The sequence below is a fragment of the Effusibacillus sp. SKA8 genome (assembly GCF_058273125.1).
The window spans coordinates 1-112,253 of the sequence record NZ_JBZCSF010000007.1 but is presented as its reverse complement, the minus strand read 5'-3'; the positions used below and the strand labels follow the sequence as shown (position 1 = coordinate 112,253).

General features: G+C 53.3%; 117 protein-coding genes, 1 pseudogene and 4 riboswitches (1 of these 122 running past the window's edge). Of the genes and pseudogenes, 91 read left to right on the top strand and 27 right to left on the bottom strand.

Translation table 11 applies throughout. The features are described from left to right. Positions 1-148, bottom strand: partial view of a TIGR04086 family membrane protein gene (locus AC4ED1_RS07895; RefSeq protein ID WP_490937390.1) — the 5' portion only. 251 nt of this gene lie to the left of the window's left edge; the window shows 148 of its 399 coding nt (coding positions 1-148); the start codon lies at positions 146-148; its stop codon lies off the left edge, out of view. Positions 149-219: 71 nt separating this feature from the next. Between AC4ED1_RS07895 and AC4ED1_RS07890 the strand changes: the two genes are divergently transcribed. Beyond that, on the top strand, positions 220-999 hold the full coding sequence (locus tag AC4ED1_RS07890) for a DUF421 domain-containing protein (protein WP_490937388.1): 780 nt from the start codon (positions 220-222) through the stop codon (positions 997-999). A 9-nt stretch (positions 1,000-1,008) separates the two neighbouring features. On the opposite strand, the gene AC4ED1_RS07885 is transcribed toward AC4ED1_RS07890, so the two are convergent. Next, the gene (locus tag AC4ED1_RS07885) at positions 1,009-1,656 is read right to left on the bottom strand and encodes a TerC family protein (RefSeq protein ID WP_490937386.1); all 648 of its coding nucleotides are present in this window, start codon (positions 1,654-1,656) and stop codon (positions 1,009-1,011) included. A 31-nt stretch (positions 1,657-1,687) separates the two neighbouring features. Continuing rightward, on the bottom strand, positions 1,688-3,277 hold the full coding sequence (gene spoVB, locus AC4ED1_RS07880) for a stage V sporulation protein B (RefSeq protein ID WP_490937384.1): 1,590 nt from the start codon (positions 3,275-3,277) through the stop codon (positions 1,688-1,690). A 150-nt stretch (positions 3,278-3,427) separates the two neighbouring features. Between spoVB and AC4ED1_RS07875 the strand changes: the two genes are divergently transcribed. From AC4ED1_RS07875 to secF, 3 genes are all read left to right on the top strand, one after another. After that, entirely contained in the window at positions 3,428-3,652 is a 225-nt protein-coding gene (locus AC4ED1_RS07875) for a post-transcriptional regulator (RefSeq protein ID WP_490937382.1), read from the top strand. 87 nt (positions 3,653-3,739) lie between these two features. Continuing rightward, complete coding sequence (gene secD, locus AC4ED1_RS07870) at positions 3,740-4,969, top strand: protein translocase subunit SecD (RefSeq protein WP_490937380.1); 1,230 nt, start codon at positions 3,740-3,742, stop codon at positions 4,967-4,969. Further along, the gene (gene secF / locus AC4ED1_RS07865; RefSeq protein ID WP_490937378.1) at positions 4,966-5,844 is read left to right on the top strand and encodes a protein translocase subunit SecF; all 879 of its coding nucleotides are present in this window, start codon (positions 4,966-4,968) and stop codon (positions 5,842-5,844) included. Before secD ends, secF begins: the two co-directional genes overlap by 4 nt. Before the next feature lie 114 nt (positions 5,845-5,958). On the opposite strand, the gene AC4ED1_RS07860 is transcribed toward secF, so the two are convergent. After that, a complete protein-coding gene (locus AC4ED1_RS07860) occupies positions 5,959-6,522 on the bottom strand; it encodes a Uma2 family endonuclease (protein WP_490937376.1) in 564 nt (187 codons plus the stop codon). Between the two features lie 198 nt (positions 6,523-6,720). Between AC4ED1_RS07860 and recJ the strand changes: the two genes are divergently transcribed. The 18 genes from recJ (at position 6,721) to pcaF (ending at position 25,030) form a co-directional block, all read left to right on the top strand. Then, positions 6,721-9,156, top strand: coding sequence for a single-stranded-DNA-specific exonuclease RecJ (gene recJ, locus AC4ED1_RS07855; protein WP_490937374.1), 2,436 nt, complete (start codon positions 6,721-6,723; stop codon positions 9,154-9,156). Beyond that, entirely contained in the window at positions 9,153-9,665 is a 513-nt protein-coding gene (locus AC4ED1_RS07850; protein ID WP_490937373.1) for an adenine phosphoribosyltransferase, read from the top strand. Before recJ ends, AC4ED1_RS07850 begins: the two co-directional genes overlap by 4 nt. Next, complete coding sequence (locus AC4ED1_RS07845) at positions 9,640-11,847, top strand: RelA/SpoT family protein (protein ID WP_490937450.1); 2,208 nt, start codon at positions 9,640-9,642, stop codon at positions 11,845-11,847. Before AC4ED1_RS07850 ends, AC4ED1_RS07845 begins: the two co-directional genes overlap by 26 nt. 30 nt (positions 11,848-11,877) lie before the next feature. Beyond that, positions 11,878-12,327 (top strand): D-aminoacyl-tRNA deacylase, encoded by a 450-nt coding sequence (gene dtd, locus AC4ED1_RS07840; RefSeq protein ID WP_490937372.1) that lies wholly within the window; start codon positions 11,878-11,880, stop codon positions 12,325-12,327. 96 nt (positions 12,328-12,423) lie between these two features. After that, positions 12,424-12,507, top strand: a riboswitch (cyclic di-GMP riboswitch). A gap of 54 nt (positions 12,508-12,561) precedes the next feature. Next, on the top strand, positions 12,562-14,304 hold the full coding sequence (locus tag AC4ED1_RS07835; protein WP_490937371.1) for a methyl-accepting chemotaxis protein: 1,743 nt from the start codon (positions 12,562-12,564) through the stop codon (positions 14,302-14,304). Between the two features lie 29 nt (positions 14,305-14,333). Further along, positions 14,334-14,789, top strand: coding sequence for a chemotaxis protein CheX (locus AC4ED1_RS07830; RefSeq protein WP_490937370.1), 456 nt, complete (start codon positions 14,334-14,336; stop codon positions 14,787-14,789). A gap of 11 nt (positions 14,790-14,800) precedes the next feature. Next, positions 14,801-15,166 carry a response regulator gene (locus AC4ED1_RS07825; RefSeq protein ID WP_490937369.1) on the top strand — a complete coding sequence of 122 codons (366 nt, stop codon included), beginning with the start codon at positions 14,801-14,803 and terminating at the stop codon, positions 15,164-15,166. Between the two features lie 60 nt (positions 15,167-15,226). After that, positions 15,227-16,954, top strand: coding sequence for a methyl-accepting chemotaxis protein (locus tag AC4ED1_RS07820; RefSeq protein WP_490937368.1), 1,728 nt, complete (start codon positions 15,227-15,229; stop codon positions 16,952-16,954). 226 nt (positions 16,955-17,180) lie between these two features. Further along, complete coding sequence (locus AC4ED1_RS07815) at positions 17,181-17,480, top strand: EthD family reductase (protein WP_490937367.1); 300 nt, start codon at positions 17,181-17,183, stop codon at positions 17,478-17,480. Positions 17,481-17,488: 8 nt separating this feature from the next. Beyond that, the gene (locus AC4ED1_RS07810) at positions 17,489-17,983 is read left to right on the top strand and encodes a PaaI family thioesterase (protein ID WP_490937366.1); all 495 of its coding nucleotides are present in this window, start codon (positions 17,489-17,491) and stop codon (positions 17,981-17,983) included. Then, on the top strand, positions 17,980-18,402 hold the full coding sequence (locus AC4ED1_RS07805) for a PaaI family thioesterase (protein ID WP_490937365.1): 423 nt from the start codon (positions 17,980-17,982) through the stop codon (positions 18,400-18,402). The genes AC4ED1_RS07810 and AC4ED1_RS07805 overlap by 4 nt, the downstream gene beginning before the upstream one ends. Before the next feature lie 57 nt (positions 18,403-18,459). After that, on the top strand, positions 18,460-19,245 hold the full coding sequence (locus AC4ED1_RS07800) for an enoyl-CoA hydratase-related protein (protein ID WP_490937363.1): 786 nt from the start codon (positions 18,460-18,462) through the stop codon (positions 19,243-19,245). Positions 19,246-19,279: 34 nt separating this feature from the next. Next, complete coding sequence (paaK, locus tag AC4ED1_RS07795; protein ID WP_490937361.1) at positions 19,280-20,608, top strand: phenylacetate--CoA ligase PaaK; 1,329 nt, start codon at positions 19,280-19,282, stop codon at positions 20,606-20,608. A gap of 27 nt (positions 20,609-20,635) precedes the next feature. Next, positions 20,636-21,409: an enoyl-CoA hydratase-related protein gene (locus tag AC4ED1_RS07790; RefSeq protein ID WP_490937359.1), complete on the top strand. Its 774-nt coding sequence runs from the start codon at positions 20,636-20,638 to the stop codon at positions 21,407-21,409. Between the two features lie 12 nt (positions 21,410-21,421). Continuing rightward, positions 21,422-22,198, top strand: coding sequence for an enoyl-CoA hydratase-related protein (locus tag AC4ED1_RS07785; RefSeq protein ID WP_490937357.1), 777 nt, complete (start codon positions 21,422-21,424; stop codon positions 22,196-22,198). A 24-nt stretch (positions 22,199-22,222) separates the two neighbouring features. Then, positions 22,223-23,080 (top strand): 3-hydroxyacyl-CoA dehydrogenase NAD-binding domain-containing protein, encoded by an 858-nt coding sequence (locus AC4ED1_RS07780; protein WP_490937355.1) that lies wholly within the window; start codon positions 22,223-22,225, stop codon positions 23,078-23,080. Beyond that, positions 23,064-23,846, top strand: a complete 783-nt coding sequence (locus AC4ED1_RS07775; protein WP_490937353.1) for a 3-hydroxyacyl-CoA dehydrogenase family protein — start codon at positions 23,064-23,066, stop codon at positions 23,844-23,846. The genes AC4ED1_RS07780 and AC4ED1_RS07775 overlap by 17 nt, the downstream gene beginning before the upstream one ends. After that, positions 23,831-25,030, top strand: coding sequence for a 3-oxoadipyl-CoA thiolase (gene pcaF, locus AC4ED1_RS07770; protein ID WP_490937351.1), 1,200 nt, complete (start codon positions 23,831-23,833; stop codon positions 25,028-25,030). Before AC4ED1_RS07775 ends, pcaF begins: the two co-directional genes overlap by 16 nt. A gap of 14 nt (positions 25,031-25,044) precedes the next feature. Here pcaF and AC4ED1_RS07765 read toward each other — a convergent pair whose 3' ends face one another. Further along, positions 25,045-25,308: a hypothetical protein gene (locus AC4ED1_RS07765; protein ID WP_490937349.1), complete on the bottom strand. Its 264-nt coding sequence runs from the start codon at positions 25,306-25,308 to the stop codon at positions 25,045-25,047. Between the two features lie 282 nt (positions 25,309-25,590). On the opposite strand from AC4ED1_RS07765, the gene paaX reads away from it, so the two are divergent. The 12 genes from paaX (at position 25,591) to AC4ED1_RS07705 (ending at position 36,464) form a co-directional block, all read left to right on the top strand. Further along, complete coding sequence (gene paaX / locus AC4ED1_RS07760) at positions 25,591-26,430, top strand: phenylacetic acid degradation operon negative regulatory protein PaaX (protein ID WP_490937449.1); 840 nt, start codon at positions 25,591-25,593, stop codon at positions 26,428-26,430. A 97-nt stretch (positions 26,431-26,527) separates the two neighbouring features. Continuing rightward, positions 26,528-27,406: a branched-chain amino acid ABC transporter permease gene (locus AC4ED1_RS07755; RefSeq protein WP_490937347.1), complete on the top strand. Its 879-nt coding sequence runs from the start codon at positions 26,528-26,530 to the stop codon at positions 27,404-27,406. A 1-nt stretch (position 27,407) separates the two neighbouring features. Beyond that, a complete protein-coding gene (locus tag AC4ED1_RS07750) occupies positions 27,408-28,427 on the top strand; it encodes a branched-chain amino acid ABC transporter permease (RefSeq protein ID WP_490937345.1) in 1,020 nt (339 codons plus the stop codon). Further along, positions 28,427-29,203, top strand: coding sequence for an ABC transporter ATP-binding protein (locus tag AC4ED1_RS07745; protein ID WP_490937343.1), 777 nt, complete (start codon positions 28,427-28,429; stop codon positions 29,201-29,203). The genes AC4ED1_RS07750 and AC4ED1_RS07745 overlap by 1 nt, the downstream gene beginning before the upstream one ends. 5 nt (positions 29,204-29,208) lie before the next feature. Next, positions 29,209-29,946, top strand: coding sequence for an ABC transporter ATP-binding protein (locus AC4ED1_RS07740; RefSeq protein WP_490937341.1), 738 nt, complete (start codon positions 29,209-29,211; stop codon positions 29,944-29,946). Positions 29,947-30,035: 89 nt separating this feature from the next. Further along, the gene (locus tag AC4ED1_RS07735; RefSeq protein WP_490937340.1) at positions 30,036-31,217 is read left to right on the top strand and encodes an ABC transporter substrate-binding protein; all 1,182 of its coding nucleotides are present in this window, start codon (positions 30,036-30,038) and stop codon (positions 31,215-31,217) included. 85 nt (positions 31,218-31,302) lie between these two features. Next, complete coding sequence (locus AC4ED1_RS07730; RefSeq protein WP_490937339.1) at positions 31,303-32,130, top strand: methyl-accepting chemotaxis protein; 828 nt, start codon at positions 31,303-31,305, stop codon at positions 32,128-32,130. 148 nt (positions 32,131-32,278) lie between these two features. After that, a complete protein-coding gene (paaA, locus tag AC4ED1_RS07725; protein ID WP_490937337.1) occupies positions 32,279-33,244 on the top strand; it encodes a 1,2-phenylacetyl-CoA epoxidase subunit PaaA in 966 nt (321 codons plus the stop codon). 13 nt (positions 33,245-33,257) lie between these two features. Beyond that, positions 33,258-33,596, top strand: a complete 339-nt coding sequence (locus AC4ED1_RS07720) for a 1,2-phenylacetyl-CoA epoxidase subunit B (RefSeq protein ID WP_490937335.1) — start codon at positions 33,258-33,260, stop codon at positions 33,594-33,596. A gap of 23 nt (positions 33,597-33,619) precedes the next feature. Then, positions 33,620-34,444: a 1,2-phenylacetyl-CoA epoxidase subunit PaaC gene (gene paaC, locus AC4ED1_RS07715; protein WP_490937334.1), complete on the top strand. Its 825-nt coding sequence runs from the start codon at positions 33,620-33,622 to the stop codon at positions 34,442-34,444. Between the two features lie 15 nt (positions 34,445-34,459). Further along, complete coding sequence (gene paaD / locus AC4ED1_RS07710) at positions 34,460-34,945, top strand: 1,2-phenylacetyl-CoA epoxidase subunit PaaD (protein ID WP_490937332.1); 486 nt, start codon at positions 34,460-34,462, stop codon at positions 34,943-34,945. Between the two features lie 40 nt (positions 34,946-34,985). Continuing rightward, positions 34,986-36,464: an aldehyde dehydrogenase family protein gene (locus AC4ED1_RS07705; RefSeq protein ID WP_490937330.1), complete on the top strand. Its 1,479-nt coding sequence runs from the start codon at positions 34,986-34,988 to the stop codon at positions 36,462-36,464. A 60-nt stretch (positions 36,465-36,524) separates the two neighbouring features. Here the strand turns inward: AC4ED1_RS07705 and AC4ED1_RS07700 are convergent, their stop codons facing one another. After that, positions 36,525-36,839 carry a hypothetical protein gene (locus AC4ED1_RS07700; protein WP_490937328.1) on the bottom strand — a complete coding sequence of 105 codons (315 nt, stop codon included), beginning with the start codon at positions 36,837-36,839 and terminating at the stop codon, positions 36,525-36,527. Between the two features lie 171 nt (positions 36,840-37,010). Here AC4ED1_RS07700 and AC4ED1_RS07695 point away from each other — a divergent pair, with 171 nt between their 5' ends. Further along, the gene (locus AC4ED1_RS07695) at positions 37,011-37,856 is read left to right on the top strand and encodes a hypothetical protein (protein WP_490937326.1); all 846 of its coding nucleotides are present in this window, start codon (positions 37,011-37,013) and stop codon (positions 37,854-37,856) included. 90 nt (positions 37,857-37,946) lie between these two features. Here AC4ED1_RS07695 and AC4ED1_RS07690 read toward each other — a convergent pair whose 3' ends face one another. The 3 genes from AC4ED1_RS07690 to AC4ED1_RS07680 form a co-directional block, all read right to left on the bottom strand. Beyond that, complete coding sequence (locus AC4ED1_RS07690; protein ID WP_490937324.1) at positions 37,947-39,608, bottom strand: thiamine pyrophosphate-binding protein; 1,662 nt, start codon at positions 39,606-39,608, stop codon at positions 37,947-37,949. A 33-nt stretch (positions 39,609-39,641) separates the two neighbouring features. Continuing rightward, complete coding sequence (locus AC4ED1_RS07685; RefSeq protein ID WP_490937322.1) at positions 39,642-41,255, bottom strand: ATP-binding protein; 1,614 nt, start codon at positions 41,253-41,255, stop codon at positions 39,642-39,644. 525 nt (positions 41,256-41,780) lie between these two features. Next, positions 41,781-42,716, bottom strand: a complete 936-nt coding sequence (locus tag AC4ED1_RS07680; protein WP_490937320.1) for a helix-turn-helix transcriptional regulator — start codon at positions 42,714-42,716, stop codon at positions 41,781-41,783. 185 nt (positions 42,717-42,901) lie between these two features. Between AC4ED1_RS07680 and modA the strand changes: the two genes are divergently transcribed. Genes modA through AC4ED1_RS07665 form a run of 3 tightly spaced genes read left to right on the top strand, consistent with a single transcriptional unit; the run spans position 42,902 to position 45,511 of the window. After that, the gene (gene modA, locus AC4ED1_RS07675; protein ID WP_490937318.1) at positions 42,902-43,726 is read left to right on the top strand and encodes a molybdate ABC transporter substrate-binding protein; all 825 of its coding nucleotides are present in this window, start codon (positions 42,902-42,904) and stop codon (positions 43,724-43,726) included. 1 nt (position 43,727) lies between these two features. Next, entirely contained in the window at positions 43,728-44,405 is a 678-nt protein-coding gene (gene modB / locus AC4ED1_RS07670; RefSeq protein WP_490937316.1) for a molybdate ABC transporter permease subunit, read from the top strand. Then, on the top strand, positions 44,405-45,511 hold the full coding sequence (locus tag AC4ED1_RS07665; protein WP_490937314.1) for a sulfate/molybdate ABC transporter ATP-binding protein: 1,107 nt from the start codon (positions 44,405-44,407) through the stop codon (positions 45,509-45,511). Before modB ends, AC4ED1_RS07665 begins: the two co-directional genes overlap by 1 nt. On the opposite strand, the gene AC4ED1_RS07660 is transcribed toward AC4ED1_RS07665, so the two are convergent. Continuing rightward, complete coding sequence (locus tag AC4ED1_RS07660) at positions 45,504-46,193, bottom strand: FadR/GntR family transcriptional regulator (RefSeq protein ID WP_490937312.1); 690 nt, start codon at positions 46,191-46,193, stop codon at positions 45,504-45,506. The two genes, AC4ED1_RS07665 and AC4ED1_RS07660, sit on opposite strands and share 8 nt — an antisense overlap. Positions 46,194-46,226: 33 nt before the next feature. Continuing rightward, positions 46,227-47,021 (bottom strand): annotated as a pseudogene (locus AC4ED1_RS07655) (FAD-dependent oxidoreductase). A 202-nt stretch (positions 47,022-47,223) separates the two neighbouring features. Between AC4ED1_RS07655 and AC4ED1_RS07650 the strand changes: the two are divergent. The 3 genes from AC4ED1_RS07650 to AC4ED1_RS07640 all read left to right on the top strand — a co-directional run bounded on the left by AC4ED1_RS07650 (position 47,224) and on the right by AC4ED1_RS07640 (position 52,231). Beyond that, positions 47,224-48,630, top strand: coding sequence for an FAD-binding oxidoreductase (locus AC4ED1_RS07650; protein WP_490937310.1), 1,407 nt, complete (start codon positions 47,224-47,226; stop codon positions 48,628-48,630). Beyond that, positions 48,627-49,913: a (Fe-S)-binding protein gene (locus AC4ED1_RS07645; protein WP_490937308.1), complete on the top strand. Its 1,287-nt coding sequence runs from the start codon at positions 48,627-48,629 to the stop codon at positions 49,911-49,913. The genes AC4ED1_RS07650 and AC4ED1_RS07645 overlap by 4 nt, the downstream gene beginning before the upstream one ends. A gap of 97 nt (positions 49,914-50,010) precedes the next feature. After that, positions 50,011-50,093: riboswitch (cyclic di-GMP riboswitch) on the top strand. Between the two features lie 92 nt (positions 50,094-50,185). After that, positions 50,186-52,231 (top strand): glycosyltransferase, encoded by a 2,046-nt coding sequence (locus AC4ED1_RS07640; protein WP_490937306.1) that lies wholly within the window; start codon positions 50,186-50,188, stop codon positions 52,229-52,231. Positions 52,232-52,270: 39 nt separating this feature from the next. Here the strand turns inward: AC4ED1_RS07640 and AC4ED1_RS07635 are convergent, their stop codons facing one another. Continuing rightward, entirely contained in the window at positions 52,271-53,227 is a 957-nt protein-coding gene (locus AC4ED1_RS07635; RefSeq protein WP_490937304.1) for an MBL fold metallo-hydrolase, read from the bottom strand. Positions 53,228-53,231: 4 nt separating this feature from the next. Then, positions 53,232-54,353 carry a putative lipid II flippase FtsW gene (gene ftsW / locus AC4ED1_RS07630; protein WP_490937302.1) on the bottom strand — a complete coding sequence of 374 codons (1,122 nt, stop codon included), beginning with the start codon at positions 54,351-54,353 and terminating at the stop codon, positions 53,232-53,234. 205 nt (positions 54,354-54,558) lie between these two features. Between ftsW and AC4ED1_RS07625 the strand changes: the two genes are divergently transcribed. The 8 genes from AC4ED1_RS07625 to AC4ED1_RS07590 all read left to right on the top strand — a co-directional run bounded on the left by AC4ED1_RS07625 (position 54,559) and on the right by AC4ED1_RS07590 (position 62,111). Continuing rightward, positions 54,559-55,722: an FtsW/RodA/SpoVE family cell cycle protein gene (locus AC4ED1_RS07625; RefSeq protein ID WP_490937448.1), complete on the top strand. Its 1,164-nt coding sequence runs from the start codon at positions 54,559-54,561 to the stop codon at positions 55,720-55,722. Between the two features lie 41 nt (positions 55,723-55,763). Continuing rightward, on the top strand, positions 55,764-56,954 hold the full coding sequence (locus tag AC4ED1_RS07620; protein WP_490937300.1) for a pyridoxal phosphate-dependent aminotransferase: 1,191 nt from the start codon (positions 55,764-55,766) through the stop codon (positions 56,952-56,954). A 93-nt stretch (positions 56,955-57,047) separates the two neighbouring features. After that, positions 57,048-57,189: riboswitch (SAM riboswitch) on the top strand. Positions 57,190-57,292: 103 nt separating this feature from the next. Then, a complete protein-coding gene (locus tag AC4ED1_RS07615; RefSeq protein ID WP_490937298.1) occupies positions 57,293-58,522 on the top strand; it encodes a 2,3-diketo-5-methylthiopentyl-1-phosphate enolase in 1,230 nt (409 codons plus the stop codon). A gap of 2 nt (positions 58,523-58,524) precedes the next feature. After that, the gene (locus AC4ED1_RS07610) at positions 58,525-59,205 is read left to right on the top strand and encodes a 2-hydroxy-3-keto-5-methylthiopentenyl-1-phosphate phosphatase (RefSeq protein WP_490937296.1); all 681 of its coding nucleotides are present in this window, start codon (positions 58,525-58,527) and stop codon (positions 59,203-59,205) included. Next, entirely contained in the window at positions 59,202-59,882 is a 681-nt protein-coding gene (locus AC4ED1_RS07605) for a methylthioribulose 1-phosphate dehydratase (RefSeq protein WP_490937294.1), read from the top strand. Before AC4ED1_RS07610 ends, AC4ED1_RS07605 begins: the two co-directional genes overlap by 4 nt. A 66-nt stretch (positions 59,883-59,948) precedes the next feature. Further along, entirely contained in the window at positions 59,949-60,488 is a 540-nt protein-coding gene (locus tag AC4ED1_RS07600) for a 1,2-dihydroxy-3-keto-5-methylthiopentene dioxygenase (RefSeq protein WP_490937292.1), read from the top strand. Positions 60,489-60,519: 31 nt separating this feature from the next. Then, positions 60,520-60,882: an arsenate reductase family protein gene (locus AC4ED1_RS07595; RefSeq protein WP_490937290.1), complete on the top strand. Its 363-nt coding sequence runs from the start codon at positions 60,520-60,522 to the stop codon at positions 60,880-60,882. Continuing rightward, the gene (locus AC4ED1_RS07590; protein WP_490937288.1) at positions 60,879-62,111 is read left to right on the top strand and encodes a M16 family metallopeptidase; all 1,233 of its coding nucleotides are present in this window, start codon (positions 60,879-60,881) and stop codon (positions 62,109-62,111) included. The genes AC4ED1_RS07595 and AC4ED1_RS07590 overlap by 4 nt, the downstream gene beginning before the upstream one ends. 68 nt (positions 62,112-62,179) lie before the next feature. Here AC4ED1_RS07590 and AC4ED1_RS07585 read toward each other — a convergent pair whose 3' ends face one another. Continuing rightward, on the bottom strand, positions 62,180-62,365 hold the full coding sequence (locus tag AC4ED1_RS07585) for a hypothetical protein (protein ID WP_490937286.1): 186 nt from the start codon (positions 62,363-62,365) through the stop codon (positions 62,180-62,182). A gap of 184 nt (positions 62,366-62,549) precedes the next feature. On the opposite strand from AC4ED1_RS07585, the gene dapF reads away from it, so the two are divergent. The 8 genes from dapF to bcp all read left to right on the top strand — a co-directional run bounded on the left by dapF (position 62,550) and on the right by bcp (position 71,702). After that, the gene (gene dapF, locus AC4ED1_RS07580) at positions 62,550-63,392 is read left to right on the top strand and encodes a diaminopimelate epimerase (RefSeq protein ID WP_490937284.1); all 843 of its coding nucleotides are present in this window, start codon (positions 62,550-62,552) and stop codon (positions 63,390-63,392) included. A gap of 35 nt (positions 63,393-63,427) precedes the next feature. Next, a complete protein-coding gene (gene ytvI / locus AC4ED1_RS07575; protein ID WP_490937282.1) occupies positions 63,428-64,459 on the top strand; it encodes a sporulation integral membrane protein YtvI in 1,032 nt (343 codons plus the stop codon). Between the two features lie 209 nt (positions 64,460-64,668). Further along, positions 64,669-65,334, top strand: a complete 666-nt coding sequence (locus AC4ED1_RS07570; protein ID WP_490937280.1) for a C40 family peptidase — start codon at positions 64,669-64,671, stop codon at positions 65,332-65,334. Between the two features lie 142 nt (positions 65,335-65,476). After that, positions 65,477-66,943 carry an aminotransferase class I/II-fold pyridoxal phosphate-dependent enzyme gene (locus tag AC4ED1_RS07565; protein ID WP_490937278.1) on the top strand — a complete coding sequence of 489 codons (1,467 nt, stop codon included), beginning with the start codon at positions 65,477-65,479 and terminating at the stop codon, positions 66,941-66,943. 101 nt (positions 66,944-67,044) lie between these two features. Next, positions 67,045-67,195, top strand: a riboswitch (cyclic di-AMP (ydaO/yuaA leader). Between the two features lie 4 nt (positions 67,196-67,199). Further along, complete coding sequence (locus tag AC4ED1_RS07560; protein WP_490937276.1) at positions 67,200-67,871, top strand: 3D domain-containing protein; 672 nt, start codon at positions 67,200-67,202, stop codon at positions 67,869-67,871. A 69-nt stretch (positions 67,872-67,940) separates the two neighbouring features. Beyond that, entirely contained in the window at positions 67,941-69,071 is a 1,131-nt protein-coding gene (locus tag AC4ED1_RS07555) for a glycosyltransferase family 4 protein (RefSeq protein ID WP_490937274.1), read from the top strand. Continuing rightward, positions 69,068-71,041, top strand: a complete 1,974-nt coding sequence (locus AC4ED1_RS07550; RefSeq protein ID WP_490937272.1) for a hypothetical protein — start codon at positions 69,068-69,070, stop codon at positions 71,039-71,041. Before AC4ED1_RS07555 ends, AC4ED1_RS07550 begins: the two co-directional genes overlap by 4 nt. 193 nt (positions 71,042-71,234) lie before the next feature. Next, a complete protein-coding gene (gene bcp, locus AC4ED1_RS07545) occupies positions 71,235-71,702 on the top strand; it encodes a thioredoxin-dependent thiol peroxidase (RefSeq protein WP_490937270.1) in 468 nt (155 codons plus the stop codon). Between the two features lie 85 nt (positions 71,703-71,787). Here the strand turns inward: bcp and AC4ED1_RS07540 are convergent, their stop codons facing one another. Genes AC4ED1_RS07540 through AC4ED1_RS07530 form a run of 3 tightly spaced genes read right to left on the bottom strand, consistent with a single transcriptional unit; the run spans position 71,788 to position 73,827 of the window. Beyond that, positions 71,788-72,414 carry a helical membrane plugin domain-containing protein gene (locus tag AC4ED1_RS07540; RefSeq protein WP_490937268.1) on the bottom strand — a complete coding sequence of 209 codons (627 nt, stop codon included), beginning with the start codon at positions 72,412-72,414 and terminating at the stop codon, positions 71,788-71,790. A 15-nt stretch (positions 72,415-72,429) separates the two neighbouring features. Further along, positions 72,430-73,569, bottom strand: a complete 1,140-nt coding sequence (locus AC4ED1_RS07535; protein WP_490937266.1) for an NAD(P)/FAD-dependent oxidoreductase — start codon at positions 73,567-73,569, stop codon at positions 72,430-72,432. Between the two features lie 12 nt (positions 73,570-73,581). Beyond that, a complete protein-coding gene (locus AC4ED1_RS07530; protein WP_490937264.1) occupies positions 73,582-73,827 on the bottom strand; it encodes a sulfurtransferase TusA family protein in 246 nt (81 codons plus the stop codon). Positions 73,828-74,081: 254 nt separating this feature from the next. On the opposite strand from AC4ED1_RS07530, the gene AC4ED1_RS07525 reads away from it, so the two are divergent. From AC4ED1_RS07525 to AC4ED1_RS07435, 19 genes are all read left to right on the top strand, one after another. Beyond that, positions 74,082-75,599, top strand: a complete 1,518-nt coding sequence (locus tag AC4ED1_RS07525) for a rhodanese-like domain-containing protein (protein WP_490937262.1) — start codon at positions 74,082-74,084, stop codon at positions 75,597-75,599. Between the two features lie 121 nt (positions 75,600-75,720). Beyond that, on the top strand, positions 75,721-76,995 hold the full coding sequence (locus tag AC4ED1_RS07520; protein ID WP_490937260.1) for a sensor histidine kinase: 1,275 nt from the start codon (positions 75,721-75,723) through the stop codon (positions 76,993-76,995). Next, positions 76,925-77,581, top strand: a complete 657-nt coding sequence (locus AC4ED1_RS07515) for a response regulator transcription factor (protein ID WP_490937258.1) — start codon at positions 76,925-76,927, stop codon at positions 77,579-77,581. The genes AC4ED1_RS07520 and AC4ED1_RS07515 overlap by 71 nt, the downstream gene beginning before the upstream one ends. Positions 77,582-77,936: 355 nt before the next feature. After that, the gene (locus tag AC4ED1_RS07510; RefSeq protein ID WP_490937447.1) at positions 77,937-78,305 is read left to right on the top strand and encodes a rhodanese-like domain-containing protein; all 369 of its coding nucleotides are present in this window, start codon (positions 77,937-77,939) and stop codon (positions 78,303-78,305) included. Between the two features lie 54 nt (positions 78,306-78,359). After that, positions 78,360-78,680, top strand: coding sequence for a rhodanese-like domain-containing protein (locus AC4ED1_RS07505; RefSeq protein ID WP_490937256.1), 321 nt, complete (start codon positions 78,360-78,362; stop codon positions 78,678-78,680). A gap of 36 nt (positions 78,681-78,716) precedes the next feature. Then, on the top strand, positions 78,717-79,112 hold the full coding sequence (locus AC4ED1_RS07500; RefSeq protein WP_490937254.1) for a DsrE/DsrF/DrsH-like family protein: 396 nt from the start codon (positions 78,717-78,719) through the stop codon (positions 79,110-79,112). An 85-nt stretch (positions 79,113-79,197) separates the two neighbouring features. Then, on the top strand, positions 79,198-79,980 hold the full coding sequence (locus AC4ED1_RS07495) for a sulfite exporter TauE/SafE family protein (protein ID WP_490937252.1): 783 nt from the start codon (positions 79,198-79,200) through the stop codon (positions 79,978-79,980). 11 nt (positions 79,981-79,991) lie between these two features. Then, a complete protein-coding gene (locus AC4ED1_RS07490; RefSeq protein ID WP_490937250.1) occupies positions 79,992-80,579 on the top strand; it encodes a sulfurtransferase TusA family protein in 588 nt (195 codons plus the stop codon). Between the two features lie 130 nt (positions 80,580-80,709). Beyond that, positions 80,710-80,994 (top strand): metal-sensitive transcriptional regulator, encoded by a 285-nt coding sequence (locus AC4ED1_RS07485; RefSeq protein WP_490937248.1) that lies wholly within the window; start codon positions 80,710-80,712, stop codon positions 80,992-80,994. A gap of 33 nt (positions 80,995-81,027) precedes the next feature. Next, positions 81,028-81,411, top strand: coding sequence for a DUF302 domain-containing protein (locus tag AC4ED1_RS07480; RefSeq protein ID WP_490937246.1), 384 nt, complete (start codon positions 81,028-81,030; stop codon positions 81,409-81,411). 137 nt (positions 81,412-81,548) lie between these two features. Beyond that, entirely contained in the window at positions 81,549-82,682 is a 1,134-nt protein-coding gene (locus AC4ED1_RS07475) for an MBL fold metallo-hydrolase (RefSeq protein ID WP_490937244.1), read from the top strand. A 131-nt stretch (positions 82,683-82,813) separates the two neighbouring features. Continuing rightward, complete coding sequence (locus AC4ED1_RS07470; protein ID WP_490937242.1) at positions 82,814-82,987, top strand: hypothetical protein; 174 nt, start codon at positions 82,814-82,816, stop codon at positions 82,985-82,987. 104 nt (positions 82,988-83,091) lie between these two features. Beyond that, positions 83,092-83,658: an NAD(P)/FAD-dependent oxidoreductase gene (locus AC4ED1_RS07465; protein ID WP_490937240.1), complete on the top strand. Its 567-nt coding sequence runs from the start codon at positions 83,092-83,094 to the stop codon at positions 83,656-83,658. Positions 83,659-84,218: 560 nt separating this feature from the next. Then, positions 84,219-84,479, top strand: coding sequence for a metal-sensitive transcriptional regulator (locus tag AC4ED1_RS07460; RefSeq protein ID WP_490937239.1), 261 nt, complete (start codon positions 84,219-84,221; stop codon positions 84,477-84,479). 21 nt (positions 84,480-84,500) lie between these two features. Next, entirely contained in the window at positions 84,501-85,067 is a 567-nt protein-coding gene (locus AC4ED1_RS07455) for a class I SAM-dependent methyltransferase (protein WP_490937237.1), read from the top strand. A gap of 240 nt (positions 85,068-85,307) precedes the next feature. Beyond that, a complete protein-coding gene (gene erpA, locus AC4ED1_RS07450) occupies positions 85,308-85,658 on the top strand; it encodes an iron-sulfur cluster insertion protein ErpA (protein ID WP_490937235.1) in 351 nt (116 codons plus the stop codon). Between the two features lie 184 nt (positions 85,659-85,842). After that, positions 85,843-86,076 carry a FeoA family protein gene (locus AC4ED1_RS07445; protein ID WP_490937233.1) on the top strand — a complete coding sequence of 78 codons (234 nt, stop codon included), beginning with the start codon at positions 85,843-85,845 and terminating at the stop codon, positions 86,074-86,076. Beyond that, positions 86,073-88,088: a ferrous iron transport protein B gene (gene feoB / locus AC4ED1_RS07440; RefSeq protein ID WP_490937231.1), complete on the top strand. Its 2,016-nt coding sequence runs from the start codon at positions 86,073-86,075 to the stop codon at positions 88,086-88,088. Before AC4ED1_RS07445 ends, feoB begins: the two co-directional genes overlap by 4 nt. Before the next feature lie 47 nt (positions 88,089-88,135). Continuing rightward, positions 88,136-88,288, top strand: a complete 153-nt coding sequence (locus tag AC4ED1_RS07435) for a FeoB-associated Cys-rich membrane protein (RefSeq protein WP_490937229.1) — start codon at positions 88,136-88,138, stop codon at positions 88,286-88,288. An 88-nt stretch (positions 88,289-88,376) separates the two neighbouring features. Here AC4ED1_RS07435 and AC4ED1_RS07430 read toward each other — a convergent pair whose 3' ends face one another. Then, positions 88,377-88,814, bottom strand: a complete 438-nt coding sequence (locus AC4ED1_RS07430; protein ID WP_490937227.1) for a hypothetical protein — start codon at positions 88,812-88,814, stop codon at positions 88,377-88,379. Positions 88,815-88,962: 148 nt separating this feature from the next. Here AC4ED1_RS07430 and AC4ED1_RS07425 point away from each other — a divergent pair, with 148 nt between their 5' ends. Together AC4ED1_RS07425 and AC4ED1_RS07420 are read left to right on the top strand one after the other, a co-directional pair. Next, positions 88,963-90,231: an HD domain-containing protein gene (locus AC4ED1_RS07425; RefSeq protein WP_490937225.1), complete on the top strand. Its 1,269-nt coding sequence runs from the start codon at positions 88,963-88,965 to the stop codon at positions 90,229-90,231. A gap of 305 nt (positions 90,232-90,536) precedes the next feature. Beyond that, complete coding sequence (locus AC4ED1_RS07420) at positions 90,537-91,784, top strand: glycosyltransferase family 2 protein (protein ID WP_490937224.1); 1,248 nt, start codon at positions 90,537-90,539, stop codon at positions 91,782-91,784. Between the two features lie 84 nt (positions 91,785-91,868). Here the strand turns inward: AC4ED1_RS07420 and AC4ED1_RS07415 are convergent, their stop codons facing one another. Continuing rightward, positions 91,869-92,171: a YunC family protein gene (locus AC4ED1_RS07415; protein WP_490937222.1), complete on the bottom strand. Its 303-nt coding sequence runs from the start codon at positions 92,169-92,171 to the stop codon at positions 91,869-91,871. 133 nt (positions 92,172-92,304) lie between these two features. On the opposite strand from AC4ED1_RS07415, the gene AC4ED1_RS07410 reads away from it, so the two are divergent. The 4 genes from AC4ED1_RS07410 to AC4ED1_RS07395 all read left to right on the top strand — a co-directional run bounded on the left by AC4ED1_RS07410 (position 92,305) and on the right by AC4ED1_RS07395 (position 96,950). Continuing rightward, entirely contained in the window at positions 92,305-94,065 is a 1,761-nt protein-coding gene (locus tag AC4ED1_RS07410; protein ID WP_490937220.1) for a B12-binding domain-containing radical SAM protein, read from the top strand. A 252-nt stretch (positions 94,066-94,317) separates the two neighbouring features. Continuing rightward, on the top strand, positions 94,318-95,382 hold the full coding sequence (locus AC4ED1_RS07405; protein WP_490937446.1) for a M42 family metallopeptidase: 1,065 nt from the start codon (positions 94,318-94,320) through the stop codon (positions 95,380-95,382). Positions 95,383-95,430: 48 nt separating this feature from the next. After that, positions 95,431-95,901 (top strand): divergent PAP2 family protein, encoded by a 471-nt coding sequence (locus AC4ED1_RS07400; RefSeq protein ID WP_490937218.1) that lies wholly within the window; start codon positions 95,431-95,433, stop codon positions 95,899-95,901. 143 nt (positions 95,902-96,044) lie between these two features. Next, positions 96,045-96,950, top strand: coding sequence for a cupredoxin domain-containing protein (locus AC4ED1_RS07395; protein WP_490937216.1), 906 nt, complete (start codon positions 96,045-96,047; stop codon positions 96,948-96,950). A 39-nt stretch (positions 96,951-96,989) separates the two neighbouring features. On the opposite strand, the gene AC4ED1_RS07390 is transcribed toward AC4ED1_RS07395, so the two are convergent. Beyond that, the gene (locus AC4ED1_RS07390; protein WP_490937214.1) at positions 96,990-97,253 is read right to left on the bottom strand and encodes a hypothetical protein; all 264 of its coding nucleotides are present in this window, start codon (positions 97,251-97,253) and stop codon (positions 96,990-96,992) included. Positions 97,254-97,390: 137 nt separating this feature from the next. Beyond that, on the bottom strand, positions 97,391-97,807 hold the full coding sequence (locus AC4ED1_RS07385) for a DUF2231 domain-containing protein (RefSeq protein ID WP_490937445.1): 417 nt from the start codon (positions 97,805-97,807) through the stop codon (positions 97,391-97,393). Between the two features lie 65 nt (positions 97,808-97,872). Between AC4ED1_RS07385 and AC4ED1_RS07380 the strand changes: the two genes are divergently transcribed. The 4 genes from AC4ED1_RS07380 to AC4ED1_RS07365 are packed head-to-tail and all read left to right on the top strand — an operon-like array spanning position 97,873 to position 101,200. Then, entirely contained in the window at positions 97,873-99,021 is a 1,149-nt protein-coding gene (locus tag AC4ED1_RS07380; protein ID WP_490937212.1) for a class I SAM-dependent methyltransferase, read from the top strand. Between the two features lie 34 nt (positions 99,022-99,055). Continuing rightward, positions 99,056-99,613 (top strand): 5' nucleotidase, NT5C type, encoded by a 558-nt coding sequence (locus AC4ED1_RS07375; protein WP_490937210.1) that lies wholly within the window; start codon positions 99,056-99,058, stop codon positions 99,611-99,613. A 19-nt stretch (positions 99,614-99,632) separates the two neighbouring features. After that, entirely contained in the window at positions 99,633-100,694 is a 1,062-nt protein-coding gene (locus AC4ED1_RS07370) for an NAD(P)/FAD-dependent oxidoreductase (RefSeq protein ID WP_490937208.1), read from the top strand. Next, the gene (locus AC4ED1_RS07365; RefSeq protein ID WP_490937206.1) at positions 100,691-101,200 is read left to right on the top strand and encodes an NUDIX hydrolase; all 510 of its coding nucleotides are present in this window, start codon (positions 100,691-100,693) and stop codon (positions 101,198-101,200) included. Before AC4ED1_RS07370 ends, AC4ED1_RS07365 begins: the two co-directional genes overlap by 4 nt. Before the next feature lie 153 nt (positions 101,201-101,353). Here AC4ED1_RS07365 and AC4ED1_RS07360 read toward each other — a convergent pair whose 3' ends face one another. From AC4ED1_RS07360 to AC4ED1_RS07350, 3 genes are all read right to left on the bottom strand, one after another. Next, the gene (locus tag AC4ED1_RS07360; protein ID WP_490937204.1) at positions 101,354-102,217 is read right to left on the bottom strand and encodes a 2-oxoacid:ferredoxin oxidoreductase subunit beta; all 864 of its coding nucleotides are present in this window, start codon (positions 102,215-102,217) and stop codon (positions 101,354-101,356) included. Between the two features lie 2 nt (positions 102,218-102,219). Further along, a complete protein-coding gene (locus tag AC4ED1_RS07355; protein ID WP_490937202.1) occupies positions 102,220-103,947 on the bottom strand; it encodes a 2-oxoacid:acceptor oxidoreductase subunit alpha in 1,728 nt (575 codons plus the stop codon). Positions 103,948-104,025: 78 nt separating this feature from the next. Then, a complete protein-coding gene (locus tag AC4ED1_RS07350) occupies positions 104,026-104,985 on the bottom strand; it encodes a GntR family transcriptional regulator (protein ID WP_490937200.1) in 960 nt (319 codons plus the stop codon). A 161-nt stretch (positions 104,986-105,146) separates the two neighbouring features. On the opposite strand from AC4ED1_RS07350, the gene AC4ED1_RS07345 reads away from it, so the two are divergent. After that, complete coding sequence (locus AC4ED1_RS07345) at positions 105,147-105,878, top strand: glycerophosphodiester phosphodiesterase (protein WP_490937198.1); 732 nt, start codon at positions 105,147-105,149, stop codon at positions 105,876-105,878. Here the strand turns inward: AC4ED1_RS07345 and thiO are convergent. Together thiO and thiE are read right to left on the bottom strand one after the other, a co-directional pair. Beyond that, a complete protein-coding gene (gene thiO / locus AC4ED1_RS07340) occupies positions 105,823-106,968 on the bottom strand; it encodes a glycine oxidase ThiO (protein ID WP_490937196.1) in 1,146 nt (381 codons plus the stop codon). The genes AC4ED1_RS07345 and thiO overlap by 56 nt on opposite strands. A 38-nt stretch (positions 106,969-107,006) precedes the next feature. Further along, positions 107,007-107,660 (bottom strand): thiamine phosphate synthase, encoded by a 654-nt coding sequence (gene thiE / locus AC4ED1_RS07335; protein WP_490937194.1) that lies wholly within the window; start codon positions 107,658-107,660, stop codon positions 107,007-107,009. 361 nt (positions 107,661-108,021) lie between these two features. Between thiE and hepT the strand changes: the two genes are divergently transcribed. The 4 genes from hepT to AC4ED1_RS07315 are packed head-to-tail and all read left to right on the top strand — an operon-like array spanning position 108,022 to position 111,043. Beyond that, positions 108,022-108,465, top strand: coding sequence for a type VII toxin-antitoxin system HepT family RNase toxin (gene hepT, locus AC4ED1_RS07330; RefSeq protein ID WP_490937192.1), 444 nt, complete (start codon positions 108,022-108,024; stop codon positions 108,463-108,465). Beyond that, the gene (locus AC4ED1_RS07325; RefSeq protein WP_490937190.1) at positions 108,462-109,460 is read left to right on the top strand and encodes an ABC transporter ATP-binding protein; all 999 of its coding nucleotides are present in this window, start codon (positions 108,462-108,464) and stop codon (positions 109,458-109,460) included. Before hepT ends, AC4ED1_RS07325 begins: the two co-directional genes overlap by 4 nt. Further along, positions 109,441-110,241: an ABC transporter permease gene (locus AC4ED1_RS07320; protein WP_490937188.1), complete on the top strand. Its 801-nt coding sequence runs from the start codon at positions 109,441-109,443 to the stop codon at positions 110,239-110,241. The genes AC4ED1_RS07325 and AC4ED1_RS07320 overlap by 20 nt, the downstream gene beginning before the upstream one ends. Positions 110,242-110,245: 4 nt before the next feature. Then, positions 110,246-111,043: an ABC transporter permease gene (locus tag AC4ED1_RS07315; protein ID WP_490937186.1), complete on the top strand. Its 798-nt coding sequence runs from the start codon at positions 110,246-110,248 to the stop codon at positions 111,041-111,043. A 101-nt stretch (positions 111,044-111,144) separates the two neighbouring features. On the opposite strand, the gene AC4ED1_RS07310 is transcribed toward AC4ED1_RS07315, so the two are convergent. Continuing rightward, positions 111,145-111,795, bottom strand: coding sequence for a 3D domain-containing protein (locus AC4ED1_RS07310; protein WP_490937184.1), 651 nt, complete (start codon positions 111,793-111,795; stop codon positions 111,145-111,147). Between the last annotated feature and the right edge of the window lie 458 nt (positions 111,796-112,253).

Below are 112,253 nucleotides of genomic sequence, written 5' to 3'. Positions count from 1 at the left end.
GCCTGGCCTCCGGAATTGACGTCCAAGTAACCAGGATCGCAGTGAGAAGTATGGCCCCGAAGGCAACCGCAAACGCATAGATCAGCCCCTGTAATACCGGGACACCACCGAAGCGCGGCGTCATGTCGCTGAGTGATTTTCCTTTCATCGGCAATTCCTCCTCCGTACGGTTAGTTCATTTTATTCAATGGAAACATGCGTTATGAACAGTTGTCCCGTGTGTCATACTACTTGGATGAGAGTTTGGGAACGTCCGTTACTGTCCAATTGGAGTCGCGTGACGAAAGGGGAGTCCGGCATGGGATAGAACAAGCCGTGATTTTGATGTGGAAAACGGTTTTCGTATATGCCTTTGTGCTGTTTGCGCTGCGGGTCATGGGAAAACGGGAGATCGGCAAACTGTCGGTATTTGACCTGGTGGTTTCCATCATGATCGCGGAAGTCGCCGCCGTGTCCCTCGATCTGGAAGAGCCGCTGTGGAAGGGGGTTGTGATTGTATCGATCCTGGTGGCCTTGCAGATTCTGGTCGCATTTTTGTCGCTCAAAAGCCACCGGTTTCGGGAATTGATCGAAGGACGACCGGCAATTCTCATTCGAAACGGAAAAATCGACGACTCCGAAATGCGGCGAACCCGCTATTCCATGAGCGACCTGTTGACCCAACTGCGGGAAAAAGACATTGCCGACGTGGGAGACGTGGAGGTTGCCGTTTTGGAAACAACCGGCAAACTATCGGTGTTTCCGAAAGAAGAAAAACGGCCTGTCACACGTGAAGATCTCGGGCTTAAAGCGGGCCGCTTCCGGTTGCCGGTCGCATTGATCGTCGACGGCAAACCGTTTGACGGAAATTTGCGAAAGATCGGCAAAGACCGTGCATGGCTCGAACGGGAGATTCGCCACTACGGGTACCAAAAGATCGAAGACATATTTTTTTGCAGCGTGGATTTCAAAGGGCGCATGTACTTTGACGAACGGGAAGGAAAAGGGCGGAAACGGTAAAACGGCAGGCTACCGAATTTTAAACTTTTTGGTTTGATTGAAGTATCCGAACACAATTACAGCCAGAGCGACACCACCGGCGATCATCCGTATGTGGTCAACTCCGTGGGACTCCCTGAGAAAATGGACTGCCTTCCGGAACAGATCGTCTTTCAGCATTTGTTGCACGGCAATTTGCGCAATCATTCCGGCCGCGAAAATTTGCAACCAAGGCACACAAGAGAAAAGCGAGGTGATTACCGGAAGTAACGACAAAACCAGCACCAGGCTCAGAAAGATTCCCGCCAGAATTTCAATCGGGCGATACGAAAGCGCGGCTGTGGCCAGAATGTTATCCAAGCTGATCGTCAAGTCGGCGATCACGACCGAAACAGTTGTAGAAAACAAAGCGGATTTTCCGCGAAATTCCACTGATTTTGCCAGTTTGAGGGAAAGCAAAAAAGTGATCAGTCCGGAAATAAATTTGAGACCGGGAAAGGCAGCCAGACTTTGTGCAAAAAGAACGCAAACGGTTCGGCCGATTGTTAAAGAAACAATTGACAACAGGAGAACTTTCAAGCGGGGGCCGGCGGAATGCCTGATAATCCCCGCGATTATAAAAGCATTATCAATACTTGTAACCAGATGCAGCAGAAAAATATGGATAACGGATTTCACAAGGGGGTCCTCCGACGGAACGCGTTCCTTTTTATTTGACAAACGGTATCCACTGCAGCGCTTTCGCCATAACCGGCCCCACATAGGGAATCCGCCTTACGGTGTGCAAGGACAGAGCCTTCAACAGAAACAACAGCATGACATACACGATCAAACCGATTGAAACGCTGAAAATGACCGTATAAGAGTCGCCCGTTCCGGCAGTGACGGTTTTGGCCCGCAAGATGATCAGCGACATGACAAGCGTGGAGACGAGGATTTTCATCGTGTCGGCCAGATCGATGTAAAAACCGACAAGGCGGGTGACTGTCAGGAAGTAGGCGCTCGCCACCACTACATTCGATACGACCACCGCCCAGGCAACCCCCATGATGCCGATTTCCGGTTTGGAAGCGAACCAGTAAATCATCGCCAGTTTGATGGCAGATCCTGCCACGGAGTACATCATCGCCAATCCTGCCCGGTTCATCCCCTGCAGGATTCCCGACAAAGGGGATTTCAGATAGATGAAAAATCCGACGGGAGCCATTACCGCCAAGATCGGTCCGGCAGCGGGAGTGTTGTAGATCGAGGCCGACAACTCGGTTGCCAATAAAGCGAAAATCACGGAGGAAGGCAGGCCGATCAGCGCCGTGAAGCGAAACGCCTGATACAACCGCCGTTGCACTAAAGCCGGTTGCTCTAGGGCGATCGCTTCGGAAATCGACGGCACCAGTGTCGTTGCCAAGGTGTACGTAAATACGGTCGGCAATACCAACAGGGATACCGCGTACCCGGAATACAACCCGTACAAGGCGGTCGCTTCTTCCTTCAGGTGGCCCGCTTCCATCAGGGCGCGCGGAATCAAAAGCGTTTCCAGCCAGTAGGCAAATGAACCGATGATGCCGGAGATCAATACGGGAATGGCCACCTGAAACAGAGACCGGACGGTTTTTCCGTAGGACTCGGGTTTGACGTTCGGCGGCATCGGCGGGATCCTAAGCCGGCCCAGACCGTATTTGCGCCAATAACTGAAAGCGATATAAGCGAGGTGAGCCAATTCTCCCGCCAGGACGCCAAGCATCGCGCCGGCGGACGCTTTCACCAGATCCGGCATGCAGTAGTAAACGATCACCACGGTAAATGCGCTGCGGACGATCGTTTCCAGGACCCAGGCGGCGGACGGCGGGGTCTGATATTGGATCCCCTGAAAATATCCCCGCAGAATCGATGACCATGAGATGACCAAAATGGTTGGGGCCATTGCCAATACGGTGTAATAGGTGCGGGAGTCCGTGAGCAGATGTTGGGTCAGCCAGGGGGCTGCAGCCAGCACCGCAATCGTAAACAACGTGGATAAAACCGTGACAACCAACGCGGTAAACGTCATCACCCGTCTGACCTTCCGCCGATCGCCAACCGCGACGGCTTCCGCAACCACTTTCGACACCGCAGTCGGGAGGCCGGCGGTTGACAGGGTCAGAATCATCATCAACATCGGAAAGACCATGCGGAACAACCCGATGCCTTCCGGACCGACGATCCGGTTCAGGACGATTTGCATCCCCATTCCGATAATCTTGGTGATCACGCTGGCCAACACCAGAACCATGGCTCCGTGGAGGAATGATTGTTTGTTCATTACGCCGTCTCCTCTGTCCAGATTTTCTCTAACACAACCTATGCGGACAGGAGCGGAGTTAGTCCCAAAATTCACCGGCAGGATTTTGGACTGACGGGATCGAATTTTTTAAACTGAAGAAAAAGGGACAGGAAGAAGGGGGCGTACCCTTTGGACGAGAAGGAATTGTCGGCCATGATTGAAGAGCTGTGCCATTCGAAAGCCAGAGAGTTCAAGTTGCTCGGATATGAGGTCGAGGGAGAAGACATCTGGAAATGTGTTTCCAGCAAATACAAAAAAGAAATGCCTCCCCTGTACCAAGTTGTCAACGATATTTTGTCGTTAAAAATTAACAAATACATGAATTGGGCGATGGTGGAAGCGTATAAGGAGTAAAATCGGGACGGGTCCCGCAAATTGACACTGCTCGCGGACAAGCCGTATACTGGATCTATTGACTGCGTAGTCATTAAGGAGGCCATTATGAAGTGGAGTAAATTGCTGACGTTGCTGCTTGTTTTGGCGTTGTTTGCGGGACTTGCAGGGACGACCACCAAGAAACTTTGGAACGGGATTCCACTTGGACTCGATCTGCAGGGCGGATTCGATGTTTTATATGAAGTGCTTCCGACCGAGAAACAGCCTGTGACGCGGGAAGGCGTTCTCGCGACCCAACGCGCGCTGGAAAACCGCGTAAACGCCATCGGCGCGCGCGAGCCGAATATCACCATTGAAGGCACCAACCGGATCCGCGTTCAGTTGGCCGGAGTGGAAAACCAGGAGGAAGCCAAACGGATTCTCGGCGAACCCGCAAAATTGGAATTTCGGGCACCCGACGACAAAACGGTGCTCCTGACGGGAGCTGATCTGAAGCCGAACGCGCGGTTCCAACAGGATCCGCAAACGGGGCAGATTGTCGTGGCGGTTGAATTTAAAGAACCCAAGAAATTGCAGGATGTAACCACCCAATATTTGGGCCAGCCGATGGGAATTTACCTCAACAACAGGCAGTTGTCGAAGCCGACGATTCAAAGTGTCATTTCGACCGGAACCGCCCAGATCACGGGTCTGCGGGACGCCAAAGAAGCGACCGAGTTGGCCAACCTGCTCAACGCGGGAGCGCTGCCGTATCCGATCAAGGAGCTGTCTTCGATGTCGGTCGGCGCGACGCTGGGGCAGGCCGCCCTTGAGAAAACCATGTACGCGGCGGGAGTCGCTTTTGTCTTGATCTTCGTGTTTATGATCGTTTTCTATCGTTTGCCGGGATTGATCGCAAACATTGCCCTCTTGATGTACATGTACCTGCTGATTGCAGTGTTCAGAGGCATGGACATCGTGTTGACCCTCCCGGGCCTTGCCGCCTTGATCCTGGGGGTCGGGATGGCGGTCGACGTGAACATCATCACTTACGAACGGATCAAAGACGAATTCCGTTCCGGCAAGACCCTGCTGTCTTCGGTCATTATGGGGCAGAAACGCTCGATGCCGACGATTATTGACGCGAACACCACTTCCCTGATTGCTGGCGCCATCATGTTCTGGTTCGGGTCCGGGCAGGTTCGTGGGTTTGCCGTTGCCCACATGATCTCCATATTGGCGACGTTCTTGACCGCAGTTCTCCTGTCCCGTTGGATGCTGATGCTGCTTGTGCGCTCGAATCTGGTGAAAAACCCGTGGTGGTTTGGAGCCCGGAAGGAGAGTGAAGCGAAATGAAAAAATTTGATATCGTTCGGAAACGGAAATGGTTTTTTTTGGTCTCGCTGATTTTGTCAATTGCGGGTATTGTCGCAATGCTGACGATGGGTTTGAATCTCGGGACCGACTTTAAAGCGGGTACCCGGGTGCAGGTGCAGCTCGGTTCCGGTTTTTCCGGTTCCGAAGTGGCAAAATTGTTTGAGCAGTTGGGGCTTAAGGGAGCCAATGTCACTTCTGCCGGAAACCAGGGAGAAGTCGCTGTCGTCCGGTTGGCGGAGAAGATCAATCCGGATCAGGAAGCGGCAATCAAAAAGGCGCTGAAAGAAAAATACCCGAACGCACAAGATCCGGAAATCGTATCGGTGGATCCGCTGGTTGCCAAGGAAATGTCGCAAAAGGCTTTCTGGGCGTTAATGGCGGCTTCCGTCGGAATTATCCTGTACATGGCGATCCGGTTTGAATATCGTTTCGCAATTTCGGGTGTGGTGTCGCTGTTGCAAGTGGTGCTGCTGGTCGTCTCGATCTTTGCGTTGCTGCAAGTCGAGATTGATCTGCCGTTTATCGCGGCGGTCCTGACGATCGTCGGATACAGCATCCACGACACGATCGTGATTTTCGACCGCATCCGCGAGAAGATGAAATACGGAAAAGTCAAAACCAGAAGCGATCTGGAGAATCTGGTGAACGAATCGCTGTGGGAGACGATGAACCGCTCCATCAACACGATCCTCACCGTGATTTTTGCGGCTGGTTCCCTGTGGCTTCTCGGCGGGCACGCGATTCGCAATTTCTCCCTTGCGCTTCTGATCGGCTTGATCATCGGGGGCATGTCCTCGATTTTCATCGCCTCCCAGCTTTGGGTGACCTGGCGTGCGAGAAGTTTGAAGGGGTAACTTGAAAGGGGCATAAAACAATGCGGAAAACCGGCAAGGCCCAACAGGCTTTGCCAGTCTTTGCTTTTGGACGCTCGACGCTAACTTGAGTCAAAAGCACATCCGTCCGATGCGCTACAAAGCAAATACTGATTGTAAAGGAATAGCAAAATCGCCAAAAATTCCGGATTTCAGTATATCTTCCTCTCCATAAGTGACACGCTCGGAGTAAATTCCATCCTTTAAGTTGTAAACATGAATTATTTTATTTTCGGTGTCAACAATCCAATATTCTTTCACGCCATAGCGCTGGTACGTATAGAATTTTTCGTTGTAGTCTTTTAGTGCGGTGGATGGAGATAACACCTCGACGATCATCGTTGGTGTTCCGTAACACCCCTTTGAAACAATTTGATTTTTGTTGCAAACTACAGCAATATCAGGTTGAGTAATGTCATCGGGTTTTTCGTAATCTTCGTTTGCGCTAAAATATACATCGAATGGAGCCGTAAATACCAAACAGTTTTTGTTTTGGAAGAATGTTCGCAATGCAAAAAACAGTTCTCCAACAGCAAACTGATGATTTGATGAGGGAGCGGGTGTCATATTGTACGCTTTTCCGCCAATTAGTTCCCAACGACCTTCCCACTGTTTCCAATCTTCGTAGGTGTAACGCCTCGATTGATCAGGAACACTCATGGTTATCACCTCTATTCTTACTCATAGATTATACCATCTAGATTATACCATCCCCCTACCGCCATTATCCAACATCCTCATTCTCGATAAAGGTTCCGAAGCTCCTGCCACTAAAATTTTTTATCCCCGCAGCACTTGTCCTCCTTGGCGAATTTTAATTATGATAAAAAAATAACCGACTTGAGAGGGAATGCGTTCATGAAACAAGAAAAACGGTGGCTTCTGGCGGAGACCGACCCGGTGTTGGCGGAACAATTGGCGAGGCAACTGGGGCTGCCCCCGGTGATCGCCGGCATGCTGATTCGCCGCGGACTGACCGATGCGGAAGCGGCGAAGCGGTTTCTCAACCCGGACCGGTCCGGGTTTTACGATCCGTTTTTAATGAAAGACATGGACAAAGCGGTCGCCCGCATCCGCCGGGCGGTCGATTCGCGGGAACGCATCATGGTCTATGGAGACTATGACGCCGACGGTGCGACTTCCACCAGCCTCATGTTCCTTGCGTTAAAGAAACTGGGGGCGCGGGTGGAATCTTACATACCTGACCGTTTCGAAGAGGGGTACGGCCTCAACGGACCGGCTTTGGCGCAGGCCAAAGAACGGGGGTTTCAACTTGTCATCACGGTGGACAACGGCATCGCGGCCATCGAAGAAGCGCGTCTTGCCAAAGAATTGGGACTCGACCTCATCGTGACGGACCATCATACACCGCCCGAAGTGCTGCCTGACGCTTATGCGATTTTGAATCCCAAACAACCCGGCTGCCGCTATCCCGATAAGATGCTTGCCGGGGTCGGAGTCGCGTTTAAAGTGGCACAAGCGTTGTTCGGAGAACTGCCCGAGGAGTTTCTCGATTTGGCGGCGCTCGGAACGGTAGCCGATCTGGCGCCGCTTGTCGATGAGAACCGGCTGTTTGCAATATACGGGCTTGAGCGGATCAACCGCAATCCGCGACCGGGCATCCAAGCGTTGATCGAAGTCAGCGGCTTGGCCGGCAAAGAGATCAACGCGGGGCATATCGGATTCGCCTTTGGCCCGAGAATCAACGCAGCCGGCCGTCTGGACTCCGCCATATACGCGGTGGAGCTGTTTGTTGCCGAGGATGAGAACCGTGCGCGGGAACTGGCCGATTTTTTGGACCAGCGCAATCGGGAGCGGCAGGAGATCAGCGCTGAAATGTTCGAAGAAGCGGTGCGGGAAGTGGAGGCGCATCCGGAATGGCTGGAAGACCGGGTGCTCGTCATCGCAAAAGAAGGATGGAACGCGGGTGTGATCGGAATTGTCGCGTCGCGCCTGGTCGAGCGGTACTACCGGCCGGTCCTGATGATTTCGGTCAACGAAGGTGTGGGTAAAGGCTCGGCCCGGAGCATCGACGGCTTCCATTTGTACGACGCCATGAACGCTTGCCGGGAGTTGTTCGAACACTTTGGCGGGCATAAGATGGCGGCCGGATTTTCGATCGGGGCGTCTGAAATCGGGGAGTTGCGGCGCCGGCTGAACCGCATTGCGCAGGAGGTGCTGACCCCGGAGGATTTGATCCCGAAGCTGGACATCGACGCGGAACTGGACTTGTTGGAAGTCGATCTGGAGTTTGTCGAAACTGTCGGGCAGCTTGCGCCTTTTGGATTCGGGAATCCGAGCCCGCGCTTCCAGTTAAACGGGTTGGCTCTCGAGCGGTGTCGCCCCGTCGGGCAGGAGGGTGCCCATCTGCAGCTGCAGGTGGCCAAGGGGGCTGCCAGGCTCGGAGGTATCGCGTTTCACCGGGGGGCGGAAGCGGCTTTTGTCGCTCAGTGGCAGCGTCTGGATCTGGCTGGGGAGCTTGCGATCAATGAATGGAGCGGGCGAAAAAGCCTGCAAATCATCCTTGATGATTGGCGGCCCAACGCCATCCAGGTGTTCGATTGCCGGCATGTGGCCGACAAGACCCGCTGGCTGGAAGAACAGGCAGCGGAAAAAGATCTGACGGTGATTTGTTTTCATGAGGAATCGCTGGCGGAAGTCAAGCGGGCGCTTGCACCTTATCCCTGGCAGGAACCGCATTCGCATCGGGTGTACACGGTGGACGAAATGGGTGATTTGAGCCTGGAATTTGCAGCCGGTGCAGGGAGCGTTAACGGACAAGCACCGGATTTTCTTGGCGGAGATGTGGTGGTGTATGATCTTCCGGTCTCTTTGAACCAATACGAGACAGCGCTGCAGAAACTCGCCGGAACGTACCGCTTGTACCTGCTGCACGGGCCAGCCGACAAGAACCGGTTTGAAGCGAGAAAGAAATACATGCTGCCGGACCGGAAATTTTTTGCCGAAATCTACAAAATCTTGCAGGAGTCCGGTTCCTGCCAAGAGTCGGACATTCGAAGACGGCTGCAGCCGGCCTATCATGACGCAGCGGATCTGGCCTTATCGGTTTTTGTCGAATTGGGGTTTGCAGTTCGGGACGGGAACACGTATCATGTGAATAAGGGGACGGATAAACGAGCGTTGACAGAATCCGAATTGTACCGAAAGCGGCAGGCGCGGGTCGAGTCTTACGCCCGCGCGATTGCCGCGTTAATCGATACGTCCAGCGAACAGGCGGTGACCGGCGTTCTGCGGTTGCTGACCTCCAAATCGGAAGGGGTTCAGGGGGCATGAATGTAAAAGAGAGAATTCGCGTGATTCCCGATTTTCCAGAGCCGGGGATCCGGTTTAAAGATATCACGCCGGTACTGCAGGACGGTGAAGCGTTTAAGTATGCGATCGACCGGATGGCTGATTTTGCCGGAAAGCAAAACGCGGAACTGATCGTGGGGCCGGAAGCGCGTGGATTTGTCTTGGCGTCTCCGCTTGCCTATGCGCTGGGACTCGGGTTTGTACCGATCCGCAAATCCGGCAAACTCCCGGGTGAAACCGTATCCGTTTCGTATGAGCTTGAATATGGAAAAGACCAGTTAGAGATCCATCGGGACGCGATTCAGCCGGGACAACGCGTCGTCATCGCGGATGACCTGCTGGCTACGGGGGGAACGGTTGCTTCCGCCGTTAAGCTTGTGGAAGAGTTGGGCGGCATTGTGGCCGGTATCGCATTCATGATCGAATTAACTTATTTGGCTGGTAGGGAGAAATTGAAGGGCTATGATGTCTTCTCGCTTGTCCAATATTGATCAGGAGAAGGTGGTTCCAGTGGGCATCGGGCGTCTTTATGAAAAAGTCGCTCGTTACGGCACTCCGGAAGACGTGCAATTCGTGCGTCGTGCTTACGAGTTTGCGAACAAGGCTCATATGGGACAACAACGCTGCTCCGGTGAAGACTATATCAACCATCCGATCGCCGTCGCGGAGATTTTGGCGGATATGGAGATGGATGCGGTCACGCTTGCGGCAGCGCTTCTGCATGATGTGGTGGAGGACACGACGGTAACGGAAGAACAGTTGACCGCCGAATTTGGAACGGAAGTTCGGGATCTGGTGGACGGCGTCACCAAACTCGGGCGCCTGAAATATCTGTCGAAAGAAGAGCAGCAGGCGGAGAATCTGCGCAAGATGTTTCTCGCCATGGCGAAGGACATGCGCGTGATTTTGATCAAGCTGGCGGACAGGCTTCACAACATGCGCACGCTACGCCATCTGCCGCCGGAAAAACAGCAGCGGATTGCCGCCGAGACGCTGGAGATTTTTGCACCGCTTGCCCATCGCCTTGGGATCTCCAAAATCAAGTTTGAACTGGAAGACACGGCGCTGCGCTACATGAATCCGCAGCAGTATTACCGGATTGTCAACCTGATGGCCAAGAAACGCAAGGAACGGGAAGCATACATTCAGGAAGTCATCGAAACCCTGAAGAACAAATTGCGGGAAATCGATATCAAAGCGGAAGTGAACGGCCGGGCCAAACACATTTACAGCATCTACCGGAAAATGATGACCCAGAACAAGCAGTTCAACGAAATCTATGACCTGCTGGCTGTCCGCGTGATCGTCGATTCGATCAAAGACTGCTACGCGATTCTCGGCATCGTGCATACATTATGGAAGCCGATGCCGGGACGGTTCAAGGATTATATCGCTATGCCAAAACCCAACATGTATCAAAGCCTTCATACGACGGTGATCGGGCCGCGCGGCGAGCCCCTCGAAATCCAGATCCGGACATGGGAGATGCACCGCACAGCCGAGTACGGGATTGCCGCCCACTGGCTGTACAAAGAAGGCAGAAAAGGTGTTCAGGATATGTCGTTGGCCCAGAAAATGGGCTGGTTCCGGGAGATCCTGGAGTGGCAGCAGGATCTGAAAGACGCGAAGGAATTTATGGAAACGCTGAAGATCGACCTGTTTGCCGACGAGGTTTTTGTCTTCACGCCAAAAGGAGCGGTCATTTCGCTGCCGAGGGGTTCGGTGCCGATCGATTTTGCATACCGGATCCATACCGACATCGGCAATCGCACGATCGGCGCTAAAGTCAACGGCAGAATTGTGCCGCTGGACTACAAGCTGCAAACGGGCGATATCGTCGAAATTTTGACCTCGAAGACATCGTTCGGCCCCAGCCGCGACTGGTTGAAGATCGTAAAATCCCCGAACGCGAAAACCAAAATCCGGGCGTGGTTCAAGAAGGAAAAGCGGGAGGAGAATATCCTCAAAGGCAGGGAACTTCTTGAGAAGGAAATCAAGAAAAACGGGTTGGATGCGTCCGACGTCTTGACGGACAAAAATTTGTCCGAGGTGATGACAAAGTTTAATTTCACCAAAGAGGACGACCTTTTGGCGGCAATCGGGTACGGGGCTGTGTCCCCCCATCAGGTCATGACGCGGCTGCTGGAAAAAGTGAAAAAGGACAATCCGGATCAGATGCGGATGCTGCCGGAGATTCGGGAAGGCCAGAAACAGCAGCGGAAGGGCGGACTTGGCGTTCGGGTCAAAGGCGTCGACAATCTGTTGATCCGTTTCTCCCGCTGTTGCAATCCGGTGCCGGGGGATGAGATTGTCGGCTATGTCACGCGCGGAAGGGGAGTTTCCGTTCACCGGGCGGATTGCCCCAACATCAAGACCGATAACGAGGAAGAGAAGCGGTTTCTTGAGGTGGAGTGGGAAAGCTCGCCCGCGATCGCCTATCATGTCGACATCGAGGTGACCGGCCTTGACCGCCAGGGACTGACGATTGAAGTCATGAACGCAATCGCGGAAACAAAAACAGAGATTACGGCCGTTCAGGCCCGCGCCGACAAACGGAAAATCGCGACGATCCACCTGCAAATCAATATTCGTAACGTGGACCACCTGCATACGGTGGTCGAGCGGATCAAGCGGATCAAGGATATTTACACGGTAAGGCGGATTATGCAGTAAAAACGAATTCATTGTTGACAGGGGTTATTCATGAGAGTTGTGGTACAGCGAGCGTCGAGGGGACGCGTTCTGGTAGATGGACAAGTTACGGGTGAAATCGGGCGGGGCTTGGTGCTGCTTGTGGGCATAACCCATGAGGACAGGGAACGGGACGCCGATTATCTGGCCGATAAAGTCGTCGGTTTGCGCATCTTTGAAGACGCGGCGGAAAAAATGAATCTGTCCTTGCTGGAAGTGGGCGGCGCCATTCTCTCCGTTTCCCAGTTTACATTGTACGGCGATTGCCGCAAAGGGCGCAGGCCGAATTTTATGGAAGCGGCGAAACCGGATGATGCCCACAAACTCTATGAATATTTTAACGACCGGCTCCGTGCGCTGGGAGCACGCGTGGAAACCGGCGTTTTCGGGGCGATGATGGCTGTCGAACTGGTCAACGACGGCCCGGTGACACTTTTGCTGGACAGCAAAAAGAACTTTTGAATTTGCAACAACTGCGCTTTTCAGTACGCGTTGATCGCAATTGGGGTATTGACGAGTCGCCAATTTGACGATATGGTGATAATGTGATTGAGAACTTTAAAATTTGGAAGCGATGAAAAACTGTCCGGAATTGGGCGCTTGGACAGTTGGGAGCGAGTAGCGCAACCGGCCAATATCTTTGGATATTGTTCGTTTTTTTGCCTTGAAGAACATCCAGGCAAGGGGAAGGCCGTCATGCTGAAACTTTTACAGGGAAACAGAGAGTTGAACGAAGTTCAACCGATTGGGGAACCCGACATCGAAACGACCGAGCGGATGAAGGAAAAACTGCGGTTCTTGCAATTGTTTCAACGAGACCTTGAAAACATGAGAGACATCAAGGATGTAATGGATGGAATACTCAGAAAAATAGCGGAGCGTCATTATGACATGATTGAACGCTTTCCGCGGTTGCAAAGCATCATAGACCAGCACAGCAATCGGGACCGCCTGACGCAAACATTCATCCGCTATTTTCAGTCGCTCTGCACCATTGAGCAAATTGACCTGCCATTTATCGACAGCCGCCTAAGCATCGGCAAAATGCACAGTCGGATTCAACTGTCGGCTGAATGGTATCTCGGGTCCTATGTCAGACTGTACGAGTATCTCGTCCCCGTTCTTGTCCATAAATATGCGAAACATCCAAAACATTTGGCTGACGTTCTGTTGTCATTCCTGAAAGTGATTACCATGGATATGCAACTCGTTATGGAGGCTTATGAAGACGAGAACAATTACAGGCACATTGAGAGCGTCTCGGGTGTGACGGAACTGATATTGAATATCGACTCTCTGAAGAAAGTGCTGGAAACCGTCCAAAACACCGCCGCCAATGCGGAAGGAATCAGCGCTGCGGCCCAGCAATTGTCCGCCTCCGTCAAAGAGGTGGCCGATTACGCCGTCCAGGTGGCCGATTATTCCGACCATGCCGTCCAGGATGTTGTCACCGGTCGGCGGGAGATTGAAGAATCCCTGCGCGGGATCCTGTCACTTGGCGATTTGTTTGCGACCATGCAGGAGAAAGTGGATTCATTGTCGGCCGCAACGGAGAAGATCTCCCAAGTGGCCGACTTCATCCGCAACATCGCCGAGCAGACGAACTTGTTAGCGCTAAACGCCGCGATCGAAGCGGCGCGGGCGGGGGAACACGGCCGGGGATTTTCCGTTGTTGCCGCGGAGGTGCGGTCGCTTGCCGACCAAACCAAACAATCGATCCACCAAATTACGGCCATGATTGAGCAGGTGCAACGGGAATCCCAGTTGGTTCGGGATCTCACCGACCAGGTTGTGAACGAACTCCGTGTCCGGGTGGAGCAGTCGCAGGATGCCATGCAAAAGTTGGGAGAAATTGTTGGCAAAGTCGAACAAACGAGCGGATTTACCAGCAACATTGCCGCCAACACCGAGGAACAGGCGGCAGCCACCGAAGAAATCACCAGGCGCATCAGCCACGTGCTGGATGACACGTTCCACGCGAAAGAACAAGTGGATACAATGGGAGAGCAAATCTATCAGACCAGTGTCAAGGTCAACCGCCTGCGCCTCGCTCTCGTTCAACAGATTGCCAGACTGCACGACCACCAGTTGGTGCGTATCGCCAAAACGGAACATCTCCTGTGGAAGTGGTGGCTGTACAACATGATGCTAGGCTACCATGTGGTCGATGAAAAACAACTCGTCGATCATCACCACTGCCGGTTAGGCCGATGGTATGACCAGGCCCGGAACCGGGCAACCTTGTCCTCCCTTGCTTCTTTCCGCGCCATCGAGGAACCGCACCAACAGGTGCACCGGCTGGCGGCGGAAATTTACCGGCTGATCCGCGAGGACAACCGTGCGGAAGCGGAAAAGCGCCTGCTTGAACTGGAGCAAGCGTCGCAGCAGGTTGTGGAAAACCTGGATCGGTTGTTGTCGGATTTGGAACGGGCACATTGAAAAATTAATTGAGTTGAGGGGGATTTGTTATGTCGCTCCATATCGAATTGCCAGAGGTTTTGAATGGAACCTTGACGGCGGCAAAGACCGTTTTGCCCCTCCCGTTTGAAAGAGATGCGCTGCAGATCGCGGAAGGCTCCATATTCCAACCGGAACTCGGAGTCCTGATCGGCCTGACCGGGAGTATCCGGGGACGGCTTGTAATCGAAGGGCGCACAGAAATGTTTCGGAGATTGGGAGAAACCATGTACGGAATGGTTCTGGACAGGGAGATGCTGGAATCCTTTGTAGGAGAAATCGGAAACATGATTGCAGGCAACATGTCAACTTATCTGGCGGAGCAAGGGGTCTCGCTTGACATCACACCGCCTACGGTCATGGTAGGCGCAGCGAAACTGGCGGGTTTTCGCAGGGCTGCCATTGTTCCGCTGCGGATCAACGAAATCGGCGGCATGAATATCGTCCTTATTTTGGAAGAGAATTGAAGGGGTGTACTATGGCCAAGAAAGTGCTAGTTGTTGACGACGCCGCATTTATGCGTACGATGCTTGGGAAAATTCTCAGTGAAGCAGGTTTTGAAGTCATCGAGGCAGTAAACGGGAGAGACGCGGTGGAAAAGTATAAGCTGGTTCGGCCGGATGTTGTGACAATGGATATCACCATGCCGGACATGAATGGGATCGAAGCGGTACAGGCCATCATTGCAATCGATCCTGCGGCCCAAATTGTGATGTGCTCGGCGATGGGACAACAGGCAATGGTGATGGAAGCGGTTCGGTCTGGCGCAAAGGGGTTTCTGGTTAAGCCCTTTGAGGGAAAGCGTGTCGTGGAGGAGGTTAGTCGATTGGCGGGAAAAGAATAAGCCCGGAATACGGGCGTCATAAAATCTGACCGAAAACACTTATGCGGGGGAGGGATTTTGATGTTAAACAAATTTAATCATTTTGGAGTTGCCACAAAGATCGGGGCGATCATTGCGGCCTCCATCCTGCTGACGGTCGCTTTGATTGCGACGCTGGGGTACACCTACAGTTACAACAAGGTGAAGGAGGCGGCGGGTGTCGAGTTGTTCGGATGTGCCAACATCACCTTGGGATTGCTGAACCCGAACGAAATCGAAGAATTGAAAACCGGAAACCAGCGCAGTCTTGAAAAAACAGAAACCCAGTTAAACTGGACCACACATCAAAAGAGAATCTTTGACGCACAATACGTGATCGATCTCAGTGGCAAGTTGTTGGCGGTTGACGACAACATGAAGAAAGCGGGCTTTAAGGCGGGTGACAACCACTACATAGACAAACATGCGGTGGAAGAAATTCAAACCATGAGACACCCTGCTTTTTCCGAAGTGTATGTTTTGAACGGGGAGAAACGGTTAACCGGATACGCGCCCATTTACAAGAACGGGGACACAAAGGCTGAGATCATCGCCTTGAATGCGATCGATTTTAAAGAAGAAATCGTTAAGAAACGAACTTGGGATTTGATCGGCTTTACTTTGCTGATAGTGGCAATTTCTCTTTTGGCGGGAGGGGTCGTTTTAATCGCTTATGTGCGGTTTACCATCAAACCGTTACAAGCGTTAAGCGAGTTTTCAAGAAAGGTGACACGGGGCGATCTGACGGCTAAACCGCCTGTTGCAAAAGCAAACGACGAAATCGGAAGATTGACAAACGACATAAACGAAATGGTGGCACAGATCAAGAATATGATTCAAAGTATAAATCACCATGCATTGCTTGTCAAGACAACCGCGGAACAAATTGCCGTCACGTCGAAGGAAATCGAAAGCGCGGCCAATTTCGTGTCCAAAAATATTCAGGAAGTGGCAAATGCATCGGGTGAACAAGCGGCACATGCTTTGGAATCGTTAAACGACGTGGAACAAATCTCCAAAAAGACGAAGGAGATCACCACGCAAATCAAAGAAATCGAAACAGAATCCAATGAAGCAAGCAGGAGGGCGGGTAACGGCAATAAAGTCGTGAAAGACACCATCAGACAAATGGAATTCATCAACAGGAAAGCGGATGAAGCTTTTGCGATTATCAACCTTCTGGAGAGGCAGTCAAACGAAATTCAAGACATGGTGGCATTGATTAACGAATTTGCGGAACAAACAAACTTGCTTGCTTTAAACGCGTCGATTGAGGCTGCGAGAGCGGGGGAAGCGGGCCGTGGGTTCGCGGTGGTCGCTGGGGAAGTGAGAAAATTGGCGGATCAATCGTCCAATGCGGCAACCAAGATTCAGGCGATCGTCAAAGAGATTCAAAAAAATGCAAACATTGCGGTATCTTCCACGAAAGACAGCATCAGTGCCGTACAGGACGGGATGGCCTTGGTGAACAAAGCGGGAGATTCCTTTATGGACATATCCAATTCGGTGCAAAATATCACGGAAGAGATCAAGCAGTTTGCGGAAAAAATTGAAGGCATCAACAAAGGGATTCTGAACATCAACGAATCCTTCGGAAAAATCACGACCCTCTCGCAAAATGTGGCGGGAAATCTGCAAAACGTTTCGGCCGCTTCCGAGGAACAGACCGCGAGTATTGAGGATTTTGTAAACGTGCTCGAATCCTTAAAGAAAATGTCGGAGAGTTTAAAAGAAAGCGTTGATAAGTTCAAGGGAGCAAGCTCATCGTGAATTTCTTCCCTTATGCATGATACAGGCCGTAGGTGTGCCTTCACCTGCGGCTGTTATTTTATTTACGCCACTCTTCTGAAATGACAGAAAAATACATTGACTCAAAAATAAGTTCGATATTATACTGATTACAAAGACAACGTGATAATAACGTTATACTTTTTTCTGTTATATTTTTATCTTTAACTGACTTCACGTTGTCATCATCCAATCGGGAGGAATCGAGATGGTCAAATTGGTAGCAATCTACCGCAAACCGGAGAACGTGGAGGAATTCGACCGGCATTACTACAATACACATGCTCCGCTGGCCGAAAAGATGCCGGGTCTTTTAAAGCTGGAAGTCAATAAAATCTACGGGACCCCGATGGGAGAGAGCGATCTTCACCTGATCGCCGAAATGTACTTTGAGAACAGAGAAGCGTTGGCAAACGCCTTGTCGTCCCCGGAAGGCCGCGCGGCGGGCAAAGATTTGATGGGGTTTGCCGGCAAATTGGTGACGATGCATTTTGCGGAAGTCGTGTAGGTGGTTCCATGCAGACACAGCTTGATGACGCGGCAATTCACAAACAATATTACGAGCAAATTTGCGAGAAACTGAGACAGGACCCGTTTGCCCGGTTTCTTGGAATGAAGCTGGTGGAAGTCGGCGAAGGGAGGGCGACCGCGGAACTGGAAGTGACCGACGACATGTTGAATGCCCACGGGACGACTCACGGTGCCGTGATCTTCGCTCTGGCCGATTTTGTTTTTGCCGTGGCCAGCAATTCTTACGGAAAGACTTCAGTCGCCCTGTCGATGAATATCGGGTACCTTGCCGCCAGCAAGAAAGGAACCCGGCTACGGGCGACGGCGGTGGAAGAAAATCGCACAAACCGGATCTCCTGGTACCGGATTCGCGTCGAAAACGAACAGGGACCCGTTGCGATACTTGATGCGCTGGCCTACCGGAAAAACGAATACTTTGTTCCGATCGACCGGACGGTCGAAAAGGATTCCGTCCAATCGGACGGGGGAGGTGTACGATGAACAATACCGGTTGCAGCGTGGCAAACTATGAGACCAAAAACCGATTTAATCACTATTTGGGCATCGAGATCCAACGCGCGGATGACAAAGGGTGTACCGCCGTATTGAAAATTCGCCCCGAATTTTACAACAGCATTGAGGGTGTGGTGCACGGCGGGGTCACCAGCACACTGGCGGATGTCGCCATGGGACACGGGGCGGCCCCCCATATCGACGGGGTCCAGCAATGTGTAACGGTGGAAAGCAAAGTGAGTTATCTCGCCCCGGCGCGAGGCGACCTGTTGATTGCGGAATCGAAGGTTCTGAAACGGGGCTCCAGGCTGATTGTCATGGAAGCCCGCATCATGACTGGCGATGGCGAGTTGGTGGCAGTTGCGCTGGGAACCTACGCCCACGTCAAGCCCGGACAATCACAATAGATTATAGATTGGCAAAAACAACGATCGGCAAATTATCTGGATTTTGAGGGAACTCGTATGGAAAGAGACAATGTGCTGTTGGAACGACACGGATATTTGGGGATCGTCAAGTTAAACCGGCCCGATGAACTGAACGCGCTGGATTATCCGACGCTGGTAAGGCTTGGCGAGATTCTCGAGGAATTGCAGCAAGACATCAAGGGAACGCGGGTGGTGATCGTCAGCGCCTCCGGCAAGGCGTTTTGCGCCGGAGCGGATTTGAAGGAGCGCAGGACGCTGAACGAGCAGCAGGTGCGGCGTAACGTGCGGAAAATCAGGGACCTATTTTCCGCGTTGGAGCGGCTCCCGCAGCCGACGATTGCGGCGATCAACGGATACGCGTTCGGCGGAGGATTCGAGCTGGCCTTGGCCTGCGATTTCAGGTTTGCCGTGCGGGAAGCGAAGCTGGGATTGACCGAGGTAAGCCTGGGGATCATTCCCGGCGCGGGCGGCACGCAGCGTCTGCCGCGGTTGATCGGTCCTTCGAAAGCGAAGGAATTGATCCTTACCGCCCGCAAAATTACGGCGCAAGAAGCGCTGGAGTACGGGATTCTCAACGGTGTGGCGGTGCATCAACAACATTTGGAGGAGATGTGCCGAAGTTTGGCCGACGAGATTCTTGCCAACGCTCCGTTGGCCGTGTACCAAGCGAAATACGCGATCGACAGGGGGTACAGTTCCGATCTGCAAAGCGGGCTGGATCTGGAAACGAAAGCGTATGAAGTGATCATCCCGACAAAGGATCGGATCGAAGCGCTGGAAGCGTTTCGCGAAAAGAGAAAGCCGGTATTCCTCGGCGAGTGACAACAAGTTTTGGAAAAGGGGGGCCACCAGCAAAATGATCTTTAATGTGGAAATGGAAACCATGTCCCGCGAGCAAATGCAAAAACTTCAACTGGAAAGGCTGAAAGAAGTCGTTGCGCGGGCATACCGCAATGTACCTTTTCACAAGCAAGCGTTTGACAAAGCGGGAGTCAAACCGGAAGACATCAAGAGCCTCGGGGATATAGAGCGGCTTCCGTTTATGAAGAAGACCGATTTGCGCGAAAATTATCCGTTTAACCTGTTTGCGGTCGATATGAAAGAAGTGGTCCGCATCCACGGTTCCTCCGGCACCAAAGGCAAGCCGACCGTAGTGGGATACACGAAAAACGACATCGCAAACTGGTCGGAGATCGTCGCCAGAGCCATCTGTTGCGCGGGCGGGCGGCCAGGCGATATTTTCCACAACGCGTACGGTTACGGGTTGTTCACCGGAGGACTCGGGCTTCATTACGGGATCGAATATTTGGGGGCTGTCGCGGTGCCGGTATCCGGCGGGAACACGCCCCGGCAGATCACCTTGATTCAGGATTTCAAGCCGCGCGGCATTTCGGGCACTCCCTCCTATATCCTCAACATTGTGGAAGAGATGGAACGGATGGGATTGGATCCGCGGCAAACGACGCTGGAATACGGGATTTTCGGAGCGGAACCCTGGTCGGAGGAAATGCGCGAACAGCTTGAGGAAAGACTCGGCATCAAAGCGGTCGACATTTACGGCTTGAGCGAAGTGATGGGCCCCGGGGTCTCGATTGAATGCTACGAGGCACAGGACGGCTTGCATATCGCGGAAGACCACTTTTTGGCGGAAATTGTCAATCCGGACACGGGTGAAGTGCTGCCGTACGGAGAAGAGGGGGAACTCGTCTTTACCTCCCTGACTAAGGAAGCGTTTCCGGTCATCCGTTACCGCACGGGGGACATCGCTTCCCTGAACCCGGAGAAGTGCAAGTGCGGACGCACCACCCTCCGCATGTCGCGGATCAAGGGGCGGGTCGACGATATGCTGATTATTCGCGGAGTGAACGTGTTCCCGACGGAAATCGAGTCGGTTCTGCTGAGTTTCAAACAGTTGGCCCCGCACTATCAGGTGGTCGTTGAACGGGAAGGCGCGTTGGACCGGTTTGAAGTGCACTGCGAGCTGACGCCGGAGTTTATGCGGGAAGTTGCGGACCTCCAGCACAGCGGAGTGGCCCGGTTAATGAAAGAGATCGGCCACGCGATGAAAAACACGTTGGGGGTAACCGTGCTGCTGAAGGTGAACGAACCGAATACGATCCCCCGCAGCGAAGGAAAAGCGATCCGCATTGTCGACAACCGGAACAAAGTGTTGAGCGGCAAATGAGGCTGGAGCCGAAAGTGGGGGAATCGGATGGACTATCAGTTTATCAGAGTATCGGTCGACCAATCAGTTGGCATTTTGACTCTGAACCGTCCCGAGGTTTTGAACGCGTTAAACCTGCAAATGGTGGATGAAATCGTGGCAGAGATGGAACGCATGGACCGGGACGATGCGATCCGGGTGATCCTTCTCACCGGAAACGAGAAAGCGTTTGCAGCGGGAGCCGATATTGCCGAAATGGCGGATGAGGCTGCCATCCCGATGCTGCTGAAAGACCAGTTTGCCGTATGGGACCGGATCGCCAAGATCTCCAAGCCGATCATCGCGGCGGTCAGCGGATTTGTTCTCGGAGGCGGCTGTGAATTGATGATGAATTGCGACATCGTGATCGCTTCCGAAACTGCGAGGATCGGGCAGCCGGAAGTGAAGCTGGGCGTAATGCCGGGCGCTGGCGGAACCCAGCGGTTGACCAAAACGGTGGGAAAAGTCAAGGCGATGGAAATGCTCTTGACCGGCGAACCGATTTCGGCCGACGAAGCCTTTGCCTGGGGTCTCGTCAACAAAGTGGTTCCGGTTGGGGCGCACTTCCGGGAAGCTTTGAAACTCGCCAAGAAAATCGCCGCTCAACCCCCGGTTGCCGTTCGGCTGATCAAAAAATCGGTGCTGAAAGCCATCGACAATCCGCTCGACGAAGGCATGGAGTATGAGCGCAACTGTTTCTATCTGCTGTTTGCCACCGAGGACAAGGCGGAAGGGATGAGAGCCTTTGTCGAAAAACGCAAACCGCATTTTACGGGACGGTAGGGGGGTGTCAACATGTACGAGACCATCTTGTATGAAGCGGTCGATGGCGTTGCGAAGATTACACTGAACCGACCGGACAAATTCAACGCTTTCACCGAACAGATGCACAAGGAGCTCCTGGACGCCCTGAAGCGCGTCGACAAAGACGAAAACGTCCGCTGCGTCGTGCTGACCGGCGCCGGGAAAGCGTTTAACGCGGGGCAGGATCTGGGGGAAGTGCAGGCAGGGGAAGTGGATTTCGGAGAGTTCCTTCGTAAACGGTACAACCCGGTGATTCTGCAGATGCAGTCGATGGAAAAACCGGTCATTGCCGCCGTCAACGGGGTTGCCGCGGGAGCCGGGATGAGCCTGGCGCTGGCGAGCGATCTGCGGCTTGCTTCCGAAAAAGCTTCTTTTGCCAATGTGTTTGTGAACATCGGATTGGTGCCGGACTCCGGCGGATGTTATTTCCTGCCGCGAATTGTCGGAATCGGCAAAGCGTTGGAACTGGCGTTTACCGGCGATAAAGTGCCGGCGGACGAAGCTTACCGGATCGGCCTCGTCAACAAGGTGTATCCGGCGGACACATTTGAGTCCGAAGTAATGGAGTACGCCCGTAAACTGGCAAAACTTCCGACGAAAGCGATCGGCTTGATCAAGCGTGCGATGTACAGAGGACTGCATATGACCCTGGAAGACGCGTTGGAATATGAGGCGTTTGCGCAAGAAATCGCAGGAAATACGGAAGATCACAGGGAAGGTGTAAGAGCCTTTTTTGAAAAAAGGGCTCCCGTGTTCAAAGGAAAATAGGTTGACAGGAAAAGGGGGAGTCTTGTGGCTGCTTATCATGTCGGCATCGTCGGAGCAGGCACCATGGGAGCGGGGATCGCCCTCGTCTGCGCAAGAAAAGGGCACCGCGTGTCGATCCATGACGCCAATCCGGCCGTTTTGGAAAATGCCCAATCCTATCTGCTTTCCACCCTTTCCAGAGATGTGGAAAAGGGCAAGCTCAGCGAACGGCAGAAAGACAGCACGTACCGATTGATCGCTCCGGTGCGGGACATGAAGTCTTTTGCCGATTGCGATCTTGTGATCGAAGCGGTGTCCGAACGTCTGGATTTGAAAAAATCGATTTTCCGGTCCCTGACGGAAATTTGCCGGGCGGACGCGCTGCTGCTGAGCAACACCTCGTCGCTTTCCATCACGGAAATCGCGGGGGGGCTGGCTCACCCGGAACGGATTCTCGGGCTGCATTTTTTCAATCCGGCGCCGGTCATGCCGCTGGTGGAAGTGATCCGCGGGAAGAAGTCGGGAGCCAAACAGGTTGAATTTGTCTATCGATTTGCCGAGGATCTCGGGAAGGTCCCGGTGCTCGCCAACGATACGCCGGGGTTTATCGTAAACCGCGTGGCACGCCCTTACTACAACGAGTCGCTGCGCATCCTCGGCGACCGGATCGCGGCCGTCGAGACAATCGACGAGATTTTGAAGGAAGCCGGCGGTTTTAAAATGGGGCCCTTTGAACTGCAGGACCTGATCGGCATCGATGTCAACTTTGCCGTGACCGAATCCGTCTACACCGGTTTTTTCCACGATGGACGGTTCAGGCCGAGCCGGATTCAGCAGCGGATGGTGCAGGCGGGAACCATCGGCAGAAAGTCGGGGGAGGGTTTCTATGACTACAACGGGTAACATGGTTCTGCTGGCTGGCAGAAGCCCTCTGCAAGCGGATTTGAAAGAAACGTTCGAGCGAAACAATTATCAGGTCGTGTCTTACGAACAGTTGGAAGAACACCGGGAAGGGATTCAATGGGCGGTGGAAGTGACCAATTTTGATCTGGACCTGAAAAAATCGGTTGTCCAAAGGCTCGACCAGGCACTGGCGCCCGACGTTCCGATCGTTACCACTTCCTTGGCGGTTACGGCAACCGAAGTCGCCTCATGGCTGAGGCATCCGCAGCGGGTTTGCGGTTTTGGCACTTTCGTTCCGCTTGCGGAGAGGCGCTTGATCGAACTCGCCCCCGCTTTGCAGACAGCGGCTGCAACGGTGGAACAGGCGGAAAGCTTGTTTCGCTCCCTCGGGAAAAAAACGGCTGTGGTGGAAGATGAAGTCGGACTGGTGTTTCCGCGGGTCTTGTCGTTGATTGTCAACGAGGCGGCTTTTACCGTGATGGAAGGGACGGCAACCCCGGAAGACATCGATGTTGCGATGAAAAAAGGCACCAACTACCCCTACGGTCCACTGGAATGGGCCGACCGGATCGGCCTGGAAGAGGTGTATTCGGTCATTCGCGGTCTGCATCGCGATCTCGCCGAAGAACGGTACAGGCCCGCGCCGCTGCTGCGCAAGATGGTGCTGGCGGGAAGAGTGGGAATTCGCAGCGGACAAGGTTTTTACCGGTACGAAACGGAACCGGCGGTTGAAGATGAGGAGGATGGCGTATGGGAACACCCGTGATTGTGGATGCGGTGAGAACGGCGATCGGCCGGTACGGAGGAGCTTTGAAAGACGTTCGCCCGGACGATTTGGGAGCGGTTGTGATCCGCAAACTGTTGGAGCGAAACCCCATCGATCCCGGATTGATTGACGACGTCATCTTCGGCTGCGCCAACCAGGCGGGGGAAGACAACCGGGATGTGGCACGCATGTCGGTCCTATTGGCGGGGCTGCCTGTCACGGTACCGGGTGTCACCGTGAATCGCCTGTGCGGTTCGGGACTTGAGGCGGTCAATCAGTGCGCCAACGCGATTGCGGCGGGGCGGGGCAACGTGTATATCGGCGGCGGTACGGAAAGCATGACGCGGGCGCCGTTTGTCATGGCGAAACCGGGCAGCGCGTATCCGCGCGGCAACTTGGAGATGTTTGACACAACGATCGGCTGGCGGTTTGTCAATCCAAAGCTGGCGGATATGTATTATCCCTACAGCATGGGCGAAACGGCTGAAAATGTGGCCGAGCGGTTTTGCATCAGCCGGGAGGACCAGGATCAATTCGCCCTTGCAAGCCAGAAGAAATATGCAAAAGCGCTAGCGGAAGGCAAATTCAAAAGCGAGATTGTCCCGGTTGAAGTGCCAGGCCGCAAAGGGGAAGTCACCATTTTTGAGCAGGACGAACATCCGCGCCCGGATACGACCCTGGAGCAATTGGCCAAGCTGAAACCCGCTTTCCGGCAAGGGGGAACGGTTACGGCGGGGAATTCGTCAGGCGTTAACGACGGTGCGGCTGCACTCCTGTTAATGGAGCAGGAAACGGCGGTTCAGCTCGGGCTGAAACCGAGAGCACGCGTTGTGGCCTCCGCCGTTGCGGGCGTCGACCCGTCGGTTATGGGGATCGGGCCTGTTCCCGCCACCCGCAAGGCATTGCAGTTGGCCGGTTTGCGTATGGAAGACATTGACCTGATCGAACTGAACGAAGCGTTTGCCGCCCAATCATTGGCTTGCATCAGGGAATTGGGGCTCGATATGGAACGGGTGAATGTCAACGGTGGCGCGATTGCGCTCGGACATCCCCTCGGGTGCAGCGGAGCCCGGATCCTCACAACGTTGTTGAACGAAATGGAGCGGCAAAACGCCCGTTACGGTTTGGCCACCATGTGCATCGGAGTCGGACAGGGAATTGCCACGATTATCGAACGGATGTAGGAAATCCGCATCAATCAGGAATTGCGGACCCTTGTGAGAAACAATTCGATTTCCGAAGCCGTGTAAAATTGGCCCGATTCTCCTTCCTCCGGCAGCACCAGAGACGGCGACATCGCGTACAACTCCGCGTCTTCCGGGGAATGGATGATCAGTTGCACCATGTGTCCGTTGGGAAAATGCCAGGTGACCAACTCGTAATTCTTGGCCGCAGCGCTGTCAATGTGAATGATGTGTTCCGAGCAGGGATATTGCTTTTTCACTCTTGTCGCAACAGTCATTTCACCCGTCTCCTTTCGGTTGACGCATTCCGGACGAAGTTCCGGCCTGGTAGAAATGTAACAGTTATTAATATATACGTTTCAATTTCATTATACAAAGGGTGTGAGAAGGTTTAACAGATATTCGGGGTGCGAATTTTTGAACATTTTCCGACAAAATCTAATGCTATTTATTCACTCCGTTCCGCAATTGATATATATTTGCTGTATATGACAGGCGAGCATATATGACAGTCTGGCATGTATGCCGCGGTAACGCCAAAGGGAAACGGAGTGAATCAATTGAAACCGCAATCGCTGCTTTTTACCATATACGGTGAATATGTGCGGCAGCACGGGGGTGAAATCTGGGTTGGCAGCTTAACCCGGCTGATGGGAGAGTTCGGCATGACCGAACAGGCGGTTCGAGTGGCGATTTCCCGCATTGTCAGCCAGGGGTGGCTGAAATCGCGCAAAATCGGGAACCGCTCCTACTATTCTTTGACTCCGCGCGGCCAAAAGCGGTTAAACGAAGCCGCCGCCCGGATTTACAAACAAACGCCCGCCAAATGGGACGGTAAATGGTGCATCACCACTTACAACATTCCGGAAAAACAGCGGGCGATGCGCGATCAATTCCGCAAGGAATTGGCGTGGATGGGGTTCGGAATGCTTGCCAACAGCGTCTGGATCAGCCCGCATAACTTGGTGGAACGCGTGAAAGAGATTGCGGAGACCTACCAGATCGCCGAGTGTGTGGAGATCTTCGTTTCCGAACACATGGGGTTCAGCAATCACCGGCAATTGGTGGAAAAGTGCTGGAATCTGGACGAAATCAACGCCGCCTACAAGGATTTTATCGACCGTTATCGCCCGAAATACGAGGCGCTGCTGGAAAATGTGAAGAAGAACCGGAAGATTTCGGACAGCGAATGTTTTGTGGAAAAGACGGAACTGGTGCATGAATACCGCAAGTTCCTGTTTATCGACCCGAGCCTCCCGGAGGAGCTGTTGCCCGATTTTTGGGTAGGCAGGGACGCGGATGAATTGTTCCGCAACTATTACGCGTTGCTTGATCCTGGTGCCGTCCGGTTTTTCCGCAGCGTCTTCGAGGCCGCACCGGACAAAGTAAGCGCTATGTAACAACGGAATTGGAGGCTGACACTGAAACGCATGATTGCAGCCTCCCTTTTCCCCTAAAAAAATACGGAAACGCTTCAGGGACAAGGAGGGGGATATGATGACTGAATTTTTGCAATATATAGTAAACGGCCTGGTCGTCGGAGGCGTGTATGCGATCGTCGCGGTCGGTTTTGTGACGATTTACAACGTCAGCAAGGTGATCAATCTGGCACAGGGCGAATTTTTGATGCTTGGGAGCATGCTGACCGTAACCTTCATCAGCCTGAAGGTGCCCTACGGAGCCGCGATCCCGCTGGCCATCCTGCTCGTCACGGGCCTTGGTGTTCTGATACAGAAGTATATTATCGGGCTCGCCAAAAAAGCGACTCCTTTGAGCCTGATCATCTTGACCATCGGCGTGTCGATCTTGATCCGGGGCATCGCGAGTCAAGTATGGGGAAAGGACTCTTACACGCTGCAGCCGTTGACCGGCAGCGAACCGATCTCTTTCGCAGGCGTGAGCATCGCGCAGCAAAGCGTGTGGGTTGTATTGTCCGTGCTGATCATCTTGACCGGGCTGTGGTACCTGATGGAAAAAACGATGACCGGCAGGAAAATCAAAGCCTGTTCGGTCAATCCGCTGGCTGCGAGACTGATGGGGGTCAGTCCGTCGAAGATGGCGATGCTGGCATTTGCCATCAGCGCGGGAACAGGCGCTCTGGCGGGAATTGTGATCGCTCCGTTAAACGTAACGTCCTACGATGTCGGCATGCTGTTGGGGGTAAAAGGGTTTTCGGCTGCGATTTTCGGCGGATTGGGAAGTCCGATCGGCGCCACCGTGGCGGGATTGCTGCTCGGGCTCATGGAATCGCTGGGGGCGGGATTGATCAGTTCCGGCGTCAAGGATGCAGTGGCGTTTTTGGTCCTGATCGCGGTGCTGCTGATCAAGCCGACAGGGCTGTTCGGTGAGCGAAGCGTCGGGAAAGGAGGCTTGTAAGGTGCTGTCAAAATTCAAAACTTTCCGACCGGCCTTTGCCGTCTATCTGCTGATCGTCCTGCTGTTCCCGATTTTGCTGGGAGACGACTATTACCGTTCCGTGGGCATCGTGATCGGCCTGCATGCGATTGTTGCCATCGGATTGGGACTCGTAATGGGGCTGGCGGGGCAGATCTCCCTCGGGCAAGCGGGATTCTGGGGGATTGGCGCTTACACATCCGCCATACTTTCCGTTAAATACGGAGCCCATCCCGTTGTGGGAGTAATCGTGGGGGCGGTTATCCCCGGTATCATCGCTTTCGTCGTCGCACGTGCCATAGCGGGCTTGCAGGGGTATTACCTGGCAATGGCGACTCTCGCATTCGGATATATCGTGCAGATTGCAATCGCGGAATGGGAGTCCGTCACGGGCGGAGCCAACGGCATGATCGGCATTCCTCCCCTTACGATTGCGGGATTCGGGGAAAGTGAGACCAGTCTTTATTATCTGGTGTGGACGGTCGTGACGCTGGTTCTGGTGTTTTCGTTGAATATCATGAATTCCAGGGTGGGGCGAGCTTACCGCGCCATTCACAAAAGCGAGATTGCCGCCACCTCGATGGGGATTGACGTTGCCCGCTTCAAATTGAGCGCGTTTGTGGTCAGCGGCATGTTTGCCGGGATCTCGGGTGCGATGTACGCCCATTTTATCGGAATTCTGGATCCGCAACCCTTTGGGTTGCACGAGTCGATCAAATTTCTGACGATGGTCGTGATCGGCGGAATGACCAGCATCTGGGGCGCTTTGGCGGGGGCTGTCATCATCGACGCGATCAGCGAGATTTTGATCCTCTTGGGCGAACATTTTCCCTGGTTGAAAGGGGATGTCGACACAATCGTCTTCGGCGCGATTTTGGTCGCGATCATTATGTTCATGCCGGAAGGACTGGTTCCGCGCTTGCAATCCCGGATGCGGAAAAGACGTGATCAGGCGCGGGAAGAAGTCCGGCCCGAAAATGTGGAAATGGAGACGGTGGCCTGATGGAAAAATTGCTGCATGTCAAATCGATTTCAAAGATCTTCGGCGGGGTGCGGGCCGTCAACGGCGTGGAGTTTCACGTGCGTCCGGGGGAATTGGTCGCTTTGATCGGCCCCAACGGAGCGGGGAAAAGCACGGTGTTAAACATGATATCCGGTGTGATTCCGCCGTCCGACGGCGAGATTTATTTTGAAAACCGGCTCATGTCAAGCGTTAAGGGATTCCAGTACGCTTCCCTGGGAATCGCCCGGACGTTTCAAAATCTCCAAGTGTTTGACGATATGACGGTGCTTGAGAACGTGATGGTCGGCTTCCATTCCCGCACCAAATCCGGCTTGCTTGCATGCGGACTGACTGCCGGCGGCGCACGCAGGGAAGAGCGAGAGATGCACCAGCGGGCCTATCGGTTGCTGGAAGAGGTGGGAATTGCCGGATTGGCCGGGAAAACGGCCGGCAGCCTTCCCTACGGGCAGCTTCGATTGCTGGAAATCGCCCGGGCGCTGGCGGCCGAGCCAAAGCTGCTGCTGCTTGACGAACCCGCCGCAGGCCTCAATCACACCGAAACGGCCGGGATGAGCCGCTTGTTCAAGCGGATTCAGGCAAGCGGCACCGCGATTTTGCTGGTGGAACACGACATGGACATGGTGATGAGCGTGGCCGACCGAATCGTCGTTCTGGACCAGGGCGAGAAAATCGCGGAAGGAAGCCCGGATGCGATTCGGCAAAATCCAAAAGTCATCGCCGCTTATTTGGGACAAGAAGCGGCGGTCGGGGGGTGAGGATGATGGCGGATACCATTTTGCAGGTGCGGGATCTGACAGCCCGCTACGGCCCCGTTCAAGTGCTGCACGGCATCAACCTGCACGTGGCGGAAGGGGAAATCGTATCGCTGCTTGGCGCCAACGGAGCCGGCAAAACGACGCTTTTAAACTGCATCTGCGGTTTGCACGGTGCCAAGGAGGGGGTGGTCGAATTTGCCGGGGAAGACATTACCCGCGTACCGGCGGAAAAAGTGGTCGGCAAAGGGATGGCGCACGTGCCGGAACGCAGGCAGATTTTCTCCACGCTGTCGGTGGAAGACAATCTTTGGCTCGGCGCGTCGCAGCGGATGAAGGAGATCGGAAAGCAAGGCATCCTGCGGGAAATCGAACAAATCTATCAGCGTTTTCCGATTTTAAAAGAACGCAAGCGGCAAATGGGCGGTACATTGTCGGGGGGACAGCAGCAGATGTTGGCCATCGGGCGAGCATTGCTGTCAAAACCGAAACTCCTGCTGCTGGATGAGCCTTCCCTTGGCTTGGCGCCGTTAATAGGAAAAGAGATTTTGCAAATCGTCCAGGAAATCCGCGACAAATGGGGGACGACAGTCCTTTTGGTCGAACAGAACGCGATTGCCGCTTTGGCGGTTTCCGACCGGGCTTACGTGCTGCACACCGGGTCCGTGATGCTGGAAGGCCCCGCGCAGGAGATCGCGAGCGATCCGCGGGTGCAATCCGCCTATTTAGGGAAAGCCCATGCCTGAAGGTGGTAATGCAAGACCACATACAAGACCGCTCCGCACAAACCTTAAGGCGGAGCGGATCCTAACAAGATTCGAGGGGGTTTTTGACGATGAAAAAATTCAAACAGCAAACGAGAAACTGGATGAGCGGCTTGCTTGCCGCTTCCCTGATCATGCTTACCGCATGCTCGGGCGGCGGTGGGCAACCGGCGGCCAAACAAAGCAAAGAGCCGATCAAAGTGGGAGCCGTTTTTTCCCTGACGGGTCCGAACAGCCCGCTGGGCGTGCCTGAAAAACAGGCTGTCGAGATGCAGGTGAAAAAAATCAACGATGCCGGAGGGGTGAACGGCAGACCGCTGGAAATCGTATTTGAAGACGACAAGTCGGACAACACGGAAGCCGTCAAGGCGATCAAAAAGTTGATCACAAAGGATAAAGTGGCGGCTGTTCTCGGTTCTTCCGGCAGCGGTCCGTCCCTTGGCATGGCGGAAGTGGCAACCGCCGAGAAAATCCCGATGATCTCGATGGCCGCCGCCAACCAGATCACCGACCCGGTCCGCTCCGGCATTTTCAAAACGCCGCATACGGATATTCACGGCACGAAACGCATCTACAAATATCTGAAAGAAAAAGGAATCAGCAAAATCGGGATCCTCTATGACAGCAACCCGTATGGCAGCGGTTGGGCGGAACAGTTGAAGAAATTCGCTCCGGAATACGGCATCACCATCGTTGCCGATGAAAAATACGGCACGAAAGACACTTCGATGAGCACCCAGTTGACCAAAATCAAGTCGACCGACGCCAAAGCGATTATTGTGGCCGGCACCAATCCCGCCCCGGCGACGATCGTAAAAGAAGCCAAACAACTGGGCATCACCGTTCCGATTATCAGCAGCCATGGCAGCGCCAACAGCAAGTTCATCGAACTGGCGGGGGATGCGGCGGAGGGAGTGCTGCTGGTCGCAGGCAAGTTGCTGGTGCCCGACCTGGTGGAAGCAAACGATCCGCAAGCGGCAGTCATCAAAGATTTTGTAAAAACCTACAGCGCGGCTTACAATACCGCTCCCGACGGATTTGCCGGATATGCTTACGACGGTCTCAACTTGTTGGTGGAAGGGCTTAAGGCGGCCAACGGAGATGCGGCGAAACTCGCCCAAGCGCTTGAGAATGTGAAGTATGTGGGCGTCACCGGCGAATTTAAATTCAGTCCGTCCGACCACAACGGATTGTCGGAAGACAGCATGATCATGGTGGAAGTCAAAAACGGAAAATTTCAAATGGTGAAATAGGGGATCAGGGGGCACTCGCGGGGGGGCAACAGCCCCCTCTTTGTTTGAATTTGTCTCGGTGGAGCCAAGAAAGGAGTCGGTCCTTTTGTCAGAAATCATGAAAAGCCTGTTGGCCGTGGTGCCGATCTTGAACAAAGCGTTGATTGTCGACAGCATGATCGGTGTGACGGACACGGAAAAATTTTTGGCTTACTATCCGGCACGCACGCTGGATTTGAAGATCAAGCCGGGCGATCCTTTACGGCCGGGAAGCATCAATTATGTGGCGGTACACGAAAAAAGGCACGTCGTCCGCAAGGTTCCCCGCGAGGTTTACGGTATTCCCTACATCGCCGCCGGATTCCCGATCGTTGAAAACGGGCAGGTTGTCGGCTGTTTGTCAACCGGCATGTCAACCGACCGCGAGGACCGGATTGAACAAATGGCGGAAGAACTTGCGGAAGCGGTCGGCAATATTTTGGACAATGCGGAGACACTCGCCAAGAGTTCGCAGGAATTGTCTTCCGTCAGCCAGGAAGTCAACGCCTCCGCCAATCTGGTGCAGAGCAAAATCGAAGAAACCTCAAAGATGAGCGATTTGATCAAAACCATTTCCAGTCAGATCAACATCCTTGGCATCAACGCGGCGATTGAGGCGGCCCGGGCCGGCGTGCACGGCCGCGGATTTTCGATCGTTGCCGAAGAAATCCGCCGTTTGTCCGACACGACGTCCGATTCGACGAAAACGATCATCCGCCAATTGTCCGAAATGAACGAACAGATTTCCGCGGTCGTAAAGGAAATGGAGAAAACGACGAATTATACGCTGCAGCAAGCGACGGGCGTGCAGGAGCTGTTTTCGGTGATTCAGTTGCTGAAGCGTATGACGGTCGAGTTGAGCGAGATTGCGAAAATGGACATTCGTGGCGAATAGATTGCAGAGTGGAAAATATATAACAAAAAAATTAGAAAATTCTTATTGACCGTTATATTACAATATGATAATATTACGTTAAAGAAACGTTATATAAAAATTCACGAAATGATCACACATCGAGATCTTGAGGGGAGGAGCTTTTGGCATGGCAATGCAGGCGACTTTGAGTCAACAAACCGAGAGTGACAAGTATCAAGAGTTCATGGCGCGCATCGAGCGCGGCGAAAAAATCGAGGCGGACGACTGGATGCCGGACGAGTACCGCCACCAGTTGATCAAGCTGATTGCGATGCACGGCATCAGTGAAATCATGGGGGCGCTGCCGGAGAAGGAATGGGTGCCGAAAGCGCCGACGCTGCACCGCAAGCTTGCCATCATGGCGAAAGTGCAGGATGAAATGGGCCACGGCCAGCTTTTGATCCGCGTTGCGGAGGACTTGGCGGCCCCGCTGGGGAAAACGCGGGAAGATTTTATCAGGGACCTCTTTTCCGGCGATCTAAAGTTCCACAACGTGTTTCATATGCCGGTACCGGAGTGGTCGGATGCGGGTGTGATCGGATGGTTGGTCGACGGAGCGGCGATCGTTACGCAAACGATGCTGCTGGAGACTTCGTACGCTCCCTATCAGCGGGTGTTGCAGCGGATTACCGCAGAGGAGAAATTCCACATGCAGCACGGTGAAAGCATCGTGCTGGCATTGGCGGAGGGAACGAAAGAGCAGCGCCGGATGCTGCAGGACGCGCTGAACCGTTGGTGGCCCGCCCTGGTTATGTTCTTCGGGCCGCCGGAAGACAAAATGGCCAGCAACCAGAACATCAACCTCAAGTACAAGATCAGGACCAAGAGCAACGAGGAGCTGCGCCAGATTTTCTTCAGCAAGTACGTTCCGCACATTTGGCATATCGGACTGACGCTTCCGGATGAAACGCTCCGCTATGACGAAGCGGAAGGACGTTGGATCTACAAGGAGCCCGACTGGGAGGAACTGAGAAAGATCATCCGCGGCCAAGGGCCGAAGACACAGGAGCGATTGGCGCTGCGCAAACTGTCCTACGACGACAGCCAATGGGTACGGGACGCGCTGCTTTACAATCAACGTTCCGCCGTGTAAGGGAGGAAGCAAAATGGTGAACCAACAAAACGAACAAAAAGATTTCGCCGTTTTCGAAGTGTTTAGCCAGAAAACGCCAACGAGTCAGTTTGTCCAGCAATACAGCCTGCTGGCGCCCAATCACGAGGTGGCGCTGGCGATGGCAAGGGAAAACTTCCTGCGCCGCGAGCCATGCTACAATCTGATGGTCGTGAAGCGCGAGGACATGCACGTGATTCCGCCGGAAGAGCGTTGGGCCCTTGAACGAATGGACAACAAGGATTACCGGACGACCAAGGGATACGCGGAATTGCAGGCGAGATGGCGTTATCACAAAGAGCAATACGAAAAGAACTTGGCGTCAAACAAATAAGACTGTGGGAGAGGTGGACGGAAATGCAGCGCATCGAATCGGTGGAACAGGCGAAGCAAAACCGGGAGTATCAATCCGCGCTTGTCGAGTTGCTTTACCAATTGGCTGACGATGATTTGATTTTGAGTTTCCGCGGTTCTGAGTGGTTGGGATTGGCTCCCCACGTTGAAGAGGACGTGGCGTTTTCTTCAATTACCCAGGATACGATGGGGCACGCGGCCGCTTTTTACGAATTGCTGGAAGCGCTCGGCGAGGGCAAAGCGGACGATTTGGCGCATCTGCGAAGCGCCGATCAATTCCGCAACGCGATTTTGACGGAGCGTCCCAACGGAACGGGGCATTATCTGAACAATCCCCGGTACGATTGGGGATATACGGTCGTACGCTTGTACTTCTATGAACTCTTCAAACAGGTGCGTTTGGAGTCGCTGACCAACTCTTCGTTTGTCCCGCTGGCGCAACTGGCGAAAAAAATGATGCCTGAACAGCGCTACCATCTGCTGCACTGGCAGGTATGGTTTTCGCAGTTGGCCAACAGCACGGAGGAAGCACGCAAACGGATTTTGAACGCGGTCGAAAAAACCTGGGCCGACCTCGGCGGTCTGTTTGAGCTCGGGCCGCACGGCGGAGAGATTGTAAAATTCGGCTTGCTGGAAGGCGAAGAGATGCTGCTTCAGCGTTGGACCCAGAGGGCGAAAGAGTCCCTTGAAAAGAACGGTATCGCTTGGCCGGGGAAACCGCAAAAAGGCGATCTCAACGGCCGCGCGGGGCAACATACGGACGATCTGAAATCCGCGTTGGCGGAGCTTTCCGAAGTGTACCGGTTGGACCCGGCCGCCAACTGGTAAAAGGGGGATTGGATGATGGCAACCGTTACGGGCTCGATTGCAAACGAAGTGTGGAAGAAGCTGCAGGAAGTGAGCGACCCGGAAATCCCGAGCATCAGCGTTGTGGAAATGGGCATGATCCACCGGGTGGAGGTCGAGGAAGGCGTTGTGACGATTCTGTTTACGCCTACCTTTGTCGGTTGCCCTGCCCTCAAAATCATTGAAAAAAACATTGTGGACCGCGTGTCCGACGTGCCGGAAGTGAAGGAGGTTCGAGTCCGGTTCGTATTCGAACCGGCTTGGACCTCCGACCGGATTACGGAAGCGGGACGGGAGAAGCTGCGGCAGTTCGGAATCACGCCGCCGCCGCGGCAACCGGTCGATTCGTGGGAAATCGAATGTCCGTTTTGCGGTTCGAAGAACACGACGCTCGACAATCTGTTCGGACCGGCAGCCTGCCGCAGCATCGCATATTGCAGAGATTGCAGGAATCCGTTTGAGGCATTGAAGCCTGTCTACTGAATGGATTGAAATGATTGAACAAGGAAAAGGAGACGCAATCGTGCTGAAAGAAACCTACCAGCTATTGATTAACGGACAACATTGCGACAGCAGTTCGGGCGAGACGTTTACGACATACAATCCGGCTACCGGGGAGCCGTTGGCGCAAATTGCGGCGGCAACCAAAGACGATGTGGACCGTGCGGTGGAGGCGGCCCGGACGGCGCTGGAAAAAGGGAAATGGAGCCGCTATTCGGCGGCAAGGCGCGGACAGATTTTAAACAAGATCGCACAAATCATGCGGCAGCAGTTTGACGAGTTGGTGAAACTGGAGATTCTCAACAGCGGAAAATCGCTGTCCGCCGCAAAAGGACAGGTCAATCAGGCGATCGAAGACTTCGAGTTTTATGCCGGGGCCACCACGACCCTGTCGGGGGAAACGATCCCGGTGCCAAACGGATTTTTCAATTATACGCTGCGGGAACCGGTGGGTGTGTGCGCACAAATCATTCCCTGGAACTATCCGATGATGATGGCGGCGTGGAAGATCGCTCCCGCTTTGGCGGCCGGGAATACGGTTGTCCTCAAACCGGCCAGTCTGACGCCGATCACGGCGCTGGTGCTGGGAGATATCTGTCTGGAAGCCGGGGTGCCCGAAGGAGTGGTGAACGTCATCACCGGAAGCGGTGCGGTGATCGGTTCTTACCTGGCTGAACATCCCCATGTCGATAAGGTTGCCTTTACCGGCGAGACAACCACCGGGAAGGACATCATGGCGAAAGCGTCAGCCAATTTGAAACGCGTTACGCTGGAGTTGGGCGGAAAATCGCCCAATATCGTGTTCGACGACGCCGATTTGGATGCGGCGGTGGACGGGTCGTTGTTCGGAATTTTTTACAACACCGGACAATCTTGTGAAGCCCGGTCCCGGTTGTTCGTCCACGAAAAGATTTACGATCGGTTCGTCGAACGCTTTGTGGAGAAAGCGAACAAGCTGAAAGTCGGCGATCCTTTTGATCCGAACACCCACGTGGGTGCCGTCATTTCCGCCAATCAGGAAAAAGTGATCGACGGGTACGTGAAGCTGGGATTGGAAGAAGGAGCGACTCTCCTGTGCGGCGGCAAACGCCCCGAAGGAGAGGAGTTTGCGAAAGGACACTGGTATATGCCGACGATTCTCGGGAACGTCACGAACAAGATGCGAGTGGCGCAGGAAGAGATTTTCGGGCCGGTTGTCGTAATCATCAAATTTTCGGACGAGAAAGACGTGATTGCCCAGGCCAACGATTCGATTTACGGATTGGCGGCGGCGATTTGGACCCGGGATTTCGCCAAGGCACACCGGGTGGCGGCCGCAGTCAAAGCGGGAATCGTCATGATCAATTCGCCTTTTTCCGCCTTTCCGGGACTTCCGTTTGGCGGTTACAAGCAATCGGGTTACGGCCGGGAACTGGCGCTGGAAACGCTCAACCTCTACACCGAAACGAAAAGTGTCATTTCCTATATCGGGGAAAAGCCGCTCAATCCGTTTGGCGTGTGACGGAAGCGGCACAGAAAAAGCTCTGAACGCAAAAGTTCAGAGCTTTTTAAATGGTTTATTCTATTCGACTGTCACGTCGCTCTCGTCTTTGCTCGTTTCCAGCCATTCGTCGAGGACTTGCTTGTCAAGCACCTTGTTGGTGATCATGGACAGTTGTTTGAACGTGAACAAATCGCGCCAATTGGCACCGGCACTGTCCGCGATGCGAATCGCGGTCAAAAGGCTCGCCCACGCCGCATGCCGTTTATACCAAAAGAACGATTGATTCTCCATCATATACGGATACAGATCATCGAACGAAGTGTGTTTGCAAGCTACCGTACGGTCAAATTCCTCCTTCGCTTCCCGTACGAACGACAAAAGATCGAAAGACATGGGCATTCCCCTCCTTTCTTTCATCATACATGACGCTGGGGGGATTCGGGAAGAGCCTGTTGTGTAAAAACAACATTGCATAAAAAGGAGAATACTTCAAAAAGCGATGGGTACACTACATGTCGTGAATCTACCTCATTCCAAAAAGATCTCTAAGGAGGAGTCAAAAAAATGCCGCAAACAAATGCACAATCGATGTTCCAGCCCGGCTTCGCCGGAACCGGTACGCAACAAGTACGGCAAGACATTGCGCAAGAAGGAGGTTTTGGTTATTCCGGTTTGCAGCAAGGCAATTGGAATGTTGGGCAAGGGTATGTTGCGCAATCCGCATTCCAACCGGGCTATACGAACATTGGGCAAGGTATTGCTGCTGTCGGCCAGCCGGCGTTCGGTCCGCAAGTGATGCTGCAACCGGGTTTCGCCGGAACCAACGTCCAGCAAGTTAGACAGGACATTGCACGGGACGGCGGGTTCCGCTACGGAATTTCCGGTCAAGGTTATACGAACGTCGGGCAGGGTGTTGCAACTGTCGGCCAACCGGCGTTTGCTCCGCAAGCGATGCTGCAACCGGGCTTTGCCGGCACCAATCCGCAGCAAGTACAGCAAGACATCGCGCAGGAGGGCGGATACCGTTACGGAATCCCAGGTCCCGGTTATACAAACATATGGCAGGGCTTCGCAACTGCCGGTCAGGCCCCGTTCGGCCAGCCAATCATGCCGCAACCTTGGCAGCAACCGGGCTTTGCAGCCGTCGGCCAGCCCGTGTTCGGCCCGCAAGCGATGCTGCAACCGGGCTTTGCCGGCACCAATCCGCAGCAGGTACGGCAAGAGATCGCACAGGAGGGCGGATACCGTTACGGTATGTCCGGCCAGGGCTACATGAACGTCGGACAAGGCACGGCAAATATGACTCAGCCTGCGTTTGGTCCGCAAGCGATGCTGCAACCGGGCTTTGCCGGCACCAATCCGCAGCAAGTACGGCAAGACATCACGCAGGAAACCGGGTTTGTCCAATAATCCGGAGCAAGGCGAAAGCAGTGGCAAAACCCTCCCGAGTCACGCATTCGAGAGGGTTTTGCTCTGCAAAGCGCCCTTGCCGATATAGAATCACCGTCTTACCAGGGTGGGCGGAATCTCCTCCGGATCTGTCATAACTTCAATAACTGTAGGAGACGGATTGGCCAAAGCACAGGCAACTGCGGCTTCAATTTCCGCAGCAGTGCGGCAGCAAAAGGCCTTTGCCCCCATCGACTCCGCATATTGCTTCACATCCAACGGTGTTTGGTAGACGGTTCCATCCGTCCGCCCCACGTTGTGATACATGGCTTTATTGGCCATATCCAATCTTCCGTTGTTTAGAACTACAAATAGGACTGCAGCCCGTTCATTCACTGCTGTGGAAATCTCGGAACCGTGCATAAACAGGCATCCATCCCCGGTTAAACAAACGATCGTCCGGTTGGGTGCGGCAAGCTTTGCGCCGATTGCATACCCGATGGCATGACCCATAGATGCAAAAACATCTTCAAAATAAAATGTTCCCGCTTGGAAAATATCGTAATATCTGACCGCATAAAAGCTGTGGCTACCAGAATCGCCAAAAACGACGGCATCTTCCGGCAAACATTTGCGCAACACCTTCATTGTCTCTGCGGCAGTTATATAGCCGGGGGCAGCGAAATTGCGGCATTCGTCAACCGGTGCCGCAGGATTGCCGAGTTTCTCTTGTCCGGCGGCAGTTTCGCGGACAGGGGCGATTTGCGGGTCTTTATGGAATTCTTCCAACAGTTTTTGCAAATTGGATTTGGCGTCGCCATGCACAACGTAAGTGGGAACAGGCAGGGATTTGCCGGCGAAGGTGGGGTCCACGTCAAACTGAATGATCCTGTGCGGGTACATGTCCACCGTTAGCCCGGCCAAAGACATTTCGCTTAGCTTTGATCCTATGACAATCATGAGATCGACTCCCGATTTCAAATACGCACCGGCTTGCGGGGTTCCGCCGACGCCAAAGGTGCCCAACGACAACGGGTGACAGGTTGGGAACGCCCCTTTCCCGCCGGGGGTGGTCATGACCGGGATCTGGAAATATTCGGCCAGCATGCGTACTTCCTCATAGGCTTCCGCAAGATGGACCCCTTTTCCGAGAAAGAGAACGGGGCGTTTTGCTGCATGCAGATGTGGGATGATCCGTTCCAAATCTGCGGAGAACACGCTGGGAGCGCCGGAAGGAAGAGGAAGCGAGAAAGAAGGAATTTTTTGCACAAGCACATCGGAAGGGATGGAGAGATGAACAGGCCCTTTGCGTCCGGTAAACGCTTTTTCTACGGCATGCGCAAGATAGGATTGCAGGAGGTCTCCCCTTTCCAGGCGGGCGCTGAACAGGGTGACCGGTTCAAACATATGTACGAGGTCGGTGCCAAAAAAAGTGGAATCTTGTGCCAAAGCTTTTCCGGTGTCTTTCATTGAGGGATGGCCTGTGATAAACAATACAGGAGTATGGTAAGCTTTGGCCTGGCCAGCAGCCGACAACATGTTGGTGCCTCCGGGGCCTGACGTTCCCAAAGCGACGCCCAACGTGTTTTTCTTTAACGCATAGCCGGCGGCCGCATAGCCGGCACCCGCCTCGTGACGGCACAAGACGAAATTGACTCCTTGGTCGCCCAGTTCGAGGATAAATGGTGCCACCGGTTTTCCGGGAACACCGAATACGTGAGTGACTCCCCACTGTTTCAAATGCTCGATCAGGATTGAAGCAACCGTTTTCATCGTAAAACCCCTCTCTTTGGTGGCATTGCAACTTCAATTTGTCGGATGTTGAATGGGCAATACGATAGTGAAGGTGGTTCCCTCCCCCTTTTGGGAAGCGACTTCGATTCTTCCCTTATGACTCTCGACAATGCGGTAGCATACGGATAAACCAAGCCCCAATCCGTTTTCCTTCGTCGTAAAGAAGGGATTGAGGATTTGCTTCATCTCCTCTTCCGTCATTCCAACGCCGCTGTCGCAAATTTTGATTTTCACTTCGTTGTTGTCCTCGTCCTTCTCCAGTAAGACATGTATGGTTCCGCCTGAAACCATCGCTTCAATCGCGTTTTGGATCAGGTTGATCAACACCTGCTTGATCTGCATCGGGTCGACAAACGAAACGACCGGATCTTCATGGAATTCCGCCTGAATGATCACATTTTTCAAAATGGCCTGGCTTTCCATAAACTGGACGGTTTCCTGCAGGATGTCCTGTATGGCGCAGGATTTTCTTTCGGGAATGCCCGGTTTGGCCATTACGATGAAATTGGAAACCAATTTGTTTACGCGGAGCAACTCGTTATGGACAATCTCGATATACCGGGCTTCCGGCTGGTCGGCGGCAAACCGGTTTTTCATCAATTGAATGAAACCGGTGATCGCAGTCAGGGGATTGCGGATTTCATGGGCAAGCCCGGCAGCCAGTTTACCGATGGCGGATAGTTTCTCCGATACGATGACCTGATTTTCGAGCAAGCGGCGGTCAGTTATATCCCGGAACTGCGCGTATGCGCCGATCAGTCTGGATTTATCGTCATGAATCGGCAGCGCGTCAAACAGACAGACGAAACTTTGCGGCGGCGAAGTGGTGAAAGCCAGCTCGATATCTTCGTATTTCTCGCCTTTTTTCAGCACGCCGTAAATGTACTTGCCGATCGGTTCAAACTCGAAGATCGAGCGGCCGATGACAGCTTCTTTGCTGCAATTCATAATCCTTTCGGCAAACGGGTTGAATTCGGTGACATTACCCGCATGGTCCGTAATGATGATTCCGTTTCGAAAGGTGTTCATCATCATATGGTTCAACAAATATTTTTTCTGATAGTTTCTGCGGAGGAGAATTTCCCTTTCGACGGAATCCATCATAGTCGATAACAAAGTCAATAGGTACGGACTATGATGGTCGATGGATGTCATGATGCATACGGTTCCCGCCTTATTGATTTCCGGAAAATGAAAAGGCACAGAATAGCATGCCGACGAACGAAGGAAAAAATGATAATGTTGTTCGCCGATGACTTCAATCGGATGCTGTTCCTGCAGGGCAAGATAAATTGCATTGGTCCCTGTATTTTCTTCATCCATTTGAATTCCGTATGTAACGCCCGTCTGTGTCATTACGCTTTTGATGGTTTCATCCCCGTACATCTCAAGAACATAACCTTCTTCATCCGTAAACACGATCAAGACGGGAGTGCCTTTTAACGAGGACATGATTTTTTCCGCAAACAAGTGTGTGACCGTCAGGACTTCATCATATTCCATCCGCCTGGCTTCCAATTCTGTCTCGGACAAGCGATTTTTGGGCATGGGAATCTGGTTGGGGTTCATGCCTCTCGCTTTGCATCTTTTTTTCGACTCACTGATATAAAAAGGTTCAAGTTGCATACCATTTCCCCTTGCAAGAAAAATTGACGTTCTTGTTTTAATATTACGAGGATTTTGCGAGATTCGCAATTTCAATGCCGGTTGCCTGTTGCCGCGTCTGCCGGCGATGAGCAAACCGTCCCCGGGGGGCAGGAGATGTTTGCTCACTTGAAAATTTCGCCTCAACCGGGCAAAATCCTTTTTTGCAAATTCGGCACGAACGCTCATATTTTCCAGACCAAGCGAATATCCTGTAAGGTCAACGCGACAAACCGTGGCTTTGAATACGGAAAGATGATTTACATACTACTGCCTGTATCCGGGCATTGACAATGGTCAAGGAGGGTAAAAAGATGGTGTACGCTTACGAGGAAAAATCGAAAAAGTGGGTTTTGAAAATGGGCGATGTTGTGATTGGAGTGTTTGACACGGAAAGCGAGTGTCTGTACTTCATGTATTGTTTGTGAGGGGCCGCCCAAGGGCGGTCCCTTTTATGACAACGGACACGGATTTCCGCCGTTTCATCCGTTGCCAGTCTCATGCCGGTTAAATTTCCCCAATGATCTCTCCCGTTCTGGTCACATCGTATCCGCCCATCCCTTTCACTTCATCGCAAAACTCTTGTGACCGGAGTACGGCCAGAAGTGTCTGAAAACTGGATGTTTCAAAATCGTCGCGACAAACAACGAGGTCATAGCGTTCTTGCTTCAATGGGATGAACTCCACCTCCGGCACCTGCAAGGCTGCCTTTTCCGTCCCGAGCCCCACGTCGGCAATGCCTCTGGCCACGGCGCTGGCTACGGCAATATGGCTCATTTCTTCCCTTGCGTAGCCCTTGATCAGTCGCGGATCCATCCGCAGGTTGCGCAGCATCTCATCGAGCAGCACCCTTGTGCCCGATCCTTTTTCCCTATTGACAAACGTGACTTCCGGATTGGCTAGATCCGTCCACTCTTTAATTCCTTTTGGGTTTCCCGGCGCCACATAGAAACCTTGCGTGCGGTACACCAGATTGATGATGACTGCCCGCTGCCCCGGAAGCAGACGTCTGACATAAGGAATGTTGTATTCTCCCGATTCTCCGTCCCATAAGTGTGTTGCTGTAATATTGGCCGTTCCCCGGTACAAGGCAAGCAGACCGTCAATGCTTCCCACGTAAGAACGCAGCGACCGAAGCATCGGATTGAATTTTTCCAAATGGCGCGTTAAAACGTCCAGCACGATATCCTGCCCGCAAATGATCAACCCTTGGCTTTCCAAAACCAGTTTTTCGACCGAAACCTGAAAGTTGGAGGGCGTAGCCCGGTTTGACAGGTGGGATGGATTCGTATATGCCTCCAGATCGATTGGGCTGATTCTTATCTTTTTTCCAACACGGTAAAAGGGGATTTTTCCTTTCCTAAGCAGATCGTACACGGTACCCTTTGATATTTTTAAGATTTTGGCCACTTCTTCCGGCGTGTAAAAGGTATGATCAGGCATGTGACATCTCCTCACAAAACGGTTGCCATTTATTATAACATAGGCTAGAATTCTGTGTAACATCATTTTATATCAATTAGTATCAATTCGTTTGCTGCATATTTTTGTTTTGTTGTGTTTTGTTGTGTTTTGTGCGATCTTTCCGAGAGAAAATATTCACATTCTATGAAAGGTGTGGAGAGGAAATGAAACAAAAATGGTTTTTTCCGATTCTGCTGGCCGGCAGCCTGTTATTTGGCATCGGGGGATGCGGAAATGGCGGGAATTCCGCCGTCCAACCTTCCCAGACAAATCCGCAGGATCGCCAGGCGGAAAACCAGCTGACGGTTGCCGCTGCGGCGGACTTATCCCTCGCTTTTAAGGAAATCGGACAGAACTTTGAAAGGTCAACGGGCAGCAAAGTGTCGTTTACTTTCGGTTCCACAGGAACTTTGGCGCAGCAAATCGAAAACGGCGCTCCCTTCGACGTATTTGCCGCAGCCGACGTCAGTTACGTGGAGAACTTGCAAAAGAAAGGGAAGATCGTTGCCGATTCCGCACAGCTTTACGCGCAAGGCAGAATTGGCCTGGCCACACCGGCCAAAAGTTCTGTCCGGGTCAACGAACCGAAAGATTTGCTGCAACCGGAAATCAAAAAAATTGCCATTGCGAATCCCGATCACGCGCCATACGGCCGGGCGGCGAAGCAAGCGCTGGAGAAAGCGGGGGTGTGGGATCAAATCAAAGACAAAATTGTGTACGGCAAAAATATATCCGATACATTGACTTATATCACGACCGGAAACGCGGAAGCCGGGATCATCGCCCAATCGATCGCCAAGCCGGACGAAGTTCGTTTCACGCTCGTTGATGCGGGCTTATATGATCCGCTCGATCAGGCCATTGCGGTCGTGCAAGGGACAAGCCGGGAAAAATTGGCGCGGGAGTTTGTCCGGTACGTGAACAGTCCGGAAGGGCGTCGGATCATGCTAAACTACGGATTTGCCCCGCCGCCGGAGGCGAAAAAGTAAAGTGGAAAAAATGAATTTCTTTCCGTTGTTTTTGTCTCTAAAGGTGGCGTCGCTGGCGACCCTCTTGGGCATTCTGTTGGGCGTGCCGATCGCATATTATCTGAGCCAATCGCGAAGCAGATTGGCCGATTTTTTGGATACGTTGCTAACCTTGCCTGTCGTCTTGCCTCCCACCGTGCTGGGCTATTATTTGCTTGTTTTGCTCGGCAGGGAGAGCTGGATCGGCAAATTTCTCGAACAGAACTTCCGGATCATGATTGTCTTTACGCCAACAGGAGCTGTCATTGCCGCTTCCGTTGTGTCCATACCGTTTCTTGTTAAAACGGCTCGCGCCGCTTTCTCTGAAATTAACCGCGATCTGGTGCATGCCGCCCGGCTCTTGGGAAGAAGCGAATGGAATATCTTTTTTTCAATTCTGGTGCCGCTTGCCTGGCGCGGGCTTGCTTCCGGCATCATTCTTTCCTTCGCTCGGGCCCTCGGCGATTTTGGCACCACTTTAATGGTATCAGGGAGCATTCCGAATCAAACGCTGACGATGCCCATCGCCATCTATGATGCAATGCAGGCCGGAGACAAAGAGATGACCAATCTGCTGGTGCTCATTATGACCGCGGTTGCCGTCACTTTTCTTTTTATCTTGAACCGGCTGGAGAAAAAAATGATACAGGGGGGGCGCTGATGCTGGAAGTGTCTTTTCAGAAAACGGTTGGCGATTTTTCGCTGTCCTCTCATTTTCGGGGCGAAAAAGAGATTATCGGCATCCTCGGTCCCTCCGGCTGCGGCAAAAGCATGACCTTGCGGTGCATCGCGGGCCTTGAAACTCCCGATGCGGGCAGGATCGTATTAAACGGCAACGTGCTTTATGATTCGCAGACCGGAACGAACGTCCCGCCGCGCTTCCGAAACATCGGGTACGTCTTTCAGCAGTATGCTTTGTTTCCGCATTTGACGGTAGCCCAAAATATTGCTTTCGGCATTCAAAAACTAAATAAAATGACGCGGCGGCAACGGGTTCAAGACATGCTGCAAAAAATGCGCCTCGTCGGATTACAGGATCGCTATCCCCACCAATTGTCCGGCGGACAGCAACAAAGAGTCGCGCTGGCCCGAACGCTTGTCACCCAGCCTGATTTGTTGCTGTTGGACGAACCATTTTCGGCGATCGACAGCCATGTGAAACATCTGTTGGAACAGGAGTTGTTGGAACTGATTCAAAAAAACTATTCGGGAACGGTGTTGCTTGTCACCCATAACATGGAAGAAGCGTACAGGCTGTGCAACAGGATTATTCTGTATTCGAATGGCCGGGTTGTGCAAACCGACCATAAAAAAGTTTTGTTCCATCAGCCTGCGAGCCTGACGGCAGCCAGAATTACGGGTTGCAAAAATCTGCTGCCCGTTGTCGTTTTAGGCGAAGAAAACGGTGTACTGGCACTTCAGTCGGGCAGTTTGAAATTGCATGCCAAAAAAGCAAATACACACTATGAGAAAATGATGATAGCAGGCTGCCATGCCCACCTGATCAGATTGCACACCGATTCTTCCCTTGCGGTCAACAACTATCCCTGTGAAATAGAAAATACGATGGAGGGGATGTTTTTTTATAGTGTGTTTGTCCGCTGCGCTGAGCATCGGTTTCAAGTCGAAGTGGCAAAAGAAACCTGGCAGCAGCTTGCGGATGGTCAGCTTTCTAATTTGCATTTGCATTTGCCGCCGGAGCATGTATTTGTCGTGGCGCGTGAAGAACATCATTTGTCTGTTACGAAGTTCCCGGAAATCACATGACCAGACTCAGCTTTTTTTCCGCGTTTTTCAGATGGATGGCGGTCTGGACTTTTGCCAGTTCCGGTTGTCCGGCTTCAATCGCCAGGTAGATCGCTTCGTGTTCTTTATACACTTGCTGCCGTTTTCTCTTTAATCCGATGTTTTGTTTCAGGGTGAGGGCAAGCGCTTCCTTGTAAAATTTAGAAAGATTTTCCATTGTATAGATCACGATGGGATTATGGGCGGCCCGAATCATTTCGCGGTGAAAACTGAAGTCCGCCTCATGGCCGGTTTTGTCATCCGTCGAAAAATCGTATTCCAGATTTTTTAAGGCGTTATACATTCTTTTTAAGTCTTCGGGGGTCCGCCGGAGAGCCGCAAGATATGCGGCCTCGGTTTCCAATATCCTCCGGATTTCAAACAGGTGTTTGATTTGCCTGACATCAGCCGGACCGATTTGCAGAGGGGCCAGCAACGAAGAGATATCCATTTCTTCGACATAATGTCCGCCTCCCTGCTGGGATGAAACGATGCCCATCGCGTTAAGAACGCTAAGGGCTTCACGGATTGTGGCGCGGCTGACCCCGAACATTTTGGCCAGGTCCATTTCGCTCGGCAGCCTGGAACCGGGTAAAAAATCGCCGGATTTGATCATTGCAATCAATTTTTTGGAGATTTCTTGTGAAATTTTCGTTTTTTTCATTTGGATCGTTTCCTTTTGGTACAAATTCTGATGTCAGATCGCAAACCGTGTTGGTTCCAGATCGGGAATCCTTTCGACAATTGCCTGCCCGATGGATATGGATGCGGTCGCAGCGGGAGAAGGCGGGTTTAAAATATGAATCGACCTTCTGTTGGCAACAATGTAAAAATCGTCAATCAGTTTGCCGTCTTCGGTTAAAGCTTGGGCTCTGACTCCGTTTTTCGACGGCACCAGGTCTTCTTCCCGAATTTCGGGAATCAGCCGCCGCAAGCTTTGCACAAACACTTTTTTGCTGAAGGATCTTACCATTTCTTTGATCCCTATGCACCTCCCCGTTAATCATCCGTTTTCCCGGATAAGCTGGGCAAACTTTTCGGCGACTTTTTTGTAATCGACGATTCCTGCAGATTTCACGTGGATGGCTTCCAACCCGTCGACGTGAGGCTCGATGGAATGCAGTTCATGCCGGTTGATTTTTGCAATGTCCAGCCCGTTGTCCAGCCCCCGTTGATAGAGGTTCTGCAAAAGCGGAAGTTCCTTTTGTTCGGTGGCGACAATCACTTTTCCGCAAATTTCGTACTCTATATCGTACTGTTCGCAGAATTCGACTAATTTCCTGCTTCCTTCCTTCGCGAATCTCGCTTTCAAGCTTCCGGGCTTATAGTAAATTCCGGAATGGATCACACCGCTGTTATGGCCGGTCTGGTGAAAAGCGAGGCGGCTCTCTTTCTCCAGAACCAGCAATTTGGCGCGCGGATTGCGCTGAATTAACGCCATTCCCGTGGAAAGCCCCACAATGCCTCCTCCGACAATGATAAAGTCATACATGCAAGCGGCTCCTTTCCTGGATGAAATGTTTACTTACGATTCTAGCAGAAAAAAGTTGTAAGACAAGTTATGAAAAATTAAAATGAGCATATAGACAAACGTGGCGTATATTCTGTATATTTTCTATTAACAACATTTGCTGTTTTAATTTTTCGGAATGTTAAAAACCTGATATTTGTCTGACAAATAGGGGGTGAATGTGATGAAGCCGGAAATCATCGACGAATTGATTGAGATTGCAGACAAGGACCGGGTCCTTACCGCTTTGGACGAACGGTACAGCTATGCGTACGACGCTTCGTTTGGCACGTACCTTCCCGATGTGGTTGTATTTCCGAAGACGACGGAAGAGGTTTCCAAAATCGTGAAGCTGGCCAACCGGGAGAAAATCCCTGTCACCCCCAGGGGGGGCGGCACTTCATTAAGCGGGGGCCCGCTGCCTGTAGCTGGCGGCATTGCGCTCGTGATGACCCGCATGAACAGGCTCCTGGCGATTGACCGCGACAATCTGATCGCCATCGTGGAACCGGGGGTGATTACGGCGGATTTGCACAAAAAGGCGGAGGAAGCGGGACTTTTCTATCCGCCGGATCCGAGCAGTTCAAACGTTTCGACGATTGGCGGCAATCTGGCGGAAAACGCGGGAGGACCACACGGATTGAAATACGGTGTGACCAAGCATTATGTAATCGGTTTGGAAGTTGTCACCCCGCAAGGGGAGATCATCCGGACCGGAGGAATGACGGTCAAAAACGTGACGGGCTACGATCTGACGCCGTTGATTCTTGGATCGGAAGGGACGCTCGGGGTGATCACGAAAGCGATTTTGCGTTTAATCCCCAAACCGCCTGCCCGGAAAGCGCTGATGGCCGTCTTTGACGACCTGATCGATGCGGGAAGGGCGATCAGCGGCGTGCTGACAAACGGGGTTCTGCCCGCCAAGATGGAGATCATGGACAACGCTTCCATCCGGGCGGTCGAGAATTATAAACCGTGCGGTTTGCCGGTTGACGCCGATGCGATCATTCTGATCGAAGCGGACGGGCATCCGGTTGCCGTGGAAGAGGAAATCCGGAAAACGGCTGCGATTTGCAGGGAATTCGGCGCAAGAGACGTGAGAATCGCCAACAACGAATCGGAAAGGGAGGAATTGTGGAAGGCGAGAAAACTCGTGTCTCCCGCGATCACCCGCATTAAACCGACAAAAATCTCGGAAGACGCGACGGTCCCCCGCGCCAAAATTCCGGAGATGTTTGAACGCCTGCGGGCCATCCGGGACAAATACAACATTTGCCTGGTCGTCTTCGGACATGCGGGGGACGGCAATCTGCACCCGAACATCATGGCGGATGCAAGAGACAAGGATGAGATGCGGCGGGTGGAGGAAGCGGTCGGGGAAATATTCCAAGCGGCTGTCGAACTGGGGGGAACACTGTCGGGGGAACACGGCATCGGAACGATGAAGGCGCCTTATATGGAAATGGAACTTGGCCCCGTCGGCCTCGACATGATGAGGCGGATCAAGCGGGCGTGGGATCCGGACAACATTTTGAACCCTTATAAAATCTTTCCCCGGCCGGGCCAGACGCGGGTGGTGCTGACCGAATGAACGAGTTGCAACAACTGCTGCAATACGACGAGACATTTCGTTGCGTTCAGTGCGGATACTGCCTCCCCGCCTGTCCAACCTATCGGGTTCTGGAAAAGGAGTCGGCGTCCCCCCGCGGACGGATTGCTTTGGTCAAAGCGGCTGCGGAAGGAAAGATTGGGGTCGCGGAACATCTGGCCCGGCCGATCGATTTGTGTCTGGGCTGCCGGGCATGCGAAACGGTCTGCCCGAGCGGGGTGAAGTACGGGACCATTCTGGAAGGGGCGAAACAGGCGATCCGTGCCGAAAAACAATGGAGCCCTTTGGTCAAGGGATTCAGGCGGTTTGTGTTTCAGAGATTGTTCCCGTATCCGGGACGTTTAAAAGCGGTTGGCGGACTGATCTGGCTGTATCAAAAATCGGGATTGCGGAAGGCGGCCCGCGCTTTGCGGATCACGCGGAAATTGCCGTTTCATCTGGGCGAGTTTGAGCGGGCTTTGCCCGATGTCCCGCCGCCCGTTTCCTATCTGGGGAAAAGGCCGCTTTTGCAGCCGGCGGGACGCCCGAAAGCGAAAGTGGCCTTTTTTGCCGGTTGTGTGATGGATTCCCTGTTTTTCGACACCAACCGAAAAAGTATCGAACTGCTGGCTGCCGCCGGTTGCCAGATCGTCATTCCAAAAATGCAAACCTGTTGCGGCGCGTTGCATGCGCATGCGGGAGAGGTGGAACTGGCGAAAGAATTGGTAAAACGGAACATCGAAGCGTTTGCAGCGAGCGGAGCGGATTGGTATGTAAACAATGCGGGCGGTTGCGGGGCGATGTTGGCGGAATACGGTCATTTGCTGGCCGACGATCCGGAATGGGCGGAACGCGCGAAACGGTTTGCCCGGAAGAGCCGGGATATCAGCGTGATCTTGGCGGACCTGGGCCCCCTTCCGTTTCGCAAGGAGCTGCCGTACCTGATTACGTATCAGGATTCCTGCCATCTTCGCAATGTGCAAAAAGTGTCCGCCCAGCCGCGGGAACTCTTGCGCTCCATTCCGGGGGTCCGGTATGTGGAGTTGCCTGTGGCGGACGAATGCTGCGGTTCCGCCGGCATCTACAGTCTGGTCGAATACGATGCTTCCATGAAAGTGCTGGACCGGAAAATGGAGTTTGTCAAAGCCTCCGATGCCGCGATTGTGGTTACTTCCAATCCGGGATGTCTGCTGCAGATGCGCATGGGCATTCAGCGGGCGGGACTGGAGAACCGGATGAAAGCGGTGCATCTCATTGAACTGCTGCACGAAGCTTGCGGGCTGTGACCGAATCCTGAGAAGCCGATTGGCGCTGAGAAGTTGACAAATGAGAAGTTGACAAAAATGTTTTGCCCGCATAATAATTTAAGTGAAACCTGAACAATGACTAATTGGAAGCGATGAAAACTGTCCGGAATTGGGCGCTTGGACAGTTGGGAGCGAGTAGCGCAACCGGCCAATATCTCTTATGGATATTGGTCGTTTTTTGTCTTGCGGAACATCAAATTTTATTATAAATGGCCGCGAAATGCTGGCGAAGGCAATCAGGAGTTAAGGGTATGCTCTCTCACGTAATTTATTTTTTTGACAACTACGGTCATTTTTATCTGGTCATTCAACTCACGATTGTTTTTCTCTTGTATGTCTTGACTCGTTTGAAGGTCATCAGCTGCCATGCATTGATGTCTTATACGGCCCTGTTGGAAACCCTATACATGGTATGGCGTGTTTTGTTTACTCTTGTGTTTGATGGGCTTATCAACCTGTTTTTTTCCTTGTTGCTTTTCTTTTGGGAATTTGTGGGCTACTTTCAACAGTTGATTTTTTACATCACCATGTGGAATCCTCTCAATCGGAAGACTCCTGAATTAGACGGATATACTCCGACCGTGGATATATTTGTCCCTACATATAACGAATCGATCGACATTCTAAAAAGAACGCTTGTTGCTTGCACCTATATGGATTACCCCAAAGAGAAACTCAAAATTTATGTACTTGATGATGGGGGTCGTAAAGAAGTCAAACAGCTTGCGTCGGATCTTGGGATTATCTATATCGCTCGTCCTGAACACAAACACGCAAAAGCAGGAAATCTAAACTACGCTCTAGCCCAATCTTCCGGTGAATTGGTTGCGACAATTGATGCTGATATGGTTCCGAAATCCAATTTCTTGCAGGAAACGGTCGGTTTTTTTCGTAAGAGGAAAATGGGTTTTGTTCAGGCTCCACAAGCATTTTTTAATCCGGACCCTTTCCAGCACAATTTGTCATCTTCCGGGCAAATCCCCAACGAACAGGATTTTTTCATGCTTGAAATGCAAGCGGGCAAAGATCGTTTTAATGCAACTATGTATGTGGGCAGCAACACTGTTTTTTCCCGTCAGGCGCTAGAATCCATTGGGGGATTTGCTACCGGGTGCATCACGGAAGATGTCGCTACGGGCATGTTACTGCAAGCCAAAGGATATCGTTCTGCTTTTGTAAAAAAAGTGTTGGCAAAAGGTCTATCTGCTGAAAGTTTTTCCGAACTTTTACATCAAAGAGACCGCTGGTGCAGGGGAAACATTCAAGCCGCCAAACTGTGGAATCCTTTGACCATTCCGGGTTTAAGCATCATGCAACGCCTGTTGTATTTTTCCGGGATTCTCTACTGGTATTTTGGCGTTCAAAAACTTGTCTATATTCTGGCTCCTATTTTATACCTTGTCTTTCACATCCAATCCCTTCAGGCAAGTATGCATATGTTGCTCATCATTTGGTTGCCTAAACTGATCGCTAGTGCTCTAACTTTTCGAATTCTGTCGGCTGGCCGAAGAAACATCTATTGGAGCCATGTGTATGAAACCGCAATGGCGCCCAAATTGTCAATTTCAGCAATGAAAGAGACCCTTGGGTTAAAGTCCTCTAAGAAATTTCGTGTCACAAATAAGGGGGTAATTTCCACAAAAGTACATATAGAGTGGGGAATTTTTGCGTTTTATTCCCTAATGTTTTTGTTGAGTTTGCTTGGGATCTCCAAGGTTATCTATTTGTACCTTGTCAGTCACGTGATTTCTTCGGGTGACGTCTTGAATCTTTTTTGGTGTCTCTACAATTTGGGCGGTATTATTTTAAGCGTTTTTGTTAGTGTGGAAAGACCCCGATACCGGAAAGCGGAACGCTTTGCCGTCACACTTCCATGTAAACTGACGGTTGATCAGACTACGTACAATGGCTATATACGGGATATCAGTGAAACGGGAGCCAACGCCCAATTTGAATTGTCCGTTCCCTTTTCGGACAGCAGGTGTACGGTGTATATCCCGGAAATAAAGTCATCACCGCTATCGGCACGAATGGTCTTCACTACATCAACCGATCGTTTCACGACTCGCTTTTGCTGGGAAGATCTCTCTTTGGAACAATACAGAGAATTGGTGAAACTGATTTTTGATCAACCGGAAAATGTAAGCAAGGAATATAAACTGAAAGGGCAATATCATTTTCTTCAGGCTTTTTTACGCAGTGCGAGAGAAAAATTTTTGAACATCCGTTCCTCGCTCAAACGTTCCCAAAACGTTCCTTCAAATTTTGGGGAAAACTCAAAAAATATCGCGACATAAATTCGTCTCATGGTGTTTGCCGCCGGCGTTCGCAAGGGCTTATTTTTTCTGGGCCTCTTTCTCCAACGTAAACAGAAGCCCTTTCGAATCCACTTCGAGATCCATTTCCAACGCCTTCATGTCGGAAACGGGGTGCCCTTGTTCGGCCATGTCCCGTTTGATGTACTCCCGCAGTTTGTCTGCGATTGCCTGCCAGTCCATGCCGGGCGTAAAACAGGAACGGGCGATGTCGGCAAAGGCGGCAACCGTCTTGCGCGTTCTTTCGAAAGCCAGCGATGCGGGTTCCGTCATTCCGAAATGGCTGTGGTAAATCCGTTTTGCCCCGAGTTTCTCCAGTTTGTCGGCCGATGTGAAGACCGCGTCGCGGTCGAATTCCGACGGCGAGGTGCTTGGATAGATCGGTTCGAAATCCCAGCCTGTAAATTGTTTCACATAGCGGATTCCGATCGTATCTCCGGTAAAGATGCCTTCCGACACCGGATCGTAGATCGAAAAATGGTGCCGCGCGTGTCCGGGCGTGTCATAAAACGTGAGCACCCGGCCGCCTCCCAAATCGATCGTCTCTCCGTCGTCACGGATCAGAATGCGCTCTTCCGGAACGGGCAGCACCTGCCCGAACACTTTTTCCAATAGATCCCCGTATACGGCGCGGGCACCCGCGATCAGGCGGCTCGGATCGATCAGATGCCGCGCGCCCCGCGGATGGACAACCACGGTCGCGTTCGGAAAATGCGGCAGGATGTAGCCGGTGCCTCCGGAGTGGTCGAGATGGATGTGGGTGACGATGATGTAGTCGAGTTGTTCCGGACGGATTTCCAATTTTTCAAGACCGGCCAATATATAAGGTGCCGAAAGGGAGGAACCCGTCTCAATGATTGCAATCTTCTCCCCTTTTACGACGTAACAGGCGGTGCGGCCCGGCACGCCGCCTTCCATCAGATCGATGATCGTGATGTCATGTCCGAGGGGATGCAGAATTGGTTCGACAGTGCGCATATTCTCATCTCCTTGTAAAACGTTGATCTTCTACGGTATATCGCGAAAGATTCAAAAGTATACCCATGGCGGCCAGCTTTACAATCAGGGCGCTGCCGCCGTAAGTGATGAACGGCAGGGGAATGCCCATCACCGGCAACGTCCCGGTGACAACGCCGATATTGACCACCACCGCAAAACCGATCATCGCCGTAATTCCAATCGCGAGCAACGCCCCGAAACGATCGGGGAGCAGCGAGGCGACCCGGCTGGCCCGCCAGACCAGGACGGCAAACAGTCCGATCAGGAGAATGCCGCCGACGGTTCCCCATTCTTCGAGAAAGATCGCAAAGATGAAGTCGGTGTGCGGTTCCGGCAGGTAGAGGAATTTTTCGATGCTGCGGCCGAGGCCTTTCCCAAGCCAGCCGCCGGAAGCGATCGCGTAAAGCGAATGGGCCTGCTGGAATCCCCAATTTTGCAGATTCTGTTCCGAAAACGGATCGAGAAACGCCAAGACCCTTTGTTTCCGATAGCCGGCCGAAAAAACGAAAAGAATCGCCAATCCGGTTACCGGCAGAACCAATTTGGCCAAATGGCGAAGCGGGATGCCGGCTCCGAACATCACAGCCAACGCCGTGACGACGATCAGAGCGGCCGCATCCATATCCGGCTCAAGCATGACCAGTCCCGCAAACAGGCCGACAACCGCCAGCGGGGCGACGGTCCCCTTTTTGAAATCAGCCAGTTGATGTTGCTTCTTGGTCATGATATGGGCCATATAAACGGCAACCGTGAAGGTTGCAAGTTCCGACGGCTGAATGGTAAAGCCTGTCAAGTTGATCCAACGGTGTGCGCCGGCTGTTTCGGGAAACGCGAACACCAGCAGCAACAGAATCAGAGAGACCGGGAGCAGCAACGGCAAGAGCTTGCGCCAGTTCCAGAACGGCAGATTCATGCAGACAAACATCGCAATCAAACCGAGTAGAGCCCAAATGCATTGTCTTACAAAATAGTAATGCGGCGATAACCCTTTTTCCTGGTACGCCCATATCGTGCTGGCGCTGTAAATCGTCAGCAGGCCGATGCTGACGAGCAGGAGGATGACGATGAGCAAAATGAAGTCAGGCCGGTGGCGGGTAAGTTTCATCCCGATCCTCCTTATGGAAAAATGAACCGTGTCTCGCATCAATACCTATTCGACGCGGAAAAGTGAAACACCTTTTTCCGGAATTCCTTTTTCCGGTTGCGTTTCCCTTTGTAATTATTATCCTAGCGGAAATCTGGCAGAAATTCGAGAAAACTGGGGGAGAATCAGATATAATATATCGTATTGACGAAGAAAGCGGGTGGAGATGTTGGTCAGTTTCGACTGGCTAAAGCGGCATGCCAAGGATTTCGACTTTGTCCTGCTGCTCGTTTTGGTCGCGATATCCGTTATGAGTTTCCTGGCCGTTTATTCCTCGACGATCACGCGCCCGGATCTGGAAAATTACTACCAGCGGCAGATTCTTTGGCAGGTTATGGGATTTGTCGTCTTTTTTCTGCTTGTGCTGGCTGACTATCGGATCTTTACCAACAGCCGCCTGATGTGGACGGGTTATACGGTCACGCTGTGCCTGTTGGTGGTCGTCCTGTTCTTTCCGGCCATCAACGGCCAAAAAAGCTGGATTCCGCTGCCCGGTTTTCAACTTCAGCCGTCCGAATTCGGGAAGTTGTTTGCCATTATGGGGATGGCTTACCATATGGCGAAGCTGAAAGAAAAAGAAGAAACCTTCTCCTGGCGCCATTTCTGGCGGGTGACGGCCATCTGGCTGGGGCCTTTGCTGTTGATCATGCTGGAGCCGGACCTCGGGCAGGCGATGGTGATGATCGGAATTTTTTGCGCGATGATGCTGGTGCTGCTCGACCGGAAACCGTTGATTTTGTTCGGGAGTATCGCCGGGGTGCTGGTGACCGCATATTTTCTGGCAATTGCGTTCTTTCCGCAGACCTATCTGAAATTTGTGGAACATCTGCCGTTGAAGGAATACCAAAAAGCCCGCTTCGTGGTCGTGATCGATCCTGCCCGCGCCGGAGATTACGGCTATCAGGTCAAACAGGCGATTATCGCCATCGGCAACGGCGGGCTGCCCGGCAAAGGCTTGCTGCAGGGCTCGCAAACCCAGGGGGCGTTTGTGCCGGAACAGCAGACGGACATGATCTTCTCGGCGATTGGGGAAGATTTCGGATTTGTCGGGTCGTCCGCTTTGATCATCCTGTTTTTCATCATGCTGCAGCGGATGGTGAAAATCGCCACCACGACCTCCGATCCCTTTGGTACCTATTTTATCACCGGGGCGATCGGGATGTTCGGGTTCCAAATTTTTGAAAACATCGGGATGAATATTGCGGTGATGCCTGCCACCGGGATTACGCTGCCGTTTGTTTCCTATGGCGGCACATCGCTGCTGACGAATTTCATCATCATGGGCATTGTGCAATCAATTGCCATCCGGCGGCGAAAACTGAGGTTTTAGCCGAGACGTGCCATGCCGTTTCTGATGGGGGGCAGATTTTTTTGTTCGAGACAAAGGAATGTCATGTGGTGGTGCAGCCGGCGGAACGGCTCCGTCGGCTGCCGGAACAGTTTTTTTCGGCGCTCGTCCGGAAAGCGAATTTCTATATCGAGAAAGGATACGACGTGATCAACTTGGGGCAGGGGAACCCTGATCTTCCGACGCCGCCGCACATTGTCGAGTCGCTGCGGGAGGCGGTTCTCGACCCGGCAACCCACGGCTATCCGCCGTTTTCGGGTCTTCCCGAGCTGAAGGAAGCGATCGCGGACCGGTACAAGGCGGAGTTTGACGTGGATTTGGACCCCGCGTCGGAAGTTGCGATCCTGTTCGGGGGAAAAACCGGCCTGGTGGAAATCAGCCAGTGCCTGCTGAATAAAGGGGATGTCTGTCTGGTGCCCGATCCCGGGTATCCGGATTATTGGTCCGGCGTGGCGATGAGCGGGGCGGAAATGGTGATGATGCCGCTTCGGAGGAAAAACGGATTTTTGCCGGATTATTCCTTGCTGCCGGCGGATGCGCTTCGCCGTGCCAAGCTGATGTTTTTGAACTATCCGAACAACCCGACCGCCGCGACGGCCGACGTGCCTTTTTTCCGTGAAACCGTCGAATTCGCGGCCAAAAACGGGATCGTGGTCGCGCACGATTTCGCCTACGGCGCCATCGGTTTTGACGGGCAAAAACCGGTTTCTTTCCTGCAGGTGCCGGGTGCGAAAGAAGTGGGCGTCGAATTCTACACGATGTCAAAGACCTATAACATGGCCGGCTGGCGGGTTGGATTCGCCCTTGGCAACAAGGCTGTGATCTCGCTGATCAATTTGCTGCAGGATCATTTTTACGTCAGCCTGTTTGCCGCGATTCAGCGGGCGTCGATTACCGCCTTACGGTCGTCTCAGGATTGCGTTCGCCGCCTGGTGGCTGTTTACGAGCGGCGGCGGGATGTGTTCGTCGGGGGACTGCGGGAACTCGGCTGGGATTGCCCGACCCCGAAAGGCTCGTTTTTCGCCTGGATTCCGGTTCCGAACGGCATGAGTTCCGCCGAATTTGCCGATTACGCGCTGGATCAGGCGCATGTGGTGATGGCGCCGGGCATTGGTTTCGGCAAAAGCGGCGAAGGGTACGTCCGAGTGGGGCTGCTGGCGCCGGAGGAGAGGCTTAGGGAAGCGGTCGAGCGTTTGAAAACCATAAGCCTGTAACAACCAACGCGCAAAATTTTTGTTGACACTGTGACACACTTATCGTATCATTTCTCTTAAGTTTGCAATATTTTAATTGAACAGTCAATTTGGCTCTTATCCAGAGCAGGCTGAGGGACTGGCCCGATGAAGCCCGGCAACCGGATGCATCCGCGGCTTTTTTCAAGCGATTGTGCAAAACGGATGTATCAATGGTGCTAACTCCTGCAGAATTGTTGATTCTGAGAGATAAGAGGCGCAGAAGACCGGTTTTGGATACGCCTCTTTTCTTTGCGGAAAAGAGGCGCTAATTTTTCCTGAACAAAATGACGGCATGCGTGACGGAAAGGGGCGGCAAGATGGGGAATTTCAATTTGCGGGATTATGCGGTGGCCGCGTACCTGGTTCACGAGCGTGAGGGCGATTTTCACAAAAAAGCGCAGAGCATCGCGGTGGGAATGACGGTCGGTTCCTGGACAGATCTGCCTGCCGAACGCCAGGAGCAAATGAAAAAGCATCTCGGACATGTGGTGTCTGTCGAAGAATTGGACACCGACGAGCGGGGGTACGGGAAGGCGCTGCTTCGGATCGCGTATCCGATCCGCAATTTTACGCCGGACGTCCCCGCGCTGCTGACCTCCGTGTTCGGCAAATTGTCGATGGATGGCGCGATTAAACTGGTCGGACTGGAACTGCCGGAGGGGTTTGCGCAACATTTTCCCGGCCCAAAATTCGGGATTGAGGGAATCCGGGAACGGTTGGGCGTTTATGACCGACCGTTGCTGATGTCGATTTTCAAGTCTTGCATCGGGTACGACACGAAGACGCTGGCGGAACTGTTTTTCCAGCAGGCGCTCGGCGGCGTCGATCTCGTGAAAGACGACGAGATTTTCTTCGATGAAACGTACGCGCCTTTCGAAAAGCGGATCGAAGCGTGCCGCAAGGCGGCGGAAAGGGCGGAGTCCGAGACGGGAAAAAAGGTTCTCTACGCGGCGAACCTGGCGGCGCCTGTGACGGAGATCGCGGACAAGGCAAAGCGTGCGGTGCGGGCCGGCGCAAACGCGCTGTTGGTGAACGTGCTCGCTTACGGGTATGACGTGTTGCACCGGTTGGCAGCCGACCCGGAGGTCAGCGTTCCGATTCTGGCGCATCCGGCTCTGGCGGGGGCGGTGTATCCGTCGCCGCAATACGGGATTGGCGCTCCGGTTCTGCTCGGAAAATTGATGCGGCTTGCCGGAGCGGATTTTGTCCTGTATCCGTCGGCTTACGGGTCGGTGGCGATGGAGCGGACGGAAACGCTGGCGATTGCGAAAGAATTGCGCGGGCCGGCGCTCGGGTTAAAACGGGCGTTTCCCGTTCCCTCCGCAGGGATTCACCCCGGGTTGGTGCCGCAGCTTTACGCGGATCTCGGGAATGATCAGGTAATTAACGCGGGAGGCGGGATTCACGGTCATCCCGACGGTTCGGCGGCCGGCGGCCGCGCGTTTGTGGCGGCGATCGACGCGGCGGTCGGCGGAAAAAGCCTGGAAGAGGCCGCAAACGAGAGCGCCGAACTGGCGAAAGCGCTCCGGCTGTGGGGAGGGAAATGACTGTGTCCGCACGGAACAAGCCGATTGTGGTTTTTTGCGATTTTGACGGAACGATCACCGAGCGGGACATGATCCTCTCCCTGATGGAAAAATTTGCGCCCTCAGGCTGGGAATCGATCAAGGAGGACATTCTCTCCCAGCGAGTTTCGGTGCGGGAGGGGGTAGGCAAACTTTTCTCCCTGATCTCTTCCGCCAAGCGGGAGGAGTTGGTCCGCTACGCGAAGGAGACTGCCAGAATCCGCCCGGGGTTTGCCGAGTTTGTCGCCTATTGCAAGGCAAACGCCATTCCATTTCTGGTTGCGAGCGGCGGCATCGACTTTTTTGTCGGACCGATTCTGGCGGGTTACCGCGACATCGACCGGATTTACTGCAACGGTTCCGATTTCTCGGGAGAAACGATCCGCGTTTTGTGGCCGCACGGCTGTGACGACCAATGTGACGGCGGCTGCGGGCTGTGCAAACCTTCGATCCTCCGGCAGTATCCGACTGATCGATACACGCGCGTGGTGATCGGCGACAGCATCACGGATTTGAAGGCGGCGAGGATGGCGGACCTGACGGTGGCCCGTTCGCTGCTGCTTGAGAAATGCGTGGAAGAGGGGCTGCCGCACGAATCCTTTGCGGATTTTTACGATGTGCTGAATTGTATCCGCCGTTTGCAAAATGAGGGGGTGTCCGTATGAGCGGCTATACGTTTTTTCAAGAGGACCGGATTCGGATTGCGCAGGAATTGAAGGAGATCGCCGACAATTTTGCGCAAAAGGGGTGGCTGCCGGCAACCGCCGGCAACCTGTCGATCAAGCTGAGCGGCGACCCGCTGGTCTTTGGCGTAACGGCCAGCGGGAAAGACAAGGAGAACCTGCGACTGCAGGACATTCTCGCGGTCGACAAAGACTGCAATCCGATTGAACCCACCCGTTTGCGCCCGTCCGCCGAGACTGTGATTCATTCGCGAATCTATCAGGAAACGGATGCGGGATCGGTGCTGCATGTCCATACCGTATACAACAATTTGCTGTCGGAACTGTATTTTGGCGAGGGCAAAGTGACGCTGTCGAATATGGAATTGATCAAAGGGCTCGACATTTGGGAAGAAGACGCCCGCATCGACATCCCGATCATCGAAAATTACGCGGACATACCGAAACTGGCGGAGGAGATTGGGAAACGACTTGATCCGCGCGTGCCGGGGGTCTTGATCCGCCAACACGGAATTTACGCGTGGGGCAAAACGGCTTTTGAAGCAAAGCGTCACGTTGAAGCGCTTGAATTCATGTTCCATTACCATTTTCAATGGCTGTTGATCACGCGCACTGGCGCGTCCCCGCAATTGTCCCCGACAATACCTGCGGCGGTGTAGGGGAGGTTGCCGGGGCGAAAACGGAAACGGACGGAACGGTGACACCAATTAAGGAGGAGAAGCGAAATGGCACAAATCCGGTTTCACGAAACCAACGAGCGGATCGACAATCCGCAAGAAGCGGCAAAGTATCTGGAAAGCCAGGGTGTCGTTTACGAACGGTGGGATATTTCCCGGTTGCAGGGCCTTTTAAAAGAAGAGTATGCACTGACCGACGAGCAAAAAAACGAGATTCTGAACCTGTTCAAGCCGGAAATCGACGCACTCTCCGCAAAAAGGGGGTACAAGTCGGCCGATATCGTGGTGCTGTCCGACAAAACCCCGAATCTCGGCCAATTGCTTGCGATGTTCTCGAAAGAACATCACCACAGGGAGGACGAGGTGCGCTTCATCGTCGACGGCCATGGCATCTTTGCGATCAAAGGGCCGAAAGACGGGGTTTATTTCGATGTTGAACTGGAAGCGGGCGATCTGATCTCGGTTCCGGCCGGCACCCGCCACTGGTTTGAATTGATGGACGACCGCAAAGTGAAGGCGATCCGGATATTTTCCACCACAGAGGGGTGGGCGGCGATTTACGACGAAGCGGGTAATAACAGTCAATGAGTGATCAATATCCCATCTGGAGGTTGCCATTATGTCTGACGTTTTATTCGTCCAATATCCGAAATGCACTACCTGCCGCAAGGCGAAGAAATATTTGGAGGAAAAAGGCGTGTCGTTTGAAGACCGCCATATCGCCGACAAACCGCCGACGAAAGAGGAGTTGCGAACCTGGGTTCAGAAAAGCGGCCGGGATATCCGCAAGTGGTTTAACACGAGCGGGCAAAAATACCGGGAACTGGGTGTGAAGGAAAAACTGAAAACGATGAACGACGAAGAGCTCCTCGATCTGCTGGCATCCGACGGCATGCTCGTCAAGCGCCCAATCCTCGTAAAAGGCAATCGGGTGACCATCGGCTTCAACCCGGAAGAAGTGGACAAGGTGCTGTCTGAATGACCCGGAATTCCGCCATTTGTCGCACACAATTGCCGAATGGCACAATCATTCTCACCGAACGGACTCCCCAGTACAAGGGGGCGGTCGCGCTTTTCCGGTTTGGCGCCGGTTCCGCGCTGGAAGAGCCTTCCGGGTGGGGGACGGCCCATTTTCTCGAACATATGGTGTTTCAAGGAACAAAAGACAAACCCCACGACCGGTTGATGATGGACTTGGCGCGGCTGGGCGCGGCGGCCAACGCGTCGACCGGCTTCGAATCGACCGTTTATGAAGTGACGGCTCCGGCGGTCACCCTTCTGCAGGCGATCGATATCATGGCGGAAATGTTGAGCGGGTTTTACCTCGACCCGGAGATGATCGAACGGGAACGGGACATTATTTTGGAAGAGTGGCGCATGACACGGGACGAACCGGCCGCGTGGGGAGAGGACAATCTGTATCATCAGGTACTGGGGGATTTCGGTCATCCGGTCCTTGGAACGGAAGAGACCTTGCAAAAAATGGACCGTCGCTGTCTCCGGGAATTTGCCGATTTTTACTATACTCCGGACAATTTGATCGTCTCTGTTGCGGGAGATGTGGAACATGAAGCGGTTGCCGGGATCATTGCGAAGCGGTTCGGGGAGAATGGGCGAAAGGCGAAGTCGCCGGTGCCTCCCTCTTTCACACAGTCGGCCCGCTTGCATGTGGCGGAGGAACATGAACAGGAATATGTTTTTCTAGGGTTTCAAGCGCCCGCGTACGGGAGCAGCCAATTGCCGGCTTTTGACGTCCTGACAACGATTCTCGGGGGCGATTCCTGGTCGCGGTTGTTCCGCAAGATCCGGAACGAAATGGGGCTTGCGTATTCGGTGGGCGGATTTTACTCGGGCTGGCGGGAGATCGGCTTGTACGGAATCCAGTCGTCGACACACCCGGACAGCGCGCAGGAACTGCTGGATGCGATTCGCAAAGAGACGATGGCCGTATGCCGCGACGTAACGGAAGAGGAAATCGAACTGGCAAAAGCGACGCTGCGGGCGAATCTGTTGTTTGGTTCCGACCAGTTGAGCTGGCGGGCGGACCGCCTTCTCAACGACGAGGCGATGTTTGGCCGGGCAAGAAGTATTGAGGAAGATCTGACGGCGATCGCCAATGTGACGAGACAAGATATGACGGAACTGGCGGAGGCTGTGTTGGATCTTGACAAATCGACACTGGTAACGGTCGGAAGCGTCGAATTGGATTGAAAGCCGTACGCGTTTTTGAAGCGTACGGCTTTATTAAATAAAGAAAGAGGGCTTTGCGTGTGGCCGGATCAGATTGCCATCTGCAAAGTCGTTTGCGGATACAGTTCGCGCAAAGAAGGAACTTTCACGTATCCTGGGCAGCCGCAGACAGTCTCGGTGTTATACACGAACGTGCCCGCATTCAAGCAGACCGCCACACATTCCGATTCATTATGGGGACGGGCGTACAAACAAGTTGAGCAGTTATTTTCCATTTGGCATCCTCCGTTCCGCATCTGTATATGATACAGATGCATCCTCTCTTATAACTGTTATATGTCAGTTGGCGTCGTATTGTCAAGATTTTTTCTGTGAATTTTTTAAAAAAAGACAGGCTGTTTTTCGTTATAATTTATGAAAGAACGGGTTTGTGAATTCGATCTGAGGTCGGTGACAGCTTTGAAGTTTACGAAGATGCATGCGCTTGGCAACAATTACATTTATGTCAATCTGTTTGAAGAGACTTTGCGCGAGGAGGAATTGCCGGAACTGGCGGTCCGGGTAAGCAATGTCAACACGGGGATCGGTTCCGACGGGATGATCTTGATCGGCCCCTCCGACAAGGCGGATTTTCGGATGCGCGTGTTCAACAGCGACGGCTCGGAAGCGAAAAACTGCGGGAACGGGCTGCGCAGTGTGGCAAAATACGTGTATGACAGAGGGCTGACCGATAAGGATAGGTTCCGGATTGAAACGCTTGGCGGCATTGTGGAGGCGGAACTTCATATCGGCGATGACAACAAAGTCAAGCTGGTCACGGTCGATATGGGAGTTCCCCGCCTTTTGAAGAAGGATTTGCCGATGAAAGGCGATCCGGAAACGAGGACAATTCTTGAAACGATTGACGTGGAGGAAACGCCTTGCACGATTACCGCCGTTTCGATGGGCAATCCGCATGCGGTGATTTTCGTCGATGACGTGGAGCGGGTGGATGTGGCAAGCGCCGGACCCAAACTCGAGCACCATCCGCTTTTTCCGGAACGCACCAATGTCGAATTTATTCAGGTGCTGAACCGCGGTGAGATTCTGTTCCGGGTTTGGGAACGCGGCTCCGGCATTACCCAGGCTTGCGGGACCGGCGCGTGTGCGGCGGTGGTGGCAGGTATCCTGACCGAAAAGCTGGACCGGCGTGTGCTTGTTCACCTGCTCGGCGGGGATTTGGAGATCGAATGGAACGAGGATGGCCATGTGTACATGACGGGACCCGCCGAGTTTATCTGCGACGGCGTGTATTACAAATGAAACGGAAGTGAACGTGAAGGGAGCCGCATGGGCAAATGACAATCCGAAACGCGATTTGGCTCGCTGTGCTGGGAGCGGCGGCCGTTCTGCTGATTCCCTACAGTATACCGTTGCTGCTGGCTCTGTTAACGGCTATCTTGTTGGAACCTGTCGTGCTGTTTCTCGTTCGGATCGGCAGGATCAACCGGCCGGCGGCGGTCACCCTGACGTTCTTGCTGTTCTTTGCGCTGTTTGGAATTGGCGGTTATTGGCTGGGAACCAGACTGATTGTTCAGAGTGTCGAGTTGGCCCAGCGGTTGCCTGCTTTTTCGGCGCATTTGTTCGAACTGGCGGAAAAATACGTCTGGTTGTGGCAGACCTACTCTTCCTCGCTGCCGGCCGAGACTGTCGATACGATCCGCCAGGCGTTTCAAGCATTGAAAAATTCGGCCATTAACACGGCCACCAGTCTCGGGAAATGGGTGTTAAGCGCGGTGGCGGCCATACCGGGGCTGCTGCTCGTGTCGGTTGTTTATCTGGTCGGCTTGTTCTTGATCAGTCTTGATCTTCCCCGGCTTCGCGCAGGTTTCATGCGAATGTTCACCGTTTCCGCCAGAGAGAAAGTCGGACTTGTGCTCACCCAGTTAAACCGGGCGGCGATCGGCTTTCTGCGGGCCCAGCTTATTTTGAGCCTGCTCACCTATCTGCTGGCGTTCGTCGGCCTTTTGATTTTAAAGGTGAAATATGCGGCGCTGATCGCCTTCTTGATCGTCCTGGTCGACATTCTTCCGATTCTGGGGACCGGTTCGGTGCTTGTACCCTGGGCGGGGTACGGCTTTCTGACAGGCAACCCGCGTCTGGGGATCGGCCTGCTCGTCTTGTTTACGGTGATTACGGTCGTCAGGCGCATCGTTGAACCGAAGATTTTGGGCTCCAGCCTCGGCATCAGCGCCCTGGCCGCATTGGTCAGCATGTATCTCGGGTTCCAGCTGATCGGTTTTTTCGGGCTGATTCTGGGGCCGGCCGCAGTGATCGTGTTTGAGGCGCTGCGAGAAGCGGGGTTCCTGAAGTTTAAAATCGATTTTTAAAAACAGGGCCGAAATCTAAAAAAAGGAGGCTTTGCTGCAGTGAATTGTGGAACAACTCGCGGCCGGAAGTTTGGGAAGCGTTCGGGGAATAGGCCATGTGTCGCTTGGAAGTTACCAGGATTTACTGCTGTTTTTCCAGTCTTCTCCCTACTACAATAGGAAATAGGAAGAGTTTGCACAATCAGGGAATCCAGGGAGGAGACACCTAGATGAGCAGAAGCAAGAATTTTTGGCGGAGACTGCTGTTTGCCGGTGCGATTTGCTTGTCGTTTTCCTATGTGGGACAAGCAAAGGCCGCTTTTGGCGACACTCTGCTAAAATCCGGGATGTCAGGCGAAGATGTCAGGACTCTTCAGCTGGAGCTCGGCCAATTGGGATATTTTTCCGGCACTGCAACCGGTTATTTCGGTCCGTTGACAAAGGATGCGGTCATTCGCTTCCAGCGGGCCAACGGCTTGGCAGCCGACGGCATTGTGGGACGGAGGACGTTCGAAGTCCTCAAGAAGCGGATGCTGCAAGCCGGTATTGTGGCTACTGCCAAGCGGTATCTCGGGGCGCCATACCTTTGGGGAGGCCAATCTCCGGCGGGATTTGACTGCTCCGGTTTTTCCAGTTACGTGTTTGCGAAAAACGGCTTGACGCTGCCGCGGGTGTCTGCCGACCAATTCAACGCGGGGGTTCCGGTTGCGAAAAGCGAGTTGGAAGCGGGGGATCTGGTCTTTTTTTCCACGTACAAGCCCGGGCCCTCCCACCTCGGAATCTATTTGGGAGACGGACAGTTCATTCACGCCAGTTCATCGCAAGGAGTCATCATCTCTACCATGTCCAATACATATTGGGCTGAGAGATATGTGGGGGCAAGGAGCTATTTTTGACAAAAGCGGCTTTTACAGAAATCCCGCGCGAACCGCACAAAAACGGTTTGCGTTTTTTTGCGTTTTTCCTTCCACGTTTGACGAGCATTTGCTATACTACTTGCTGTATGTTTGCATAAAAGCAGAGGAGTCGGGAGGCGAAATGAACAGACGGGAACAAGAACGGACCCCGCTTTTTACCGCCCTTGTGGAACACGCAAAGCGGGACCCGCTTCAGTTTCATATTCCGGGACACAAAAAGGGCAGCGGGATGGCCAAAGAATTTCGCGATTTTATCGGACCAAACGCGCTTGCGATCGATTTGATCAACATCGCGCCGCTTGATGACCTGCACACGCCGAAGGGGATCATTCGCGAGGCGCAGGAACTTGCGGCAGAGGCGTTCGGTGCCGACCATACATTTTTCTCCGTACAGGGCACGTCGGGAGCCATCATCACCATGATCATGTCGGTGGCGGGTCCCGGCGACAAACTGCTTGTGCCGCGGAATATCCACAAATCCGTTTCGGCGGCGATTATCTTGTCCGGGGCCGAACCCGTTTTTATGCATCCGGAACTGGATCCGAATCTCGGGATCGCGCACGGGGTCTCGCTGGAAACGGTGCGCAGGACGCTTGACGCACATCCGGACGCGAAAGGCGTTATGCTGATCAACCCCACTTACTTCGGCATCGCTTGCGATCTGAAGTCGATTGTCGAACTGGTTCACGACCGGGGAATTCCCGTCATCGTCGATGAAGCCCATGGGGTGCACATCCATTTCCACGAAAAATTGCCCTTGTCGGCCATGCAGGCCGGCGCCGATATGGCGGCCACCTCGGTCCACAAACTGGGCGGTTCGATGACGCAAAGTTCGGTTTTGAACGTGCGGGAAGGTCTGGTCAACCCGGATCATGTGCAGTCGATCCTCTCGATGCTGACGACGACGTCGACATCCTATTTGCTGCTGGCTTCCCTCGACGTCGCCCGCAAACATCTGGCGATGCACGGGCGTGAATTGTTGGACAGGGCGATTCGGATCGCCGAATACGCGAGGGAAGAGATCAACAAAATCGAAGGATTGTATTGCTTTGGCAGGGAGATTCTGCACAATTCTTCCGTTTACGATATGGATCCGCTGAAATTGACGATCTCCGTGCGGGAGCTGGGGATCACCGGCTACGATGTGGAGCGGGTGCTGCGCGAAGAATTCAACATCGAAGTCGAACTGTCGGATTTGTATAATATCCTGTGCATTGTAACGTTGGGCGATACGCAAGAAACCGTCGGCGCTTTGCTTGACGCCCTGCGAAAAATCGCCCAGCGCCACGCGTATCAAACGGGAAAACAGGTGATTCAGGTACACCTCCCCGAAATGCCCAAACTGGCGATGTCGCCCCGCCAGGCCTTCTATTCCGAAACGGAAGTGGTGCCCTTTGACGAAGCGGTCGGCCGGACATTCGCCGAACTTGTGATGGTCTATCCGCCGGGCATTCCGATTTTGCTGCCCGGGGAAATCGTGACGCGGGAGAACATCAACTACATTCGCGAGCATATGGAAGCGGGTCTTCCGGTTCAGGGGCCGGACGATCCGGAAATCAAGTGCGTAAAAGTCGTGAAGCGAACCTGAAAACGGGAGCCGCCGCCCGGGGTTGGACCTGGGCGGCGTTTTTTGCGGTTTCCAGCGGTTTACTAGTGCATCTTCTCTGACCCTTCAGTAAAATAACACGGGAACCGAGATGGCCGAATCGCCGCCGGCGCCAAGCCGGTTGCGTACGGAGGAACCGTTGTTTTTGGGGTGAATCGCGGATGCGTTCAGCGTTCGCACGGGCTCCTTCGCCCGAACCCGTCAGCTAACTTCGGAGGCCCGGAAGGAGAGTGATCATATGCGGTTCAATCGGCGAAAAGCATTGTGGGGTGTCTTTATTTTGTTAATTGTCCCGGTTGCGGGAGGATGGACGGGAAAAGCCGTTTGGCGCGATTCGCCCGGTATCGCCCAGCAGGCTTTGGCGCCGGCGGAGGAAATGCAGTCGCAGCGGCAGGATCGGGACAGCGACAAAAACGATCCGCAAGCTGCCGAGGCTCCGCCGTCCGCTCAGAATGAGAAGTCCGGGGAAGTTTTCCCGGCCTTGGCGAGCCGCAGCGGCTTGTCCGGTGCAGGTGCCGGTCAACTCCCGCGGCAGGCGAAACCGTATTCTGAAAGCAAACCGGCACCATCCCCGCCCGCTGCCAAATCAAGGGCCAAAGTTCTCAACATGACGGCTACCGCGTACGGTCCCTCCAATATCAACCGGAAGTTTGGCGGCAAGACGTATCTGGGAACGCCGGTGCGGCAGGGGGTTGTCGCCGTGGACCCGAATCTGATCCCGCTGGGAACCCGCTTGTGGATCTCGGGATACAATCATCCGAATCTCCCGGCCAATGGCTTCATGGCTGTTGCTGAAGACATCGGCGGGGCGGTTCACGGAAACCGGATCGACATTTATATCAACGCGGACGAGCAAAGCCTTCGCAATTTCGGAATCCAGAACGTGCAAGTCCGAATCCTCGGCAAATAAAATCCGCTTGAAACATTTTCCACCGATCGGGACACCCTAATAGGGAAGAAAATCCGAGAGGTGAAGGAGATGCCGATCCGTGTCATGCATCTGGTGCGTCCGGCAGACGGCGGCATGCGGGAACACGTGCGGGAACTGGCAGGGGGGCTTCCGATCAGGAAGATCCAGGCCACCGTGGTGTGTCCGCCGGAGTCGGCGCTGTCCAGGCAATTACCTTCGTGGGTCGGGAAAACCGGGCTGCGGGTGGAAGACGGCCTCAAGCCTTGGTCAGACCTGCGAAGCGTCATCGCGTTACGGAGTCTGCTGGAGCGGCAGCCGGTCGATATTTTGCACATGCACGGTGCAAAATCCGCGTGGATTGGCAGGCTGGCCGCGCGGCTTTGCAAACGCCCCCCCCGTTTAATCTGCACATTTCACAATTTTGTCGAGCCGGACAGCCGTATCCTGCAGGCGGCTTTTTTGCACGCGGAAAAAAAACTGGCTGCGGAAACGGATCGTTATATCGCCGTCTCAGCCGCTTTGGCGGAGAGATTGCGGAGGCAGCTCGGCGTCCGCCCGGACAAGGTTGTAACCGTGCACAACGGCTTGCCGCCAGCCAGGAAGCGTTTGTCCCGTGCCCAGGCGAGAGATTGGATGAATGTGCCACCAAACGCCTTCGTGTTTGGCAGCATTGCCCGTTTGATCCCGGAAAAAGGGGTACGGGATCTGATCCTGGCTTTTCGGATGCTGGTCGATTGCGGTTATGACGCGTATTTGGCGATTATCGGGGACGGTCCGCAAAGACGGGAACTGCAAGATTTGAGTTTTGGTTTAAACGGCCGCATCCGCTGGCTGGGGGCGATTGGGGAAGCCGCCCAATTGCTGTCTGGATTCGATGTGTATGTGCAGAGTTCCCGCAGGGAAGGATTCGGGCTGGCCGTGCTGGAAGCGATACGGGAAGGGGTTCCCGTGATCGCCACCGACGCGGGAGGGGTATCCGAAGTGATTGGAGGTCCGGACGCCGGTGTGCTGGTGCCAGCCGGCAGCCCTCCCGAATTGTTTCGAAGCATGACCGAACTGCTGCATAGCGACGAACGCAGGCGGGCTTTGGCGGATGGAGGCAAGCGGCGGGCAAGGGAGCATTTTTCGCTGCAGCGGATGATCCAAGACACGCTCCGCGTTTACGATGAGGTTTTGAGCGGCGGGAGGGCTGCCGAATGAAACGGGGGTGGAAGCGTGTTGCAGGTTGTTTGGCGGTCCTGTTGAGCGTCTTCCTGCAAGCCGGTTCCGCAGGCGCTTTGCGGGACGGAGAAAATCAGGCCATACTGGTAATGCTTCCGGGGCTGACCTGGGAAGCGATATCCCCGCGGGTGACTCCCAATCTGCACCGGATGATGGAATCCGGCGGAGCGGCAAACATGGCTTTGCCGTTTCGGGGCGACGATGTCGCCGGTTACCGGGCCGTGATGACCGGCGGCCGGGACAACGCGGACCCGGATGCGCTCGTGTCCGCCATCGTCGCGTCCGGCGGGCGTGTTGCCGCCATTGGGCGTGAAGCAAATTATGAGGAGTTATACCGGGAATACCTGGCTTTGCGGGAACGGGCCAATTTTTTGACACTTGAAATCGGAGAGCTGGAACGGCTTGCCGCCAGCCGAAAAAACATGGACCTTGCAACGTTCAAAGACCAGTACGTCAACGCGCTGGCGAAAGCGGACCGTTTCATCGGCAAGCTGCTGAACGATACGGACAGGTCGCATCTTTTAATCGTTGCAAATCCCGTCTCTTTTGCCGACATCGGACTGGGCCACCGGGCGGTAGGCGTATTGCTGATGGACGGCGGCGGAGTGGAATCCAACTCGCTGCTGGCTTCCAATTCGACAAGGCAAGCCGGGCTGGTTACCGTGTACGATGTCGCGCCGACCGTATTGTCCCATCTTGGACTGCCCCCTTATCTAAAAGGCGGAATCGGTCATGGAATCGGCACCGTCCTTTCTGCCGAACCGTCAATCATTTATTTGATGAACCAAATCGAAAACGCCGCACTGGTAAACAAATACAGGCCCTATCTGGTCAAGGGGTTTGTCGGGGGGGCGATTACGCTGCTGCTGGCGGCAGCGGCGTTAAAGTGGCGGGGCGTGGGTGAAAAACCTTGGCTTGCCCATCTGCTGATCGGCTTAACGCCGCTCCCGGCCGTCTATTTGACAGTTCCCGCCCTGGGCGAATCAAATCCCGGCGACATGATCGCAAACCTGCTGCTGCTGACGGTTGCCGCCTGGACGGGACTCGCGTTTTTAAAAACGGTTCGCGCGCGTTTGCTGGCGGTATCGATTGTGACTTTCTGCCTGACAGTGTTTGACATTTTGCGGCAGGGCCGTTGGATGAAAGATTCGGTTTTGGGCTACGATTTGCTGGGGGGTGCCCGCTATTACGGGATTGGAAACGAATACGCGGGGATCCTGATCGGGGTTTCCCTGACTGTCTATTTCATTTTGCAAAATCGTTTTTGGCACCGCCGGCAATTGGTCAAACTCCTTGGCGGCGTGACGTTTGCGCTGGTCACCTGTCTGTTGGCCGCTCCGGAATTCGGCAGCGATGCGGGCGGCGCCCTTGCAGCAGCCATTGCATATACGTATGTATGGATCGGGGCGACGGACAAGCCGCTGTTTCGCAAAAAATGGGCTTGGGTGCTCGGCGGCGGCCTGGCGGTGTTAATCGGAATGACAGCGCTGCATGCGTCGGCGCCTGCAGCCGAACAAACGCATATCGGTCGGGCGGCGACTCTTTTTCTGCAGGGAGAGGTGGCGGAAATCGTGCGGATGATCGGGCGGAAAGCGGCTCTCAATCTGCGGCTGCTGGCAGTTTCCCCTTGGGGAGGGTTGCTGCTGGCGGTTTTGTTTGTGCTGATCCTGGCTTTCATCCGCCCCGAACTGTTCCGGCACGGAATTTTTGCCCGCCCCCTGCCCGGATCGGGTACCGGAGGCTCATCCACCGCTGTCAAAGCTTTTCTCGTCGCAGGAGCAGCCGCATTCCTTCTGAACGACTCGGGGGTACTGGCCGCTGCGGGCTTGATGCTGTATGCGGCAATCGGGATGCTTGCCGACGCGCCAGCTGGCGGATGGGTTGTAGGCGAATGGGGTGTCTTGGAAGCGCAAATCCGGGATGAGGTGGCGGAAGAACGAACATCCTAACACAAGGAACGACTACCCGGCGTAAATCATCTTGACGGTCATGCCGCCGTCGATTACCAGCCACTGGCCGGTCATAAAAGGGGACTCGTGTTAAATTGTTTTTGGTATAATTTAGTTATTCGGTTCAAAAAATGAGTTATACTTGTATCAAATATGTGGTTTGAGTCAAACGATGTGCGGGAGGGAATGCAAAATGGCAAAGGTTGAAGCGGGACAAGCCGCCCCCGATGTCGCGGTTCCGGCGTCAAACGGAAAGCTGGTGTCCGTGGCGGATTACCGGGGGAAGAATGTCGTTCTTTATTTTTATCCCAAAGATAATACCCCCGGCTGAACGAACGAGGCCTTGGACTTCAAGGCTCATCTTCAAGGTTTTGAAGATGCGAACACGGTGATTTTGGGAGCGAGTCCGGATTCGTTGCAATCGCATGAAAAATTTATCGCCAAATACGAACTCCCCTTCGTTCTTCTGTCGGACGAGGAACATAAATTAGCGGAAACTTACGGTGTGTGGGTGGAGAAAAGCATGTACGGCAAAAAATGTATGGGAATCGAACGCAGCACTTTTGTGATTGACAAGGAAGGCGTCATTCGCAAAATCTACCCGAAAGTCAAAGTCAAGGGCCACGTCGGGGAAGTGCTGGAATTCGTCAAGAGTTTATAACGGTAAAAGAAAAAAAGCGGCGGAACGACCGATTGCGTTGCCGCCGTTTATTGGTTTCTTTTCCCCGGTTGATGTCTTTTCCGAGTCATTCGGAACGGGAGAAATTTTTTAACGTTAGAACCATCCATTGCAAAGCTTGCTGCACGTCCGGATCTTTTAACAACTTCATGAAGGCGAGTAACCCGATCGGTTTTAGAGGATGGGTTTGCAACTGCTCGGCCGCCTGTCTGGCAGCCTGTGTCCATTTGGGCACCATCTGCAGCAATGCCGGATCGGTAAGGCTGTTGAGCGTCTCGGCCAGCAGAAGTCCTTTTTTCGTCAGGTGATCCAATGTCGCTTCCGTCATCGAATCGGTGAGAACGCCGACAGCCTCGGCCAACTCCAGCAGTTTGCCAAGCGATCCGTTTTGTTCCATTCGGGCGATCCGATCCAGCAGGCGCAGCAGTGAATCGGATGTTTCCAGCAGTTTGTCAAGCGTCGGCAGTAGTTTGGGGTGGCTGACGAGATCGATCATGGCGGCTGCCTGTTCCATTTTGACCGTCAGCTTTTCCACCGTTTCGCCGGTCAGCGCATCCTGTCCGATTTTAAACAACGTCAGTGCGTCATCCAGGCTGGAAAGCTTGCTGCAGATGCTTTCCAACGCTTCCAATGTACCGGGGCGCGAAAACGCTTCCAGGATCCGTTCCGTTGCCGGTGTGGAAAGTGTCTCCATCTGTGGCTTCCCTCCTTACATAATCCCCTTGAGATTGACCCAATGAAGATTGTTGTAAGACGCTTTTGCCCAGTGAACGGTTTTGGAAGGGGTAACCGGATTTGGCGGATTGTGATAATCGAACGAGATGTAAGTGGCTTTGTGCAGTCCCGTCTCGATGAAACAGAACACCTTGCCTTGATAGGGTTTGTTGCCCGGCTGGTTGCGCAGTTTGTGAATCAGATTTTCGGCGAGGATCTCCGATTCGAAATGCGCGGTGGAGCCGGCTTTTGAAATCGGCAGGTTGGTGGCGTCGCCCAACACGAAAATGTTTTCGCGGCCTTCCAAATTGAGAAAATTGCGGTGTGTGGGCAGCCAGCCGTCTTCATCCGCAAACCCGCTTGCTAGGGCGAATTCGGAGCCTTTGTGCGGCGGGATGACGACGAGCAGGTCGAAGGGAACCCGATTGCCGTCCAACGACACAAGCTCCTTTTGGACCGGATCGACATGATCGATGTAGAAAAAGGTTTCGACCCGAATGCCGCGGTTGTCGAACTCTCTTTGTGCCATATTCGCCACCGACTCGGTTCCGTAAGGCTTGCCCAACGGGTAGCAGTAGGTGATGTTCGTTTTCTCGCGGATACCTTTTTCCCGGCACCAATCTTCAAACATCATCGTGAATTCCAGCGGAGCGACCGGACATTTGTGCGGCAGGCCGACCGCCATCACCATGTTTCCGCCGTTAAACTCTTCCATCGCCTTGCGCAATTTCAGAGCGCCTTCCATCGAATAAAAGACGTGCCCCGTTTCGGCCAAGCCCGGAATCGCGGCTGTTTGCGGGTGGGAACCCGTTGCGATGACCAGATAATCGTAGCGAAAAGACCGGTTTGCTTTCGTCGTGACCAGAGATTGTTCCGGGTCGACGCGCTCTGCTTCGTCAATCACCAACCGGATGGATGGATTCAGGACTTCGCTGACTTTTCGCACCAAATCCTCCGGGTTTTTCAAGCCGAAAGGAATGTACAGATAACCGGGCTGGTAAACGTGCTCCTCTTTGTTGCTGATGACGGTGACTTCCAGATCGCCTTTCGCGATCTCGTCCCGCATTTCCCTGCTCAACTGGTTCGCAAGCATGCAGCCGGCTGTTCCGCCGCCGATAATGACGATCCTTTTCATGGGCGAATTCTCCTATCCTTTGGTTTTGATCTGAATGCGCCAGTAGTTGCCGGACGGTTCCGCCGCTTCTTTGGTGCCAATGAATTTGTGGCCCATTTTCTTGGCCCATTCCGGGACGTCTTTCAGCGAGCCCGATTCGTTGCTCCACAATTCAAGCACGGTACCCGGAGCCGCCTTTTTCGCCGCCTTCATCAGTTCCAGCAGCGGACCGGGACAAAAAGCTCCGCGTGCATCCACTACAGTCGCGTTTTCAACCATCTGACAATTCCTCCTCTTGGTATTTGAAACTGTGAACATTTTGTGAAATCGCTTTCAAACCCATCTTACTAAAAGAACGGGAAACAGGTTAATAGGGGAATTCCTCTATTTTTATTTTCGTGAAGACGTGATATTAATTTTTATAAACAGCAAAAATCCTAGCTTTAAATCGATCGATTTGTCGGAATTTTCTCATTATGCAGGCGGCCGACAGGAGCGCTTGCTGCGAACGAAACCGGTTAGGGGGGGCGGGAATGCGAGAAGGCCAAACCGAAAGCGATTTTGAAGTGCCTGAGATCACGCCGGAAGAAACCAGGCGGCTGATGGAAGCGGGAGGCAAAGGAATCCGGTTTATCGACGTGCGGGAGGAGGATGAATACCAGGAGCGTTACATTCCCGGTACGGAACTGATCCCGTTACGGCAGTTTCTGTTTGGACTGGACGAATTTGATCCTGCAGTGGAGTACGTTTTGATCTGCCGCAGCGGCCGGCGCAGCGAGATGGCTTGCGAATGGTTGATGTCGCGCGGGATCTCGGCCAAAAACATGGTCGGGGGCATCTTGGCCTGGAAGGGAAAACTGGCGGGTACATGCGCGGATCAGACGGATCCGTGCCAAATTTCACAATTGCAAAGAAGGGGGAGCCGACCTATGGAAGCGATTACGTCTGCTGAGCTTTATTCCCGTATTGAAGCGGGGGAGCCGCTGTTTCTTCTCGATGTGCGCAACGAAAGCGATTACGCCGAGTGGAAAATTGAAGGAAAAGCGGTGACTTCGGTCAACATTCCTTATTTTGCGTTTCTGGAGGACGATACGCCGGCGGAACTGCCCCGGGATCGGGAGATCATCGTCGTCTGCGCCAAAAAGGGCTCGGCGGAAATGGTAGCGGCGAAACTGGACGGACAAGGGTACCAAACGAAATATCTGGACGGCGGAATGTTGGCCTGGAGCCAGTACTATCATGTAAAAGAAGTGGAGAAAAACGACGCGTTCACCCTGCTGCAGATCAACCGCGTCGCCAAGGGCTGCTTATCTTACATGATCATGTCCGAAGGGGAGGCGATTGTGGTCGAACCGCTGCGGGACGCGGAATTTTATCTCGATTTGGCGAAACAACACCAAGTCTCAATCCGTCATATTCTCGATTCTCACATGCACGCGGATCATATTTCAAGCGGCCCCGCGCTTGCCGCGGCAACAGGCGCCACTTATTACCTGAGCGCTTCGGAAGGATCGAAAGTTCCGTTCGAACCGTTGGAACGGTACGAACAGATCTCGACGGGGAAAATCAAGGTCGACGTGATCGTTGTCGCCACACCCGGTCATACGCCGGGCAGCGTTTCCTTTCTTGTGAACGACAGATATTTGCTTTCGGGTGACACGATTTTTGTCGGAGGACTGGGCCGGCCGGATTTGGGAGGAAAAGTACGCGAATGGGCGGAGGAACTGTATGAAACGGTGTTCAACAAAGTCGCCGGGATGCCTGACGATATCCTCGTACTGCCTTCCCATTATGCCAGCCATACGGAGATCAACGAGGCCGGAATCGTTTGCGCCGCTTTAGGCGACATCCGGCGCCAAAACGAGATTATGCGGGTGACAGACCGTGAATGGTTCCTCGAAAAAATAAGCGAGTCGGCCTCAACTGTAAAGCCGCCAAATTTTGAGGAAATTGTAGCCATTAACCGCGGCGACTTCCAAGTGGCCCCGGACAGAGCCGCAGAACTGGAGATCGGCCCCAACCGGTGCGCCGCTCAGCACGGATTTGCATAAAAGACGGTTGACGAACCAATCTGACGAGTCAATCGCCCCCGTTGTGATTTTTCCTGCAGTTCGCTATAATCCAAAACAGAAAACCGATTTACGGTAGGGGGTATGTTGGGTGGAGAGCGGGATGTGGAATCGTATGAAATGGATCGGCATCCTTCTCTCCATTCCGTTCTGCGCGGGCGTGGAAATGATTCTCTACGCTCTGCGGGACGATTTTCAAATCGACCCCGTCTTGGAAACGGTCATTCGGACGGTCGCCTTGTCGCTTGTTTTGCTGTTTGTTGCGCGATTTGTCGCCGAAGTGACTTTAAAGCGGGACAGCCGTGAAAAAAGCAAATTCAAGGCTCTGATCGAAAACATCAAAGACGGCGTCATCATTATGGACGAGGCGCGCGAAATCGTATACATCAACCCGTCGGCGCAAAAATTGACGGGGTGGAAAGTGGGCGACACGGTGCCATACTGTTCCTACTGTAACGCACGGAATGTGTTTCCTGGCGAGGAACGGTGCCTTCTGGCAAAGCCGGACGCCTTGTCTTATTTCGAATCGGAAATGGCCGTTTATGAAGGAAAAAAGCAATCTTTCCAGATGAGCACCGCATTTATCGATTGGCAGGAAAATCGCGGCAAACATATGGTTTTGGTGATTCGCGACGCTTCGCTGAAAAGAAAAGAAGAAGAGCGGAAGCTGACGCAGCTTTTGATCCGCGAAACGATTTCCGCCCAGGAGTTTGAACGGAAACGAATCGCGCAGGAACTGCACGACGGAATCAGCCAATCGTTGTTCAGCATTCATCTTGGACTGCAGGGTCTGCAATCCAATTTCGAAAACCCGTCGCTCAGGGACCATTTCAACCTGATGGATGAGACACTGCGCAACACCATTAAGGAAATAAAAGAATTGTCGTACCATTTGCGGCCCTCCTCCCTCGATTTGCTGGGTTTGATCCCGACCGTCAAGACCATGATTCAGCAGCTTTCCAACGACCAAACTTCCATCTTTCTGGACACGAATTTGCCGGAAGAGGAGCGGCTGCCGCCCGTTATGGAACTGAATTTGTTTCGCATCATTCAGGAAGCGGCCCACAACGCGATCAAATATGCGGAAGCCCAACATGTATTCATTTCCATTGTCAGGCACGAAGACGTCATCCAAATCGCGATTCGTGACGACGGAGTCGGCTTTTCCGTCGATGACAGAAAACTGGGCCTCGGCCTCAAACATATGAAAGAAAGATCGGAACTGTTGGGGGGTGTCTACCGAATTTCGTCAATCAAGGGGAAAGGGACAACCGTCGAATGCATGATTCCGTATAAGGGTGATTTGTATGAAGAAGATCAAGATCCTGCTTGTGGACGATCATTCGATCGTGCGCCGCGGGTTGGCCTTCATGATTAACTCCCAATCCGACATGACTGTCGTCGGCGAAGCGGAAGACGGAGAAAAAGCGATTCAGATGGTGCATCTTGTGCATCCGGATCTCGTCTTGATGGATTTGTCCATGCCCAAGGGGCTTGACGGAATTACGGCGACGCGGGAGATCAAGCAGGCGTTTCCGCATGTGAAAGTGGTCGTTCTTACCATGTATGACGAAGATGTTTATTTGTGGCGCGTGATCCAATTGGGCGTGGAAGGCTATCTCTTGAAACAAACGGCGGGCCTGTCGCTGATTCATTCAATCCGGGCCGTGATGAACGGCGAAGAAGTGTACGAGACGAATCTTTCGCCGGAAGTCATTGAGGACATGAAACGGAAGCGCCATTCAAAACAGGAGTACACGGTGCTGTCCAAGCGGGAACAGCAAATCCTGGTGTTAATCGCCAAAGGCTATAAAAACAAAGAAGTTGCCGAAAAATTGAACATCAGCGTGAAAACGGCCGAGAACCATAAAACGAACATCATGAAAAAACTGGAAGCTACCTCGATCAAAGATTTGTTTGACTACGCGAGCCGCAATCGGCTGCTCGATTTGTACACGTTTTGATCCGCTTCAGATGATACTCGATCCGGCTTTCCAGCAGCGGATGTGTTTCGACACGATAGTGGCCGTCGCGGCATGCCTTGATTGTGTAAAGGCTTTTCTGCTCTCCGACCAGCGGCTGCTTGCAGTAAGGACATTCTTCTTTGAACCACGACAAAACTTTTTGCAGCATATACCCAACCTCCAATAAAACCAATTTGTTTACTTGGATATAACTTGATATTATCACATTTTGAACTCCATTTCATCAAGAAAATGTATTGACATGGAATAATTTTAAACTATAATAATACCCATCAGGGTATATACCCTGAGCAGTATATATGCGGCTCATATGGAGGGAAAGCATTTGGAGTGGATGCAATATCTTTTATTCGGGTTGGCGCTGTGGTTTCTTCTGCAACGAATGCTTCCTGTCAAAGGGCTGGTCGATCTGACGCCCGGGGAAGTAAGAGAACGGCTCAAAAACGCGAAAGACCATGTTTTTCTTGATGTGAGGGAAGCCCACGAATACCGTGAGGGGCATATCAAAGGGTTTCGCAACATTCCCTTGAGTCAGCTTGCCCGGCGTCTGAATGAAATCGACCGCGACAAAACGGTGGTGCTGACTTGCCGCAGCGGCATGCGCAGCCGGCAAGCCGCCAAGATTCTCAAGAAAAACGGGTTCACCAGGATCAGTCATTTGAAAACCGGCGTATCCGGCTGGGATGGGAATTTGACACGGTGAACATCCGAAACCGACAGGATACCTACACTGGTACTAAAAGAGGGAGGTGAGCATATGCTTCGCGCACAACCGAAAGTGATCAACATTTTGCCTCCGGATGTGAAAGAAAAACTGGACAGGGGCGAAAAGGTGCATATTATTGACGTGCGTGAACACTTTGAAGTCGCGCAAGGCAAAATCCCGGGTGCCAAACACATTCGGCTCTCGGAACTGCCTTACCGACTGGATGAAATCGATCCGGACGTCGAGACGATCCTGGTATGCCGCAGCGGGAACCGCAGCGGAACGGCATGCGAATACCTAATGAGCCGCGGCTACCGCAATGTGAAAAACATGATCGGCGGCATGTTGAACTGGGATGGCGACATTGAATAGAACGAGATGCAAATTAACGAACAGGAGAGATGAACCATGGCAAGACGAGTGGCGATTATTGCATCAAACGGCGGATTGGAGACTGCTTACAAAGTGTTGAACATCGCGACGGCGGCTGCGGCAACCGATGCGGAAGTGGCAATCTTTTTCACATTCGAGGCGCTGGCGATCATCCACAAAGATGCGGCAAATCTGCTGACGATAGGGGCGGGCAAAGAGCATTACCTGGAAGGATTCAAACGCGCAAACGTTCCGTCCATTCCGGAATTGCTTGAAATCGCAAAAGAATCCGGCGTCAAACTGATCGCTTGCCAGATGACCATGGATGTCGCGGGCATGAAGAAAGAGGATTTCATTGACGGCGTTGACGTGGGCGGAGCGGTGACATTCTTGGATTTTGCATACGACGCGGACGTAACCGTCACCTTTTGACAGGCAAACAGCATAAGAGAGCCGACCTTCCCGGAGAGAACAAGGCGGCTCCCGCAATTTCACAGAGGAAAAAGGGGGGGCGGAAATGACGGTCGGGTTGGTCGTCACTCTGTTTCTGATCGGCTTTGCCGGTTCGTTTATCTCGGGTCTTGTGGGGATTGGGGGCTCCATTATTAAATATCCGATGTTGCTGTATATTCCGCCGGCTCTTGGCGTGGCGGCTTATACGGCACACGAGGTGTCCGGGATCAGCGCCGTGCAGGTTTTCTTTGCCACAATATCCGGCGTCCTGGCGCTTCGCAAGGAAAAAGTGATCAACTACAAGCTGGTTGCCTATATGGGCGTCGCCATCATCATCGGCAGTTTTGCCGGAGGATACGGTGGAAAGTTTCTGTCGGGAGCGGCGATTAATTTCGTCTACGCCTTGCTTGCAACGGTTGCGGCCGTTATGATGTTCGTCCCGAAAAAAGGGTTGGACGACATCCCGCTCGATCAAGTGCGGTTTAACCGGACGCTTGCGGTTGTTGCCGCACTTGTGGTCGGCATCGCATCCGGGATTGTCGGAGCGGCCGGGGCTTTCATCCTGGTTCCGATCATGCTTTTGATCCTGAAGATCCCGACCCGGATGACGATCGCTTCTTCACTGGCGATTACGTTCATATCCTCCATCGGTTCAACGGTGGGAAAAGTCATGGCGGGCGACGTGCTGTTCTGGCCGTCGGTCATCATGGTGATCGCCAGCGTATTGGCGGCACCCCTCGGTGCCAAACTGAGCACGCGGGTGAACACCAAAATTCTGCAGGGAATTTTGGCGGTGTTGATCGTTGCGACAGCGGTCAAAATTTGGACTGATATTTTGTTGAAATAGAGGGGGATTCGATGGTGAATACTATGAGCGTTTTCACTGCAGACCAATCGATTGACTGCAAGGGGCTTTCGTGTCCGATGCCGATTGTGCGGACAAAGAAAGCGATCGAGGAGATCGAGCCCGGCCGGGTGCTGGAAGTCGTGGCAACCGACCCGGGGTCCGTTTCCGACGTGAAAAGCTGGGCGGAGCGGACGGGTCACCAGTTCCTCGGGACGATCACGGAAGAAGGCGTTTTTAAACACTATATTCGGAAAGCCGATCCGAGCGAAGTCAGACCCGAAAAGAAATATCCGCACATCGTTGCAAACGGGGAACTGCAGCAAAAACTGGCGGACCAGCCGTTCATTCTCGACGTGCGCGAGCCGATGGAGTACGCCTTCGGCCATATTCCGGGCGCGAAACTGGTGCCGTTTGGCAAACTGGAAGAGGTGATCGACGAACTGAAAGCCGTTGGCGACAGGGAGATCTACGTGATTTGCCGCACCGGCAACCGCAGTGACGTCGCTTGCCAGATTCTCAGCGAAAAAGGGTTGAAAAACGTCAGAAACGTCGTGCCCGGCATGGCGGAATGGAACGGGCCGGTGGAAAGGGGGGTTTAAGCATGGACGTTGACGGCGTCGTGGACGTAAAAGGACTGTCCTGCCCGATGCCGATCGTGAAAGCAAAAATGTGAGAAAAGGCTGGGTTCCATTGCAACGGTACAGATCAAACGGCGCGGAGGTGAGGGGCATGGCCGATTCTGTGGCGCGTTCGAATCAATACGATACGCCGGTCAAGCACCGGCTCAGCCGCATCGCGGGACAGATCCGCGGAGTGCTGGCGATGATGGAACAAAACAAAGAGTGCCGTGATGTGGTCATCCAGTTGGCTGCCATCCGTTCCGCCGTTGATCGGGCAATCGCTTTGGTGATCGTTGGCAATATGCAAGCTTGCATCCGGGAGGAACTCGAAAAAGGCAACGATCCGGACAAAGTGTTGGAGGAAGGCATCAAATTGTTGACGCGTAGCCGGTGACAGGAACCGGCAACAGAAGAACGGAGGGATAATATGTTTCATTACACGGTGGAAACGGCGAAAAGTGTGGACGAAGCGGTGCAAGCGGTGGAAGAAAGCTTGAAAAATCACAAATTCGGGGTATTGTGGAAGCTAGATATCCCGGCCAAGCTGCAGGAGAAAGGGATCGACTTCACGGTTCCGTACCGTGTGCTTGAAGTGTGCAACCCGCACGAAGCGAAACGAGTGTTGACGCAAAACAGACTCGTCGGCTACTTCCTGCCCTGCAAGGTGGTCGTCTACGAAGATCAAGGCAAAACGAAAATCGGGTTGCCGAAACCGACCATACTGATGGAAGTTGTCAACGACCCGGCGCTGAAAGAAATCGCGCAAAGCGTGGAAGACGCACTGATTCAGGCGGTCAACGAGGCGAAGTGACGGCAGGAGTCTGCGCCTGCAGACTCCTGCCGTTTGAGAGTGGTTGACACGGCAGCTTGTTTTCGCAATAATACCTATACGGGTATATACCTGGCGCGGTATAAATGTATAAATTTCGAAAATTGAGGTGAGAAACGATGGCATACAAAGTGTTGAAAGCAAAAGAACTTCATGACAAAATCAACAGCGGGCAACCGATTTTCATCCTTGACGTGCGCAACACGGAAGAATACAAAGACTGGAAGATCGAAGGCAGGAACGTGAAATCGATCAACATTCCGTACTTCGATTTCCTGGAAGAAAACGAAAACAATTATAAAGATCTGCCGAAAGACACCGAAATCGTAATCGTGTGCGCAAAAGGCGGCGGCGGGGAGATGGTCGCCCAAATCCTTGACGAAAAAGGCTACAACGTCAGCAACCTGGAAAAGGGGATGATCGAATGGAGCCAATTCTATCATTCCGTAACCGTTGCATCAGACGAAAACATGAAGTTGATCCAGATCAACCGCGTCGCGAAAGGCTGCTTGTCTTATATGGTCGTTTCGGAAGGTCAGGCACTGGTTGTCGATCCGGCTCGCCATATTGACGAATACAAAAAATTGGCTGAGCAAGAAAATGCCAAAATCGTGCACATTATGGATACCCATTGCCACGCCGACCACATCTCTGGCGGCCATGAACTGGCGGAACAAACGGGCGCGACCTACTACATTTCTTCCGGCGAAATGCAAGGTTCCGGGATCACTTACGAGCCGCTTGAAAAGCACCAACAAATCAAGTTCGGTTCGGTAAACGTGAAGGTCCTTGCGCTGCCGACACCTGGGCATACGCCGGGCAGCGTATCGTTCCTGATCAACGACAAGTTCCTGCTTTCGGGCGACACGATTTTCGTCGGGGGACTGGGCCGACCGGATCTCGGAGGAAAAGCGCGCGAATGGGCACAGTCCCTGTATGACACGGTGTTTACAAAGATCACCAACCTGCCGGACGACATTCTTGTGCTCCCCGGACACTACACCGATTACAGGGAAATGAACGCCAACGGATTTGTCGGCGCAACGTTGGGTTCGATCCGCAACGAAAACGAGATTATGCGCACGGAAAACCGCGAGAAATTCACCGATCTGGTAGCGAGCGATCTCGGGGCGACACCGCCGAACTACGAACAAATCGTCGAGATTAACCGCGGGATTTTGGAAGTGTCAACGGACAAGGCGACCGAACTTGAAATCGGGCCGAACCGTTGCGCCGTACATCACGCCCACTAAAGGAGGATTCGCCATTGATCGAGGTAACGAAAGAAGCGGTTTCGAAATTGAAAGAGATACTCGATTATCCGTCAAAAAACATGATCCGTTTGTATATCGCGGGGGTCGGCTGAGGCGGCCCGAACTACGGTATGGCTCTGGAAGAGTCCATCGGAGAACATGATGAAAAAGAGGTTGTCGACGGAATCCAGTTTGTGTACAATTCGGGCCTGGCTCCTTATATGGAAGGGCTTACGATCAGCTATTCCGATTCGTGGCTGGGCAAAGGATTTCAAGTATACCGACGGGGTTCAGCCGGTTGTTGAGAGAACAGGGAGAGTTCGGCTGTCAAGTTGAACCGAATCGGATCAAAGCAAGATCAATCTGTTTATTTAACCAAACGCCATCAAGGTCAAGGGAGAGAAATCGAATGTTGGATGTGATTATAGTCGGAGGGGGCATCAGCGGTCTTGCAGCTGCCTTGTTTACAGGGAAAGCGGGACTGAAAACCGTGGTGTACGACACGGGAGCGTCCCAGATCAAGCAAGTGTCGTCGGTCTGGAATCACCCTGGCGTTGCAGGCGTTTCCGGCGGGCAACTGCTTGAACAATACCGGCAGCAGGCGCTGGAGGCGGGAGCCGAGATCCGGGACGAGGAAGTGTTGACGGCTGAGCGGTCTGGCGGCCGGTTTGTCGTCCAAACCGCTTCCGGCACCCGCGAAGCGAATTATCTTGTCATCGCCACGAATTTGAACACCAAACTTTTGTCCGATTTTGGCTTTGAACTTGTTGTCAACGAAAAAGTGCCGAGCAGACGGATCCAACAAGTGAAAGACGTCACTTGGGAAGGAAAAACAAACATTCCAAATCTCTATATCGCAGGCTTACTCGCGGGTGTGCCCAGTCAAGCGATCATTGCAGCCGGCCAGGGAGCATTCGTCGGGGTCGATATCGCTTCAAAGGCGACCGGAAACACCTATATGTGGCACGATGTGTAGCCGACCTGAATTTCCCCCAGCATCTCGACCCGGAGGCCGGGTTCCCTGTCCTCCGGGCTCAATGTAAATTTCTTTCCATATTTTCCACAAATTTTCTCCCAAAAACGCAAAACCGCATCCCCGGCACGTCAATCCGAAGAAGAATAATCCCGAAATTCGAAAGTGACATAGCTTTAAATTGCTAAAAAAGTGCCCTAATCTTTGGTAGAATGGTGTTTGACAAGACCAACATCACCCAAAGAAAGGAGCACCTTTTAGGTGAAGTCTACCACAAATACCTCCCAAATCAAAACTGAATTTACGTTAAAGAACGCCACAAATTCCCATTCGAATCGAGGCCCTCTATTCGGTTGTATTCGAGTTGCCTCCTTCTATTCTGGAGTATACCCACATGGGTATTATACGGACTTGTTCACACTTTTGTCAATCTTTTGCGGTGGGGATGATTTGAACCGGGGATTGACAACCTCGGGGACAATATAATATAGATTTGCAATTCCATACCTAAGGGGGTACTATGATAATAAGCTTGAACTAAAACAGCTTTGGGGTGATTGCGTATGCAATATAACGATGCGATGAAAAACCGTCTTCGCCGGATCGAGGGACAAGTCCGGGGCGTTCTTAGCATGATGGAACAAAATAAAGATTGCCGGGATGTGGTGACCCAGTTGACCGCGATCCGTTCGGCGGTGGACCGGGCAATCGGCCTGGTCGTGGCGGGAAACCTGGAAGCGTGCATCCGCGAGGAACTAGGCAAAGGCAACGATCCGAACAAAGTGATCAAGGAAGCGGTCGATTTGCTGGTAAAAAGCCGTTAGGCGGGAAGAGGTGGAGTATCTGTGGCGCATCGTTTCGATCCGAAAAAAGTGCATAAGCTCGACAATCCGGAACGCCGTAAACTGCTGCCGCCGGAAGAAATCCTTGCGCCGCTTGGCATCGGCGGGCGGGATGACGTGGCGGATATCGGGGCGGGACCGGGCTTCTTTGCGATTCCGGCCGCCAAGATGACACAAGGAACCGTCTACGGCGTCGACGTGGAACCGCAGATGTTGGAGTATCTCGGGGAAAAAGCGGCAGAGGCGGGAGCGGCGAATGTGAAACCGGTACAAAGCGACGCGGAGAGCATCGACTTGCCTGATGCCAGTGTCGACAAGGCGTTTTGTGCTTTTGTGCTGCACGAACTCGCCGATTTGCGAAAAGGGCTGGCCGAAATCAAGCGAATTCTCCGGCCGGGCGGCAAGCTGCTGGTCCTCGAGTGGGAGAAGAAAGAAAGCGAATCCGGGCCGCCCGTCGAAGAACGGCTGGACGCGACCGAACTGCAGCCGGTAATTGAATCCTTCGGATTTCAAACACGGGTATTGCGGCCCAACCCGAACCACTATATGATTCTGGGCGAGATTGATTGAATCTGTCAGGGGGGAGAGAGTGAGAAACAATGGGCAGGTCTTTGCGGGCGTTCTCGGTTTTGCGCTGTTGGCGGCAGGATGCGCACGGCATGAACGGATGGACGGGACAGATTGTGAAAGATTAAACCGTTTCCCTGACGGATTTCGTGGTATGTGGTATGATGGTAAGGAAACGCTTTGTTTAAAACAGGGACTATGTTAAAATAGTTCTAAAATCCAAATTGGAAAGGGGAGAGATCGATGGTCACTTTGACCGAATCGGCGGCAATCAAAGTTAAGTCTTTGCTGGCTGAAAAAGGGGAAGATCTCGCTCTCCGGATTTTCGTCAAATCCGGCGGCTGTAGCGGCTTCTCGTATGGAATGGCACTGGATCGTGCCAAAAGCGATGATAACGTTCATACCGAACGCGGCGTGAAAATCGTCATTGACCCGAACAGCGCCCAGTATCTGAACGGCGCTGAAGTCGACTATGTCGATTCGCTGATGGGGGCCGGATTTAAAATCAACAATCCGAATGCCACTCAATCCTGCGGCTGCGGCAGTTCGTTCCGTACCGCGAACGATGCAGGCAAGCCGGGATCCTGTTCGTAACCGAAAAAAGAGCCTATGGATCACAAGTCCATAGGTTTCTTTTGCTTGGTATAATTTTTATCTGATTTCGATTTTAAAAGTTTTAACATTTGTCAAATTCATTGGATTTACGAAAACGGAGCCATGTATTAAAATAAAATTATGAAAATGATTCTCATTCGTTTTGTCTGGTGGGTGCGGGACTATGAAGCGGGTGTTAACGGACGTTCAACCTGGGAGAAAAGCCCGGATCATCAACACTTTGGAGCTTTGCGAGAGGATGCGGCGGCGGTTGACCGACCTTGGCATCATGGAGGAAACCGTTGTCTGCATCAAGCACGTGTTCCCGTTTGGCGGACCTATTGCGATTGAATCCAACGGTCAGTGGATCGGGATCCGGCGGAGGGAAGCCGGCAAAATCGAGGTGGAAATGCAGTGAATCACATCGCGTTGGCCGGCAATCCGAATACGGGCAAAACCTCCCTGTTCAACGTTTTGACCGGTTCTTACGAATATGTGGGGAACTGGCCGGGAGTGACCGTCGAAAAGAAAGTCGGCACGCTGAAAAACAAAAAAGCCCGCCTCGTCGACTTGCCCGGGATCTACTCGCTCAATCCGCTGTCAGAAGACGAGACCATCGCCACTCGGTATCTCCTGACGGAAGATTTTTCATGCATCTTGAACATCGTGGATGCGGCACAACTGGAACGAAACTTGTATTTGACCGTTCAATTGCTGGAATACGGGAAACCTTTGGTGATCGGTCTGAACATGATCGATGTCGCGGAAAAACGGGGCTATCGGATTGACCATGAACGCCTGGGCGCCCTGCTGGGGGTTTCCGTGCTTCCGATTGTGGCCCGCACGGGAACCGGATGCGACAAACTGGCCGAAATCATTAGCGAGATTGACGAAATCCGATACCGGCCCGGTTTTGCTATCGATTACGGCCCTGTCCTCGAAAATGCGGTCGCCCGTCTGACGGAACGCCTCGACTCGCAGGATCGGTTGCCGCCCAAGCGTTGGCTGGCGCTGCAGTTTTTTGAAGGGAATCCGCTGGTTGCAACGCTGCTGCAGAACCTGCTCGACCGGGAATGGTTGAATGGCTTGCTGGCCGAAACGGAACGTTCGGTCAAAGAACAAACCGGCGTAAAATCGTTATACGAATATATCCGGCACGTCCGGAGCACCTTCATCTCCTCCGTTGTCGAGCAGTCGGTCAGCCGGGTGAAACAGGGCGAATTTACCTTAACGGACCGGATCGACCGGATTGTTGCGAATAAATATTTCGGAATTCCGATTTTTCTCGGTTTTATGTATTTGACCTTCAAACTGACGTTTGACTGGTTGGGCACCCCTCTTTCCGATTTGCTGGACGGATTCATTGCGGGACCGGTGACGGACGCCTTGGACCAACTGCTGACCCGGTCGGGAGCATCTGCCTTGCTGCGGGATGTGGTACTGCAAGGCGTTGTCGCCGGAGTTGGCGGCGTGCTTGTCTTCGTGCCACAAATTTTTATCTTGTTTTTCATCATTTCGCTGATTGAAGACTCCGGTTACATGGCGCGGGTTGCGATGGTGATGGACCGCTTGATGGAAGCGGTCGGACTGAACGGAAAGGCTTTTATTCCAATGATTATCGGCTTTGGGTGCAACGTTCCCGGCATCATGGCGGCCCGTACCATTGAGCAGCCCAAGGAACGCCTTCTGACGATCGTCCTCACTCCGCTGATGTCGTGTTCCGCCAGGTTATCGGTGTACAGTTTGTTTGTCGGGGCGTTTTTCAAACACAATCAAGCTTTCATCGTGTTATCGCTGTATGTGCTCGGCGTGTGCACGGCCCTGATTCTGGCGAAGGTTTTCTCCTCGGTTCTACTGAAACAGGAGAGTTCGCTGTTTATCGTGGAGCTCCCGCCTTACCGGATTCCCCAGTGGCGTACCCTATTGCGGAGCACGTGGGAAAAGGGAAAAGGGTTTGTGCGGAAGGCGGGAACCGTTATTTTCGGCGGATCGGTGGCGATTTGGCTGCTCGGTTATACAGGCCCCGGAGGGCTTAACGTCCCGATGAACGAGAGCTTTCTGGCGTTGCTTGGCGGCTTACTGGCGCCGCTGTTGGCGCCGTTGGGATTCGGCAATTGGCAGGCGGGGGCGGCCTTGCTGACCGGGTTTCTTGCAAAAGAAGTCGTTGTCTCCACCATGAACATCATCTATGCCACTCCCGGCACCGATACGCTGCAGGGGCTGATGGCGAATTACTTTACGCCGCTGGAGGCTTACAGTTTTATGGTGTTCCTGCTGTTGTATGTGCCTTGTCTTGCGACGGTGGCCGTCATCCGCAAAGAAACCATGTCGGCGCGCTGGACCTGGTTTGCGGTCGGATACGCTCTGACGATCGCGTACTTGCTTTCGCTTGCGGTCTATCAAGCGGGAAAACTTTTGGGTTTTAACTGATAGGCGGGCTTGATATATTGATAGGTTTTTACTAAGGAAGGCGGGAGATGACGGTGTTTGGCAACATGCTGATCGGAGGCTTGATTTTCGGATATGCCGGTTGGGCGATTTATCGTTTTGTCCGAAAAAGCAAAGCGGGGAAATGCGCCGGTTGTTCGCTGAGCAAACACTGCAGCCAAGCGGGATGCGAAGAAAATTAAGATCCGTGCGATTGAAAAAGCGTTTGCAAAAAGGGGCTGTCCCAAAGTGGAAAAACCGTATTTGGGCATACCCCTTTTTTTCTTTCGTTTAACTCGTACCCTTTGCTTCGTGCAAATAGCGTTGCAAAGTCTGTATCATATCTTTGTCGAGTAGATCCGAATCGGGATCTTTTTCGAAAATCGATTTCAGCTCGTAAGAAGCTTCCAGCATATACATTTTCCTGGCCGCATCCCGCGTTTTTGCGGTTGAGATGCTGTCAAGATCGGGATGAAAGGCGATATAAGCCAATTCAACGCGCGGTGAATAATGTTCCTCAACCACTTTCCTTAAAGCGTTCAGGCAATGCCATTCCTTTGACAGTTCCGGGTGCTGCGAAAGGGCGGCTACCGGCTTTTCGCCCGCGGCGGCCTGCTTCGCCCGCGGCGGCATGTCGATCCACGTTTTCATCAGTTGTATCAAATCGTCTTGTTGATCCGGCGCAAGCCGTTCGAACAATGACAGAAGCTCATCACGCTTGTCGCTCATGTGTCGGACCCCTTTAACCCCTAAAGTTAACAATTCCGTACGTTTATTATACCATAGTGTCCCAAGGAGAGAACGGTTCTTCGCAAAAACAGGTTTTTTCGTCAAAAATGTGGTAATCTTTTGGGGAGGAGGAAAGGAGGCAGCGCGGGTGGCAACAAAGTGGTTCTCGGAAGAAAAAGTTCTGAAAGATCCGATTCACGACTGGGTGTACATACAGGATCCATTGATTTGGAATCTCATCAATACCAAAGCTTTTCAACGCCTTAGAAGGATCAAGCAGTTGGGAACTTCGTACCTGGTGTTTCACGGAGCGGAGCACAGCCGGTTGACTCACTCCCTTGGCACCTACGAAACGATGCGTAAGGTGTTGTCTCATTTCCGCCGCAATCACGGTTGGCCGACAGAGGAACGCCTGCACAAACTGGCGCTTTGCGCCGCTTTGCTGCACGACATCGGCCACGGCCCTTTTTCCCACGCCTTTGAGGGAGCGTTTGACACCCATCATGAAACGTGGACGCGCCGCATTCTTTTGGAAGATGAAGAGGTCAACGGCGTTCTCCGTACGGTGGACGAGGAGTTTCCCCGCGACCTGGCGGGAATTATCGGGAAAGACAGCCGGTATCCGCTGATCGTCCGAATGATCTCCAGTCAGTTGGACGTCGACCGGATGGATTACCTGCTGCGGGACGCTTTGCATACGGGTGTAATTTACGGGAAGTACGAACTGGAACGGTTGATTCGGGTGATGCGCCCGTATGCGGACGACATCGTAATCAAAAGTTCCGGCATTCATACGGTCGAACAGTATGTATTGGCCCGTTATTTCATGTATACTCAAGTGTATCTGCACCATAAGACGATCGGCGGCGATCTGCTGCTGCGATCGGTCATGCTGCGGGCGAAGAAGCTGTTTCAAGAGGAGAAGTTGAAATATCATCCGGTGGAATTGGTTCCGTTCTTTGCAAGAAAAGATTCCGACATCAGCGTGGCAGAATATCTGCGTGTCGACGAATCGACCATGACTTACGCCTTTCACCGGTGGAGAGACGAGCCGGATCCGATCTTGTCCGATCTGGCGAGCCGGTTTTTGGACCGCAGGCTGTACGCCTCGATCGCCTGCGGCAGGCTGACGGAAGAAACGCTTGGATCGCTGCGTGAAATGTTTGCAAAGCGAGGCCTCGATCCCCGGTATTACTTGGTCTATCAGGAGATTGCGACAGCCGGCTTTCTTTACAAGGAAGGGATTCGAGTGCTCGATGAGCATGGAAGGCTCAGAGAGATACACGAGATATCCAATTTGATCCGGTCGCTGGTGCCGGAGATTAAATACCGCCTGTATTACCCGAAAGACGGAATCATGCTTGACGGTGAATTGTCCGCCGTTTTTGAAAAATTGCGGGGGTTGTGCGACACCTGAAAACAAAGCGGCTGGACATAGTGGGATATTGGGGCCCGCCCTATGGTGATGTTGGGATTTGGCATCACGTCCCCGTATCTGGCCGGGGCGGGAATTTCCGTGGGCGCCATTGCGATGTTTTTCACTTATCAAAAGTGGGAGCGCCGCCATTTGGCGTAAAGAACTTTTTCGCGGCAATTTTTCGCTCCGATTCTACTTGTCCGCATCTTGGCGTACATGATATAGTAGATTGACGTAATCAAGACGAAACAGGCGAAGGTGAACCGAGTACGCAGATTTTCATTAAAGCGAGGGGTTAGTTTTTTATGAGTATATTGGGAACTGTAGCGGATGGTGTATTCATTGCGCTCCAAGTTCTTATAGGTGCCACGAGCGCTTATCTCGCCGGCTTGGCTTTTTTCGGATTGCGACATAAAAAAGAAAAGGCTGTGCATCCGCCGCAAAAGTCGTTTGCGGTGATTGTGGCCGCTCATAACGAGGCGGAAGTCATCGAGCCTTTGATCGATAATTTAAAAAAAATGGATTATCCTTCCGAACTGTACGACATCTATGTCATCTGTGACAACTGCACCGACAATACCGCCGACATCGTGCGCCGCGCAGGGGCGATTGCCTGCGAACGCTTTGATGACACCAAGCGCGGAAAAGGATATGCGATCGAATGGATGCTCGAACGCTTGTGGGAGCAGGAAAAACAATACGACGCGGTTGTCATGTTTGACGCAGATAATTTGGTGGCAACCGACTTCCTGCGGCACATGAACGACAAACTGATCAACGGCAGCCGGGTGATCCAAGGCTATCTGGACACAAAGAACCCTTACGATTCCTGGATTTCGGTCTCCTATGCGATTTCTTATTATTTTACCAACCGTATGTGGCAATTGCCGCGCTATAATCTGGGGCTTGCCAACGCGCTTGGCGGCACCGGGATCTGTATCGATGTGCCTTTGCTGAAGGAAATGGGATGGGGTGCCCATTCGTTGACCGAGGATGTTGAATTTACCGCCCGTTGCGTCGAGCGGGGGATCTACCCGACCTGGGCCCACGACGCGATCGTGTACGACGAAAAACCGAACACGCTGAAAGCTTCCTGGAAACAGCGGATGCGTTGGATGCAGGGGCATTTCGACTGCGCTTCCCGTTATTTGTGGCCGCTCCTGACAAAGAGCATCAAGACCCGCAACTGGGCGATGCTTGACGCGGCGCTGTATTTGTTCCAGCCGATGCGTCTTTTGATCATTCTTTTGATCACGGTTATCACCTATCTGCAATTGGTCATGCCGTCCTGGTGGGCGGTCACCAACATCCAAAAGGTGCTGTTCCCGACAGAGTTCTGGACGGTTGTCAGCATCCTGATTTATGGCCAATTGCCTTTGTCGATGATCCTTGAAAAGGCGAATTGGCGTGCGTATCTCGGGTTAATCGTATACCCCGTGTTCTTGATCACATGGTTCCCGATCACCGTGATCGCATATTTTACCAAGAACAACAAGACTTGGAGCCATACGGTACATACGCGCAGCATTCGTTTGGAAGAAATGAGCAATTGACAAGCGATACGAAGAAACCTCCCGGCCTTTTTGGCGGGAGGTTTTGCGGTCTTTGCGCCCGGACATTCATCGCGGCAAACGGTTTTACAACATCCTCAACAGCGCTTCGCGCCCGGTCATTCCCGGTAGGATCCCCAGTTCTTCCGCTTTTGCCGTGACGGATTCCAACGGGAAATTCAGCAGATCTTCAAGGCTGCGGACTCCGACGGCGCGGCCTGCGATGATGCCGCGATCGGCCAGTTTTTCATCCAGCAGCCGGACGTCCAGCGCTCCGCACATGATGTATCCTTTGTCTGTTTTGATTGCAAGCAAGTTGGTTTTGGGCAGTTCAACATGGACGCCGATTACGGTATGTCCTTCAATCTCAATCGGTTTTACGCTAACCAATTCCGGCTTCCTCCTTTCCAGACGTCTGTTATACAAATATGGAATTCAACCTGAGAATGTCCGCCAGGTATCCGTGAAACGAAATGAAATGTGTACTATACTAGTACGAGAATCGATTGGTTGGGGGATCCGAATGAACATCCTGTTGGCGACGCTTAATGCGAAATACGTTCACTCCTCACTGGCGCTCCGCTATTTGCGCAGTTATACGGAGCCTTATTTTCCCGGCGTCCGCCTGGTCGAATACACGATCAACGACCTGCCGGAAAAGATCGCCGCCGACCTCTACAAGCGGCGGCCCGATGTCATCGGCTTTTCCTGTTATATCTGGAACATCGGCGGGACAATCGCGGTGATCAAGCGCCTCAAAAAAATCCTGCCGGATGTCAAAATCGTCCTTGGCGGCCCTGAAGTCACTTATGAAACGAGAGAGTTTATGGAACGGCACCCGTATGTCGATTATGTGGTGGTGGGCGAAGGGGAACAGACTTTTCTCGAGCTGCTGCAGGCGATTGCGGCAGGCCAAAGCGCGGAGGGGATACATGGCGTCGTCTACCGGGACGGCTGCCTCGTGCGGGAGAATCCCCGCCGCATGATGCTGCCCGATCTGAATGTCATTCCTTCCCCTTATCAAGACCGGCTGGAAGAGTTGGAAAATCGCATTGTGTATTTCGAATGTTCCCGCGGCTGTCCGTTCAGGTGCCAGTACTGCCTGTCCTCGATCGAAGACGGAGTCCGATACTTCGGGCTGGAACGGGTGAAAAGCGATCTCAAGCGGCTGATCGACGCGGGCGTGCGGCAGATCAAGTTTGTGGACCGCACGTTTAATATTCATAAGCGGTATGCGCTGGAAGTGTTCCGATTTTTGATCGACAACCGGAAGGACACGACGTTTCACTTCGAGATTACGGCGGACATTCTGAATCCCGACGTGGTGGATTTCCTGAACGAAAACGCACCGAAAGGTCTCTTCCGGTTTGAGATCGGCGTTCAGTCGACGAATGATTTGACCAACGAATTGGTGCAACGTAGGCAAAACTTTGAGAAGCTGTCCAATACGGTGATCAAAATCAGGGAAGGCGGCAAAATTCACCAACACCTGGATTTGATCGCGGGGTTGCCGGAAGAGGATTACGCTTCCTTCCGCAAGACCTTTAACGACGTGTACGCGCTGAAGCCGGACGAGTTGCAGTTGGGATTTTTAAAGATGTTGAAGGGAACCGGGGTGAAAATCCGGGCGGCCGAACACGGGTATGTGTGGAGCGAAGAACCTCCCTACGAGATTTTTTATAACAATGTGCTGTCGTATGACGATGTTCTTCGCTTGAAAGGTGTCGAGGACATACTCGAACGGTACAGCAATTCCCACAAGTTTGACGTTTCCTTGCCGTATATTATTGCCCGGGAATTTGAAACGCCATTCGATTTCTTTCAGGATTTTGCCGACTACTGGGAAGCGTGCGGCCTGTTCAAAATCGGCCACCGGTTGAAGGCGCTTTATGAACACCTGCATTCGTTTTTGCAGGCGAGGAATTCGCGTGATCTTCACGTCATCCGCGAATTGTTGAAACTCGACATGGCTTTGCACGAGCGGTCCCGCCAGTGGCCCGGCTGGATCCGGCCGGAAGAAGACGGGGAACAGGTGGAAAAAACCTACCTCCTTTTGCAAAATGAGGATTGGCGAAAAGCGAACATTCCGGCTTTGGCGGACGTGCCGCCGCATTTGTTGCGAAAAAACGCCTATGTGTTAACCCTCAACTGTGACGTGGAAAAAGCGGTCCGGGAGCCCGGCCAACCGCAATCCGGGCAAGAGCGGAGCACCGTTGTCGTGTTTTACGACGCTCCGCACAGGCAAGCCGGAACGGCCAATTATTACGTTGTCACCGGCATTTGAGAAGCACCTCTTGGCCGGCAAACGGATTTTTTTGTTAGAAAAAACAAGGAAGCCATACAAAACGTGTCGAATAAGGTCGAATGAAAAGTGCGGCAGTAAAACGATTGCGGATGTGGCGGAAAACGCCGTGTCGGGTACCCAAAACGCGTCGGCGGCGGTTGCGGAACAATTTGCCGTAAAATAAGATGCACACTGCAAAGAACTGCACACTGCACACATCGACATGCGAGGAGGATTTTCTTGGACCCGTTGATGATCCTGTTTCAAGAACTGACGGAAGCGTCGGGGGCTCCCGGCCAGGAAGAAGAAGTGCGGGGATTGATGCGCAAATACCTGGACCCCCTTTCGGAAGAGATCCTGACTGATAATCTCGGAAGCATTATCGCCAAAAAAACCGGTTCCCCAAACGGACCGAAAATCATGCTGGCCGGCCATCTCGACGAAATCGCGCTGATGGTTACCCATATTACGTCCAAAGGATACATCAAGTTTCAGACGCTAGGCGGCTGGTGGTCGCAAGTGATGCTGGCCCAGCGGGTCGTCATCAAGACGCGCAAAGGCGATGTGATCGGCGTCATCGGCTCGAAGCCGCCGCATATCCTGCCGCCGGAAGAGCGCAACAAAGTCGTTCAGATTAAAGACATGTTTATCGACATTGGGGCTTCCAGTGCGGAGGAGGCAAAGGAGTTCGGTATCCGGCCCGGCGACCCGATTTTGCCGGTCTGTCCGTTTACCGTGATGAAAAACGAAAAATTTATCATGGGCAAAGCGCTTGACAACCGGGCGGGCTGCGCGTTGGCGGTCGAGGTACTCAACCGGCTGCAAAACGTGGAGCATCCCAATACGGTTTTCAGCGGCGCAACGGTGCAGGAGGAAGTCGGCTTGCGCGGCGCCGCAACGTTGCCGCAGGTTGTGGATCCGGACGTCTTTTTTGCGCTCGATGTGGGAATTGCCGGCGACACCCCCGGCATGTCGGAGGATCAGATGCCGAACAGCAAATGCGGCAAGGGACCGCTGGTCGTGCTGTACGATTATTCGATGGTTCCGCACAAGAAGCTGCTGGACTTTGTATTGGATACGGCGGAAGCGGAAGGCATTCCGGTCCAGTTTGAGGCGATGCCGGGCGGCGGCACCGACGCGGGACGGGTCCATTTGCACGGGAAAGGGGTACCCTCCCTCGTCATCGGTTTCCCGACCCGTTATATTCACAGCCATGCGGCGGTTATGCACCGTGACGATTTTGAAAACGCGGCCAAACTGCTGGTGGCCGTCATTCGAAAATTGGACAGCGAGGCTGTGGCATCACTGTTGAAATGATCTCTCCCGTTTGCGCATACTATGATCAGCGCACTACGGGAGGAAACCATGCAAACGTTGTTCTTCAACCATTCCTTGCTTGCCGCTTTGCTGGCGACGGGGCTTGCCCAGTTGATAAAAGTGCCGATCCGTTATTTCACCCACGGCGAATGGAATTGGCGCCGGCTGGCCGGCACCGGGGGAATGCCGAGTTCCCATGCCGCCGGCGTCTCGTGTCTGGCGGCAAATCTCGGCATCACGGAGGGCTTTGCTTCTCCCTTGTTCGGAATTGCAGCGATGTTGGGACTGATTGTGATGTATGATGCGATGGGGATACGTCGGCATGCGGGGGAGACCGCCATGGCTTTGAACCGGCTGGAGGCCGATTTTGACAAACATCTTGCGGAAGAGTTAAGGGGAAAAAGGCGGCTCGATTACCGCCGTAAACACAGAAGGCTGAAAGAAATGCTCGGCCATCAGCCGGTCGAGGTGCTTGCGGGAGCCGTTTTCGGGATTATCGTGGCGTTGTTGCTGGATTAAATTTGGAGCTGAAGTTGAAAGCAAATTGTCACATTTACGCTTGAAAAGCGGTTGAAAAGGGTTACTCCGGCCGTTAAAGTGGATGGTAGGGATTGCGCCAGTGGCGTCCCTATTCAGGAATTCGGCGGAAGGAGGAAGCCGTTATGTGGCTGAACGCAATCGCTTTTCTGACGGGAATCGGAATGGCGGTTTATATAAAGCTGCTGGTGAATCGGCACAAAAAGAAGCTGACATGCATGACGGCGATGATGATCGCGATGACTTCCGCGATGATGACAAGCACGCTGTTTGGCACGGTGCTGGGCATCGTCATCGGCGACATGCTGGTTCCGACTGTAGCGGCCGTATTGGTTGGCCTGGTCGTCGGATACGCAACGGGAAAACCGGTGAGTTTAATGGCGGCTATGGACGGAATGCTGGCCGGCATGATGGGCGGCATGATGGGAGCGATGCTGGGCGTCATGGTTTCTCTGTCGTCCCCGAAATGGATGGTTGCTTTCGTTACCGTGGTCACTGTCATCATCATGGTGGTTTTGGTGCGGATGATCCGGGAAGAAATCGGTGCCGTCGAAGGGAACGATGTTTTGCAAAATGAACGGCGCTTCTTTCCGCAGATCGGGTTTCCCAAGTTCCTGTGGTTTGTCTTGCCTTTTTTTCTTTTGCTGCTGACTGTGTTCTTTAACATGACGCAAGCGGGAGAAACCCCGAAACCGGGCAGTGCCGTTACGGCGACGGATGTTGAGGCGGCCAACGCTGAAACGGCCGGAGTTGTGACGGGAAAGAAAGCGCAAGAAATCGACATCACGGTAAAAAAGGACGGATACTGGCCTGAGGAAATCAAGGTCAAAGCCGGTACACTGGTGAAGCTCAATTTCAAGAAAGATTATGAAGGCGGATGCTTATCCTATATCCTGATCAAGGATTTTAAAATATCGAAACCGGTGAACGTGGGGACCACCACGGTTGAAATCAACCCGCAAAAACCGGGCAAATACCCGTTTACCTGCGGGATGAAGATGTACAGGGGAACCATCGTTGTGGAACCGTAAAAGGCCGGGAGTTTTGCCACGGCCTTGCTTTTGGTTGTATCAGTCGCACCAAGCGCCTTCCCGCTCGATTTTCTCGATTACGGTTTGCAATGCCATCCGTTTGTCGTATACCATGTTGCTGCCGTAAATGATCAGTTTCGCCTCGGGATCCCTGTTGGTGCCGATGGCGTAAAATTTTCCTTCCGTCGTCTCAAACAGCTCGATTTGGAACTGCCCTTTTTCGCTGTTGTAGTCGTAGAATTCTTTTTTCAGGAGCTCCGCCCCTTCTGGAAGCTCCACTTCGTGCCAAGTCGGTTCTGCCATGTCGAATCAACTCCTTCCCGCTTCCTTTCATTGTACACTTCCGAGAAACGAAATGCATCGTGCCAGGAAAAAATCAACCCGGCCTTGTGCCGGGTTTTTGTCAATTTTTGTCCTTGCCCGCTTTTCCGGTTCCGGTGTCAGGAGGAACAACGGAATTTGCAGCTTCTTTTGTGTTGTAGACGATTTGGCCCCTCCGTAGTGTCCGGTTTTGCGGCAAGCAAGCCTCCTCCGATCAGCGAGAGAACGAGGATGATAGGTGTGATTGCGCGGATTGGCAGCTTCGAACGAAAGAGTTTCAGGGCAACGATAACTCCGAATACAATAACGGTGATCAGCGCCAGTTCAGCATGCTTTTCAATTGCGGTTCTGGTTGCGCCAAATTGATTTTTTGCAAAACGCTCCCCGGCTTCCCCTGTTACATAAGCGGCAATACCGGAAACAAAACCGCCAACAAACATGTAAATCGCGAGTCTGTCAAAAAAATCCCGTTTCCAAAGCGCTATGATTTCAGCGATGACTCCCAATAACAGCATGGCGATGGGAAAGTGAACAATTAACGGATTAATCCGGGGCGCTTCGTTATTGCTTTTGGTAAAATAAAAGCGAGGCGGGTGGCAAGATGAATGAACTGGAAAAACGGATCATTGAGAAAATTCGGCTTGCAGGCGGGCGGATTACGTTTGCCGATTATATGGCGGAAGCGCTCTATCACCCTGAGTTTGGCTATTACAACCGGCCGCCGATGACGATCGGGGAACGGGGAGATTTTTATACGTCTCCGCTGGTCCATCCGATCTTCGGGCACTGTGTGGCAAGGCAAGTGCGCCAAATGTGGCGGGATCTCGGGTCGCCGTCTGCCTTTTCGATTGTGGAAATGGGAGCGGGCACGGGGGCGCTTGCACGCGATCTGCTGACCGAGTGGGACCGGTTGCAAAGCGGCGACAGTCGCGACACTGATCCGCCACGGGTGGACTTGCACTATCGAATCGTTGAGCAGAGCCCGGTTTTACGGCAAAAACAGCGGGAAACCACAGCCGAAATCGCTGCCGGCCGCATCACCTGGCATGCGGGATTGCAGGAGATTCCCGGATACGGTTCCTTGGTCGGGGTGATCCTTAGCAACGAATTGTTTGACGCATTGCCCGTCCACCGTTTAATCGTAGTTGACGGGCAATTGCGGGAGCGTTACGTTGCGCTGCAGAACGCGGCTGGAGACGATGTCCGGTTGGAAGAAGTCACGGGTCCGTTGTCGGATGAAAAATTGGCTTCTGTCCTGACAGACGTTGTACTTGCCGGATTGGAGGAGGGGGACCGGCTCGAAGTAAGCCCTGCCGCCGGGGAAGTTATGGCTGCGATGGCGGATGCGCTGGATCGGGGATATGTCGTCACAATCGATTATGGCGATCTCTCGCCCGACGTTTATTGGAAGTCTGTCCGGTCGGGCGGAATTCGCTGTTATTACAAGCAAACGCTCGTGACAGACCCGTACGAACGGATCGGGGAACAAGACATTACGGCGGATGTCGATTTCAGCTACTTGCAGCGCGAAGGTGAAAGGAAAGGGTTCCGCACGGTGCGGTTGGCTTCACAAGCCGAGTTTTTGGAGAGTTTCGGTTTTTTGGACAAAGTAGCGGATTTACAGAGGTTGGCGTTCAAGGATCTGCGGTACGATTTCGAATTGCAGCGCATGCTGACTCTTTATTTGCCGCAGGGGTTGGGGGCCGCCTGCAAAGTGCTGATTCAGGCCAAAAAGCCTGGTTTCGCCTGATTTTCACGGATGTGTGATTGGGAGAGTATCGATTGTGAAAAAGGTTCTCTGTATTGACATGGATTCGGTGATCGTCGATTTGATGTCCGAGTGGTACCGGCGTTACAACCTGGATTATCAGGATGATTTGACTGTCGAACGCGTGGTGCATTGGGACGCGAAATCTTATGTAAAACCGGAGTGCGGCGCCAAAATTTACGAGTATCTGCAGGAACCCGGCCTGTTTTTAAACCTGAAGCCGCTGCCCCACGCGATTGAGGCGCTGGAGCGGCTCTCGAAACGGTTTGACATCCTGGTTGTCACCTCTTCACCGTCTGTCGTTGCCTACCGGGAAAAAGAGGAATGGGTGCTGCGGCATCTGCCGTTCATCGGGCGGCACAACCTGATTTTTGCCCACCGCAAGGACATGATCCGCGGCGATCTCCTGTTCGATGACGCGCCGCACAACCTACTGGACTTTCTGGCAACCGGCCGCGTCGCGGTGGCGATGGACTACCCTTACAACCGCAGCGTTCCCTGTTTGCGGGTATCCGGCTGGCTGGAATTCGAGGACAAAGTCGATTCGTTCCTGGCATCCGCCGGACGGTGTTAGGCAGCTGCCCGAAGTATCGGTGCCGTCTCAGCGCTACGGCGTCTGGCGCATTCCCGCCCAACAAAGCGGTAAGCAAGCGCGTCGATTCGGCGGGATCGGTGGGACATGGCTGGGGGAATCGTTTTCCGCTTTGGCGGGTATTACGAAGGGAGAGGTTCGGATGTATGACGTTGTAGTCGTCGGCGGCGGTCCCGGCGGAATCGCGGCACTGGTCTGGTGTCACCGCTTGGGATTGAAAACGGTTCTGCTGGAACGCGGAAACGAATTGGGCGGACAATTGTTCAGGGTGAACAATCCAATCATCGATTACCTGGGGATTCCGGCGGCGAACGGACGGGAACTGCAGGAACGGTTTGTCGCGCACGTCAAAGGGCTTGGCAGCCCGTATGAATGCGGGGTGAACGTGCACGAATTTCATCTGGCGGAAAAGCGGCTGCTGACGAACCGGGGCGAATATCGGGCAAAAGCGCTGATCCTGGCCTTGGGAGCGAGTGATCGGAAACTGGGGGTTCCCGGTGAAGCGGAAATGATTGCACGCGGTGAAGTGTATTCCGCTTCCCGCGACAAAGAACGGTTTCAAGGAAAAAATGTGGCGGTTGTCGGCGGCGGCGACCGCGCGTTGGAAGGAGCCCTTCTGCTGGCGGAACACAAGGCGAACGTGACGTTGGTTCACCGCGGGGAGGGTTTCAAGGCCCGCAGAGAGTTTATCGAGCCGGTTCACAATCACCCGCGGATTCGGCTGCTGACAAATACGGTTGTCAAAGCAATCCAGGGTTTCGATCGGGTGGAAGCGCTTGTGGTGGAATCTCTCGGCACACAACACACGATTCCGGTTGAGGCGGTTTTCGTCCGAATCGGAGTCGTGCCGAATAGCGTCCCCTTAACGGGGCAAGTCGAGATGGACGAAGACGGATACGTGCGAGTCGATTCCCACGGTGAAACCAGTGTCCGCAACGTGTTTGTCGTGGGAGATCTTTGCACCCGTCCCCTTTTTTCCAGCGTAGCTGGTTCGGTCGCCCAGGGAATGGTCGCCGCCAAAGCGATTTCATACAGACTTGAAACCGGGGAGGAACATCTATGACAGCAGGAAACTCCGAGATTTTTCAATTTCCCGGGGCTTACGGGGGACAGGTCACGTTGTCATTCGATCCGGCTGCAAAGCAGGCGGCGGGATATGTGTTGGTCATGCCGTTTTATCGAGGCAAGCTCGTTCTGACCAAACACCGGGAACGCGGCTGGGAAGTGCCGGGCGGCACGATCGAGCCGCGGGAAATGGCGATTCAAGCGGCGATCCGCGAGACGTATGAGGAAACGGGAGCCGAGATCGACGCGATCGAATGGATCGGGCAGTATGTTATCACGGGAGAGAAAAAAGAGCCGATGGTAAAATCGGTCTATATTGCGCGAGTGGCGCGGATGCATCCGCTTCCCCCGGATTTCGAGACGGAGGCTGTCAGGATCTGCGACGAGCCGCCCGATCCCGACGTGATTGCAAACGACGACACGTACTCTCCGATTTTAAGGGACAGCGTATTTCGGCATGTGATGAACCGGATCAAACGGCTGAACCACCCGTTTTCCCGCTAATTTGCGCACCGTCAGCCAACGGATTGGTGGTGCCGGTTCCTATGCCGGATTAATCGGCGATTTGCACGGTGGAGGGTGGAGCCATAAAAAAATGGGACTGCTTCACCGGTACGATTCACCAGATCAAACAGCCCCCTGTTTAATTCTGTCATTTTACGCGAATTCTTTCATGCACTGCTCAAACAGTTCGCGGCTAAGACGAATGTCCTGGTTGACAAGCGGCTCCCGCTTGTAGCCGGGGATAAGATCCTCGTAAGCTTTACGCTCTTCCTTGAAAATCAAGCCGGTGCAGAGGCCGTTTGTTTCAACGATCTTTGCCATTGCCGCCGCGCGATTCGTCGGGTCATAGGTCGGATCGTCGTCAAGATTGGTGATATTTTCTTTGAAAAAGTCGTAAGTGTTGACCTTATTGAACGTGACACACGGCGAGAACACGTTGACGAGAGCGAACCCTTTATAGTTGATCGCTTCTTCAATCAGCCGGGTCAACTGGTTGATCTCGGTTGAAAAACCTTGCGCCAAAAAGGAGATGCCACCGCCGAGTGCAACCTGGGCGGGAGTCAAGGCATGTTCGATATTTCCTTCCGGAGTGGTTTTGTTTTTGAAACCGTGGGCGGATGTCGGGGAAGTTTGCCCCTTGGTCAGCCCGTAAATCTGATTATCCATCGTAATGTATGTGATGTCCATGTTGCGGCGCACCGCATGAATAAAATGGTTGAGACCGATGCCAAATCCATCTCCGTCCCCGCCTGCCGCAATGACGGTCAGATCGCGGTTTGCCAGCTTGACGCCTTGGGCAACGGGCAGTGCGCGACCGTGAATCGCGTGTACACCGTAGGAGTGAATATAGCCGGAGATCCGGCCGGAACAGCCGATGCCGGAGATAACGGCTACATTTTCAGGCTCTCTTCCGGTATTTGCCAATGCGCGTTGAATGGCGGCTTGTACGGAGTAGTCCCCGCATCCGGGGCACCAATTCGGGCGGACGTCGTTGCGAAAATCTTTTACGGTTGCCATTTTTAGAACAGCTCCTTGCAATGGGAGTAGATTTCATGCGGCAAATAGGGATTGCCGTCGTATTTGAGCTGCGACAGGAATTCACCCTTGACGCCGAAGAATTGCATCAGGTGTTTCAACTGGCCCGTAGCGTTATTTTCAACCACCAGCACCTTTTTTGCTTTATCGACACATTTCTGAAGCGTTTCGGTCGGGAACGGCGCGAGCACACGCAGGTGAGCGTGACCTACGCTCTTGCCTTCCGCCGCAAGCCGTTCCAAAGCTTCATCGATGACACCGATGGTGGACCCGACGGAAACGACGAGCAAATCCGGATTGTCAGATCCGGTGTAAGACAGGGAATTCGGAAGTTCTCCCCGCACTTTGTTCAGGCGTTTGTTCATCATTTTGGTACGGATTATAGCATCTTCGGTCGGACGGCCGACTTCGGTGTGTTCCACGCCGGTTACGTGGTGGATACCGCCTTTTTGACCGGGGAAGACGCGAGGCGAAATGTTGTCCTCGGTAAACTCGTAACGCTTGAACAGCTTTCCGGGTTCAACCGCCGCCAACTGTTCCGGAGTCGCCAGTTTGCCGCGGTCAATCGTGATTTTGTCGTACTCAAGGGGTTCAACGGATTGCTTGGCCAGCGACAATGCCAGATCGGTCATCAGGATGACGGGCAGTTGATATTTTTCCGCATAGTTAAATGCGTCGATCGTCATATAGAAGCATTCTTCCGCAGTCGCGGGAGCAAGCACGATTTTCGGGATTTCACCGTGGGTGCCGAACAGTGCCGCGTACATATCCGATTGTTCGTGCTTGGTCGGCATCCCCGTGGACGGTCCGCCGCGTTGGGTATCGATGATGACGACGGGAGTTTCCGTCATTCCGGCGAGACCGATCGCTTCCATCATCAGGGAAAGCCCCGGGCCAGAAGTGGCGGTCAATGCACGCACACCGGCATAGTTGGCGCCGACTGTCATCGTAATGGCGGCGATTTCGTCTTCCGTTTGAATGACGTGACCGCCCACTTTCGGAAATTTCTTGATCAAGTATTCCATCACGTCCGACGCGGGAGTAATCGGATATGCGGGCATCAGGCGGGCGCCGGCCGCCAATGCTCCAAGCCCGATTGCGTCATTGCCCATCATGAACAGACGCTGTTTGCCATCGCCGGGCTGCAGGCGGAATTCTTCGATTTCGCCGCCGATCTCTTTCATGTGGTCGAGCCCCATCCGGATCGCTTTCATGTTTGAATCCACGACTTTTTGTCCTTTCCGCAGGAACATGTCGGAGATTAACCCCTCAAAAGTGGATGCGGACAGACCAAGAACGCAGGCGGATGCGCCGAGCGCAACCATGTTTTTCATAATGACGGAGCCCGCTTCCTCGGCAAATTTGGTTAAGGGAACCGTAAAGAACCGTACGTCTTGCCCTTCCGGGGCAACCGGCTTAAATTTCTCGTCGGCGATGATCACGCCGCCGGGACGGAGTTCATGGGCGTTGAAATCGATCGTCTCCTGGTCAAACGCGATCAAGATGTCCAGATTGTCGGCATTTGCCCGACGAGGTTTGGTGCTGACACGGATCTTGTAGTTGGTGTGCCCCCCTTTGATCCGGGAAGAAAAGTGACGGTACCCGTACACGAAGTACCCATGGCGGTTGAGGGCGGTGGCGAAGATCTCGCCGGTCGAGTCAATCCCTTCCCCTTGTTGCCCTCCAACCTTCCAAGACAGTTGTTCTAGCATCCTGCACACTCCCCATATTTCTGAATAGTGGCGCCATGCGCCTGTACAAAACCCAAGATAGCGCTTTCATTCAAAAACCTATTGGCGCCGTATGTCGATGAGTGCGGCACGCAATAAGTTGATGGAAGCGACATCCGGTTTGTAAACAAATTCAATGACTTCCTGGCGGCGGTTGATCAGAGCTTCGACTTCGCGCCGGCGGCCGGGCGACACGATCAGAACGTCATGGACCGAAACAAAAGCGGCCAGTTCGTCCGTGTTTAGGACAGTTGCGACGTCGATATGCAGGTCAAGTCCCGCATTTTTCAGGGCGAGAAGCACTTTGCTGGCGAAATTGTCCGAGCGGCAGACCAGACCAATCCGTTTGCCGTGCGGAATCCGGGCGATTTTTACAATCGTTTCAAGCTGTGGGTCCAATGCAATCGCCAACACCTGACTACGGTTCCGGACGAGTTCTTTTACCTCATCATAATGAAAGAAAGTCGTAACGACAAGATCGGAGGCGAGGACTCTGGGCAGGTATTCCTCCTTATTATGCCGAAACTCGTCCAATACGATCGGAGTGATCGTGACACCGGAGCCAAATTGCAGCTTCTTTGCGAAAAAATCGACCTGCTCGCGGTTGCATTCAATGAACACAACCTGTACGTTATTGAGGATTTCTTTCTTTTCTTTCGCTCTTTGCTCGGTCATTTCCACGAACTCATCGATGGTAAAACCGAGTTGCAGGCCCTCTTCCAAAGCGATGTCGATGATTTTGTGGAGAAGGTCTTTCCGGTTCTCGATCAAGACCGCATCGTCGCGATCACAGACGAAAGTGCCGCGCCCCTGGACCGAAGTGAGAACGCCTTCCGCTTCCAATTCCTGATAGGCTTGGCTGACCGTATTGCGGCTTACCTTCAGCTTCTCGGACAGTTCCCGTTCGGTGGGCAGCTTGTCGCCGGCTTTCCACTGTCCGCTTTTAATTTCCGCCAAGACGGCTTCTTTTACCTGCACATACAACGGAATCCCGCTCTTGCGGACGATCGGAAACGGCATACCCTTCACCCCCATTGGCCTTGTTGGGAAGAACTATGGACCAATCCATTGATCCAAAATTCTATTCGTAATTATTATACTCGATACCGTGTACTTCTGAAAGTAAAATTTCACATTTTGTTAAAAATTTATTCCATAGAAACTGATTGGAGTTGATTGATTTGAAGCCATTGATCATTTCTCATCGCGGAGCGTCCGCTTACGCTCCGGAAAACACCATATCAGCATTTCGGATGGCACGGGATTTGGGGTGCCATGGTCTGGAGTTCGACGTGCAACTCACAAAAGACGGGGTTCCGATTGTGATCCATGACGAAACGTTGGACCGGACCACCGACCGCCAAGGACAGGTGTCCGCCCTGACCTGGAAAGAGTTCCAATCGGTTGACGCCGGCGGCTGGAAAGGAAAGAAATGGAAAGGGGAGAAGGTTCCGAGGCTGGAGGAAGTGTTGAGGGAGTTTCGCACCATGTTTCTCAATATTGAACTTAAAAATTCGATCATCCCGTATCCCGGACTGGAAGAAATGGTGCTGACGCTGATCGAACGATACTGCGATGTTTCGCGCGTCGTCGTGTCGTCTTTCAACCACGAATCTTTGTGGAAGATCAAAAAGCTGGCTCCATTCGTCCGGACGGGAGTCCTTTACGATGTCGAGCCAGCCGATGCGCTTGGATACGCTGAAAAATTGGGGGTAAACGCCGTCCATCCCCACTACAGATTTTTGACCAAAGAAAAAATCGGTGCGTTTCACGCCCGGGGTATGGCGGTAAACGCTTGGACTGTCGACGATCCGGCGGAGATGGCGAATCTCGTTCGCCTGGGGGTCGACGGTATCATCACCAATTATCCGGATCGCCTGAGGTCTGTGCTTGCAACAAGCGGGCGGGGCTGAAGGGCGCCAAATCCACGCTCGGTGTTTCACCCGCCAGCAGTTCCGCCAGTACAAGTCCGGTGATTGGAGCCAGCAATACACCGTTGCGGGAGTGGCCGGAAGCCACCAGCATTCCTCTGCTGCCGGGCAGTTCTCCCAAAAACGGAAAGCCGTCTTGCGAACCGGGGCGCAATCCGACAAGGTGATCGCTCCAGCCCAACCTGCCAAGCGGCGGCATGATCCGAACCGCGTCCGACACCAACCGGGAAATCCCTTGCAGGGTTGGAGTTTTGTCAAAACCGGCTTTTTCCATTGTGGCCCCGATATAAAGATGGCCGGTTAACTTCGGCACCATATAGGTGCCATGCGTAAATACGGTAAACGGCGTGATGGGAGCTTTTGTTTCAGCCAGTACAGCCTGCCCTTTAATCGGGAAAATCGGCAGCTCAAAACCGGCTGTTTTTCCCAGCAGACCGCTCCAAGCCCCTGCCGCCAACACCACATAACCGGCCTCATACCGCCCGTTGTTTGTTTCAACGCCGAGAACCCGGTCGCCCTGCCGCAAAAAACCGATCACTTCCGTATGCTCGCGAAAATCGGCTCCCATTGCACACGCAGCAGCCACCAAAGCTTTCAGCAGCGCCTGATTCCGGATCTGGTGGTCATCCGGCAGATACAAGGCTCCGAAGGTGGGGCCCAACAGTTCGCCGAAATCCTTGTACAACTCGTCATCCTCAAGCCATTGCGTCCGCTGGCCGTGGGAAGTCTGCCAGTCCCGGCGGGAAAAAAGCGTTTGCCGGTCCGCCTCCGACACGGCCAACCGCAGAATGCCGGCCGTCTGCAGCTCGATATCCAGGCCGGAACGGTCTTTCAACTCGTCCTGCAATTCCTTGTAGAGCGCCCGGCTTGCGATTCCCAAACGAAAAAGCGCGTCCGGTTTTTCCATCTCCACCTGGGCGCCGAGCATCCCGGCGCCCGCCTGGGTCGACTGGCTGCCGAGGGTGTGTTTTTCCAGCACCAGCGGCCGAAGCCCTTTTTTCGCCGCGTAGTAGGCGATTGAACAACCGATCACACCGCCGCCGACAATACAAACGTCGTAGGTTGTCTGCATTTTCTTCTCCCCCAGTGGTCAATTCCTAATTTTTGCGTTCATGTGAGACTGCGGCGCGGTTTGTACGCGCTTGCATCCATTTTGGCTCGCAACTGGCGGGCTGCGGCCTCCGGGTCCCGCTCATGGGAAATGGCGCCGATTACGGCGATACCCGCGCATCCTGTCGCCAGCACTTCATCAATATTGTCTGCCGTTATGCCGCCGATGGCCAGTACCGGAATCGAAACGGCGTCAACCACTTCCTGCAGGCCTTTCACACCTCGCGGCGGCAAGCCCGGTTTCGACTTCGTCGGGAAAATGTGGCCGAACGTGATATAGCTCGCTCCCCGTTTTTCCGCCCGTTTTGCCTCTTCAACCGAATGCACGGAACACCCGAGATGCATCCGGTTCCCGGCAAAATTTCTCACGACATCGACCGGCAGGCTCTTTCCCGCAAGATGAACGCCGTCGGCGGAAAGCGCCAGCGCGACGTCGACCCGGTCGTTGATCAAAAAGCGGGCCGCGAAGGAATCGACAATCGGCTTCAAAGTTTTTCCGAGTTCGTACAAGTCAAGGGCCGGCGCCGATTTGTACCGGAGCTGGATGGCGTCGGCACCGCCGCGCAGCGCTTTCTCGACAATGCCGCACAATTCGTCGGCCTGTTTCATTCCGTCAGTGATCATATGCAGTTGGAAACGCTGTCTTGTTGCCATGACGAAAAGTCTCCCATCTCTTAACGTATATAACGTTATAACGTAAAAACCGCCCTGTCCTCATAGCCAAACAGCCGAATCACAGCGTGCGCGGCGGCACGCCGTCAAACCGGACTTGCGTGATTCGGAGCACTATGGAGGATGGCGGTCAGTTCAATCTGCTGAACCAATTTGATTGTCTTTCATTGTACCACCTTTTTTCGCCAAGGGTCAATGTTCCTCATATCGGTAAGATTTTTATATGGGCTGACACGTGTTCCGGAAACAGACGTTTTTGTGAACTTAACCGGAAAACGGGGTAGGCTTTGCGGAGAAATTTTTATAAAATAAGGAAAACATAGCGGGAAAGGATGAGGCCGATTTGTTTATTACGGATTTGCACCGGCAACAGATCCGGCAGTATTTTTCGGAGATGAACCGTTATCTCGACATCCTGGAAAAAGTGGCCGCAACGCCCCGCGATGAATTTCGCGCCAACGGCATTCTGCAAGCCGCGGGGGAGCGTGCTTTGCATATCGCTTTGGAATGTGTGACCGACGTGGGAAACCTGATCATCGACGCGCTGATTATGCGCGATCCCAGTTCTTACGAGGATATTGTGCAAGTGCTGGCGGAAGAGAACGTGTTTCCCCCGGGATTTGCCGGATCGTTTATGGAAGTCGTGAAATTCCGGCGCATTCTGGCACACGATTATCTCGAGCGCGATACGGATCGCCTGTTCACCATGATTACAGGTCATGTCCGTGAGTTTTCCGAATTTCAAAACTATGTGGCGGATTACGTGCAGTTAGGGAGTCTGGCATGACGCAGGGAATTCGCGTTGAAAATCTGAGTAAAATCTTTAAAGTGCATGAACGGCAACCGGGGTTCCGCGGCGCGTTGCAAAGCTTGTTCCGCCGCCGGTACCGTCTGGTGAAGGCGATTGAAAATATTTCGTTTCGGATCGAGCCGGGCGAAATTGTGGGATTTCTCGGTCCGAACGGTGCCGGCAAAACCACGACCATGAAAGTGCTGACCGGTCTCTTGTTCCCGACATCCGGGACGGTGGAGGTCGCAGGACATGCTCCTTTCCGGCACGAAGCGGCTTTCAAAAAGAAGTTCTCGCTGGTCATGGGACAAAAGTCGCAATTGATCTGGGATTTGCCGCCGATGGAGACGTTTTTGGTGAACAAAGCCGTGTATGAGATTCCGGATGCGGAGTTTCGGGAGACATTGGACGGATTGGTCGAACTTTTGCAATTGCAGCCGGTCTTGCGCAAACCGGTCCGCCAATTGTCGCTCGGGGAGCGGATGAAATGCGAGCTCGCCGCTTCGCTGATTCACCGGCCGCAAATTCTGTTTCTGGATGAACCGACCATCGGGCTGGATGTCAACATGCAGGAGTCGATTCGCCGGTTTATCAAAGATTACAACGAGCAGTTCCGGGCGACGATTTTGTTGACCAGCCATTATATGGCGGACGTGGTGGCGCTTTGCAGGCGGGTGATTATCATCAACCGCGGGCAAATTTTGTACGACGGGGAACTGGACGCTCTGGTCGAACGGTTTGCACCTTACAAAGTGGCGAATTTGATTTTGAAACACCCTGTTTCGGAAACGGAATTGGCGGTGTACGGAGAGATCGTTGCCTGCGAGTACCCGCGCGTGTCGCTGCGGCTGCCGCGGCGCGAAGTGCCGTCACGGTCGGCCGCGATTCTGGCGGCGCTTCCGATCTCGGACTTCACGGTTGAAGATCCGCCGATGGAAGATGTGATCGGGCACGCCTTTGAGAGGGATGCTCATGCGGCGACTGTTTCGTAAATACGTGCAGTTGATGCGGGTCGCCTGGCTGATTTTGCTCGAATACCGGGGGGAGACCTTCTTTTATATGTTCGGTTCTTTTGTGGCGCCGCTTGTCACATTGGCCGTCTGGCTGGCCGTCTCCGGCGAGGGACGTGTCGGCGGATACGGGGCGGCCGATTTTGTCCGGTACTTTCTGGCCGCCATGTTTGTGATGCGGTTGACGATTTCGTGGGATGTCTGGGAATTGGACGCGCAGATTCGGGAGGGCGCGTTTTCCTCCTACCTGGTACGGCCCTTCAACCCGATCCACTGGCGAATTGCCGAAAATCTGGTTTATAAGCTGTTTTATCTGGGGATAATGGTTGCCGCATGGGGAACTGCGCGGTTTTTCCTGCCGGTAATCCGGCTGCAATTGACGGTTTGGCAGTGGGAAGCGGTTGCGTTTTCGATTGCGCTTGCTGCGGCTATCCGTTACATGCTCGGGTATTGCATCGGATTGCTGGCCTTTTGGACAAATCGCTCCGTTGCGGTTTTTACGCTGGTTGACGGAATCGGGTTGTTTCTCCGGGGAATGATCGCTCCGCTCGCTTTGCTCCCGCCTTTTGTGCAGACGGTTGCCCAAATCAGCCCGTTCTACTGGATGCTCGGGTTTCCCGTCGATTTGATGACGCGTTCCTGGTCGCAGCTCGATGTCGTAAGCGGATTCGCCGCACAAGCGGTCTGGTTGGCCGCATTCCTGCTGCTTTACGCGTGGATGTGGCGGCAGGGACTGAAGAAATACGGAGCGGTGGGAGGTTGAAAAAATGTCGGGAGTCCGGAGGTATTTGCGAATTCTCCGCGAATTTCTGCGGGCCGCGATGGTGGAGGAGATGGAATACCGTTCCCATTTCGTTTCGAATCTGCTGACGACGCTGTTTGGTGTGGCGATGGCCGTGTTGACGGTGCAGGTGTTTTTTTACCAGACCAGGAGTCTTGGCGGTTGGGGATTTTACGAAGTTCTCATTCTGCTTGGAATTTTTAATGCATTGCAGGGCTTTGTCGATATGGTGCTCCGCCCCAACATCGGTCGGATCGTGGAGCACATTCGGAAGGGGACGCTGGATTTCGTCCTGACAAAGCCGGTCGACAGCCAATTTTTCATGTCGTTCCGCCACATCGTCATCTGGAAGATGTTTGACATTCTGGTGGGGGTTGCGATCGTTGCGGTGGGTGTGTACGGAGCGGGGATTTCACCGGCGGTCTCAGATGTGCTTGGATTTGTTCTGTTGATGCTCGCGTCAGTTGTCACGCTGTACTCTCTGTGGATGGGAGTGATGACGCTGTCATTCTGGTTTGTGAAGGTGGAGAACATCTCGTTTTTGTTTTCTTCTTTTTTTGAGACGGGGAGGTACCCGGTTCAGCTATATCGGGGATGGTTGCGCGTGCTCTTGACCTATGTGTTCCCGATTGCGGTGATCACCACATTTCCGGCTGCTTCCTTGATCGGGAAAATCAGTTACGCCCAGATCGCGGTATCGCTTGGGATCGCATCGGTCACGTTTGTGCTGACGCGCCTGTTTTGGAAAAAAGCGCTCCGCTTTTACACGTCGGCGAGCAGTTAAAATGAGTAACCGGCTGCGCCTAGGGAGAACGCTTGATAAGTCCCGAAAATAAAATTGGCATGACTTGCTTTTAACGGCAGGTCATGCTTCTTAACTTTTGTTTATTCCAGGATGTAGACGGATACTCCTTGTTGTACGCCGAATTCCAAAGCGGTTCGGATATCGTCAAAAAATATGTCAATATGTTCTCCCTTAACGGCGCTTCCCGTGTCTTCCGCCGTTCGGACGCCAATTCCTTCGATATAGACTTTGCTTCCGAGCGGAATTAGTTTCGGGTCGACGGCAATCGTTTTCCTTTCAGTCGCTTGCCTGCCGGAAGCCGTTATGCCGTAACCGGGGTCTCCCGGCCGTTTGCCCGTCGACTCGGGGCCGGCCGTATAGGCTGTCAGTTTGCAACTCAGGGCCCGGCTGTAATAAATCGGTTGGCCGGAGCGGCTGAAAACGGTTTTCCTCTCAAGCGCGAGCACAGGCTGGGTTGCGCTGGTGACCGGCATGACCGGCGGTCTGCCGGGAATCGTTAATTTCACGCCCTGTCCGAGTTTTTTGAGACTTGCCGCAGGATTCAGTTCCATGAGTTGGTCAAGATCGACTTGGAAGCGTTGAACAATTTTCCAAAGCGTATCGCCCGGTTGTACCTCATACGTAAAAGAAGATCCAACCGTCGGCGCGGTTGCTGTTGCCCCGGTGCTTGGCGCCACGGCAACAGCAGGGAGATTGCTTGACAGCGACGTGTAGGCAACAACTGTCAGCAAAGCAACTCCCCACCTGGGGATGTCCATTGGACGGTCACCTCATTTTTACAGATTCCACAATAGCATGTCCAGAAGAAAAGCAATTATGCATGCGGTTGACGACCGGTTTTCTGCGGCAAGCTTCTCCGTTATGTCGTCGTATCGCTGGTCAGGCCGGAAGGATAATTTTTTAATCACGATTCCGTCTGCGGGCAGAGACGGATGTCCTTGAACATGAGGGCCGTAGGTAAAAGGAGAATCTCGGCAAAAACGGGAGGGGACCGAAGTATTTGTCGGTTTTTGTTTTCTTGTGGAGGTTGATAGTTTGTCGACGTGCATGCTAGTATAGCACGTGTCGCCGCGCAAATGTGCAAATGCGAAACAAAAGCGGTGTGGTCAACATCCGATCAAGCTGAGATAGTTTTTGGAATTGTGAATTACCAGTTGAAATACCGGGTTGGATGTGATAAGATAGCTTT

Excerpts from the sequence above, each read along its gene's own strand:
- spoVB (WP_490937384.1), bottom strand. The coding sequence starts at position 3,277 with ATGAACAAACAATCATTCCTCCACGGAGCCATGGTTCTGGTGTTGGCC.
- secD (WP_490937380.1), top strand. The coding sequence starts at position 3,740 with ATGAAGTGGAGTAAATTGCTGACGTTGCTGCTTGTTTTGGCGTTGTTT.
- secF (WP_490937378.1), top strand. The coding sequence starts at position 4,966 with ATGAAAAAATTTGATATCGTTCGGAAACGGAAATGGTTTTTTTTGGTC.
- AC4ED1_RS07860 (WP_490937376.1), bottom strand. The coding sequence starts at position 6,522 with ATGAGTGTTCCTGATCAATCGAGGCGTTACACCTACGAAGATTGGAAA.
- recJ (WP_490937374.1), top strand. The coding sequence starts at position 6,721 with ATGAAACAAGAAAAACGGTGGCTTCTGGCGGAGACCGACCCGGTGTTG.
- AC4ED1_RS07850 (WP_490937373.1), top strand. The coding sequence starts at position 9,153 with ATGAATGTAAAAGAGAGAATTCGCGTGATTCCCGATTTTCCAGAGCCG.
- AC4ED1_RS07845 (WP_490937450.1), top strand. The coding sequence starts at position 9,640 with ATGTCTTCTCGCTTGTCCAATATTGATCAGGAGAAGGTGGTTCCAGTG.
- dtd (WP_490937372.1), top strand. The coding sequence starts at position 11,878 with ATGAGAGTTGTGGTACAGCGAGCGTCGAGGGGACGCGTTCTGGTAGAT.
- AC4ED1_RS07835 (WP_490937371.1), top strand. The coding sequence starts at position 12,562 with ATGCTGAAACTTTTACAGGGAAACAGAGAGTTGAACGAAGTTCAACCG.
- AC4ED1_RS07830 (WP_490937370.1), top strand. The coding sequence starts at position 14,334 with ATGTCGCTCCATATCGAATTGCCAGAGGTTTTGAATGGAACCTTGACG.
- AC4ED1_RS07825 (WP_490937369.1), top strand. The coding sequence starts at position 14,801 with ATGGCCAAGAAAGTGCTAGTTGTTGACGACGCCGCATTTATGCGTACG.
- AC4ED1_RS07820 (WP_490937368.1), top strand. The coding sequence starts at position 15,227 with ATGTTAAACAAATTTAATCATTTTGGAGTTGCCACAAAGATCGGGGCG.
- AC4ED1_RS07815 (WP_490937367.1), top strand. The coding sequence starts at position 17,181 with ATGGTCAAATTGGTAGCAATCTACCGCAAACCGGAGAACGTGGAGGAA.
- AC4ED1_RS07810 (WP_490937366.1), top strand. The coding sequence starts at position 17,489 with ATGCAGACACAGCTTGATGACGCGGCAATTCACAAACAATATTACGAG.
- AC4ED1_RS07805 (WP_490937365.1), top strand. The coding sequence starts at position 17,980 with ATGAACAATACCGGTTGCAGCGTGGCAAACTATGAGACCAAAAACCGA.
- AC4ED1_RS07800 (WP_490937363.1), top strand. The coding sequence starts at position 18,460 with ATGGAAAGAGACAATGTGCTGTTGGAACGACACGGATATTTGGGGATC.
- paaK (WP_490937361.1), top strand. The coding sequence starts at position 19,280 with ATGATCTTTAATGTGGAAATGGAAACCATGTCCCGCGAGCAAATGCAA.
- AC4ED1_RS07790 (WP_490937359.1), top strand. The coding sequence starts at position 20,636 with ATGGACTATCAGTTTATCAGAGTATCGGTCGACCAATCAGTTGGCATT.
- AC4ED1_RS07785 (WP_490937357.1), top strand. The coding sequence starts at position 21,422 with ATGTACGAGACCATCTTGTATGAAGCGGTCGATGGCGTTGCGAAGATT.
- AC4ED1_RS07775 (WP_490937353.1), top strand. The coding sequence starts at position 23,064 with ATGACTACAACGGGTAACATGGTTCTGCTGGCTGGCAGAAGCCCTCTG.
- pcaF (WP_490937351.1), top strand. The coding sequence starts at position 23,831 with ATGGGAACACCCGTGATTGTGGATGCGGTGAGAACGGCGATCGGCCGG.
- AC4ED1_RS07765 (WP_490937349.1), bottom strand. The coding sequence starts at position 25,308 with ATGACTGTTGCGACAAGAGTGAAAAAGCAATATCCCTGCTCGGAACAC.
- AC4ED1_RS07755 (WP_490937347.1), top strand. The coding sequence starts at position 26,528 with ATGACTGAATTTTTGCAATATATAGTAAACGGCCTGGTCGTCGGAGGC.
- AC4ED1_RS07745 (WP_490937343.1), top strand. The coding sequence starts at position 28,427 with ATGGAAAAATTGCTGCATGTCAAATCGATTTCAAAGATCTTCGGCGGG.
- AC4ED1_RS07740 (WP_490937341.1), top strand. The coding sequence starts at position 29,209 with ATGGCGGATACCATTTTGCAGGTGCGGGATCTGACAGCCCGCTACGGC.
- AC4ED1_RS07735 (WP_490937340.1), top strand. The coding sequence starts at position 30,036 with ATGAAAAAATTCAAACAGCAAACGAGAAACTGGATGAGCGGCTTGCTT.
- paaA (WP_490937337.1), top strand. The coding sequence starts at position 32,279 with ATGGCAATGCAGGCGACTTTGAGTCAACAAACCGAGAGTGACAAGTAT.
- AC4ED1_RS07720 (WP_490937335.1), top strand. The coding sequence starts at position 33,258 with ATGGTGAACCAACAAAACGAACAAAAAGATTTCGCCGTTTTCGAAGTG.
- paaC (WP_490937334.1), top strand. The coding sequence starts at position 33,620 with ATGCAGCGCATCGAATCGGTGGAACAGGCGAAGCAAAACCGGGAGTAT.
- paaD (WP_490937332.1), top strand. The coding sequence starts at position 34,460 with ATGGCAACCGTTACGGGCTCGATTGCAAACGAAGTGTGGAAGAAGCTG.
- AC4ED1_RS07700 (WP_490937328.1), bottom strand. The coding sequence starts at position 36,839 with ATGTCTTTCGATCTTTTGTCGTTCGTACGGGAAGCGAAGGAGGAATTT.
- AC4ED1_RS07695 (WP_490937326.1), top strand. The coding sequence starts at position 37,011 with ATGCCGCAAACAAATGCACAATCGATGTTCCAGCCCGGCTTCGCCGGA.
- AC4ED1_RS07690 (WP_490937324.1), bottom strand. The coding sequence starts at position 39,608 with ATGAAAACGGTTGCTTCAATCCTGATCGAGCATTTGAAACAGTGGGGA.
- AC4ED1_RS07685 (WP_490937322.1), bottom strand. The coding sequence starts at position 41,255 with ATGCAACTTGAACCTTTTTATATCAGTGAGTCGAAAAAAAGATGCAAA.
- AC4ED1_RS07680 (WP_490937320.1), bottom strand. The coding sequence starts at position 42,716 with ATGCCTGATCATACCTTTTACACGCCGGAAGAAGTGGCCAAAATCTTA.
- modA (WP_490937318.1), top strand. The coding sequence starts at position 42,902 with ATGAAACAAAAATGGTTTTTTCCGATTCTGCTGGCCGGCAGCCTGTTA.
- AC4ED1_RS07665 (WP_490937314.1), top strand. The coding sequence starts at position 44,405 with ATGCTGGAAGTGTCTTTTCAGAAAACGGTTGGCGATTTTTCGCTGTCC.
- AC4ED1_RS07660 (WP_490937312.1), bottom strand. The coding sequence starts at position 46,193 with ATGAAAAAAACGAAAATTTCACAAGAAATCTCCAAAAAATTGATTGCA.
- AC4ED1_RS07650 (WP_490937310.1), top strand. The coding sequence starts at position 47,224 with ATGAAGCCGGAAATCATCGACGAATTGATTGAGATTGCAGACAAGGAC.
- AC4ED1_RS07645 (WP_490937308.1), top strand. The coding sequence starts at position 48,627 with ATGAACGAGTTGCAACAACTGCTGCAATACGACGAGACATTTCGTTGC.
- AC4ED1_RS07640 (WP_490937306.1), top strand. The coding sequence starts at position 50,186 with ATGCTCTCTCACGTAATTTATTTTTTTGACAACTACGGTCATTTTTAT.
- AC4ED1_RS07635 (WP_490937304.1), bottom strand. The coding sequence starts at position 53,227 with ATGCGCACTGTCGAACCAATTCTGCATCCCCTCGGACATGACATCACG.
- ftsW (WP_490937302.1), bottom strand. The coding sequence starts at position 54,353 with ATGAAACTTACCCGCCACCGGCCTGACTTCATTTTGCTCATCGTCATC.
- AC4ED1_RS07625 (WP_490937448.1), top strand. The coding sequence starts at position 54,559 with ATGTTGGTCAGTTTCGACTGGCTAAAGCGGCATGCCAAGGATTTCGAC.
- AC4ED1_RS07615 (WP_490937298.1), top strand. The coding sequence starts at position 57,293 with ATGGGGAATTTCAATTTGCGGGATTATGCGGTGGCCGCGTACCTGGTT.
- AC4ED1_RS07605 (WP_490937294.1), top strand. The coding sequence starts at position 59,202 with ATGAGCGGCTATACGTTTTTTCAAGAGGACCGGATTCGGATTGCGCAG.
- AC4ED1_RS07600 (WP_490937292.1), top strand. The coding sequence starts at position 59,949 with ATGGCACAAATCCGGTTTCACGAAACCAACGAGCGGATCGACAATCCG.
- AC4ED1_RS07595 (WP_490937290.1), top strand. The coding sequence starts at position 60,520 with ATGTCTGACGTTTTATTCGTCCAATATCCGAAATGCACTACCTGCCGC.
- AC4ED1_RS07590 (WP_490937288.1), top strand. The coding sequence starts at position 60,879 with ATGACCCGGAATTCCGCCATTTGTCGCACACAATTGCCGAATGGCACA.
- AC4ED1_RS07585 (WP_490937286.1), bottom strand. The coding sequence starts at position 62,365 with ATGGAAAATAACTGCTCAACTTGTTTGTACGCCCGTCCCCATAATGAA.
- ytvI (WP_490937282.1), top strand. The coding sequence starts at position 63,428 with ATGACAATCCGAAACGCGATTTGGCTCGCTGTGCTGGGAGCGGCGGCC.
- AC4ED1_RS07570 (WP_490937280.1), top strand. The coding sequence starts at position 64,669 with ATGAGCAGAAGCAAGAATTTTTGGCGGAGACTGCTGTTTGCCGGTGCG.
- AC4ED1_RS07565 (WP_490937278.1), top strand. The coding sequence starts at position 65,477 with ATGAACAGACGGGAACAAGAACGGACCCCGCTTTTTACCGCCCTTGTG.
- AC4ED1_RS07560 (WP_490937276.1), top strand. The coding sequence starts at position 67,200 with ATGCGGTTCAATCGGCGAAAAGCATTGTGGGGTGTCTTTATTTTGTTA.
- AC4ED1_RS07555 (WP_490937274.1), top strand. The coding sequence starts at position 67,941 with ATGCCGATCCGTGTCATGCATCTGGTGCGTCCGGCAGACGGCGGCATG.
- AC4ED1_RS07550 (WP_490937272.1), top strand. The coding sequence starts at position 69,068 with ATGAAACGGGGGTGGAAGCGTGTTGCAGGTTGTTTGGCGGTCCTGTTG.
- AC4ED1_RS07540 (WP_490937268.1), bottom strand. The coding sequence starts at position 72,414 with ATGGAGACACTTTCCACACCGGCAACGGAACGGATCCTGGAAGCGTTT.
- AC4ED1_RS07535 (WP_490937266.1), bottom strand. The coding sequence starts at position 73,569 with ATGAAAAGGATCGTCATTATCGGCGGCGGAACAGCCGGCTGCATGCTT.
- AC4ED1_RS07530 (WP_490937264.1), bottom strand. The coding sequence starts at position 73,827 with ATGGTTGAAAACGCGACTGTAGTGGATGCACGCGGAGCTTTTTGTCCC.
- AC4ED1_RS07525 (WP_490937262.1), top strand. The coding sequence starts at position 74,082 with ATGCGAGAAGGCCAAACCGAAAGCGATTTTGAAGTGCCTGAGATCACG.
- AC4ED1_RS07520 (WP_490937260.1), top strand. The coding sequence starts at position 75,721 with ATGTGGAATCGTATGAAATGGATCGGCATCCTTCTCTCCATTCCGTTC.
- AC4ED1_RS07515 (WP_490937258.1), top strand. The coding sequence starts at position 76,925 with ATGAAGAAGATCAAGATCCTGCTTGTGGACGATCATTCGATCGTGCGC.
- AC4ED1_RS07510 (WP_490937447.1), top strand. The coding sequence starts at position 77,937 with ATGCAATATCTTTTATTCGGGTTGGCGCTGTGGTTTCTTCTGCAACGA.
- AC4ED1_RS07505 (WP_490937256.1), top strand. The coding sequence starts at position 78,360 with ATGCTTCGCGCACAACCGAAAGTGATCAACATTTTGCCTCCGGATGTG.
- AC4ED1_RS07500 (WP_490937254.1), top strand. The coding sequence starts at position 78,717 with ATGGCAAGACGAGTGGCGATTATTGCATCAAACGGCGGATTGGAGACT.
- AC4ED1_RS07495 (WP_490937252.1), top strand. The coding sequence starts at position 79,198 with ATGACGGTCGGGTTGGTCGTCACTCTGTTTCTGATCGGCTTTGCCGGT.
- AC4ED1_RS07490 (WP_490937250.1), top strand. The coding sequence starts at position 79,992 with ATGGTGAATACTATGAGCGTTTTCACTGCAGACCAATCGATTGACTGC.
- AC4ED1_RS07485 (WP_490937248.1), top strand. The coding sequence starts at position 80,710 with ATGGCCGATTCTGTGGCGCGTTCGAATCAATACGATACGCCGGTCAAG.
- AC4ED1_RS07480 (WP_490937246.1), top strand. The coding sequence starts at position 81,028 with ATGTTTCATTACACGGTGGAAACGGCGAAAAGTGTGGACGAAGCGGTG.
- AC4ED1_RS07475 (WP_490937244.1), top strand. The coding sequence starts at position 81,549 with ATGGCATACAAAGTGTTGAAAGCAAAAGAACTTCATGACAAAATCAAC.
- AC4ED1_RS07470 (WP_490937242.1), top strand. The coding sequence starts at position 82,814 with ATGGCTCTGGAAGAGTCCATCGGAGAACATGATGAAAAAGAGGTTGTC.
- AC4ED1_RS07465 (WP_490937240.1), top strand. The coding sequence starts at position 83,092 with ATGTTGGATGTGATTATAGTCGGAGGGGGCATCAGCGGTCTTGCAGCT.
- AC4ED1_RS07460 (WP_490937239.1), top strand. The coding sequence starts at position 84,219 with ATGCAATATAACGATGCGATGAAAAACCGTCTTCGCCGGATCGAGGGA.
- erpA (WP_490937235.1), top strand. The coding sequence starts at position 85,308 with ATGGTCACTTTGACCGAATCGGCGGCAATCAAAGTTAAGTCTTTGCTG.
- AC4ED1_RS07445 (WP_490937233.1), top strand. The coding sequence starts at position 85,843 with ATGAAGCGGGTGTTAACGGACGTTCAACCTGGGAGAAAAGCCCGGATC.
- AC4ED1_RS07435 (WP_490937229.1), top strand. The coding sequence starts at position 88,136 with ATGACGGTGTTTGGCAACATGCTGATCGGAGGCTTGATTTTCGGATAT.
- AC4ED1_RS07430 (WP_490937227.1), bottom strand. The coding sequence starts at position 88,814 with ATGAGCGACAAGCGTGATGAGCTTCTGTCATTGTTCGAACGGCTTGCG.
- AC4ED1_RS07420 (WP_490937224.1), top strand. The coding sequence starts at position 90,537 with ATGAGTATATTGGGAACTGTAGCGGATGGTGTATTCATTGCGCTCCAA.
- AC4ED1_RS07410 (WP_490937220.1), top strand. The coding sequence starts at position 92,305 with ATGAACATCCTGTTGGCGACGCTTAATGCGAAATACGTTCACTCCTCA.
- AC4ED1_RS07405 (WP_490937446.1), top strand. The coding sequence starts at position 94,318 with ATGATCCTGTTTCAAGAACTGACGGAAGCGTCGGGGGCTCCCGGCCAG.
- AC4ED1_RS07400 (WP_490937218.1), top strand. The coding sequence starts at position 95,431 with ATGCAAACGTTGTTCTTCAACCATTCCTTGCTTGCCGCTTTGCTGGCG.
- AC4ED1_RS07395 (WP_490937216.1), top strand. The coding sequence starts at position 96,045 with ATGTGGCTGAACGCAATCGCTTTTCTGACGGGAATCGGAATGGCGGTT.
- AC4ED1_RS07390 (WP_490937214.1), bottom strand. The coding sequence starts at position 97,253 with ATGGCAGAACCGACTTGGCACGAAGTGGAGCTTCCAGAAGGGGCGGAG.
- AC4ED1_RS07380 (WP_490937212.1), top strand. The coding sequence starts at position 97,873 with ATGAATGAACTGGAAAAACGGATCATTGAGAAAATTCGGCTTGCAGGC.
- AC4ED1_RS07365 (WP_490937206.1), top strand. The coding sequence starts at position 100,691 with ATGACAGCAGGAAACTCCGAGATTTTTCAATTTCCCGGGGCTTACGGG.
- AC4ED1_RS07360 (WP_490937204.1), bottom strand. The coding sequence starts at position 102,217 with ATGGCAACCGTAAAAGATTTTCGCAACGACGTCCGCCCGAATTGGTGC.
- AC4ED1_RS07355 (WP_490937202.1), bottom strand. The coding sequence starts at position 103,947 with ATGCTAGAACAACTGTCTTGGAAGGTTGGAGGGCAACAAGGGGAAGGG.
- AC4ED1_RS07350 (WP_490937200.1), bottom strand. The coding sequence starts at position 104,985 with ATGCCGTTTCCGATCGTCCGCAAGAGCGGGATTCCGTTGTATGTGCAG.
- thiO (WP_490937196.1), bottom strand. The coding sequence starts at position 106,968 with ATGCAGACAACCTACGACGTTTGTATTGTCGGCGGCGGTGTGATCGGT.
- thiE (WP_490937194.1), bottom strand. The coding sequence starts at position 107,660 with ATGGCAACAAGACAGCGTTTCCAACTGCATATGATCACTGACGGAATG.
- AC4ED1_RS07325 (WP_490937190.1), top strand. The coding sequence starts at position 108,462 with ATGACGCAGGGAATTCGCGTTGAAAATCTGAGTAAAATCTTTAAAGTG.
- AC4ED1_RS07320 (WP_490937188.1), top strand. The coding sequence starts at position 109,441 with ATGCGGCGACTGTTTCGTAAATACGTGCAGTTGATGCGGGTCGCCTGG.
- AC4ED1_RS07315 (WP_490937186.1), top strand. The coding sequence starts at position 110,246 with ATGTCGGGAGTCCGGAGGTATTTGCGAATTCTCCGCGAATTTCTGCGG.